The sequence below is a fragment of the Aquariibacter albus genome, from assembly GCF_014145335.1.
Lineage (GTDB): Bacteria > Pseudomonadota > Gammaproteobacteria > Burkholderiales > Burkholderiaceae_C > Aquariibacter > Aquariibacter albus.
Map to the genome: position 1 here is coordinate 112,517 of NZ_JACIVI010000004.1, position 110,410 is coordinate 222,926.

General features: G+C 68.3%; 109 protein-coding genes, 1 tRNA gene and 1 pseudogene (2 of these 111 cut by a window edge). 61 read left to right on the top strand and 50 right to left on the bottom strand.

All coding sequences use genetic code 11. The features are described 5' to 3' along the window. From H4F90_RS11585 to pgi, 10 genes are all read left to right on the top strand, one after another. Window positions 1–1,720: the final stretch of a glutamate synthase-related protein gene (locus H4F90_RS11585; RefSeq protein ID WP_182664736.1), read on the top strand. It extends 3,032 nt beyond the left edge of the window; the window shows 1,720 of its 4,752 coding nt (coding positions 3,033–4,752); its start codon lies off the left edge, out of view; it ends in the stop codon at window positions 1,718–1,720. Between the two features lie 47 nt (window positions 1,721–1,767). Further along, window positions 1,768–3,234, top strand: a complete 1,467-nt coding sequence (locus H4F90_RS11590) for a glutamate synthase subunit beta (protein WP_182664738.1) — start codon at window positions 1,768–1,770, stop codon at window positions 3,232–3,234. Window positions 3,235–3,365: 131 nt separating this feature from the next. Beyond that, complete coding sequence (locus H4F90_RS11595) at window positions 3,366–4,211, top strand: ABC transporter ATP-binding protein (protein ID WP_182664740.1); 846 nt, start codon at window positions 3,366–3,368, stop codon at window positions 4,209–4,211. 8 nt (window positions 4,212–4,219) lie between these two features. Beyond that, window positions 4,220–4,990, top strand: a complete 771-nt coding sequence (gene mlaE / locus H4F90_RS11600) for a lipid asymmetry maintenance ABC transporter permease subunit MlaE (RefSeq protein WP_407926184.1) — start codon at window positions 4,220–4,222, stop codon at window positions 4,988–4,990. 22 nt (window positions 4,991–5,012) lie between these two features. Further along, window positions 5,013–5,495, top strand: a complete 483-nt coding sequence (gene mlaD, locus H4F90_RS11605) for an outer membrane lipid asymmetry maintenance protein MlaD (RefSeq protein ID WP_182664745.1) — start codon at window positions 5,013–5,015, stop codon at window positions 5,493–5,495. Continuing rightward, the gene (locus tag H4F90_RS11610) at window positions 5,492–6,223 is read left to right on the top strand and encodes an MlaA family lipoprotein (RefSeq protein WP_182664747.1); all 732 of its coding nucleotides are present in this window, start codon (window positions 5,492–5,494) and stop codon (window positions 6,221–6,223) included. The genes mlaD and H4F90_RS11610 overlap by 4 nt, the downstream gene beginning before the upstream one ends. A gap of 86 nt (window positions 6,224–6,309) precedes the next feature. Next, window positions 6,310–6,939, top strand: coding sequence for an MlaC/ttg2D family ABC transporter substrate-binding protein (locus tag H4F90_RS11615; protein WP_182664749.1), 630 nt, complete (start codon window positions 6,310–6,312; stop codon window positions 6,937–6,939). Continuing rightward, the gene (locus H4F90_RS11620) at window positions 6,923–7,267 is read left to right on the top strand and encodes an STAS domain-containing protein (RefSeq protein ID WP_328700914.1); all 345 of its coding nucleotides are present in this window, start codon (window positions 6,923–6,925) and stop codon (window positions 7,265–7,267) included. Before H4F90_RS11615 ends, H4F90_RS11620 begins: the two co-directional genes overlap by 17 nt. A gap of 42 nt (window positions 7,268–7,309) precedes the next feature. After that, on the top strand, window positions 7,310–8,266 hold the full coding sequence (gene tal, locus H4F90_RS11625; protein ID WP_182664753.1) for a transaldolase: 957 nt from the start codon (window positions 7,310–7,312) through the stop codon (window positions 8,264–8,266). A 38-nt stretch (window positions 8,267–8,304) separates the two neighbouring features. Continuing rightward, window positions 8,305–9,990 (top strand): glucose-6-phosphate isomerase, encoded by a 1,686-nt coding sequence (gene pgi, locus H4F90_RS11630; protein WP_182664755.1) that lies wholly within the window; start codon window positions 8,305–8,307, stop codon window positions 9,988–9,990. Window positions 9,991–10,032: 42 nt separating this feature from the next. Here the strand turns inward: pgi and H4F90_RS11635 are convergent, their stop codons facing one another. Then, window positions 10,033–11,250: a M20 aminoacylase family protein gene (locus tag H4F90_RS11635; RefSeq protein WP_182664757.1), complete on the bottom strand. Its 1,218-nt coding sequence runs from the start codon at window positions 11,248–11,250 to the stop codon at window positions 10,033–10,035. A gap of 98 nt (window positions 11,251–11,348) precedes the next feature. On the opposite strand from H4F90_RS11635, the gene H4F90_RS11640 reads away from it, so the two are divergent. After that, window positions 11,349–12,446, top strand: coding sequence for an aminopeptidase (locus H4F90_RS11640; protein ID WP_182664759.1), 1,098 nt, complete (start codon window positions 11,349–11,351; stop codon window positions 12,444–12,446). Window positions 12,447–12,460: 14 nt separating this feature from the next. Continuing rightward, window positions 12,461–12,778, top strand: a complete 318-nt coding sequence (locus tag H4F90_RS11645) for a polyhydroxyalkanoic acid system family protein (protein ID WP_182664760.1) — start codon at window positions 12,461–12,463, stop codon at window positions 12,776–12,778. 20 nt (window positions 12,779–12,798) lie between these two features. On the opposite strand, the gene H4F90_RS15805 is transcribed toward H4F90_RS11645, so the two are convergent. Both H4F90_RS15805 and H4F90_RS11655 read right to left on the bottom strand, forming a co-directional pair. Then, entirely contained in the window at window positions 12,799–13,404 is a 606-nt protein-coding gene (locus H4F90_RS15805) for an acyltransferase (RefSeq protein ID WP_182664762.1), read from the bottom strand. Window positions 13,405–13,478: 74 nt separating this feature from the next. After that, on the bottom strand, window positions 13,479–13,733 hold the full coding sequence (locus H4F90_RS11655) for an acyl-CoA-binding protein (RefSeq protein ID WP_182664763.1): 255 nt from the start codon (window positions 13,731–13,733) through the stop codon (window positions 13,479–13,481). Between the two features lie 127 nt (window positions 13,734–13,860). Between H4F90_RS11655 and H4F90_RS11660 the strand changes: the two genes are divergently transcribed. Together H4F90_RS11660 and H4F90_RS11665 are read left to right on the top strand one after the other, a co-directional pair. Beyond that, window positions 13,861–14,838 (top strand): ABC transporter ATP-binding protein, encoded by a 978-nt coding sequence (locus H4F90_RS11660; RefSeq protein WP_407926185.1) that lies wholly within the window; start codon window positions 13,861–13,863, stop codon window positions 14,836–14,838. Beyond that, complete coding sequence (locus H4F90_RS11665; RefSeq protein WP_182664766.1) at window positions 14,835–15,614, top strand: ABC transporter permease; 780 nt, start codon at window positions 14,835–14,837, stop codon at window positions 15,612–15,614. Before H4F90_RS11660 ends, H4F90_RS11665 begins: the two co-directional genes overlap by 4 nt. 26 nt (window positions 15,615–15,640) lie before the next feature. On the opposite strand, the gene H4F90_RS11670 is transcribed toward H4F90_RS11665, so the two are convergent. Further along, window positions 15,641–16,189, bottom strand: coding sequence for a LemA family protein (locus H4F90_RS11670; protein ID WP_182664768.1), 549 nt, complete (start codon window positions 16,187–16,189; stop codon window positions 15,641–15,643). 118 nt (window positions 16,190–16,307) lie between these two features. Between H4F90_RS11670 and H4F90_RS11675 the strand changes: the two genes are divergently transcribed. From H4F90_RS11675 to hisA, 8 genes are all read left to right on the top strand, one after another. Continuing rightward, window positions 16,308–16,571 carry a BolA family protein gene (locus tag H4F90_RS11675; protein ID WP_182664770.1) on the top strand — a complete coding sequence of 88 codons (264 nt, stop codon included), beginning with the start codon at window positions 16,308–16,310 and terminating at the stop codon, window positions 16,569–16,571. A gap of 87 nt (window positions 16,572–16,658) precedes the next feature. Further along, a complete protein-coding gene (gene murA, locus H4F90_RS11680; RefSeq protein WP_182664772.1) occupies window positions 16,659–17,996 on the top strand; it encodes a UDP-N-acetylglucosamine 1-carboxyvinyltransferase in 1,338 nt (445 codons plus the stop codon). Beyond that, the gene (gene hisG / locus H4F90_RS11685; protein WP_182664774.1) at window positions 17,993–18,652 is read left to right on the top strand and encodes an ATP phosphoribosyltransferase; all 660 of its coding nucleotides are present in this window, start codon (window positions 17,993–17,995) and stop codon (window positions 18,650–18,652) included. Before murA ends, hisG begins: the two co-directional genes overlap by 4 nt. Before the next feature lie 19 nt (window positions 18,653–18,671). Continuing rightward, window positions 18,672–20,009 carry a histidinol dehydrogenase gene (hisD, locus tag H4F90_RS11690; RefSeq protein WP_182664776.1) on the top strand — a complete coding sequence of 446 codons (1,338 nt, stop codon included), beginning with the start codon at window positions 18,672–18,674 and terminating at the stop codon, window positions 20,007–20,009. Between the two features lie 33 nt (window positions 20,010–20,042). Continuing rightward, the gene (gene hisC / locus H4F90_RS11695; RefSeq protein ID WP_182664777.1) at window positions 20,043–21,125 is read left to right on the top strand and encodes a histidinol-phosphate transaminase; all 1,083 of its coding nucleotides are present in this window, start codon (window positions 20,043–20,045) and stop codon (window positions 21,123–21,125) included. Window positions 21,126–21,150: 25 nt separating this feature from the next. After that, entirely contained in the window at window positions 21,151–21,750 is a 600-nt protein-coding gene (gene hisB, locus H4F90_RS11700) for an imidazoleglycerol-phosphate dehydratase HisB (protein WP_182664779.1), read from the top strand. Next, window positions 21,750–22,427 (top strand): imidazole glycerol phosphate synthase subunit HisH, encoded by a 678-nt coding sequence (hisH, locus tag H4F90_RS11705; protein ID WP_182664781.1) that lies wholly within the window; start codon window positions 21,750–21,752, stop codon window positions 22,425–22,427. The genes hisB and hisH overlap by 1 nt, the downstream gene beginning before the upstream one ends. Window positions 22,428–22,477: 50 nt before the next feature. Continuing rightward, window positions 22,478–23,230 (top strand): 1-(5-phosphoribosyl)-5-[(5-phosphoribosylamino)methylideneamino]imidazole-4-carboxamide isomerase, encoded by a 753-nt coding sequence (hisA, locus tag H4F90_RS11710; RefSeq protein ID WP_182664783.1) that lies wholly within the window; start codon window positions 22,478–22,480, stop codon window positions 23,228–23,230. A gap of 59 nt (window positions 23,231–23,289) precedes the next feature. Here hisA and H4F90_RS11715 read toward each other — a convergent pair whose 3' ends face one another. Further along, the gene (locus H4F90_RS11715) at window positions 23,290–23,838 is read right to left on the bottom strand and encodes an SRPBCC domain-containing protein (RefSeq protein WP_182664786.1); all 549 of its coding nucleotides are present in this window, start codon (window positions 23,836–23,838) and stop codon (window positions 23,290–23,292) included. Window positions 23,839–23,972: 134 nt separating this feature from the next. On the opposite strand from H4F90_RS11715, the gene lpxC reads away from it, so the two are divergent. From lpxC to H4F90_RS11730, 3 genes are all read left to right on the top strand, one after another. Continuing rightward, on the top strand, window positions 23,973–24,935 hold the full coding sequence (gene lpxC / locus H4F90_RS11720) for a UDP-3-O-acyl-N-acetylglucosamine deacetylase (RefSeq protein WP_182664788.1): 963 nt from the start codon (window positions 23,973–23,975) through the stop codon (window positions 24,933–24,935). Window positions 24,936–24,963: 28 nt separating this feature from the next. Beyond that, entirely contained in the window at window positions 24,964–25,149 is a 186-nt protein-coding gene (locus H4F90_RS11725) for a hypothetical protein (RefSeq protein ID WP_182664790.1), read from the top strand. 116 nt (window positions 25,150–25,265) lie between these two features. Further along, on the top strand, window positions 25,266–26,024 hold the full coding sequence (locus tag H4F90_RS11730; RefSeq protein WP_182664792.1) for an FkbM family methyltransferase: 759 nt from the start codon (window positions 25,266–25,268) through the stop codon (window positions 26,022–26,024). A 10-nt stretch (window positions 26,025–26,034) separates the two neighbouring features. Here the strand turns inward: H4F90_RS11730 and H4F90_RS11735 are convergent. Further along, window positions 26,035–26,327, bottom strand: a pseudogene (locus H4F90_RS11735) (crossover junction endodeoxyribonuclease RuvC); the annotation flags it as partial. Between the two features lie 3 nt (window positions 26,328–26,330). On the opposite strand from H4F90_RS11735, the gene H4F90_RS11740 reads away from it, so the two are divergent. Beyond that, window positions 26,331–26,516 (top strand): hypothetical protein, encoded by a 186-nt coding sequence (locus tag H4F90_RS11740; RefSeq protein ID WP_182664794.1) that lies wholly within the window; start codon window positions 26,331–26,333, stop codon window positions 26,514–26,516. Between the two features lie 65 nt (window positions 26,517–26,581). On the opposite strand, the gene ruvC is transcribed toward H4F90_RS11740, so the two are convergent. From ruvC to dusB, 6 genes are all read right to left on the bottom strand, one after another. Further along, window positions 26,582–27,139 carry a crossover junction endodeoxyribonuclease RuvC gene (gene ruvC / locus H4F90_RS11745; protein ID WP_182664796.1) on the bottom strand — a complete coding sequence of 186 codons (558 nt, stop codon included), beginning with the start codon at window positions 27,137–27,139 and terminating at the stop codon, window positions 26,582–26,584. Between the two features lie 4 nt (window positions 27,140–27,143). After that, window positions 27,144–28,154 (bottom strand): phosphatidate cytidylyltransferase, encoded by a 1,011-nt coding sequence (locus tag H4F90_RS11750; protein ID WP_182664798.1) that lies wholly within the window; start codon window positions 28,152–28,154, stop codon window positions 27,144–27,146. A 7-nt stretch (window positions 28,155–28,161) separates the two neighbouring features. Continuing rightward, window positions 28,162–28,791, bottom strand: coding sequence for a lysophospholipid acyltransferase family protein (locus H4F90_RS11755; protein WP_182664801.1), 630 nt, complete (start codon window positions 28,789–28,791; stop codon window positions 28,162–28,164). Between the two features lie 88 nt (window positions 28,792–28,879). Further along, window positions 28,880–30,505 carry a bifunctional phosphoribosylaminoimidazolecarboxamide formyltransferase/IMP cyclohydrolase gene (gene purH, locus H4F90_RS11760; RefSeq protein WP_182664803.1) on the bottom strand — a complete coding sequence of 542 codons (1,626 nt, stop codon included), beginning with the start codon at window positions 30,503–30,505 and terminating at the stop codon, window positions 28,880–28,882. A 5-nt stretch (window positions 30,506–30,510) separates the two neighbouring features. Next, on the bottom strand, window positions 30,511–30,768 hold the full coding sequence (locus H4F90_RS11765) for a Fis family transcriptional regulator (RefSeq protein WP_182664805.1): 258 nt from the start codon (window positions 30,766–30,768) through the stop codon (window positions 30,511–30,513). A gap of 3 nt (window positions 30,769–30,771) precedes the next feature. Beyond that, the gene (dusB, locus tag H4F90_RS11770) at window positions 30,772–31,854 is read right to left on the bottom strand and encodes a tRNA dihydrouridine synthase DusB (RefSeq protein WP_328700915.1); all 1,083 of its coding nucleotides are present in this window, start codon (window positions 31,852–31,854) and stop codon (window positions 30,772–30,774) included. 101 nt (window positions 31,855–31,955) lie between these two features. Between dusB and H4F90_RS11775 the strand changes: the two genes are divergently transcribed. The 7 genes from H4F90_RS11775 to H4F90_RS11805 all read left to right on the top strand — a co-directional run bounded on the left by H4F90_RS11775 (window position 31,956) and on the right by H4F90_RS11805 (window position 37,052). Continuing rightward, window positions 31,956–32,513, top strand: coding sequence for a YqaA family protein (locus H4F90_RS11775; RefSeq protein ID WP_235972177.1), 558 nt, complete (start codon window positions 31,956–31,958; stop codon window positions 32,511–32,513). Between the two features lie 78 nt (window positions 32,514–32,591). After that, window positions 32,592–33,497: an acetylglutamate kinase gene (argB, locus tag H4F90_RS11780; RefSeq protein ID WP_182664807.1), complete on the top strand. Its 906-nt coding sequence runs from the start codon at window positions 32,592–32,594 to the stop codon at window positions 33,495–33,497. Next, on the top strand, window positions 33,494–34,369 hold the full coding sequence (locus H4F90_RS11785) for an HAD family hydrolase (RefSeq protein ID WP_235972178.1): 876 nt from the start codon (window positions 33,494–33,496) through the stop codon (window positions 34,367–34,369). The genes argB and H4F90_RS11785 overlap by 4 nt, the downstream gene beginning before the upstream one ends. Continuing rightward, on the top strand, window positions 34,362–35,018 hold the full coding sequence (slmA, locus tag H4F90_RS11790) for a nucleoid occlusion factor SlmA (protein ID WP_182664809.1): 657 nt from the start codon (window positions 34,362–34,364) through the stop codon (window positions 35,016–35,018). Before H4F90_RS11785 ends, slmA begins: the two co-directional genes overlap by 8 nt. 13 nt (window positions 35,019–35,031) lie before the next feature. Further along, the gene (gene pdeM, locus H4F90_RS11795; RefSeq protein WP_182664811.1) at window positions 35,032–35,691 is read left to right on the top strand and encodes a ligase-associated DNA damage response endonuclease PdeM; all 660 of its coding nucleotides are present in this window, start codon (window positions 35,032–35,034) and stop codon (window positions 35,689–35,691) included. 84 nt (window positions 35,692–35,775) lie between these two features. Beyond that, window positions 35,776–36,642, top strand: a complete 867-nt coding sequence (locus tag H4F90_RS11800; protein WP_182664814.1) for an ATP-binding protein — start codon at window positions 35,776–35,778, stop codon at window positions 36,640–36,642. Further along, window positions 36,639–37,052: an NUDIX domain-containing protein gene (locus tag H4F90_RS11805; RefSeq protein WP_182664817.1), complete on the top strand. Its 414-nt coding sequence runs from the start codon at window positions 36,639–36,641 to the stop codon at window positions 37,050–37,052. Before H4F90_RS11800 ends, H4F90_RS11805 begins: the two co-directional genes overlap by 4 nt. Before the next feature lie 313 nt (window positions 37,053–37,365). Here the strand turns inward: H4F90_RS11805 and H4F90_RS11810 are convergent, their stop codons facing one another. The 7 genes from H4F90_RS11810 to H4F90_RS11840 form a co-directional block, all read right to left on the bottom strand. Beyond that, on the bottom strand, window positions 37,366–37,593 hold the full coding sequence (locus H4F90_RS11810; RefSeq protein WP_182664819.1) for a DNA gyrase inhibitor YacG: 228 nt from the start codon (window positions 37,591–37,593) through the stop codon (window positions 37,366–37,368). Next, a complete protein-coding gene (gene zapD / locus H4F90_RS11815; protein ID WP_182665010.1) occupies window positions 37,590–38,345 on the bottom strand; it encodes a cell division protein ZapD in 756 nt (251 codons plus the stop codon). Before zapD ends, H4F90_RS11810 begins: the two co-directional genes overlap by 4 nt. Window positions 38,346–38,398: 53 nt before the next feature. After that, entirely contained in the window at window positions 38,399–39,037 is a 639-nt protein-coding gene (coaE, locus tag H4F90_RS11820) for a dephospho-CoA kinase (RefSeq protein WP_182664821.1), read from the bottom strand. Continuing rightward, window positions 39,034–39,891, bottom strand: coding sequence for a prepilin peptidase (locus tag H4F90_RS11825; protein ID WP_182664823.1), 858 nt, complete (start codon window positions 39,889–39,891; stop codon window positions 39,034–39,036). Before H4F90_RS11825 ends, coaE begins: the two co-directional genes overlap by 4 nt. Window positions 39,892–39,906: 15 nt before the next feature. Continuing rightward, window positions 39,907–41,139, bottom strand: coding sequence for a type II secretion system F family protein (locus tag H4F90_RS11830; protein WP_182664825.1), 1,233 nt, complete (start codon window positions 41,137–41,139; stop codon window positions 39,907–39,909). 13 nt (window positions 41,140–41,152) lie between these two features. Continuing rightward, window positions 41,153–42,883: a type IV-A pilus assembly ATPase PilB gene (gene pilB / locus H4F90_RS11835; RefSeq protein WP_182664827.1), complete on the bottom strand. Its 1,731-nt coding sequence runs from the start codon at window positions 42,881–42,883 to the stop codon at window positions 41,153–41,155. 480 nt (window positions 42,884–43,363) lie between these two features. Continuing rightward, a complete protein-coding gene (locus H4F90_RS11840) occupies window positions 43,364–44,845 on the bottom strand; it encodes a hypothetical protein (protein ID WP_182664829.1) in 1,482 nt (493 codons plus the stop codon). A gap of 516 nt (window positions 44,846–45,361) precedes the next feature. Here H4F90_RS11840 and H4F90_RS11845 point away from each other — a divergent pair. Beyond that, window positions 45,362–47,068, top strand: a complete 1,707-nt coding sequence (locus H4F90_RS11845; RefSeq protein WP_182664831.1) for a hypothetical protein — start codon at window positions 45,362–45,364, stop codon at window positions 47,066–47,068. Window positions 47,069–47,162: 94 nt separating this feature from the next. On the opposite strand, the gene H4F90_RS11850 is transcribed toward H4F90_RS11845, so the two are convergent. Both H4F90_RS11850 and H4F90_RS11855 read right to left on the bottom strand, forming a co-directional pair. Further along, window positions 47,163–48,164 (bottom strand): hypothetical protein, encoded by a 1,002-nt coding sequence (locus H4F90_RS11850; protein ID WP_182664833.1) that lies wholly within the window; start codon window positions 48,162–48,164, stop codon window positions 47,163–47,165. Between the two features lie 16 nt (window positions 48,165–48,180). After that, a complete protein-coding gene (locus tag H4F90_RS11855) occupies window positions 48,181–48,615 on the bottom strand; it encodes a hypothetical protein (RefSeq protein WP_182664835.1) in 435 nt (144 codons plus the stop codon). 259 nt (window positions 48,616–48,874) lie between these two features. Here H4F90_RS11855 and H4F90_RS11860 point away from each other — a divergent pair, with 259 nt between their 5' ends. Further along, window positions 48,875–49,378: a hypothetical protein gene (locus H4F90_RS11860; protein ID WP_182664836.1), complete on the top strand. Its 504-nt coding sequence runs from the start codon at window positions 48,875–48,877 to the stop codon at window positions 49,376–49,378. An 85-nt stretch (window positions 49,379–49,463) separates the two neighbouring features. On the opposite strand, the gene qatD is transcribed toward H4F90_RS11860, so the two are convergent. From qatD to H4F90_RS11900, 8 genes are all read right to left on the bottom strand, one after another. After that, complete coding sequence (gene qatD / locus H4F90_RS11865; RefSeq protein WP_182664838.1) at window positions 49,464–50,198, bottom strand: Qat anti-phage system TatD family nuclease QatD; 735 nt, start codon at window positions 50,196–50,198, stop codon at window positions 49,464–49,466. Then, window positions 50,198–51,463, bottom strand: a complete 1,266-nt coding sequence (gene qatC, locus H4F90_RS11870) for a Qat anti-phage system QueC-like protein QatC (protein ID WP_182664840.1) — start codon at window positions 51,461–51,463, stop codon at window positions 50,198–50,200. Before qatC ends, qatD begins: the two co-directional genes overlap by 1 nt. Beyond that, on the bottom strand, window positions 51,460–52,308 hold the full coding sequence (gene qatB, locus H4F90_RS11875; RefSeq protein WP_182664842.1) for a Qat anti-phage system associated protein QatB: 849 nt from the start codon (window positions 52,306–52,308) through the stop codon (window positions 51,460–51,462). The genes qatC and qatB overlap by 4 nt, the downstream gene beginning before the upstream one ends. Further along, window positions 52,308–54,191, bottom strand: a complete 1,884-nt coding sequence (locus H4F90_RS11880) for a KAP family P-loop NTPase fold protein (protein ID WP_182664844.1) — start codon at window positions 54,189–54,191, stop codon at window positions 52,308–52,310. Before H4F90_RS11880 ends, qatB begins: the two co-directional genes overlap by 1 nt. Window positions 54,192–54,425: 234 nt before the next feature. Then, a complete protein-coding gene (locus H4F90_RS15650) occupies window positions 54,426–55,535 on the bottom strand; it encodes a Wadjet anti-phage system protein JetD domain-containing protein (protein WP_328700917.1) in 1,110 nt (369 codons plus the stop codon). Window positions 55,536–55,567: 32 nt separating this feature from the next. Then, entirely contained in the window at window positions 55,568–59,200 is a 3,633-nt protein-coding gene (locus H4F90_RS11890; protein WP_182664846.1) for an SbcC/MukB-like Walker B domain-containing protein, read from the bottom strand. Continuing rightward, the gene (locus H4F90_RS11895) at window positions 59,197–59,868 is read right to left on the bottom strand and encodes a DUF4194 domain-containing protein (RefSeq protein ID WP_182664848.1); all 672 of its coding nucleotides are present in this window, start codon (window positions 59,866–59,868) and stop codon (window positions 59,197–59,199) included. The genes H4F90_RS11890 and H4F90_RS11895 overlap by 4 nt, the downstream gene beginning before the upstream one ends. After that, window positions 59,865–61,337, bottom strand: coding sequence for a Wadjet anti-phage system protein JetA family protein (locus H4F90_RS11900; RefSeq protein ID WP_220486149.1), 1,473 nt, complete (start codon window positions 61,335–61,337; stop codon window positions 59,865–59,867). Before H4F90_RS11900 ends, H4F90_RS11895 begins: the two co-directional genes overlap by 4 nt. A 131-nt stretch (window positions 61,338–61,468) precedes the next feature. Here H4F90_RS11900 and H4F90_RS11905 point away from each other — a divergent pair, with 131 nt between their 5' ends. The 7 genes from H4F90_RS11905 to H4F90_RS11935 all read left to right on the top strand — a co-directional run bounded on the left by H4F90_RS11905 (window position 61,469) and on the right by H4F90_RS11935 (window position 72,567). Beyond that, window positions 61,469–62,266: a WYL domain-containing protein gene (locus H4F90_RS11905; RefSeq protein WP_182664850.1), complete on the top strand. Its 798-nt coding sequence runs from the start codon at window positions 61,469–61,471 to the stop codon at window positions 62,264–62,266. 185 nt (window positions 62,267–62,451) lie between these two features. After that, on the top strand, window positions 62,452–64,293 hold the full coding sequence (locus H4F90_RS11910) for a type I restriction-modification system subunit M (RefSeq protein WP_182664852.1): 1,842 nt from the start codon (window positions 62,452–62,454) through the stop codon (window positions 64,291–64,293). An 89-nt stretch (window positions 64,294–64,382) separates the two neighbouring features. Further along, window positions 64,383–65,597 carry a restriction endonuclease subunit S gene (locus H4F90_RS11915; RefSeq protein WP_182664854.1) on the top strand — a complete coding sequence of 405 codons (1,215 nt, stop codon included), beginning with the start codon at window positions 64,383–64,385 and terminating at the stop codon, window positions 65,595–65,597. Window positions 65,598–65,622: 25 nt separating this feature from the next. Beyond that, window positions 65,623–67,740, top strand: coding sequence for a DUF4357 domain-containing protein (locus tag H4F90_RS11920; RefSeq protein ID WP_182664856.1), 2,118 nt, complete (start codon window positions 65,623–65,625; stop codon window positions 67,738–67,740). Between the two features lie 2 nt (window positions 67,741–67,742). After that, a complete protein-coding gene (locus H4F90_RS11925) occupies window positions 67,743–70,886 on the top strand; it encodes a type I restriction endonuclease subunit R (protein ID WP_182664858.1) in 3,144 nt (1,047 codons plus the stop codon). 81 nt (window positions 70,887–70,967) lie between these two features. Next, window positions 70,968–71,681 (top strand): hypothetical protein, encoded by a 714-nt coding sequence (locus H4F90_RS11930; protein WP_182664860.1) that lies wholly within the window; start codon window positions 70,968–70,970, stop codon window positions 71,679–71,681. A gap of 256 nt (window positions 71,682–71,937) precedes the next feature. Beyond that, complete coding sequence (locus H4F90_RS11935; protein ID WP_182664862.1) at window positions 71,938–72,567, top strand: hypothetical protein; 630 nt, start codon at window positions 71,938–71,940, stop codon at window positions 72,565–72,567. 278 nt (window positions 72,568–72,845) lie between these two features. Here H4F90_RS11935 and repC read toward each other — a convergent pair whose 3' ends face one another. The 3 genes from repC to H4F90_RS11950 are packed head-to-tail and all read right to left on the bottom strand — an operon-like array spanning window position 72,846 to window position 75,008. Further along, entirely contained in the window at window positions 72,846–73,928 is a 1,083-nt protein-coding gene (gene repC, locus H4F90_RS11940; RefSeq protein ID WP_182664864.1) for a replication protein C, IncQ-type, read from the bottom strand. Then, window positions 73,925–74,809 carry an AAA family ATPase gene (locus tag H4F90_RS11945; protein WP_182664866.1) on the bottom strand — a complete coding sequence of 295 codons (885 nt, stop codon included), beginning with the start codon at window positions 74,807–74,809 and terminating at the stop codon, window positions 73,925–73,927. The genes repC and H4F90_RS11945 overlap by 4 nt, the downstream gene beginning before the upstream one ends. Beyond that, entirely contained in the window at window positions 74,802–75,008 is a 207-nt protein-coding gene (locus tag H4F90_RS11950) for a helix-turn-helix transcriptional regulator (protein WP_182664868.1), read from the bottom strand. The genes H4F90_RS11945 and H4F90_RS11950 overlap by 8 nt, the downstream gene beginning before the upstream one ends. A gap of 171 nt (window positions 75,009–75,179) precedes the next feature. On the opposite strand from H4F90_RS11950, the gene H4F90_RS11955 reads away from it, so the two are divergent. Together H4F90_RS11955 and H4F90_RS11960 are read left to right on the top strand one after the other, a co-directional pair. Beyond that, window positions 75,180–75,473, top strand: a complete 294-nt coding sequence (locus H4F90_RS11955; RefSeq protein ID WP_220486150.1) for a helix-turn-helix domain-containing protein — start codon at window positions 75,180–75,182, stop codon at window positions 75,471–75,473. Beyond that, entirely contained in the window at window positions 75,463–76,719 is a 1,257-nt protein-coding gene (locus H4F90_RS11960; RefSeq protein WP_182664870.1) for a type II toxin-antitoxin system HipA family toxin, read from the top strand. The genes H4F90_RS11955 and H4F90_RS11960 overlap by 11 nt, the downstream gene beginning before the upstream one ends. A 79-nt stretch (window positions 76,720–76,798) precedes the next feature. On the opposite strand, the gene H4F90_RS11965 is transcribed toward H4F90_RS11960, so the two are convergent. Then, window positions 76,799–77,419, bottom strand: a complete 621-nt coding sequence (locus tag H4F90_RS11965; protein ID WP_182664873.1) for a hypothetical protein — start codon at window positions 77,417–77,419, stop codon at window positions 76,799–76,801. Window positions 77,420–77,573: 154 nt separating this feature from the next. Here H4F90_RS11965 and H4F90_RS11970 point away from each other — a divergent pair, with 154 nt between their 5' ends. Further along, window positions 77,574–77,948: a hypothetical protein gene (locus H4F90_RS11970; RefSeq protein ID WP_182664875.1), complete on the top strand. Its 375-nt coding sequence runs from the start codon at window positions 77,574–77,576 to the stop codon at window positions 77,946–77,948. Between the two features lie 5 nt (window positions 77,949–77,953). Here H4F90_RS11970 and H4F90_RS11975 read toward each other — a convergent pair whose 3' ends face one another. Continuing rightward, on the bottom strand, window positions 77,954–78,598 hold the full coding sequence (locus tag H4F90_RS11975) for a hypothetical protein (protein ID WP_182664877.1): 645 nt from the start codon (window positions 78,596–78,598) through the stop codon (window positions 77,954–77,956). A gap of 160 nt (window positions 78,599–78,758) precedes the next feature. Here H4F90_RS11975 and H4F90_RS11980 point away from each other — a divergent pair, with 160 nt between their 5' ends. From H4F90_RS11980 to H4F90_RS11995, 4 genes are all read left to right on the top strand, one after another. Further along, complete coding sequence (locus tag H4F90_RS11980) at window positions 78,759–79,280, top strand: hypothetical protein (RefSeq protein ID WP_182664879.1); 522 nt, start codon at window positions 78,759–78,761, stop codon at window positions 79,278–79,280. A gap of 1,024 nt (window positions 79,281–80,304) precedes the next feature. Continuing rightward, window positions 80,305–81,291 carry a hypothetical protein gene (locus H4F90_RS11985; RefSeq protein ID WP_182664881.1) on the top strand — a complete coding sequence of 329 codons (987 nt, stop codon included), beginning with the start codon at window positions 80,305–80,307 and terminating at the stop codon, window positions 81,289–81,291. Window positions 81,292–81,362: 71 nt separating this feature from the next. Beyond that, window positions 81,363–82,001: a hypothetical protein gene (locus tag H4F90_RS11990; RefSeq protein ID WP_182664883.1), complete on the top strand. Its 639-nt coding sequence runs from the start codon at window positions 81,363–81,365 to the stop codon at window positions 81,999–82,001. 82 nt (window positions 82,002–82,083) lie between these two features. After that, window positions 82,084–82,398: a single-stranded DNA-binding protein gene (locus tag H4F90_RS11995; protein WP_182664885.1), complete on the top strand. Its 315-nt coding sequence runs from the start codon at window positions 82,084–82,086 to the stop codon at window positions 82,396–82,398. 103 nt (window positions 82,399–82,501) lie between these two features. On the opposite strand, the gene H4F90_RS12000 is transcribed toward H4F90_RS11995, so the two are convergent. From H4F90_RS12000 to ispB, 6 genes are all read right to left on the bottom strand, one after another. Further along, window positions 82,502–83,860: a HipA domain-containing protein gene (locus H4F90_RS12000; RefSeq protein ID WP_182664888.1), complete on the bottom strand. Its 1,359-nt coding sequence runs from the start codon at window positions 83,858–83,860 to the stop codon at window positions 82,502–82,504. 10 nt (window positions 83,861–83,870) lie between these two features. After that, entirely contained in the window at window positions 83,871–84,173 is a 303-nt protein-coding gene (locus tag H4F90_RS12005) for a helix-turn-helix domain-containing protein (protein WP_182664890.1), read from the bottom strand. Between the two features lie 266 nt (window positions 84,174–84,439). Further along, window positions 84,440–84,814: a helix-turn-helix transcriptional regulator gene (locus H4F90_RS12010; RefSeq protein ID WP_182664892.1), complete on the bottom strand. Its 375-nt coding sequence runs from the start codon at window positions 84,812–84,814 to the stop codon at window positions 84,440–84,442. 76 nt (window positions 84,815–84,890) lie between these two features. Next, entirely contained in the window at window positions 84,891–86,501 is a 1,611-nt protein-coding gene (locus tag H4F90_RS12015) for a site-specific integrase (protein WP_182664893.1), read from the bottom strand. Between the two features lie 169 nt (window positions 86,502–86,670). Beyond that, window positions 86,671–86,747: transfer RNA gene (locus tag H4F90_RS12020), tRNA-Pro, on the bottom strand. Window positions 86,748–86,860: 113 nt separating this feature from the next. Continuing rightward, window positions 86,861–87,790 carry an octaprenyl diphosphate synthase gene (ispB, locus tag H4F90_RS12025; protein WP_235972179.1) on the bottom strand — a complete coding sequence of 310 codons (930 nt, stop codon included), beginning with the start codon at window positions 87,788–87,790 and terminating at the stop codon, window positions 86,861–86,863. A 429-nt stretch (window positions 87,791–88,219) separates the two neighbouring features. On the opposite strand from ispB, the gene rplU reads away from it, so the two are divergent. From rplU to proB, 4 genes are all read left to right on the top strand, one after another. Further along, entirely contained in the window at window positions 88,220–88,531 is a 312-nt protein-coding gene (gene rplU, locus H4F90_RS12030) for a 50S ribosomal protein L21 (protein WP_182665018.1), read from the top strand. A 26-nt stretch (window positions 88,532–88,557) separates the two neighbouring features. Further along, window positions 88,558–88,815 (top strand): 50S ribosomal protein L27, encoded by a 258-nt coding sequence (rpmA, locus tag H4F90_RS12035; RefSeq protein WP_182664897.1) that lies wholly within the window; start codon window positions 88,558–88,560, stop codon window positions 88,813–88,815. 109 nt (window positions 88,816–88,924) lie between these two features. Then, a complete protein-coding gene (cgtA, locus tag H4F90_RS12040; RefSeq protein ID WP_182664899.1) occupies window positions 88,925–90,034 on the top strand; it encodes an Obg family GTPase CgtA in 1,110 nt (369 codons plus the stop codon). 44 nt (window positions 90,035–90,078) lie between these two features. Then, window positions 90,079–91,224 carry a glutamate 5-kinase gene (gene proB / locus H4F90_RS12045; RefSeq protein ID WP_182664901.1) on the top strand — a complete coding sequence of 382 codons (1,146 nt, stop codon included), beginning with the start codon at window positions 90,079–90,081 and terminating at the stop codon, window positions 91,222–91,224. 102 nt (window positions 91,225–91,326) lie between these two features. Here proB and ffh read toward each other — a convergent pair whose 3' ends face one another. Next, a complete protein-coding gene (gene ffh, locus H4F90_RS12050) occupies window positions 91,327–92,721 on the bottom strand; it encodes a signal recognition particle protein (RefSeq protein WP_182664903.1) in 1,395 nt (464 codons plus the stop codon). A 76-nt stretch (window positions 92,722–92,797) separates the two neighbouring features. On the opposite strand from ffh, the gene H4F90_RS12055 reads away from it, so the two are divergent. The 8 genes from H4F90_RS12055 to H4F90_RS12090 all read left to right on the top strand — a co-directional run bounded on the left by H4F90_RS12055 (window position 92,798) and on the right by H4F90_RS12090 (window position 103,169). Then, a complete protein-coding gene (locus H4F90_RS12055) occupies window positions 92,798–93,610 on the top strand; it encodes a cytochrome C assembly family protein (protein ID WP_182664905.1) in 813 nt (270 codons plus the stop codon). A gap of 13 nt (window positions 93,611–93,623) precedes the next feature. Continuing rightward, window positions 93,624–93,869 carry a PP0621 family protein gene (locus H4F90_RS12060; RefSeq protein WP_235972180.1) on the top strand — a complete coding sequence of 82 codons (246 nt, stop codon included), beginning with the start codon at window positions 93,624–93,626 and terminating at the stop codon, window positions 93,867–93,869. Then, on the top strand, window positions 93,844–95,610 hold the full coding sequence (locus H4F90_RS15810; protein ID WP_182664907.1) for a sensor histidine kinase: 1,767 nt from the start codon (window positions 93,844–93,846) through the stop codon (window positions 95,608–95,610). Before H4F90_RS12060 ends, H4F90_RS15810 begins: the two co-directional genes overlap by 26 nt. Window positions 95,611–95,618: 8 nt before the next feature. Beyond that, window positions 95,619–97,253, top strand: a complete 1,635-nt coding sequence (locus H4F90_RS12070) for a sigma-54-dependent transcriptional regulator (RefSeq protein WP_182664909.1) — start codon at window positions 95,619–95,621, stop codon at window positions 97,251–97,253. After that, complete coding sequence (gene ampD, locus H4F90_RS12075; RefSeq protein ID WP_182664911.1) at window positions 97,250–97,861, top strand: 1,6-anhydro-N-acetylmuramyl-L-alanine amidase AmpD; 612 nt, start codon at window positions 97,250–97,252, stop codon at window positions 97,859–97,861. Before H4F90_RS12070 ends, ampD begins: the two co-directional genes overlap by 4 nt. 457 nt (window positions 97,862–98,318) lie before the next feature. Further along, window positions 98,319–101,201, top strand: coding sequence for a ribonucleoside-diphosphate reductase subunit alpha (locus H4F90_RS12080; RefSeq protein WP_182664913.1), 2,883 nt, complete (start codon window positions 98,319–98,321; stop codon window positions 101,199–101,201). A 132-nt stretch (window positions 101,202–101,333) separates the two neighbouring features. Next, window positions 101,334–102,530 carry a ribonucleotide-diphosphate reductase subunit beta gene (locus H4F90_RS12085; protein WP_182664915.1) on the top strand — a complete coding sequence of 399 codons (1,197 nt, stop codon included), beginning with the start codon at window positions 101,334–101,336 and terminating at the stop codon, window positions 102,528–102,530. 210 nt (window positions 102,531–102,740) lie between these two features. Further along, window positions 102,741–103,169 (top strand): histone, encoded by a 429-nt coding sequence (locus H4F90_RS12090; protein WP_182664916.1) that lies wholly within the window; start codon window positions 102,741–102,743, stop codon window positions 103,167–103,169. A gap of 115 nt (window positions 103,170–103,284) precedes the next feature. Here the strand turns inward: H4F90_RS12090 and H4F90_RS12095 are convergent, their stop codons facing one another. The 9 genes from H4F90_RS12095 to mtgA form a co-directional block, all read right to left on the bottom strand. Next, window positions 103,285–104,193, bottom strand: coding sequence for a carbohydrate kinase family protein (locus tag H4F90_RS12095; RefSeq protein WP_182664918.1), 909 nt, complete (start codon window positions 104,191–104,193; stop codon window positions 103,285–103,287). Window positions 104,194–104,222: 29 nt separating this feature from the next. Continuing rightward, window positions 104,223–105,239 (bottom strand): zinc-ribbon and DUF3426 domain-containing protein, encoded by a 1,017-nt coding sequence (locus tag H4F90_RS15660; protein ID WP_182664920.1) that lies wholly within the window; start codon window positions 105,237–105,239, stop codon window positions 104,223–104,225. Continuing rightward, on the bottom strand, window positions 105,236–106,144 hold the full coding sequence (gene prmA, locus H4F90_RS12105; RefSeq protein WP_182664922.1) for a 50S ribosomal protein L11 methyltransferase: 909 nt from the start codon (window positions 106,142–106,144) through the stop codon (window positions 105,236–105,238). The genes H4F90_RS15660 and prmA overlap by 4 nt, the downstream gene beginning before the upstream one ends. A gap of 15 nt (window positions 106,145–106,159) precedes the next feature. Further along, window positions 106,160–107,509, bottom strand: coding sequence for an acetyl-CoA carboxylase biotin carboxylase subunit (gene accC / locus H4F90_RS12110; protein ID WP_182664924.1), 1,350 nt, complete (start codon window positions 107,507–107,509; stop codon window positions 106,160–106,162). A 95-nt stretch (window positions 107,510–107,604) separates the two neighbouring features. Then, entirely contained in the window at window positions 107,605–108,066 is a 462-nt protein-coding gene (gene accB, locus H4F90_RS12115; RefSeq protein ID WP_182664926.1) for an acetyl-CoA carboxylase biotin carboxyl carrier protein, read from the bottom strand. Between the two features lie 78 nt (window positions 108,067–108,144). Further along, window positions 108,145–108,588, bottom strand: a complete 444-nt coding sequence (aroQ, locus tag H4F90_RS12120; RefSeq protein WP_182664928.1) for a type II 3-dehydroquinate dehydratase — start codon at window positions 108,586–108,588, stop codon at window positions 108,145–108,147. Window positions 108,589–108,768: 180 nt separating this feature from the next. Beyond that, window positions 108,769–109,332 (bottom strand): TlpA disulfide reductase family protein, encoded by a 564-nt coding sequence (locus tag H4F90_RS12125; RefSeq protein WP_182664929.1) that lies wholly within the window; start codon window positions 109,330–109,332, stop codon window positions 108,769–108,771. Continuing rightward, window positions 109,329–109,919, bottom strand: a complete 591-nt coding sequence (locus H4F90_RS12130; protein WP_182665022.1) for a hypothetical protein — start codon at window positions 109,917–109,919, stop codon at window positions 109,329–109,331. The genes H4F90_RS12125 and H4F90_RS12130 overlap by 4 nt, the downstream gene beginning before the upstream one ends. 13 nt (window positions 109,920–109,932) lie before the next feature. After that, window positions 109,933–110,410 carry the 3' portion of a monofunctional biosynthetic peptidoglycan transglycosylase gene (gene mtgA / locus H4F90_RS12135; protein ID WP_182664931.1) on the bottom strand. 275 nt of this gene lie beyond the right edge of the window, so only the last 478 of its 753 coding nucleotides appear in the window; its start codon lies off the right edge, out of view — the gene reads right to left on this strand; the stop codon is at window positions 109,933–109,935.

A 110,410-nucleotide genomic window follows, 5' to 3' on the forward strand; every position in this document is an offset into this window, starting at 1 on the left:
GCTGCCGGGCGGCAAGGTGTCGGACTACATCGGCTTCCTGCGCCACTCGGTGCCGGGCGTCGGCCTCATCAGCCCGCCGCCGCACCACGACATCTACTCGATCGAGGACCTGGCCCAGCTGATCCACGACCTGAAGAACGTGAACCCGCGTTCCTCGGTCAGCGTGAAGCTGGTGTCGGAAGTCGGGGTCGGCACCATCGCCGCCGGCGTGGCCAAGGCCAAGGCCGACCATGTGGTGATCGCCGGCCATGACGGGGGCACCGGGGCCTCGCCCTGGTCCTCGATCAAGCATGCCGGCTCGCCCTGGGAGCTGGGCCTGGCCGAGACGCAGCAGACCCTGGTGCTCAATGGCCTGCGCGGCCGCATCCGCGTGCAGGCCGACGGCCAGATGAAGACCGGCCGCGACGTGGTGATCGGTGCGCTGCTCGGCGCCGACGAGTTCGGCTTCGCGACCGCGCCCCTGGTCGTCGAAGGCTGCATCATGATGCGCAAGTGCCATCTGAACACCTGCCCGGTCGGCGTGGCCACGCAGGATCCGGTGCTGCGCCAGAAGTTCGCCGGCAAGCCCGAGCACGTCGTCAACTACTTCTTCTACGTCGCCGAGGAGGCGCGCCAGATCATGGCGCAGCTGGGCATCCGCCGCTTCGACGAGCTGGTCGGCCGCGCCGACCTGCTCGACACCCGCAAGGGCATCGAGCACTGGAAGGCCCGCGGCCTGGACTTCAGCCGGGTCTTCCACCTGCCGGCCGTCGCCGCCGAGGTGCCGCGTCTGCACGTCGAGAACCAGGATCACGGCCTGAGCCGTGCGCTCGACCAGACCCTGATCCAGAAGTGCCTGCCGGCGCTGGAGCGTGGCGAGAAGGTGCAGTTCATGGAGACGGTGCGCAACGTCAACCGCACCGTCGGCGCGATGCTGTCGGGCGAGCTGATCCGCCGCCACGCCGAAGGCCTGCCCGACCAGACCATCTTCATCCAGATGGAGGGCACCGGCGGCCAGAGCTTCGCGGCCTTCCTGGCTCAGGGCATCACCTTCTACCTGATCGGCGAAGCCAACGACTACACCGGCAAGGGCCTGTCGGGCGGCCGCATCGTCGTGCGTCCCTCGATCGAGTTCCGCGGCGACGCGACCAAGAACATCATCGTCGGCAACACCGTGCTCTACGGCGCGACCCGCGGCGAGGCCTTCTTCCGCGGCGTCGGTGGCGAGCGCTTCGCCGTCCGCCTGTCGGGCGCCACCACGGTGGTGGAAGGCACCGGCGACCACGGTTGCGAATACATGACCGGCGGCACGGTGGTCGTGCTCGGCAAGACCGGCCGCAACTTCGCGGCGGGCATGTCGGGCGGCATCGCCTACGTCTACGACGAGGACGGCCAGTTCGCCAAGCGCTGCAACCCCGCCATGGTCACGCTGGGCAAGGTGCTGTCGGCCGAGGAGCAGGCGCAGACCCAGGATCCGGCCACCTTCCACAAGGGCCAGACCGACGAGGCCCTGCTCAAGAAGCTGGTCGAGGACCACCACAAGTGGACCGGCTCGCTGCGCGCCCGCGAGATCCTCGACCAGTGGCCCGCCGCACGCGACAAGTTCGTGAAGGTCTTCCCGAACGAGTACCAGCGTGCCCTCAAGGAGATGGCCGCCGCCCAGGCGACCGACGAGACCCTGGCCAAGGCCAAGGGCGAGACCGGTAAGGCCGCCAAGGCCAAGACCGTGCCCGCCAAGTAAGCCGCCCGCCGCGCCAACCGCCAGCCTCAGCCAGCAGAGATCCGATCATGGGAAAAGTCACCGGCTTCCTCGAATTCGAGCGTCTTGAAGAGGGCTATGCCCCCGTCGAGCAGCGCGTCAAGCACTACCGCGAGTTCGTCATCGGCCTGGATGCCGACCAGGCCAAGATCCAGGGCGCGCGTTGCATGGACTGCGGCACGCCGTTCTGCAACAACGGCTGCCCGGTCAACAACATCATTCCGGACTTCAACGACCTGGTCTTCCAGGGCGACTGGAAGAACGCGATCACGGTACTGCACAGCACCAACAACTTCCCGGAGTTCACCGGCCGCATCTGCCCCGCGCCCTGCGAGGCGGCCTGCACGCTGAACGTGAACGACGATCCGGTGGGCATCAAGTCCATCGAGCACGCCATCATCGACCGGGCCTGGGCCGAGGGCTGGGTCACGCCCCAGCCTGCGGCGGTCAAGACCGGCAAGAAGGTGGCGGTCGTCGGCTCCGGCCCGGCCGGCCTGGCCGCGGCCCAGCAGCTGGCCCGCGTCGGCCACAGCGTGACGGTGTTCGAGAAGAACAGCCGCATCGGCGGCCTGCTGCGCTACGGCATCCCCGACTTCAAGATGGAGAAGTCGCACATCGATCGCCGCGTGGCGCAGATGGAAGCCGAGGGCGTGGTGTTCAAGACCGGCGTGCTGGTCGGCGCCTGGCCGGCCGACAGCAAGGTCACCAACGATGCCAAGACCGTCGTCACGCCCGAGGCCCTGAAGGCCGACTTCGATGCCGTGCTGCTGGCCGGTGGCGCCGAGCAGAGCCGCGACCTGCCGGTGCCCGGCCGTGATCTGGACGGCGTGCACTTCGCCATGGAGTTCCTGCCGCAGCAGAACAAGGTCAATGCCGGCGACAAGCTCAAGGGCCAGCTGCGCGCCGAGGGCAAGCACGTCATCGTGATCGGCGGTGGCGACACCGGCAGCGACTGCGTCGGCACCAGCAACCGCCACGGCGCGGCCAGCGTGACCCAGTTCGAGCTGCTGCCCCAGCCGCCCGAGCAGGAGAACAAGCCGCTGGTCTGGCCCTACTGGCCGATCAAGCTGCGCACCTCGTCCAGCCACGAGGAAGGCTGCGAGCGCGAGTTCGCCATCGCCACCAAGGAGTTCCTCGGCGAGAAGGGCAAGGTCAAGGCCGTCAAGACCGTCCGCCTCGAGTGGAAGGACGGCAAGATGGGCGAGGTGCCGGGCAGCGAGCAGGTGCTGCCGGCCGACCTGGTGCTGCTCGCCATGGGCTTCGTCAGCCCCGTCGCCAGCATCCTCGACAGCTTTGGCGTCGAGAAGGATGCGCGCGGCAACGCCAAGGCCGGGGTCGAGATCGACGGCGGCTACCGCACCGGGGTCGACAAGGTCTTCGCCGCGGGCGACATGCGTCGGGGCCAGTCGCTGGTGGTCTGGGCCATCCGCGAAGGCCGCCAGGCCGCGCGTGCGGTGGACGAATACCTGATGGGCGCGAGCACGCTGCCGCGCTGAAGGGGGCGGCGCCGGCCCTCCTGCGGGTGGGGTCGGACGCTGTTGTCCTGAGGCTGCACGGTCCCGGGGGGCTTCCCCTATCATCCGAAAGCCGGTGTCATGGACACCGGCTTTTGTTTCTTCCGGACCCGATGCACGAGCCCTCCCTGGCGTCTGCCAACGCCGCCACCCCGCATGTCGAGCTTCACAACGTCAGCTGCGGCTACGGCCAGCGGGTGATCCTGCGCGACGTGAACCTGGTGGTGCCGCGCGGCCAGGTGCTGGGCCTGATGGGCACCTCGGGCGGGGGCAAGACCACGGTGCTGCGCCTGATCGGCCGCCAGCTCCAACCCTTCAGCGGTGAAGTCCGCTTCGACGGCCAGGACCTGGCCCGCCTGGACGAGGACGGTCTCTACCGCGTCCGGCGCCGCATGGGCATGCTCTTCCAGCAGGGCGCGCTGTTCACCGACCTGTCCGTGTTCGACAACGTCGCCTTCCCGCTGCGCGAGCACACCGCGCTGGGCGAGGCCCTGATCCGCGACCTGGTGCTGATGAAGCTGCAGGCCGTCGGCCTGCGCGGCGTGCGCGATCTCATGCCCAGCCAGGTTTCGGGCGGCATGGCGCGCCGCGTGGCCCTGGCCCGCGCGATCGCGCTGGACCCGGAGCTCATCATGTACGACGAGCCCTTCGCCGGGCTCGACCCCATCTCGATGGGCGTGGCCGCGCGCCTGATCCGCGAGCTGAACCGCGCGCTCGGCGTGACCAGCATCGTCGTCTCGCACGACGTGCACGAGACCTTCGAGATCGCCGACCACATCGTCTTCGTCGCCAACGGCGGCATCGTGGCCCAGGGCACGCCGGACGAGATGCGCGCCACCGACGATCCGCTGGTGCGCCAGTTCATCGACGCCCAGGCCGATGGCCCGGTTCGATTCCACCAGCCGGCGCGTCCGCTGGACGAGGACTTCGGCCTGGCCGCGCGGGGGGGCGGCCAATGATCCGCGCCATGCTGGCCTCGATCGGCGGAGGCGTGCGCGGCTGGTTGGGCGGCCTGGGGGCGGGCGCCCGGCTCTTCCACACCCTGCTGCGCCTGGGCCCGGCCGCTTTCCGCCGTGGCCGGCTGATCGGCGAGCAGATCCACTTCCTCGGCAACCACTCGCTGGCGATCATCACGGTCTCGGGGCTCTTCGTCGGCTTCGTGCTCGGCCTCCAGGGCTACTACACGCTGCAGCGCTACGGCGCGGCCGATTCGCTGGGCCTGCTGGTCGCGCTGTCGCTGGTGCGCGAGCTCGGCCCGGTGATCACGGCCCTGCTGTTCGCCGGGCGGGCCGGCACCTCGCTGACCGCCGAGATCGGCCTGATGAAGGCCGGCGAGCAGCTCGCCGCCATGGAGATGATGGCCGTCGACCCGGTGCGCCGCGTGCTGGCGCCGCGCTTCTGGGCCGGCGTGATCGCGATGCCGGTGCTGGCGGCGGTGTTCTCCGCGGTCGGCATCTTCGGCGGCTGGCTGGTCGGCGTGGTGATGATCGGCGTCGACGCCGGCGCCTTCTGGTCGCAGATGCAGAGCGGGGTGGATGTGTTCTCCGACGTCGGCAACGGCGTGATCAAGAGCCTGGTCTTCGGCCTGACCGTCACCTTCGTGGCCCTGCTCCAGGGCTATGCCTGCCAGCCCACGCCGGAGGGCGTGTCCCGCGCGACCACGCGCACCGTTGTCGTCGCCTCGCTGGCCGTCCTCGCGCTGGATTTCATCCTGACCGCGATGATGTTCTCCCTCTGAACCGGATCTCCCGGGACGCCCCATGCAAGCCTCCAAACACGACGTCTGGGTCGGTCTCTTCGTGCTGATCGGCGGCGCGGCCCTGCTCTTCCTGGCGCTCAAGGCCGGCAACCTGCTCAGCCTGAGCTTCAGCCCCACCTACACCGTCACCGCCCGCTTCGACAACATCGGCGGCCTCAAGCCGCGCGCCGCGGTCAAGAGCGCCGGCGTGGTCGTCGGGCGGGTCGCCTCGATCGGCTTCGACGACGAGAGCTACCAGGCCAGCGTGAGCCTCGAGCTGCAGAGCGGCTACACCTTCCCGAAGGACAGCTCGGCCAAGATCCTCACCTCCGGCCTGCTCGGCGAGCAGTACGTCGGCCTGGAACCCGGGGCATCGGAGAAGCCGCTGGCCGCCGGCGACAAGATCAGCATGACCCAGTCCGCCGTGGTGCTGGAGAACCTGATCGGGCAGTTCCTCTACAACCGTGCCGCCGACAACAGCGGTCCCCAGGGAGGCCAGAAATGAATGCTGCAACGCTGACCCGTCTGCCGGCGGCCCTGGCCCTGGCGGCCACGCTGGGCGCCTGCGCGACGGCACAGAACCCCGACCCGCTGGAGCCGCTCAACCGCAAGGTCTTTGCCTTCAACGAGGCCCTGGACCAGGCGGTGGTCGAGCCCGCCGCGCGCGGCTACCGCGCCGTCACGCCGGAGATCGTCCGCACCGGCATCGACAACGTCTTCAGCAATTTCAAGGACCTCTGGTCCGCGATCAACAACGTGCTGCAGGGCAAGGGCGAAGCGGCCGGCAACGACTGGACCCGCTTCGTCACCAACACGACGATCGGCCTCGGCGGCCTGCTGGACTGGGCCACCCCGCTGGGCGTGCCGCGCCACAACGAGGACCTGGGCCAGACCCTGGGGCACTGGGGGGTCGGTCCGGGTGCCTACCTGGTGCTGCCCTTGTTCGGCCCGTCCTCGCTCCGCGATGCGGCCGACCTGCCCTTCACCACCTACTTTTCGCCCGTGGTCTTCACCGACAGCACGCTGGAAGCCGTCTCGGTCAGCGGCCTGCGCGTGATCGAGGTGCGCGCCCAGCTGCTGGACGCGGGCAAGCTGATCGACGACATCGCGCTGGACAAGTACAGCTTCGTCCGCAATGCCTACCTGCAGCGCCGCCGCAGCCTCGTCTACGACGGCGCCCCGCCCGACGCGCCGCAGGACGAGGAGCGCTACGACCTGCCGGCCAAGCCTTGAGGCTGCCTGTCCGCTGAACCTGGCGCCGCCTTCCCACTCTCACCGGCTCCGCCCGCGTCGCCGGGCCTGCACGACAAGGACTGCCCATGACCGTCTTCTCCCCCCTGCTGCGCTGGATCGCCCCGATGCTGCTGAGCCTCGGTCTGATGGGGCCGGCCGCCCAGGCCGACACCGGGGCGCCCGATGCGCTGATCAAGCAGCTGTCGACCTCGGTGCTCGACAGCATCAAGGCCGACAAGGGCATCCAGGCCGGCGATGTGCAGAAGGTGATGCTGCTGGTGGACCAGAAGGTCCTGCCCTACATCAACTTCCAGCGCATGACGGCCTCGGCCGTCGGCCGCAACTGGCGCCAGGCCAGCCCCGAGCAGCAGAAGCGCCTGCAGGAGGAGTTCAAGACCCTCCTGGTCCGCACCTACGCCGGTGCGCTGAGCGAGGTGCGCGACCAGACCATCGAGCTCAAGCCCCTGCGTGCCAAGCCCGAGGACACCGAAGTCATTGTGCGTTCCGAGGTGCGCGGCCGCGGCGAGCCGATCCAGCTCGACTACCGCATGGAGAAGGTCGACAGCGGCTGGAAGATCTACGACGTCAATGTGCTCGGCGTCTGGCTGGTGGAGACCTACCGTGCCAGCTTCGCGCAGGAGATCTCCGCCAGCGGCATCGACGGCCTGATCGCCAAGATGGCCGAGCGCAACAAGGCCCTTGCCAGCAAGCGCTGAGCCGCGGGGACCCGCCGTGCTGATGCTGCCCGAGACCCTGACCGAGGCCGAGGCCGAGGACGTGCTGCGCCTGGCCCGTCAGGCCCTCAAGCGCAGCCCGGCCGAGGAGGCCCTGCGGGTCGATGCCTCGGCCCTGGGTCGCTACGACTCCAGCGCCCTGGCCGTGCTGCTCGAAACCCAGCGCCTGGCGCGGGCCTGGGGTCGCGACTGCACGGTGGCCGGACTGCCGGCCCCGCTGGTTGAACTGGCGCGCCTCTACGGCATCGACGGCCTGCTCGCCCTGGCGGCCGGCCCGGTCGTCACCGGCCTGGAACCCGGCACGGCTTAGGATGAGGTTCTGCCGGCATGGGGCCGGCTTCCCGCCGCCGCCATGACCAGCCAGCTCGACCAGCTCAAGCGCCACACCATCGTCGTCGCCGACACCGGCGATTTCAGGCAGATCGCGGCCTATGCGCCGCGGGATGCGACGACCAACCCCTCGCTCATCCTCAAGGCGGTTCGCCAGCCCGACTACGCGCCGCTGCTCGCGCAGACCGTCGCGGCGCACCGCGGCGAGCCCCTCGATCTCGCGGTCGACCGCGTGCTGGTGCGCTTTGGCTGCGAGATCCTGGCCGTGGTGCCCGGCCGCGTGTCCACCGAGGTCGATGCCCGCCTGAGTTTCGACGCGGCCGCGACCCAGGCCCGCGCCGAGCGGCTGATCGCGATGTATGCAGCCGAGGGCATCGCCCGCGAACGCGTGCTGATCAAGATCGCCGCCACCTGGGAAGGCATCCAGGCGGCCCGTGCGCTGGAGGCCCGGGGCATCCACACCAACCTGACCCTGCTCTTCGCCTTCTGCCAGGCCCAGGCCTGCGGCGAGGCCGGCGTGCGGCTGATCTCGCCCTTCGTCGGCCGCATCCACGACTGGTACAAGAAGGCCGCCGGCCCGGCCTGGGATGCGGCGGCCCAGGCCGGCGTCAACGATCCCGGGGTGCAGTCGGTGGCGCGCATCTGGCGCCATTTCAAGGCCCATGGCGTCGCCACCGAGGTGATGGGGGCCAGCTTCCGCAACGTCGGCCAGATCCTTGCTTTGTCGGGCTGCGACCTGCTGACCATCGCCCCCGAGCTGCTGGCCGAGCTGCAGGCGGCACCGGCCGAGCCCGGGGCCGCGCCCGCGCTGGATGCCGCCACCGTGCCGCCCGCCACCGCGCCCGCGCCCCGCCTGGACGAAGCCGCTTTTCGCTATGCGCTGAACGAAGACGCGATGGCCACCGAGAAGCTCGCCGAGGGCATCCGTGCCTTCGCCGCCGACGCGGCCAAGCTCGACGCCATGATCCTCGCCCTCTGACCGCCCCGGCCCGTCCCGGGCCGCTGCCGACCCCGCCGATGCAGACGAACGACTCCTCCCTGCCGCCCCGCGGCGACCGCACCCCCGCCTGGTCCGAGCTGGCCGCCTTGCAGCACACGCGGGGTGCCGGTTTTGAGCTGCAGGCGGCCTTCGCGGCCGATCCGCAGCGTGCCGCCCGCTACACCGTCGAAGCGCCGGGCCTGCGCGCCGACCTTTCGAAGCAGCACTGGGACGAGGCCATCCATGCGCAGCTGCTCGCCCTGGCCGAGCAGGTGCAGCTGCCGGCCCGGCGGGCCGCGCAGTTCGCCGGGCAGATCGCCAACCCCACCGAAGGCCGGCCGGCCCTGCACATGGCGCTCCGCGCGCCGCGCGGTGCGGGCGGGCCGTTCGAGGCCGAGGTGCACGGCGTGCTCGATCGCCTGCTGGCCTATGCCGAGGGCGTGCGGGCCGAGGCCGATGCCGGCGTCGGCCCCGGCGGGCGGCCGCCGATCCGCCACATCGTCAACCTCGGGATCGGCGGCAGCGACCTGGGCCCGCAGATGGTCGTGCCGGCCCTGCGGGCGCACAGCCATCCGGGCCTGAGCCTGCACTTCGCCGGCAATGTGGACGGCCACGACCTGCTGCCCCTGCTGGCGCGTCTGAAGCCCGAGGAGACGCTGTTCATCATCGCTTCCAAGACCTTCACCACCCAGGAAACCATGGCCAATGCGCGGCTGGCCCGCGCCTGGTTCCTGGCCGAGGGCGGCCACGACATCGCGCGCCACTTCGTCGCGACCACCACGAACGTGAAGGCGGCGGCCGAGTTCGGCATCACCACCACCTTCGGCTTCTGGGACTGGGTGGGGGGGCGCTACTCTCTGTGGAGCGCCATCGGCCTGCCGATTGCCCTGGCCCTCGGCGAGGCCGGCTTCCGCGCGCTGCTGGCCGGTGCCCACGCGATGGACCGCCATGCGGTCGAGGCACCGCTGGCCGGGAACCTGCCGACCCTGCTCGGCCTGCTCGATGTCTGGCTGCGCAACTTCCAGGGCTGTCCCAGCCGCAACCTGGCGCCCTACCACCAGGGGCTGGCGCGTCTGCCGGCCTGGCTGCAGCAGCTGGAGATGGAAAGCAATGGCAAGGGCGTGGACCTGGCCGGCGAGCCGCTGCCTTTCGCGACCAGCCCGGTCGTCTGGGGCGAAGCCGGCACCAATGGCCAGCACGCCTTCTTCCAGATGCTGCACCAGGGCACGGACACGGTGCCGGTGGAGTTCATCCTTGTGCGCGAGCCTGCCACCGGCGTCGAGCGTCTCAAGCCCGCCACCGCCGCTGCCCTGGCCCCGCTGCTGGCCGAACAGCAGCGCATGCTGCTGGCCAACGGCCTGGCCCAGGCCCAGGCCCTGATGCTCGGCAAGACCGCCGAGCAGGCCCTGGGCGAGACCGTGCCGACCGCCGCGCCCGACCAGGCGCCGGAGCTGATCGCCCGCCACCGCCGCTTCCCCGGCAACCGGCCCAGCACCCTGCTGATGCTGGCGCGGCTGGACCCCTGGCACCTCGGCGCGCTGCTGGCGATGTACGAGCACCGCGTCTTCACCAGCGCGACGGTCTGGGGCATCAACCCTTTCGACCAGTGGGGCGTGGAGCTGGGCAAGAGCCTGTGCAATGCCCTGCTGCCGCGCCTGGGCAGCGGCGACACCACGGGCCTGGACGGCTCCACCGCCGCCGCGCTGGACTGGCTGCGCGGCTGAGCCGGGGCGCGGGCGGGGGCCGCTCGGCCCGCGCGCTGCGGATCAGGCGGCCTGCGGCGCGAGCCAGCGTTCGGCCAGGGCCAGCCAGAGCCGTGCGCCGACCGGGATCAGCCGGTCGTTGAAGTCGTAGCTGGGGTTGTGCAGCATGCAGGGCCCCAGGCCGTGGCCGGCCTCGCGGTGGCCGCCGTCGCCATTGCCCAGCACGAAGTAGGCGCCGGGCTTGGCCTGCAGGAAGAAGCTGAAGTCCTCGGCCCCCATGGTCGGCTCGAAGACCAGGGTGCGTTCGGGGCCAACCACCTCTTGCATCACCTCGCGCAGCAGGGCCGTCTCGGCCGGGTGGTTGACCGTCGGCGGGTAGTTGCGGTGGAAGGCGAAGTCGCAGCGCGCGCCCCAGGCCGCGCACAGGCCTTCGGCCAGTTCGCGCATGCGGCGCTCGATGAGGTCCAGCACCTCGGTCGTGAAGCTGCGCACCGTGCCCTGCAGCTCGCAGCGGTCGGGGATCACATTGCTGGCCTCGCCGGCCTTGAGCATCGTGACGGAGACGACACCGGTGTCGATGGGCCGCACATTGCGCGCGACGATGGTCTGGAAGGCCTGGATGAGCGCGGCCGCCACCGGCACCGGGTCGATGCCCAGGTGGGGCATGGCCGCATGGGCGCCCTTGCCGTGGATCGTGATGCTGAACTCGTTGCTCGACGCGAAGCAGGGTCCGTCGCAGACGGCGAAGCTGCCCTCGGGCAGGCCGGGCCAGTTGTGCAGGCCGTAGATGGCATCCATCGGGCAGCGCTCGAAGAGGCCGTCGCGCATCATCTCGCGCGCGCCGCCGCCGCCTTCCTCGGCCGGCTGGAAGACCAGGTAGACCGTGCCGTCCAGGCGTCCGGCCGCGGCCGCGTCGCGCAGCGGCCGCGCAGCGGCCAGCAGGGTGGCGGTGTGGCCGTCGTGGCCGCAGGCATGCATGCGGCCGGGGTGGCGGCTCGCATGCGCGAAGGTGTTGCGCTCGGTCATCGGCAGCGCGTCCATGTCGGCCCGCAGGCCCAGGCCGCGCGGCGAGCTGCCGCCCCGGATCACGCCCACCACGCCGGTCTTGCCCAGGCCACGGATCACCGGAATGCCCCAGCCTTCCAGCGTGCTGGCGACCCGCTCGCTGGTGCGCTCCTCCTGGAAGCTCAGCTCCGGATGGGCATGCAGGTCACGGCGCAGCGCGGTCAGGGCCGGCAGGTCCGCGTCCAGCGCGGCAAGCACGGGGTCGGGGGTGGACATGGTTCGCAGTTCGGCTGGAAGCTCGGTCATCGTAACCCCGGCCCGTGACCGCGGACCGGCGTGGGGCCGGACGGGGGCATGCCATCATCCCGGCCGCCATGCCCAAGCGACGGCTCACCCGACTGCTGCTGCTGGCGAGCCTGCCCGTGCTCGCCGGCTGCGAGACGGCGGGCTACTACGCGCAATCCATCGGCGGCCATCTGGCCCTGCTGCGGGCAGCACGACCCGTGCCCGAACTGCTGGCCGACCCGGCCACCCCGGCCGACTTGCGCGAGCGCCTGCAGCGCAGCCAGCAGATGCGCGACTTCGCGGTGCGCGAACTCGCCCTGCCGGACAACGCCAGCTACCGCCGCTACGCCGCGCTGGACCGCCCGGCCGTGGTCTGGAACGTGGCGGCCGCCCCGCCGTATTCGCTGGAGCTGCGCCGCTGGTGCTTCCCGGTGGCCGGCTGCGTCGGCTACCGCGGCTACTTCGACCGCGCCGCTGCCGAAGCCGAGGCCGCCCGCCTGCGCGAGGCCGAGGGCCTGGAGACGGTCGTCCTGCCGGTGCCGGCCTACTCCACCCTCGGCAAGCTGCCGGGCGACTGGTTCGCCGACCCGCTGCCCTCCACCCTGATCCGCTGGCCCGAGCCCGAGCTGGCGCGGCTGATCTTCCACGAGCTGGCCCACCAGCGCCTCTACCTGGGGGGCGACACGGCCTTCAATGAAAGCTACGCCACGGCCGTCGAGCGCCTGGGCGGTGCGCGCTGGCTGGCGGCCGAGGCCGGCGCCGAGGCCCGCGCAGCCGATGCCGCCTTCGAAGCCCGGCGGGAGGCCTTCCGCGCCCTGGTCGCCCGCTACCGCGCCCAGCTCGATGTGCTCTACCGCACCGGCGGCCCGACCGCGCGCCTGGCCGCCGACAAGGCCCGCCTCTATGCCGCACTGCGGGCCGAGCACGCTGCCCTGCGCGACGGCGCCTGGGGCGGCGACCGCCGCTACGACGCCTGGTTCGCGCGGGCGAACAACGCCCTGCTCGGCCTGCAGGCCGCCTACTTCGGCTGGGTGCCGGCCTTCGAAGCCCTGTTCGCGCGCGAAGGCCGGGATTTCGCGCGCTTCCACGCCGCCGTCGAAGCCCTGGCCGGCTTGCCGCCGGCCGAGCGCGAGGCCACACTGCGCGCCCTCATGCCGCCCGAGCCGGCGGCGCCCCTGACCCCCTGACCTGCAGCCCGGCCATGCCCGTCCTTCACATCCGCCGCTCCCATGCCCTGGGCCTGGACCGGGCCCGCGAACTGGCCGCCCGCTGGACCGCCGAGGCCGAGGCCCGCTTCGGCATGCGCTGCAGCCCGCAGCCCGGCGAGGGCGCCGACATCGTGCGCTTCCAGCGTTCCGGCGTGCAGGGCGAGCTTCGGGTGGCCGCCGACTGTTTCAGCCTGGAGGCCCGGCTGGGCCTGGTGCTGGGCGCTTTCGCGCCGCGCATCCAGGCTGAGATCGAGGCCAATCTCGACCAACTGCTGGCCGGGGAAGCCGGCCTGCCGCCCGCGACCCCCTGAGCAGGCCCGGCCGGGCCCGCTCAGCGCCGGTCCGGAAAGAAGTGGGCGACGCGCTGCCGGACCAGCTCGGGTTCCAGGGTGGCGTCGAAGCCGCTGGCGCCGCGCTGGCGGATCAGCGTGGCCCAGGGCAGGGTGTCGGTCTCGGCCTTCAGGCGGGCGTGGTAGTCGTCGAAGCGCCCGATCACCCGGGCCGGCACGCCCCCGACGATCGCGCCCTCGGGCACGTCCCGCGTGACGACGGCGCCGGCAGCCACGATCGCGCGCGGCCCGATCGACACGCCGCGCAGCACGATGGCGCCGTGGCCGATGAAGACATGGTCGTGCACGACGATGCGCCCGACGGCGTCGACCGCCTCGCCCCCGAGCTGCGAGAACACGGCGGCCGAGGCGTCATGCCCGATCAGGCTGCAGTCGGACAGCACCACATTGCTGCCGATCCAGACATAGGCCGGGTCGGTGATGTTCGCGCCGAGGTTGATGTGCACCCGCTCGCCGATGTGCCGCAGGCCGCCATGCGCCCGCAGGAACTCGACATGCTCCGGCACCGTGCGGACGGCGAGCCGGCGGTAGAGCGGGACGAAGCGGCCGTGGCGAAGGGCGAGATGGCGCAGGAGGCGTCGCAGCATGGGCTGGAAGGAAGCAGGGGGCGGGCCAGGCCAGCGAGCAGGGGATGGGCGGGGGCCTGGGGGCGGCGGCAGGCTCAGCGCAGCGCGTCCACCCGCTCGATGTACTGCTGCATCGCCGCCTCGGCGCTCAGGCCCTTGAGCTCGGCCCAGGCATCGAACTTGGCCCGGCCGACGAAATCGGCGAAGCCCGGCCGCTCGCCCTCGGCATCGCCGGCCGTGGCCTGCTTGTAGAGCGCGTAGAGCTGGAGCAGGGTGGCGTTGTCGGGCCGCTCGCTGAGTTGCTTGGAGGCGGCAACCGCCTGTTCGAAGAGGGTGCGCAGATCGGCCATGGGGCGTCCAGGGGTGGGGCAGGGCGGGCCCGGGCGGCGGATCCGCCGGGCTGCCGCTTTTACCACCGGCCGGCCCAGGTGGGCGTGCTCCCTAGAATCGCGGGCCCCACGTCCACCGGCCTGCCCTTTGTCTGCTGCCCTTTCCGCCGCCCTGCCGGCCCCGGCCTCGCCGCCTTCCGGCCATCCGGCGGTGCGTTTCGAGGGCGTCGAGAAGCGCTATGCGCGCCAGGGCGCGGCGCCGCTGCAGGCCTTGCAGGGGGTCAGCTTCGACATCCAGCCGGGCGAATTCTTCGGCCTGCTCGGCCCCAATGGCGCGGGCAAGACGACGCTCATCAGCCTGCTGGCCGGCCTGGCCCGGGCCAGCGCCGGTCGCATCGAGGTGATGGGCCACGAGGTGGTGAGCGACTACGCCGCGGCGCGCCGCGCGCTGGGCATCGTGCCGCAGGAACTGGTCTTCGACCCCTTCTTCAGCGTGCGCGAGACGCTGCGCATCCAGAGCGGCTACTTCGGCCTGCGCCGCAACGAGGCCTGGATCGACGAGTTGCTGGAGGCCCTGGGCCTGGCCGACAAGGCCGGCGCCAACATGCGCCAGCTCTCCGGCGGCATGAAGCGGCGTGTGCTCGTGGCCCAGGCCCTGGTGCACCGCCCGCCGGTCATCGTGCTCGACGAGCCGACGGCCGGCGTCGATGTCGAGCTGCGCCAGACGCTCTGGGCCTTCATCAGCCGCCTGAACCGCGCCGGTCACACCGTGCTGCTGACCACCCACTACCTGGAAGAGGCGGAGGCCCTGTGCCACCGCATCGCCATGCTCAAGCAGGGCCGGGTGGTGGCGCTGGACCGCACGGCCGCGCTGCTGGCCGGTGCAGCCCATCCGGTGCTGCGCTTCAAGACCGACGATGCGCTGCCGGCCGCCCTGGCCGCACAGGCCCGCGTCACCGGCCGCACGGTGCAGCTGCCGGCGCGCGAGGTGCACGGCATCGAGACCCTGCTGGCCAGCCTGCGCCAGGCCGGTGTGCGCATCGAGGACCTGGAGATCGGCCGCGCCGACCTGGAGGATGTCTTCCTCGGCCTGATGGCCGCGCAGGCTCCGGAGGCCGGCCGATGATCGCCGCCGTCCGCCGCGCCCTGGCCGGCGCCGCCCCCTTGTTCCGCAAGGAGCTGCTGCGCTTCTGGAAAGTGGCTTTCCAGACCATCGCCGCCCCGGTGCTGACCGCCGTGCTCTACCTGCTGATCTTCGGCCACGTGCTGGACGAGCGCGTGCAGGTCTTCGACGGCGTGGGCTACACCGCTTTCCTCATCCCCGGCCTGGTGATGATGAGCGTGCTGCAGAACGCCTTCGCGAACAGCTCGTCCTCGCTGGTGCAGAGCAAGATCACCGGCAACCTGGTCTTCCTGCTGGTCACGCCGCTGTCGCACTGGGCCTGGTTCGCGGCCTACGTCGGCGCGGCCGTGGTGCGCGGCCTGGTGGTGGGCGGCGGGGTGCTGTTGGTCACGGCCTGGTTCGCTCCGCTGCGCCTGGCCGAGCCGCTGTGGGTGCTGGTCTTCGCGCTGCTGGGGGCCGGCATGCTCGGCACGCTGGGCCTGATCGCCGGCCTGTGGGCCGACAAGTTCGACCAGATGGCGGCCTTCCAGAACTTCCTGATCATGCCCATGACCTTCCTGGCCGGCGTCTTCTATTCGGTGCACAGCCTGCCGGCCGCCTGGCAGGCGGTCAGCCACCTGAACCCTTTCTTCTACATGGTCGACGGCTTCCGGCGCGGCTTCTTCGGGGTCAGCGACGTGTCGCCCTGGCTGAGCCTGTGCATCGTCGCTGCGGCCTTCCTGGCCGTCGCCGCCCTCGCACTGCGCCTGCTGGCCCGCGGCTACAAGATCCGCCACTGAGGCGGTCCAGGCCCCCGCGGCGGGCCTCAGTCCTGGGGGGCGGGCTCCGGCAGGCTCAGGGCCTGCGGAAAGCCGAACAGACCGGCGATCGCCTGCTCCGGCGGCTGCAGCACCGCGCGGTTGTAGCGGGCGGACTGCAGGTTGAACGCCGCCCGGGCCTCGGCCAGCCGGCATGCGGCGGCCTGCGTGTCGCGGTCGGCCGGCGCCAGGGCCGGGTAGGCCCGGCGCAACAGCGCCAGCGCGCCGAAGGCCCGGGCCAGCGCGGCGTCGGCGGCGATCCAGCGGGCCATGCGGGCGGGATCCAGCGGGGCCTCGCGGGCCGCCTGCAGCGCTTCGTGCGCCTGCTGCCCGCAGGTGGCCACGGCATCCAGCCGCGCCGATTCGGCGGGCACGGCCGGCCGCAGGCGTGCTGCCTCGGCGACTTGCTGGTCGATCAGGCCCCGCGCCGCCTCGGCCACCGGCCCGAAGGCCGCCTGCAGCTGCCGGCGCAGGCGCAGCAGATGCAGCAGCGCACCGAGTGCCCAGGCCAGCACGCCGACGATCAGTCCGATCAAGAGCACTTCGATTGAGGCCATGGTTCTGCCGGGTCCGCCGCGTGGCGGGCAGTGGGTCCGGGGCGGCACTTTAAGTCGCGCCGGGCGGCCTGGCGCCCCCCATGCCCCCCGACCTTCGGGGCCTGCCTACAATCCGGGCATGGCCGATCCGACCCCCGAAGACGTCCAGCGCTACATCGCGCTGGGCCTGCCCTGCGCCCACCTCCAGGTCGAAGGCGACGGCCGGCATTTCTTCGCGACCATCGTCTCGCCCGAGTTCGAGGGCCTGAACCGCGTGGCGCGCCACCAGCGCGTCTACCGCGCGCTCGGTGACCGCATGCGCGAACAGATCCATGCGCTGTCGATGAAGACCCTGACCCCGGCGGAGTTCGACGCCGCCGCGGCCCACCCCACCCACCCCTGATTCCGGCCGCGCGGCCCGCGCGGTCCGGCAGGCGGTGCGCGCCTCCTGGCGCAGCCGCTTCCGGCGCGGGCCCGGCGGCTTTCCACGATGGACCAACTCCTGATCCGCGGCGGCCGCGCCCTCCATGGCGAGGTGGCGATCGCCGGCGCCAAGAACGCCGCGCTGCCCGAGCTCTGCGCGGCGCTGCTCAGCGCCGAGCCGCTGACCCTGGCCAATGTGCCGCGGCTGCAGGACGTGGCGACCATGCGCAAGCTGCTGGCCCACATGGGCGTGCAGGCCGAACGCCTGGATGATGACCGCTGCCCGGCCGGCGAATGCTGGCGCCTGGACGCCGCCGAGCTGCCGCGGCCCGAGGCGCCCTACGAGCTGGTCAAGACCATGCGCGCGGCCATCCTCGCCCTGGGGCCGCTGCTGGCGCGCTGCGGCCGGGCGCGGGTCTCGCTGCCGGGCGGCTGCGCCATTGGCTCGCGGCCGGTCGACCAGCACATCAAGGGCCTGCAGGCCATGGGGGCGACGATCCGCGTCGAGCATGGCTACATCGAAGCCGAGGCCCCGGCCGGCGGCCGCCTGAAGGGCGCCCGCATCACGACCGACATGGTCACCGTGACCGGCACCGAGAACCTGATGATGGCCGCCACCCTGGCCGAGGGCACGACGGTGCTGGAGAACGCGGCGCTGGAGCCCGAGGTCACCGACCTGGCCGAGCTGCTGATCGCCATGGGCGCGCGCATCACGGGCCATGGCACGCACCGCATCACCATCGAAGGCGTGGCGGCCCTGCACGCACCGGCGCAGCCGCACCGCATCATCCCGGACCGCATCGAGGCCGGCACCTTCCTGTGTGCCGTGGCCGCCACCGGCGGCGAGGTGCGGCTGCGCGGCGCCCGCGCCGGCCACCTGGAGGCGGTGATCGAGAAGCTGGCCGAGGCCGGCGTGGCGGTGGAGGCCCTGGGCACGCCCGGCACGCCGGACGAGGCCCTGCAGGTGCGCTCGCCCGGCGCCGCCGGCCTGAAGGCCGTGGGCTTCCGCACCCGCGAGTACCCGGCCTTCCCGACCGACATGCAGGCCCAGTTCATGGCCATGGACTGCGTGGCCGCCGGCACCGCGGTCATCACCGAGACCATCTTCGAGAACCGCTACATGCATGTGAACGAGCTGCTGCGGCTCGGCGCGGCCATCGAGATCGACGGCCACACGGCCGTGGTGCGCGGCGGCGCACGCCTGTCCGGCGCCACCGTGATGGCCACCGACCTGCGCGCCTCGGCCAGCCTGGTGATCGCCGGCCTGGTGGCCGAGGGCACGACGCGGGTCGACCGCATCTACCACCTGGACCGTGGCTACGACCGCATGGAAGCCAAGCTGCGCGCCCTGGGCGCGGACATCGAACGCGTGAAGGCCGGCGCGGCCACGGAGGACCTCGCATGATCACCCTCGCGCTCTCCAAGGGCCGCATCTTCGAAGAGACGCTGCCGCTGCTGGCGGCCGCCGGCATCACCGTCGGCGAGGACCCGGACAAGTCGCGCAAGCTCATCCTGCCGACCAACCAGCCGGACGTGCGCATCGTGATGGTCCGCGCCAGCGACGTGCCGACCTATGTCGAGCATGGCGGGGCCGACCTCGGCGTGGCCGGCCGCGATGTGCTGCTGGAGCATGCGGCCGGTGGCGTCGGCGCCAGCTCCGGCCTCTACCAGCCGCTGGACCTCAAGATCGCCCGCTGTCGCCTCAGCGTCGCCGTGCGCGAGGACTTCGACTACGCCCGCGCCGTGCGCCAGGGCTCGCGCATCCGCGTGGCCAGCAAGTACGTGCACCTGGCCCGCCAGCACTTCGCCGACAAGGGCGTGCATGTCGACCTGATCAAGCTCTATGGCTCGATGGAGCTGGCGCCGCTGACGGGCCTGGCCGATGCCATCGTCGACCTGGTCTCGACCGGGGGCACGCTGCGCGCCAACCACCTGCGCGAGGTCGAGAAGATCATGGACATCTCCTCGCGACTCGTCGTCAATGCCGCCGCGCTGAAGCTGCAGCGCGAGCCCATCCGCCGGCTGATCGAGGCCTTCGCCTCGGCCCTGCCGCAGGACTGAACCCCGGAAGGTCTGCCCGATGACTGCCCCTGTTGCGATCCGCCGCCTTGCCACCGCCGCCGCCGGCTTCGAGGCCGACTTCCAGCGCGTGCTGCACTGGTCGGCCGAGACCGATGCCGCCATCGAGGACCGGGTGGCCGAGATCGTCGAGGCCGTGCGCACGCGCGGCGACGCGGCGGTGCTGGAATTCACCGCCCGCTTCGACGGCCTGAACGCCGACAGCGTGGCCGCGCTGGAGCTGAGCCGTGCCGAGCTGCAGGCCGCCTTCGAAAGCCTGCCCGCCGTGCAGCGCACTGCGCTGGAGGCCGCCGCCGCCCGCGTCCGCCGCTACCACGAGCGCCAGCTCGAAGCCTGCGGCCGCAGCTGGAGCTACCGCGACGAGGACGGCAGCCTGCTCGGCCAGAAGGTCACGCCCCTGGACCGCGTGGGCATCTATGTGCCGGGCGGCAAGGCCGCCTACCCGAGCAGCGTGCTGATGAACGCCATCCCGGCCCAGGTGGCCGGGGTCGGCGAGATCGTGATGGTCGTGCCCACCCCGCGCGGCGAGAAGAACCCCCTGGTGCTGGCCGCCGCCTATGTGGCGGGCGTGCACCGCGCCTTCACCCTGGGCGGCGCGCAGGCCGTGGCGGCCCTGGCCTACGGCACGGCCACCGTGCCGCGGGTGGACAAGATCACCGGCCCGGGCAATGCCTATGTGGCCAGCGCCAAGCGCCGCGTCTTCGGGCAGGTGGGCATCGACATGATCGCCGGGCCCAGCGAGATCCTGGTGCTGGCCGACGGCAGCACGCCGGCCGACTGGGTGGCGATCGACCTCTTCAGCCAGGCCGAGCACGACGAGCTGGCGCAGAGCATCCTGCTCTGCCCCGATGCCGCCTACCTGGATGCGGTGCAGGCCGCCATCGACCGGCTGCTGCCCAGCATGCCGCGCCAGGAGGTGATCCGCGCCAGCCTGGAAGGCCGCGGCGCGCTGATCCAGACCGCCTCCATGGAAGAGGCCTGCGCCTTCAGCAATCGCATCGCGCCCGAGCACCTGGAGGTGTCCAGCGCCGAGCCGCATCGCTGGGAGCCGCTGCTCAAGCATGCCGGCGCCATCTTCCTGGGCGCCTACACCAGCGAGAGCCTGGGCGACTATTGCGCCGGCCCCAACCACGTGCTGCCGACCAGCGGCACGGCGCGTTTCAGCTCGCCGCTGGGCGTCTACGACTTCCAGAAGCGCAGCAGCCTGATCGAGGTCAGCGCGGCCGGTGCCGCCGTGCTGGGTCCGATCGCCGCCGAGCTGGCCTATGGTGAGGGCCTGCAGGCCCACGCCCGGGCCGCCGAGCTGCGCCTGCCCGTGGTGCCGCCGCAGCGCGGCTGAGCCCGGTCTGCCGTCCCCCCCGCGAGAGCCCCCATGAGCCGCTACTGGAGCGATGTCGTCCACCGCCTGACCCCCTACGTGCCGGGTGAACAGCCCCGCATCGAGGGCCTGGTCAAGCTCAACACCAACGAGTGCCCCTACGGGCCCAGCGAGGCCGTGCTGGCCGCGATGGCGGCGCAGACGGGCGAGGCCCTGCGCCTCTACCCCGACCCGCAGTCCAGCGCGCTGCGCGAGGCCATTGCCGCCCACCACGGCCTCAAGCCCGCCCAGGTCTTCGTCGGCAACGGCTCGGACGAGGTGCTGGCCCATGCCTTCCTCGCCCTGCTCAAGCACGAGGCGCCGCTGCTGCACCCGGACATCTCCTACAGCTTCTACCCGGTCTATGCCAAGCTCTATGGCATCCAGACCCGCGAGCTGCCGCTGGCCGAGGACTTCGGCATCCGGGTGGACGACTACCTGGCCATCGCCCGCGAGGGCGGGGCCGGCGGCATCATCTTCCCCAACCCGAACGCGCCCACCGGCATGGTCCTGCCGCGGGCCGAGATCCGCCGCCTGCTCGAGGGCGTGCCGGACGCGCCGGTGGTCATCGACGAGGCCTATGTCGATTTCGGCGGCGAATCGGCCGCGGCCCTGATCGACCACTACCCGCAGCTGCTGGTGACCCGCACGCTGTCGAAGTCGCGCGCGCTGGCCGGCCTGCGGGTGGGCTATGCGCTGGGCGATCCCGCCCTGATCGAGGCGCTGATCCGCGTCAAGGACAGCTTCAACTCCTATCCGCTGGACCGGGTGGCCGTCGCGGGCGCGGTCGCCTCCATGCAGGACGAGGCCTGGTTCGCCGCCACCTGCGCGCGCATCGTCGCCACCCGCGAGCGGCTCGGCGCGGCGCTGGCCGACCGTGGCTTCCAGGTCCTGCCCTCGGCCGCCAACTTCGTCTTCGCCCGCCACCCCGGCCATGCCGGTGCGGCCCTGGCCGCCGCACTGCGCGAGCACAAGGTGCTGGTGCGCCAGTTCCCGCGGCCCACACGCATCGCCGATTTCCTGCGCATCAGCGTGGGGACCGAGGCGCAGACCGACGTCCTGCTGGCCGCGCTCGATCGCGTGCTGGCAGCCGCCTGATCCCTCTTTCCGCGAGTCGCCCGCCATGAGCAGCCCCCCCCGCACCGCCTCCGTCCAGCGTGACACGAAGGAGACGCAGATCCATGTGGCCGTCAACCTCGACGGCACGGGCGAGGCCCAGCTCGCCACCGGCATCGGCTTCTTCGACCACATGCTCGACCAGATCGCCCGCCACGGTCTCATCGATCTCCGCATCGACGCGAAGGGCGACCTGCACATCGACGGCCACCACACCGTGGAGGACGTCGGCATCACCCTGGGCCAGGCCTTCGCCAAGGCCGTGGGCGACAAGCGCGGCATCCGCCGCTACGGCCATGCCTACGTGCCGCTCGATGAAGCGCTGTCGCGCGTGACCATCGACTTCTCCGGCCGGCCCGGCCTGCACATGGACGTGAGCTTCACCGCCGGCAGCATCGGCGGCCTGGACACCCAGCTGGTCTTCGAGTTCTTCCAGGGCTTCGTCAACCATGCCGGCGTGACCCTGCACATCGACAACCTCAAGGGCCACAACGCGCACCACCAGTGCGAGACGATCTTCAAGGCCTTCGCCCGCGCACTGCGCTTCGCGCTGGAGATCGACCCCCGCGCCGTCGGCGTCATTCCTTCCACCAAAGGCAGCCTCTGATGGGACGCGTCGCCGTCATCGACTACGGCATGGGCAACCTGCGCTCCGTGTCGCAGGCCGTGATCCATGCGGCCCAGGCGCTGGGCGGGGCCGCGCCCGAAGTGATCGTGACGGCCGACCCGGCGGCCGTGCGTGCCGCCGACCGCGTCGTGCTGCCCGGCCAGGGCGCGATGCGCGACTGCATGCGCGAGCTGCGCGAGGCCCACGACGGCGAGCTGCTGGCCGCCGTGCGGGAGGCCGCCGCCAGCAAGCCGCTGATGGGCGTGTGCGTCGGCATGCAGATGCTGCTCGACCATTCCGAGGAGCAGGACACGCCCGGCCTGGGCCTGATGCCCGGCCGCGTCCTGCGTTTCCGGCTCGACGACGCGCTGCAGCCCGACGGCAGCCGCTACAAGGTGCCGCAGATGGGCTGGAACCGCGTGCGCCAGCACGCGTTCCAGGGCGGTGCGCCGCACCCGGTCTGGGCCGGGGTGCCCGACGAGGCCTGGTTCTACTTCGTGCACAGCTACCACGCCGCGCCTGCCGATGCGGCCCACACCGCGGGCAGCACCGAGTACGGCGCGCGGTTTACCAGCGCGGTGGCCCGGGATAATATTTTTGCGACCCAGTTCCACCCCGAGAAGAGCGCGGCACACGGCCTGGCCCTCTACCGCAACTTCCTGCGCTGGCGTCCCTGAGACCGGCCCCCGCGGTCCGTCTGTCCCCGATCCCTTCCCTCGAACCGGCCATGCTCCTGATCCCTGCCATCGACCTCAAGGACGGCCGATGCGTCCGCCTGCAACAGGGCGACATGAATGTCTCCACCACCTTCGGCGAGGACCCCGCCGCGATGGCCCGTCGCTGGGTCGATGCCGGCGCGCGGCGCCTGCACCTGGTCGACCTGAACGGCGCTTTCGCCGGCAAGCCGGTCAACGAGCCGGCGATCAAGGCCATCCTCAAGGAAGTGGGCGAGGAGATTCCGGTGCAGCTCGGCGGAGGCATCCGCGACCTCGACACCATCGAGCGCTACCTGGACGGCGGCCTGAGCTACATCATCATCGGCACCGCCGCGGTCAAGAACCCCGGCTTCCTGCGCGATGCCTGCACCGCCTTCGGCGGCCACATCATCGTCGGCCTCGATGCCAAGGACGGCAAGGTGGCCACCGACGGCTGGAGCAAGCTGACCGGGCACGAGGTGGTCGACCTCGCGAAGAAGTTCGAGGACTACGGCGTCGAGGCCGTGATCTACACCGACATCGGCCGCGACGGCATGCTGACCGGCATCAACATCGAGGCCACCGTCAAGCTGGCCCAGGCCCTGACCATCCCGGTCATCGCCTCGGGCGGGCTGTCGAACCTGGCCGACATCGAGGCGCTCTGCGCCGTCGAGTCCGAAGGGGTGCAGGGCGTGATCTGCGGCCGTGCCATCTACACCGGGGCGCTGGACCTGGCCGTCGCCCAGCAGCGCGCCGACGCGCTCAACGGCGGCCCCACCGCCTGAGCCACCGCGGGCCGGGGACGGCCCGCGTCCGCCCGCCCGGGGGCGGGGTGGCGGCAGCTTCAGGCGCCCGCCAGCACCCGCGTCAGGCGGTCCAGGTTCTGCTCGTTGGCCGGCAGCACGAGGTCGCGTACGGCCAGGGCCGTCTCGACCTCGTCGAAAACCTGTTGCCACGTCAGCCGTGTGCCCTCCGCCTCGGCCTGCAGCGTCACCTGCAGCGTGAAGCGGGGCACGCTCTCGTGGCGGATCGTTACCTCCCGGCCCGGCTGCAGGCGCAGGAAGCGGTTGTGGTTGGCCCAGGATCGGCCGTCCGGGCCGTGCATGGTGAAGCGCCAGTCGCCGCCTTCGTGGAAGGCGAAGTGCTCGAACACATTGCGGAAGCCTTCCGGCCCCCACCAGGCCGCCAGCAGCCGCGCGTCGGCGAAGGCGCCGTAGACCCCCTCCGGCGGGAAGGGCAGGCTCCGCCCGGTGTGGAAGCTGCGGGCCGCCAGCGTGGCTGCATCGTCCGCGGGATCGACGGCGGGGCGCGCCGCAGCGTCCGTGCCCGCACGGTGGCGGTCGTTCGGGCCGCTCGCGGCGCCGAGGGCATGGGGTGAGGCCAGGTCGCGCATCGGAAGCTCCGGAAGGGGCGAGGGCTGCATGCTGCGGGGGCTGCCGCGGCGATGCAAGGCCTTGATCGCCGCGATCAAGACGACCCGGCCGGCTGCAAGGTCCCGGCAACACCGGCCTTCCTACAATCCCGTCCATGTTGGCCCAACGCAGTCTCAAGACCCTCACCCGCGCCGTCGGCGTCGGCCTGCACAGCGGACAGCGGGTCGAGTTGACCCTCCGGCCCGCGCCGGTGGACACCGGCATCGTCTTCCGGCGGGTCGACCTGCCGGTGCCGGTGGAGATTCCGGTCACCGCCACCTCGGTCTGCGACACGCGGCTGGCCTCCACCCTGTCGCCCGGCGGCGATCCGGGCGCCCCCAAGGTGAACACTGTCGAACACCTGATGAGCGCCTGCTGCGGCCTCGGCATCGACAACCTGATCATCGACATCACCGCCGAGGAAGTGCCCATCCTCGACGGCTCCTCGGCCAGCTTCGTCTACCTGCTGCAGAGCGCCGGCGTGCAGGGCCAGGCCGCGGCCAAGCGTTTCCTGCGGGTGAAGAAGCCGGTGGAGGTGCGCGAGGGCCAGGGCGCCGGCCTGAAATGGGCCCGGCTGGAGCCCCACCATGGCTACAAGCTGGCCTTCGAGATCGACTTCGACCACCCGGCGGTGGACGCCACCGGCCAGCGCGTCGAGTTCGATTTCGCCCGCGGCGACTACGGCCGCGACATCGCCCGCGCCCGCACCTTCGGCTTCACCAAGGACGTGGACATGATGCGGGCTCGCGGCTTGAGCCTGGGCGGCAGCATGGACAACGCCATCGTGGTGGCCGACCGCCGCGTGCTGAATGCCGACGGCCTGCGCTACGACGACGAGTTCGTGAAGCACAAGATCCTCGATGCGATCGGCGACCTCTACATCGCCGGCAAGCCGCTGCTGGCCGCCTACAGCGCCTACAAGAGCGGCCATGCGCTGAACAACAAGCTGCTGCGTGCGCTGCTGGACGACCCCGAGGCCTGGGAGATCGCCTCCTTCGAGCGCGAGGCCGATGCGCCGCGCGGTTTCGCGCCGGCCGTGGGCTACCCCAGCGCCGCCTCGGCGGACTACGGGCGCTGAGCCACCCGGCCGCGCCCCCACCGCCCCCATGCTGATCGCCCGCCTCGTCGTCGGCCTGCTGCTGCTGGCCGCCATCCTGTGCTTCGGCGTGGCCATCGCCACCGGCCAGCCGGTCTGGCGCCAGCGCGGAATCGTCATCCTCAAATGGACGATGCTGGCCGGCCTGGGCTTCTTCGGCGTGCTGTTTCGGGAGCGGCTGGTCGTGATGCTGTGAAGCGGCGCTTCGCTACACTCTCAACACTCACGAAAAACGGTTCACCGGTCTGGCGCTGAAGCCTCGGCCCCGGGGCGGCTGGATCACCCAGGGGGTTTGTCGTGCAATGGGCCAATGTGAAGTCCTACACCGAGCTGCTGGGCTGGTCGGGGTTGGCGGTCGGGGTTTTCGGCAAGCTCCGGGGACGCAAAATCCGGCACCGGGTCGACCGCCCGGACTGCCGGCATCCGCTGTGGCTTCGGCTGCCGTCGTCGGACCTTGACGCCTACCGCCAGGTCTTCGTCGACCATGAATACGCTTTCAAGGTCGAGCGCGAGCCTCGCGTGATCGTCGATGCCGGGGCCAACATCGGCCTAGCCTCGCTGTATTTCGCCAACCGCTATCCCGGGGCGCGGATCATCGCCATCGAGCCGGAGCGTCACAACTTCGACACGCTCTGCGCCAACGTCCGCGCCTACCCCAACATCACCCCGCTGCGTGCGGCGCTGTGGAACCGGGACGAAGCCATCGACCTGGTCGATCCCGGGCTGGGCGACTGGGGTTTCATGACCGATGGCGGCGGCGCGTCGGCCGACCTTCGGCACCGGCGCTTCGACGTGGTGCCCGGCATGACGGTGGACCGCCTCATGAAGGACCACGGGATCGCGTGCATCGACATCCTCAAGATGGACATCGAAGGCGCCGAACGCGAGGTCTTCCTCGATCCCAGCCCGTGGATCGGCAAGGTCAACGCCATGATCGTCGAGTTGCACGAGCGGCTGAAGACGGGCTGCGAGGACAACTTCCACCGCGGCGCCGCCGGCTTCGATCGGCAATGGCGGCGGGGGGAGAACGTCTACGTCAGCCACGCCGGCTTCATGGCGCCGGTGGTCTGAAGGCCCGCCCTCAGTAACTCCGCCCGCCCCGGTACTGGCTGTGCGCGCGCCGCGTGAGCGGCGTGACGGCGGAGGTGGCGGCTTTCGCCGTGCCGGCGTGGGCGTGGGTGATGGCCCGGCCCAGGCGTCAGCGGCGCCGGAGCCGGGCAGGCCCAGCAGGTGCATGACCATGTGCTGCACCTGCGCCTTGCGGGTCTGGCCGCTGTCGACGATGGCCTTCTTCAATTGTTGCACCGAGGTGTATTCCGTCACCGGCAGCCCGCGCCCGACCAGCACCGCCAGCGCCGCGCCGCGCGCCTGGCCGCCATGCTGATCGCCCGCCTCGTCGTCGGCCTGCTGCTGCTGGCCTCCATCCTCTGCTTCGCGATGGCGATCGGCACCGGCCAGGCCGTCTGGCGCCGCCGCGGCCTGGTCATCCTGAAATGGACGCTGCTGGCCGGGCTGGGCTTCTTCGGCGTGCTCTTCCTGGAGCGGCTGGTGGTGATGCTCTGAGCCTGCGGGCGCGGCAGGCGAGGCCGGGGCGCCCCGGCTTGCCCTGAGCGCCTCCGGGGGAAGGCTCAGTAGCTCCGTCCGCCGCGGTACTGGCTGTGCGCCCGCCGCTGCAGCGGGGTGACGGCGGCGATCGCCGCCTGCGAGCTGCCGACATGCACATGGGCGATCGCCAGGCCGAGCGCATCGGCCGCATCCGGCCCCGGCAGGCCCGGCAGCTTCAACAGGTGCATGACCATGTGCTGCACCTGTTCCTTGCGCGCCTGGCCGGCGCCGACCACGGCCTTCTTCAGCTGGGCCGAGGTGTATTCCGACACCGTCAGCCCGCGGCTGACCAGGGCCGCCAGCGCCGCGCCGCGCGCCTGGCCGAGCAGCAGCGTGCTCTGCGGGTTCACGTTGACGAAGACGATCTCCAGCGCGGCCTGCTGCGGCTCGTAGCGCGCGACGATCTCGCTCACGCCGTCGAAGATCAGCTTGATGCGCCCGGGCAGATCGCCATTGGGCAGGCTGTCGGTGCGGATGGTGCCGCTGGCCAGGTAGCGCAGCGTTGCGCCCTCGGCCTCGATCACGCCGAAGCCGGTCGTGCGCAGGCCGGGGTCGATGCCGAGGATGCGGGTGGCAGGCATGGGCTCAGCGTCCGAGGCTGAAGTACCAGCGCACGGCATGGAAGAAGACCGGCGCGGCAAAGCAGAGCGCGGCCATGCGGTCGAGCAGGCCGACCGCGCCGGTGACCGTCCCCAGGCCCTCGGCCCCGGGCGGCGCGGCGGCCACGCGGTGGCCCCAGTGGCGCACGCCGGCATCGCGCTTGAGCGCCTGCATCACCAGCTCGCCGAGCAGGCCGCTGCCGGCCGCGATCAGGGCCAGGCTCATGGCCTGCAGGGGCTTGAAGGGCGTGGCCCAGTACATCAGCGCACCCGCCAGGCCGGCTGCCAGCGTGCCGCCGGCCCAGGCCCGCCAGCTGAAGCGGCGATCGATCTGCCGCACCACCGGCCGTCCCGGCAGGCGTCGGCTGGCCCAGCCCTGCACGATCTGCCCGAGGCCGACGACCACGACCAGGAAGAAGACCAGGAAGGCCCCTCGCCCCCCGTGCCGCGGAAAGTTCAGCAGCAGCAGGGCCGGCGTGTGCGACAGGCCGTAGACACAGACCATGATGCCCCACTGGATCTTGGCATTGCGTTCCAGGAAGCGCTGCGGATCGCCGGCCAGTGCGCTCGCCACCGGCAGCGCGAAGAAGGCATAGACCGGAATCATCACGCTGAACAGGTCGAAACGACGGGTGCCCACCAGCAGGTACTGCAGCGGCAGCACGAGGAAGAAGGCCAGGATCAGCGCCCGGTGGTCGCTGCGCCCGGTGTGCATCAGGGTGATGAACTCGCGCAGGGCCAGGAAGCTGAACAGGCCGAAGAGCAGGGTGGCCCCCAGCGGTCCGCCCAGCCAGGACAGCCAGAACAGCAGGCTGCCGATCCAGACCGCACGGAGGTCGCGCTGCAGGCCGGCCAGGCTCAGGCGCTGAGCCGGGCGTGGATCGGGCCGCAGGCTGCGGACGAGCAGGGCGAGGCTGGCCAGGATCAGCAGGCCGAAGACGATCAGGAAGAGCAGGCCGGTCTGCTGGCTGGCACTGAGCTCGCGCAGTTCCCCCATGGCGACCTCAGGGGCTGGCCGGCCGCAGGGCCAGCACGGCGGCGCGCGCGCGCGCCAGGAAGTCGCGCTTGTCCTCGTCCTCGGCCGGCGGCACCAGCGGCGCACCGAAGCTGACCGTGCACAGGATGGGCACCGGCACGACCTCGCCCTTGGGCATCACGCGCTGCACGTTGTCGATCCAGGCCGGGATCAGCACCGCCTGCGGGAACTGCCGGGCCAGGTGGTAGAGCCCGGTCTTGAAGGCCTGCGGTTCGCCGAGGTTGCTGCGCGTGCCTTCGGGGAAGATCACCAGCGAATCGCCGGCGCTCAGGGCCTCGGCCAGCGGTTCCAGCGGGTCCTGGTCCTCGCTGCGGCTGCGGCTGACGTAGACGGCGCGGAAGACTTCGCGGGTGATCCAGTGCTTGAGCGGCTGGGTGGTCCAGTAGTCTCGGGCCGCGATCGGCCGGGTGCGGCGGCGCAGCTCGCGCGGCAGCGCACACCAGATCAGCACCCAGTCGAGGTGGCTCTGGTGGTTGGCAAAGTAGATGCGCTGCTCGTCCTTCGGCACGCAGCCCAGCCAGTGGCCCTGGGCCCCGGTGACCAGGCGCGCGATGAAGGACAGCAGCCAGCCCGCAAGGGCGGCAAGCCCGGTGTTCATGCGCTGCATGCTAGCGGCCGGGCGGGCCTGCCCGGCCCCGCGGCGGCCCGGCTTGACGGCCGGGCCGGGACCGGGCCGCCGGTCCGACTCAATGGCGGAAGTGCCGCACGCCGGTGAAGACCATGGCCACGCCGCGCTCGTTGGCCGCGGCGATGACTTCCTCGTCGCGCATCGAGCCGCCCGGCTGGATCACGGCGCTCGCGCCGGCGTCGGCCAGCACGTCCAGGCCGTCGCGGAAGGGGAAGAAGGCGTCGCTGGCGACCACCGCGCCCTGCAGGCTCAGGCCGGCATGCTGGGCCTTGATGCTGGCGATGCGCACGCTGTCGAGCCGGCTCATCTGCCCGGCCCCCACGCCCAAGGTGCGGCCGCCGCCGCAGAAGACGATGGCATTGCTCTTCACGAACTTGGCCACCTTCCAGGCGAAGAGCAGGTCGGTGATCTGCGCCGGCGTGGGCTTGCGCGTGGTGACGACCTTCAGGTCGGCCGCAGCGATGACCGCGTTGTCCGCGCTCTGGATCAGCAGGCCCGAGCCGATGCGCTTGACGTCCTGCGCGTTCTGGCCGCGTGCCCAGGGCGTGGCGCCGTCACGCTGCACGGCGTCGAGCGGGATCTCCAGCACGCGGGTGTTGGCCTTGGCCGCCAGGATCTTGAGCGCCTCGGCGCTGTAGCCGGGGGCGATCAGCACTTCCATGAACTGCTTGCTGACGGCTTCGGCCGCCGCCGCATCCACCGGCACGTTGAAGGCGATGATGCCGCCGAAGGCCGAGGTCGGGTCGGTCGCGAAGGCGCCGGCGTAGGCCGCGGCCGCCGTCGCCCCCAGGGCCACGCCGCAGGGGTTGGCGTGCTTGACGATCACGCAGGCGGGGCCGTCGCTGGCGCCGTCGAAGGCCTTGACCGCCTCCCAGGCCGCGTCGGCATCGGCGAGGTTGTTGTAGCTCAGCTCCTTGCCCTGGTGCTGCTTGGCCGTGACCAGCGAGCCGGGCGCGGGGTGCAGGTCGCGGTAGACGGCGGCCTGCTGGTGCGGGTTCTCGCCATAGCGCAGGTCCTGCAGCTTGACGAAGCGGCCGTTGCTCTGCGCGGGGAAGGCGCTGCGGGCCGGCACGGCGGCGTCGTCCGCCGGGAGATCGATCGCCGAGAGGTAGTCGCTGATCGCCGCGTCGTAGTTGCTGATGCGGTTGAAGGCGGCCACGGCCAGGGCGAAGCGGGTCGCGCGCTGCACGGCGCCGTGCGCGCGCAGCTCGGCCAGCACGCCGGCGTACTGGCCGGCGTCGGTCAGCACGGCCACGTCGTTCCAGTTCTTGGCGGCGGAGCGCACCATGGCCGGGCCGCCGATGTCGATGTTCTCGATCGCGTCGCCCAGGGTGCAGCCGGCCTTCGCCACGGTGGCCTCGAAGGGGTAGAGGTTGACGACCAGCAGGTCGATCGTCGCGATGCCGTGGGTGCTGAGCGCGTCGCGGTGCGCGGCCAGGTCGCGGCGGGCCAGCAGGCCGCCGTGGATCTTGGGGTGCAGGGTCTTGACGCGGCCGTCGAGCATTTCCGGGAAGCCGGTGTGTTCGGCCACTTCGGTCACCGGCAGGCCGGCTTCGGCCAGCAGCTTGGCGGTGCCGCCGGTGGACAGCAGCTTGATGCCCAGGGCGTGCAGGCCCTGCGCAAGGTCGACGATGCCGGTCTTGTCGGAGACCGAGAGCAGGGCGCTGAGGTGCGAGAGGTTCATGGGGTTCAGCCGCGCGGGCCGTCTTGCTTGATGAGCTTGTGCTGCGCCAGCTTGCGGCGCAGGGTGTTGCGGTTGATGCCCAGCCACTCGGCGGCCCGGGACTGGTTGCCGTCGGCCTGCTGCATGACCACGTCCAGCAGCGGCTTCTCGACGACCTCCATCACCATGTCGTACACGTTGTGCGGCTCGGCGCCGCGCAGGTCCTTGAAATAGCCTTCCAGGCTGTCGCGGATGCAGCCTTCGATCGTCTTCTTGTTGCTCATGGCTCAGGCCGCGGCGCAGGCGGCGGCAGGCAGGTCGTCATGGGGGGCCGCAGTCTCGGGCGGCCTCTCGGGCTCGGGCGCCGGCAGCCGCGGGTGGCGCTGCGCGAGGGCCTCGAAGTAATCCCGCACGGCGGCCTGCTGGGCCGCGGCGGTGTCGATGCGATTCATGCGGTCGCGGAAGTCCGCGCCGCCCGGCAGGCCCTTGACGGCCCAGCCGATGTGCTTGCGCGCGCTGCGCAGGCCGGCGGTCTCGCCGTAGAGGCTGCAGTGGTCGACCAGGTGCTCCAGCAGCCAGTCGGCCACCTGGCGCGTCGCCGGCGCCGGCCGATGGCAGCCGGTGGCCAGGAAGTGCGCGATGTCGCCGAAGATCCAGGGCCGGCCCTGGGCGGCGCGGCCGATCATGATCGCGTCGCAGCCGGTGCGGGCCAGCACCTCGCGGGCGCGCTCCGGGCTGTCGATGTCGCCATTGGCCACCACCGGGATGGACAGCGCGCGCTTGATGGCGGCCACGGTGTCGTGCTCGGCCTCGCCGCCGTAGCCCTGCTCGCGCGTGCGGCCATGCACGGTGACCATGGCGATGCCGGCGGCCTCGGCCTTGCGGGCGATCGTCAGCGCATTGCGGCCGCTGGCGCTCCAGCCGGTGCGCATCTTCAGCGTGACCGGCACGCCGTGGGGGCGCGCAGCCTCGACCGTGGCCTCGACGATGCGCAGGGCCAGATCCTCGTCCTGCATCAGGGCCGAGCCTGCCCAGACCTTGCAGACCTTCTTGGCCGGGCAGCCCATGTTGATGTCGATGACCTGGGCGCCGCGGGCGATGTTGTAGCGGGCCGCCTCGGCCATCTCGGCCGGGTCGGTGCCGGCGATCTGCACGGCGATCGGCGCGCTCTCGCCCTCGTGGTTGGCCCGGCGCGAGGTCTTCAGGCTGTCCCACAGTTCGCGGCGCGAGGTGACCATCTCGCTGACCGCATAGCCCGCCCCGAGCCGCTTGCAGAGCATGCGGAAGGGCCGGTCCGTGACGCCCGCCATGGGGGCCACGAAGAGGCGGTTGGGCACCGTGATCGGGCCGAGGGCGAGGGGAGCGGTCACGGGCGCCTGCTGAAAAAGGAGGCAGAGTATAGCCACGGGTTTCTGCGGATCCGGGGCCGCAAAGCACGGGCGCGCCGGCCGGCTCCGGCACACTGCGCGGCATGGATCTGCCCGCCCTGGCCCTGCTGCCCACCGACCCGATGGGCTACCTGGCCGGGCTCTCGCAGGCCCTGAAGGCCCTGGCCGCCGGGCCTTCGGCCGCGGCGCCGCTGCTGCTGGGCCTGGGCCTGCTGGCCCTGCTCTCCGCCACCCTGCTGCCGGGCGGCTCCGAGCTGGCCCTGCTGGCCCTGGTGCAGCTGCGGCCCGAGCTGCTGCTGCCCGCTTTCCTGGCCGCCAGCCTGGGCAACACCGCGGGCGGTGCGATCAGCTGGGCCATGGGCCGCGGCCTGGCGCGGCTGCTGCGTCCGGCGCGCCAGGCCGCGGCCGAGCCGTCCGCTGCGCTCGAGCCCACCGAATCGCCCGCCCGCCGGCGCGCACAGGCCCTGCTGGCCCGCCATGGCGCCAAGGCCTGCGTGCTGAGCTGGCTGCCGCTGGTCGGCGACCCGCTGTGCGTGCTGGCCGGCGCCCTGCGCCTGCCCGCAGGGCCCTGCCTGGCCTGGATGGCCCTGGGCAAGGCCGGCCGCTATGCACTGCTGTTGACGCTGGCGCCCGGCGCCTGAAGCGGGCGCGGCCGTCACGGCCGCGCCCCGGGGCAACCCTAGAATTTGCGACCTTCCCCCCACCGGCCGACCTCCGCCATGAGCAGCACCCCGACCCCCGAGCTGGCCGCCATCGCCCCGCGCGACAAGGCCGAGATCCTGGCCCAGGCCCTGCCCTACATCCGCAAGTTCCACGGCAAGACCATCGTCATCAAGTACGGCGGCAACGCCATGACGGACCCGGCCCTGCAGGCCGACTTCGCCGAGGACGTGGTGCTGCTCAAGCTGGTCGGCATGAAGCCCATCGTCGTGCACGGCGGCGGCCCGCAGATTGACGATGCCCTGGCCAAGATCGGCAAGAAGGGCACCTTCATCCAGGGCATGCGGGTGACCGACGAGGAGACGATGGAAGTCGTCGAGTGGGTGCTCGGCGGCGAGGTGCAGCAGGACATCGTCGGCCTGATCAACGCCGCCGGCGGCAAGGCCGTGGGCCTGACCGGCCGCGACGGCGCGATGATCCGCGCCCGCAAGCTGAAGATGCTCGACAAGGACGACCCGAGCAAGGAACACGACATCGGCCAGGTCGGCGAGATCGAGTCCATCGACCCGAGCGTGGTCCAGGCCCTGCAGGACGACCAGTTCATCCCGGTCATCAGCCCGATCGGCTTCGGCGAGCGCAACGAGAGCTACAACATCAACGCCGACCTGGTCGCCAGCAAGCTCGCCACCGTGCTGCGCGCCGAGAAGCTGATGCTGCTGACCAACACCACCGGCGTGCTCGACAAGGCCGGCAAGCTGCTGACCAATCTTTCGGCCCGGCAGATCGACGAGCTCTTCGCCGACGGCACCATCAGCGGCGGCATGCTGCCCAAGATCGCCGGCGCGCTGGATGCCGCCAAGAGCGGCGTCAACGCCGTGCACATCATCGACGGCCGGGTGCCGCATGTGATGCTGCTGGAGGTGCTGACCGATGGTGCTTTCGGCACCATGATCCGCTCGCATTGAGCTACCGCGCCGCGCAGGCGGGTGGGCGCGCCCGGGCGGCGGCGCCCGGCACGCCGCCGGCCTACGGCACGCCGCCGGCCTACGGCACGCCGCCGGCCTACGGCGCGCCGCCGGTCGAGCCGACCGCCTGGCCACGCCGGCCGGTGTGGTTCTTCGACCTCGACGACACCCTGCACGACGCGACGCTCGCGGCCTTCGGCCCGCTGAATGGCGCGATGACCGACTACCTCCAGGCCAGCCTGGGCCTGGACCGCGCCGCCGCCGACGCGCGCCGCCGGGCCTACTGGCAGCGCCACGGCGCCACCCTGCTCGGCCTGATCCGCCACCACGGCACCGACCCGCATCACTTCCTGGCCGAGACCCACCGCCTGCCCGGCCTGGAGGCCCGGCTGCGCCGGCCGCGCAGCGATGCGCAGGCCCTGGCGCGGCTGCCGGGCCGCAAGTTCATCCTGACCAACGGGCCGGCGGCCTATGCCGCGCGGGTGCTCGGCAGCCTGGGCTGGCGCGGCTTCGAGGCGGTGATCGCGATCGAGGCCATGCGCGTCTTCGGCCAGTGGCGACCCAAGCCCGACGCCCGCATGCTGCGCCACCTGCTGGCGCGGCTGAAGCTGCCCGCGCATCGCGCCGTGCTGGTCGACGACACGCCGGGCCACCTGCGCGCCGCGCGCCGCGAAGGCTGGCGCACGGTCTGGATGCAGGGCTACCACCGCCCGCAGTCGCCGCGCCTGAAGCGCCTGCGGGCGGGGCCGCCAACCGTGCCGGCGGGCTCGCCACCGCCCACGGCCTGGCAGCGCCCGGGCCGAAGGCCAGCCCATGTGTGTGCCAGAATTTCAGGCCTCAACCGCTTGCGTGCACTCACTTTCCATGGCTGACACCCCCGACCTTCCGCCGGCCGACAGCGGGGCTTCGCCCGTGCCTGCCGACGCACCGGCGTCGGGGCGCAAGCGGCCCAAGCCGGGCGAGCGGCGCATCCAGATCCTGCAGGCCCTGGCCGCCATGCTGCAGGAGCCGGGCGCCGAGCGCGTGACCACCGCCGCGCTGGCGGCCCGGCTCGGCCTGAGCGAGGCGGCGCTCTACCGCCACTTCGCGAGCAAGGCCCAGATGTACGAGGGCCTGATCGAGTTCATCGAGTCCAGCCTCTTCGGCCTGGTCCAGCAGATTGCCGACCGCGAGCCGGATGGCACCCGGGCCGCCGCACGCATGGTGGCCGTGCTGCTGCAGTTCGGCGAGCGCAACCCCGGCATGGTGCGGGTCATGGTCGGCGATGCCCTGGTCACCGAGCATGCGCGGCTGCTCGTGCGGATGAACCAGTTCTTCGATCGTCTCGAATCGCAGTGCCGCCAGGTGCTGCGCGCGGCCGCCGAGGCCGCCGGCTCGCCGACGCCGACGGTCGACGCCCAGCTGCGCGCCGCGGCGCTGATCGCCCTGGCCCAGGGCCGGCTGCAGCGTTTTGCGCGCAGCGACTTCCGCCGCCTGCCGACCGAGCAGCTCGACGCCACCCTGGCCCTGATCGCCCGCTGAGACCGGGGTCGCGATGGAACTGGCCTGGGGCGGCGAGACCCTGCTGCTGCGCGCCGACCGCAGCATTTGGCTGCCTCGGCACGCCACCCTGCTGGTGGCGGATCTGCATGTCGGCAAGGGTCAGAGCTTCCGCCGCCTCGGCGTGCCGGTGCCCCAGGGCAGCAGCGTCGAATCGCTGGACCGCCTGAGTGCCGCGCTGGCCGAGACCGGTGCCCGTGCGCTGATCGTGCTCGGCGACCTGCTGCATGCCGCCGCAGCCCGCGATGGCCCGGCCGGTGCCGCCCTGGCGGCCTGGCGGGCTGCGCATCCCGATCTGGACCTCACCCTCGTGCGTGGCAACCACGACGACCGCGCTGGCGACCCGCCGGCCGCCCTGGGCTTTGCCGTGGTCGACGAGCCCTGGCCGCTGGGCGGCCTGGCCCTGGCCCATCATCCCCGGCCGCAGCCCGGCCGGGCGGTGCTGGCCGGCCACATCCACCCCGGCCTGCGCTTGCGGGCGGCGGGCGAGTCGCTGCGTCTGCCCTGCTTCCACTTCGATGTGCGCCGCCAGGTGGGCCTGTTGCCGGCCTTCGGCGCCTTCACCGGCCTGCACACCGTCCAGCCGCGGCCGGGCGACCAGACCGTGCTGATTGCCGGCCCGGCCCTGCGCCGCTGGCCGCCCGCTGGCGCCTGAGCGGCCCGCGCCTGCGGCCGGCCAGGCAGGGCGCTGGCTACACTGCCGCGCACCTTGGAACCCCCTGTCCGCGCGACCCTGCCGATGTCCGATCTGAATGCCCTGATGGCCCGTGCCGAAGCCCTGCTGGTCCGGCTGGAAGGCCTGCTGCCGCCGCAGCTGCAGGCGCCGGACTGGTCGGCTGCCCACGCCTTCCGCTACCGCCGCCGGCGTGGCGCCGCAGTGCTGGAACCGGTGCGCCATGCCGCCACCATCCAGCTCGACGAGCTTCAGGAGATCGATGCGCAGAAGGAGCGCCTGGTGCGCAACCTGGCGCAGTTCGTCGCCGGCCGCGGTGCGAACAATGTCCTGCTCAGCGGCGCGCGTGGCACCGGCAAGAGCTCGCTGGTCAAGGCCGCGCTGAACGCCTTCGCGTCCCAGGGCCTGCGGCTGATCGAAGTCGACAAGGCCGATCTGGTCGACCTGCCCGATCTGGTCGACCTGGTGGCCGAGCGGCCCGAGCGCTTCATCCTGTTCTGCGACGATCTCAGCTTCGACGAGGGCGAGTCCGGCTACAAGGTGCTGAAGTCGGTGCTCGATGGCTCGATCAGCCAGCTCAGCGATAACCTGCTGATCGTCGCCACCAGCAACCGCCGCCACCTGCTGCCCGAGCAGATGCGTGACAACCTGGCGGCCCGCCACGACGCGAACGGCGAACTGCACCCCGGCGAGGCCATCGAGGAGAAGGTCTCCCTGTCCGAGCGCTTCGGGCTGTGGATCAGCTTCTACCCCTTCAGCCAGGACGAGTACCTGGCCGTGGTCGCCCAGTGGCTGGCGCACTTCGGCCTGGATGCGGCAGCGGTTGAGGCCGCCCGCGGCGAGGCCCTGGTCTGGGCGCTGGAGCGCGGCTCGCGCTCGGGGCGCGTGGCCTGGCAATTCGCCCGCGACCATGTCGGGCGCCTCCGGTCATGAGCCTGCCCGAGCCGACGGACCGGGTGCCGGTCGACGTGGCCGTCGGTCTGCTGTTCGACGCGGATGGACGTTTCCTGCTGTGCTCGCGGCCGCAGGGCAAGGTCTACGCCGGCTACTGGGAGTTTCCAGGCGGCAAGCTGGAGGCCGGCGAGACGGTCGAGCAGGCTTTGCGCCGTGAGCTGATCGAGGAGATCGGCGTCACCATCGGCCCCGTCGAGGCCTGGCGCGTGCACCTGATGGACTACCCGCATGCGCGCGTGCGGCTGCACTTCTGCAAGGTGCGCACATGGACGGGGGATTTCGAGATGCGGGAGGGCCAGCAAATGGCCTGGTCCCGCTTGCCGGTGCAGGTGGCACCGGTGCTGCCCGGCACGCTGCCGGTGCTGGAGTGGCTGGCCGAGGAGGTCTAGGACGCCTGAGTCGCGTGCTCCGGGCTCAGCGCTCGCGCCATTCCTCGTTTGTTGCGTGTGGTTTCGGGTGAGGCACAGCCGCATCGCAGGTCGTTGCCGAAGCTGAGGCCCGTAGTGGCTTGAGGCCATGAGGCACTGTCTCTCGAGTTTCGAACCAGCCCGCAGCATGCCCCTCTGCCGTCATCGGCATCGCGTGGTCATCGACGGCCCATCCCGGGGGCAGTTGATGCGGCATCCGAAAGCGAAACTTCATGTCAAATTCCGACTGAAATAGTTTCTCGGAGTGTGCATCCGTGTTGCGGGTTTTTACGTATCAGAAGAGCCCCTCTGACGGGGGCGGGGCAGTGAGGCTCTCCGGCTCGGTGCGAGGCTGACTCGCGGACACACGGTAATCGCCATTAGCCCAGGCCCCCAGGTCAATCTGGCGGCAGCTCTCGCTGCAGAAGGGGCGCCAGGGGTTCTCCGGTGCGAACAGGCTCGGCTGCCGGCAGTGCGGGCAAGGGACCTGAAGCGGCTTGCGGGGCAGGGCGGTACCACTCATCCGCACAGGCTCAGTTCGAAGCTGGTGTCTTCGGTCGCGGGCCGCAGCCGGCCCTCGGCGTCTTGCCGCATCAGCCGCACCGAGACCAGCAGCCGATGCCCGCTGATCTCGGGCACCAGCTCCAGTTCGTGCGGCAGCCGCAGCCTCAGCAGCTGGAAGCTGCGGTTCTGCGGCAGGCTCTGCTGGAAGTGGCCGCCCGGCGCGGCCACCATGTGCGGGTGGCCGGACTCGCGCACCATGCCGAGCACCAGGCCGAGGGCGTCCACCCAGGGCTGCAGTGTTCGCGTCCAGCGCAGCAGGTCCTGCCGGCGGCGTTCCGCCGGGCCCTGCTGCCAGGCGTAATAGGCTGGCAGGTCGAAGCTGCAGGTGCCGCCGGGGATGGTGATGCGGCTGCGGATGCTCATCAGCCAGTCGTCGGCATTCAAGCTCTGGCCGGCCTTGCCGCTGGTCTGCTGCAGGGCGGCGTGGCAGCTGTCGATGCGCTGGATGAAGGCTTCGAGCCGGCCCTCGGCAATCGCGGGATTGCCGCGGAACTGGGCAAGTTGCGCGCGGTGGCGGTCCATGTCGCGCAGCAGGTCCGTCTTCAGGTCCGCCCGCGCCGCCACCTCGATGATCTCGAACAGCGCCGCCAGCGCATGGTGATGATCCAGCGCGTCCTCGCGCGCCATCAGCGTCGCGAGCCGGCCGCAGAGATGCTCCAGCCGCAGCAGGGTGCGGGTGCTCTCGTTGAACGGGTATTCGTAGAGGATCAAGGCCAGCCACTCCGCGGACATGCGGCAAGGGATTGTTCCACAGCGCCCCGGGTTCACCCGGGGGCGTGCGCGCCTTCGCCAGGGGGGGGCGGGCCGAGCCAGCGGGTCCACAGCGCCTGCACCGCGGCGTCGAGTGCGGCCGGGTCCTCGCTGGCGTTGTCGATCACGGCATCGGCCACGGCCAGGCGCGCGGCCCGGCTGGCTTGCTGGGCGATGACGGCTTCCACCTGCGCGCGCGGCCAGCCCGAGCGGGCCATCGTCCGCTCGATCTGCCGCTCGACCGGGCAGTCGATCACCACGATGCGATCGAGCTGGGGTCGCCATCGGGCCAGCTGCTCGACCAGCAGCGGGATTTCCAGCACCTGCACGGCCCCGGCCGGTGCAGCGGCCATCGCCTCCTTCAGCGCCGTGCCGATGCGCGGATGCAGCAGGGCCTCGAGTTGCTCTCGAACGGCTGGGTCGGCGAAGGCCCGGGCCCGCATCGCCGCCCGGTCCAGGCCACCTTCAGCATCCAGCACCTCGGGTCCGAAGGCCCTGCGCAGCGCGTCGATGGCCGCCCCTCCAGGGGCGGTCAGGGCCCGGGCGACTGCATCGGCATCTAGGCAGTGCGCGCCCAGCGCGGCCCAGGCCGCGGCGGCGCGGCTCTTGCCGCTGCCGATGCCACCGGTCAGGCCGATCCGCAGACCCCTCATGCCCAGCCCATCCAGCCGCTCACCCGCTGCGGGCCGGCGTAGAGCACCAGCAGGCCGGCGCCGGCGAGGAAAGGGCCGAAGGGCACGTAGCGGCCCTCGCGCAGCTGCCCGCCGGCCTTCAGACCCAGGCCGACCAGCGCGCCGATCAGCGAGGCGGCCAACACCACCGGCAGCAGCATGGCAGGCCCCAGCCAGGCGCCGAGCGCGGCCAGCAGCTTGAAGTCGCCCGCGCCCATGCCGTCTTTGCCGGTGACCAGCTTGAACAGCCAGAACACCGTCCACAGCGCGCCGTAGCCGGCCACCGCACCCCACAGGGCCTGGTCCAGCGGCAGGGTCCAGCCCAGCGCAGCGACCACCAGGCCGGCCCACAGCAGGGGCTGGGTCAGGCTGTCGGGCAGCAGGGTGGTGTCCCAGTCGATGCCGGCCGCGGCGATCAGCACGGCCACGAAGCCGGCCCAGGCCAGCAGCACTGGATCGGCACCGAAGCGCCAGGCCAGGCTGGCGAAGAGCAGGGCCGTCAGGCCTTCGACCAGCGGATAGCGCGGGCTGATCGGCCCGCTGCAGGCCGCGCAGCGGCCGCGCAGCCGCAGCCAGCCGATCAGTGGCAGGTTCTCGTGCCAGCGCAGCACGTGGCCGCAGTGCGGGCAGTGCGAGCCGGGGCGCAGCAGCGAGAGCGGCGGGCCATCGTCTGGCGCCGACAGTTCAAGCAGCTCGGCGCTTTCGCGCCGCCAGTCGCGCTCCATCATCTGCGGCAGGCGGTGGATGACGACATTGAGAAAACTGCCAATCAGCAGGCCCAGCAGGCCGAGCACCGGGGCGCTGAGCAGCAGGTCGAGGAAGGTGTCGGAAGGCATCGGAACGGTGAGGGGTCAGACCACCTGACCCAGCTTGAAGATCGGCAGGTACATCGCGACAACGATGCCACCGATGATCGTACCCAGCACGACGATGATCACCGGTTCCAGCAGGCTGGACAGGGCCTTGACGGCCTCGTCGACCTCCTGCTCGTAGAACTCGGCAGCCTTGCCGAGCATGTGGTCGAGCGAGCCGGCTTCCTCGCCGATCGCACTCATCTGCAGCACCATCACCGGGAACACGCCGGTGGCGTGCATGGCCGGCGTCAGGGCGGTGCCGGCGGCCACCTCGCGCTGGATCTGCTGCGTGGCCTCGCGGTAGACGGCATTGCCCGAGGCACCACCGACCGAGTCCAGCGCCTCCACCAGGGGCACACCGGCCGCGAACATGGTCGAGAGCGTGCGCGTCCAGCGCGCGATGACCGATTTGTTGATCAGCGGCCCGAAGATCGGCAGCTTCAGCATCAGACGGTCCATGACCCGCTGCATGGCCGGCGAACGCTTCCAGCTCTGCAGGAAGAAATAGCTGCCCAAGCCCAGCGTCCCGAAGATCAGGTACCAGGATTCGACGAAGACATCGGACATCGCCATCACGGCCAGCGTCGGTGCCGGCAGGTCGGCGCCGAAGTTGCCGAAGACCTCTTTGAAGGCCGGAATCACGAAGATCATGATCACCGCCACCACCACGAAGGCCACCAGCAGCACGGCCAGTGGATAGACCAGCGCCGACTTGATCTTGGCCTGCAGGGCGAGTGTCTTCTCCTGGTAGTGCGCCAGGCGGTCCATCAGGGTGTCGAGGATGCCTGCGGCCTCGCCGGCCTCGACCAGATTGCAGTACAGCGCGTCGAAGTGCATCGGATGCTTGCGGAAGGCATCCGACAGGCTGGTGCCGGTCTCGATGTCGGCCTTCAGGTCGGCCAGCAGCTTGCCGACCCGGGGCTTGGCGCTGCCGCGGCCGACGATCTCGAAGCTCTGCAGCAGCGGCACACCCGCGCGCATCATCGTGGCGATCTGGCGGGTGAAGATCGCGATGTCCTTGGCCTTGATGCGGCCGCCCTGTGGGCTGCGCCGCCGCCGCAGTTTCTGCACCAGGATGCCCTGGCGCCGCAGGCTGACCTGCACGGCCATGTCGCCGATCGCGCGCATCTCGCCGCGTACCAGCTTGCCGCTGCGGTCGCGGCCTTCCCATTCGTAGAGGTGGTCCCGCTCCGCAGACTTGCGGGGGGCCGGGCGGGCAAGGGGGCGCATCGCGGCAGACCGGCTATTCGTTGGTGACCGAGATCACTTCCTCCAGGGTCGTGACTCCGGCGCGGACCTTCAGCAATCCCGACTGACGCAGGTCGCGCACGCCTTCCTTCTGGGCCTGGCGGGCGATGTCCTGCGCATGGCCGTGAGCGAGGATGATCTTCTGGATCTCGTCTGAGATCGGCATGACTTGATAGATGCCGGTGCGACCCTTGTAGCCATTCGTGCAGGCTGCACAGCCGACCGCCCGATAGGGCCGCCAGCGCCCGTCGAGTTCCGTCTCGCGGAAGCCCGCGCGCAGCAGGGCCTCACGCGGGTAGTCGGCCGGCGCCTTGCACTGTTCGCAGAGCTTGCGGGCCAGGCGCTGCGCGGTGATCAGGATCACGCTGGACGCGATGTTGAAGGGCGCCACGCCCATGTTCAGCAGCCGGCTCAACGTCGTCGGTGCGTCGTTGGTGTGCAGCGTGCTCATCACCATGTGGCCGGTCTGCGCGGCCTTGATCGCGATGTCGGCGGTTTCCAGGTCGCGGATTTCGCCGACCATGATGATGTCCGGGTCCTGGCGCAGGAAGGCACGCAGCGCCACGGCGAAGTTCATCCCCGCCTTCTCGTTGACATTGACCTGGTTCACGCCCGGCAGGTTGATCTCGGCCGGATCTTCGACGGTCGAGATGTTCACGCCTGGCTGGTTCAGCAGGTTCAGGCAGGTGTAGAGCGAGACCGTCTTGCCCGAGCCCGTCGGTCCGGTGACCAGCACCATGCCGTAGGGCCGGCGGATCGCGGCCAGCAGGCGCTCGCGCTCGTCGGCTTCGTAGCCCAGCGCCTCGATGCCGAGCTTGGCACTGGACGAGTCCAGGATGCGGATGACGATCTTCTCGCCGAACAGCGTCGGCAGCGTGCTGACGCGAAAGTCGATGGCCTTGCGACCGAACTTCAGCTTCATCCGGCCGTCCTGCGGCACGCGGCGCTCGGCGATGTCGAGCCGGCTGATGACCTTGATGCGCGAGGCCAGCTTGTCCTTGATGGCCAGCGGTGGCTGGGTGATCTCGCGCAGCTCGCCGTCGATGCGGAAGCGCACGCGGTAGTTGGTCTCGAAGGGCTCGAAGTGCAGGTCCGAGGCCCGTGCATTGACCGCATCGATCAGCATCTTCTGCAGGAAGCGCACGACGGGCGCGTCCTCCACCTCGCTGCTGGTCTCGGAGGCCTCGGGCCCGGGGCGCTCCTCGGCGATGTCAAATTCGATCTCGCCGACGGTCAGTGCGTCGATGGCCTCGTTGGCGCTGGTGGTCTGGTGCTCGATCAGGCGCAGCAGCTTGTCGTGCTCGACGATCACCCATTCGGGCAGCAGCTGGGTGGCGAACTTGATGCGCTCGGCGGCTTCCTGGCTGGTCGGGTCGGCGGCTGCGATGAACAGGCGGTTGCCGCGGCGGCTCAGCACCGCCACCTGGTACTGCGTGCTCAGTCGGGTGTCCAGCACCTGCTTCGGCAGCTTCTGCGCATCGACCGCATCCAGGTCGAGCAGCGGGATCGCCAGGGTCATCGCAAGCGTGTGCGCGATGTCGGAAGCACTGATCGCGCCCTGGGCGATCGCGGTGGCGACGAAGCCCTGGTTCTGCTCGCGCGCCATGCGGACCAAATGCTCGGCCTGTGCGGAAGTCAGGCGTCCGGCATGCACGAGCACGCGGGCGGCACCGGACAGCATGCTGCGCGCAGCTTCGGCCGCGGCGGGAGCGGGGGAGGGAACCATGGCGTGTCGATCATCGGCCTGGACCCTCTGGGTGTAAGGCCGGAACAACGCGGCTGCATTCCCCCTGCTTGGCGGCTTGGCGAGCGCCTCGCGAAAGGGCGCTGCGCAACAAGGGCACTGCGCCTGGATGCAGGTGGAGGACGAAGGGGGCTTGGTCTCGTGCCGCAACCTTCACAGACCGCGGGCACACGACTTCCTCAAGCAGGCGATGGATCGACCTGTTCGGGAACGCGTCGAAAATATGGTCGGGGTGAGAGGATTCGAACCTCCGGCCTCTACGTCCCGAAAAACAAGCTGCGGCTCCAGGAGCCCGGGCCCGGCGGGCCTGCCCTAGAAGAATCAACAGCTTAGCACACCCCTTCCATCGCTTTCCACCCGTTTCCACCCCCTTCCATTCGCTGGATTTGGCACAGATTTGGCACAGAAAATTTAGCCCGAACACGCCTGTTCTGAGCTTCCGTTCTTCGTCAAATCAAGGACTTATACGCGCGGAGGTCTCGGGCCAACTTTGTCGATGTTCAGCGCGAGGAGCTGGGCCCATCCCTCGGCAGAGCCCTGGCGCTCGGCACCCGGAGTCCGCCGGACCTCCCAGTAGCCCTTCCAGTACGCCGCCAACTCGCGCTCGGCGGCCTGCACTCCGGGCTCGGCAAGGAAGGACTGGCAAGCCTTGCGCAGGCCAGGCAGGATGCAGTAGCTCGGCCAGGCCAGCTCGGCGAAGGTCGCCATGTCCGACCGCACAAGCCGGTAGCCTGATTCACCCTCAGGCAAGGCCTTGTTGTCGTTGAGCAGGAAGGCGCGCAGCACCGGCAGCGTGAAAAGCGCCGTGGCCAGCTCGCGCCGAAACTCATCCGGCTTGTCCTCGGCAAAGGCGACGAACGCCCGTGTTGCCGCCGCTGTCAGGCCAGGCTCGTTCGAGATGGCCTTGAGCGAGCGCCGGGTAGCTGCCACCTCGCCCTGTTCCAGCAACAGGAAGGGCAGTGCGTAGCGCACGCCCAGGTTGTCACCGGGATTGAGCCGCAGCATCTTGCGCGCCACCTTCGCGGCGGCGTCGCTGGCACCCCGGTCATGATGCAACTGCATCTGCAGCCACAGCAGCCGGTGATAGAACCTGTTGCCCAGGTGACCCCAGAGGATGCGTCCTTTGAAGCCCTTGGGTATCAGTGCCTCGGCCTGGCGCACCGCCGCGTTGGCGGTGGTCAGCGCCTGCGGCTCGCCGGCTTCCTTCTGCATCCAGGCCAAAGCCAGGCCAGCCTGCAGGAAGCCGGGCTGCATGGCCATGGTGGCCTCGACCCAGCTGCGGGCGCGCTTCTTCTGTGCCTTGGTGAACCCGTCGTAGCCCTGCCAGTTGTCGTCGAGCTGTTCAACCAACTGGCGGCAGGCGGGGCTTTCCTCGAAGCAGCCGCCCAGGCCGCCCTCAGCATCCTGTTCGTGCACGGCGAATCGGTACAGCGGTGCATTGGCGTCCAGCGGGCTGCGCTGCCGCACCTCGCGCCAGCTTCGACCAGCGCACAGCCCGGCGGACACTTGGTCCAGCACCTTCTGCTTGGGTGCGTCGGTCAGCATGGCCAGCGTCTCACCCAATGCCTCGAACGCATCCAGCTGTGCGGAAGGCATCGTGACTTCGGCCTCTGCCCTGGCCGCGAGTACGACGGCAGTACTCAGCGCATCCAGCCAGCCCGCAGGCAGTGGCCCAGGTGCGAAGTCCGCAGCTCGGCCCAAGTGGGCGCTCAGGTGGTGCCAGGACGGAAACCGCAGCGCCTGCGCCATCGCGTCCAACGCGCGGCTGTGCGGAATGTCGGCCGCCTTGGCCAGCAGCTTGGCGGCGAACTTGATGCGCGCATCCAACCGTTCGACCTGCTCTACCGGCTCCCGGTTGAACCAGAAGGCCTCGGCGGCGAGGTCGAGGGCATGGGCAGCCCGGTCGAACGCCGGACTCGGGGTGTACTTGGGTGCTTCAGACACGGGCTCTCCCGGCAGGCTCAAGGCAGACGGTCCGCTCGCCCAGCGCCTGCGAAGAGGTGTCTGGTCGGTCAATTCACTTGGTGATGTCGCTGGGGCTGCTTCTCCGATGCGGACGGAAGGCGCGCGACAGGCACCAGCCTGCAGGGTACACGATGCGCCGCCATGGCTCGAGCTGGCCCTGGATGGCGAGCCGCGCAGCCGGCTGGAGAACAACTTTTTCGAAGCCGCCCCTAAAGCTGGCAGTGTTCGTGCCGACAACAGTCAGTGGTGGTCCCTTCACCGGGATTGCTGCTGCCGTTCTTTCACAACCTGACCTTCAAAACACTCCAACGAGTCGTACGTTGGGGGAGAGCTTGCGTCTGGGCCTTCATCGGCTCAGGTGCGGTGCGTCCCGGTTAGTGCTTCGTGCCGCCGAAAGGCGGCCGACCCGCGGAGGGTCCGTCCCGCAAGGGACATCCATCCCCATTAACCCGACCCACGTCCGCTGGACGGGGGCTACGAAAAACAGGACCTCAAATGAAGAACATTCTCAGCACCAACGGCACTCCCCTGACCCAAAGCAGCACGACCACCCCGGGTGGTTACGTGCCGCTGGGCGTGAGCGGCAAGAAGTTCACTGTGCTCTCGCTCCTGGATAACAAGGTCCATCACCTCAGTCCGTCGGACCTCAAGGAGATGGAACTCAAGTCCGTTTGTGGTGCGCTGTGGTGCGACGAGAACTACAGCGTGTACGACGCCAAGAAGAAGACCAGCGCGTTCAACTATCGCTGGTTGGCCAACGACATCATGGCCGAATGCCAGGCACTGGGGCCGTACTCCGAGCAATCGGAACGTGGCACCGGTGTGTGGCAGTTGGACGAGACGCGCCTCATCGTCAACGGCAGTCAGCTGTGGACGTCGGACGGGACCGTGTTGCAGCATGGCGTTCACGATGGTCGGGTCTACCCGGCCGTCGGGGAGGTTGAGTTCGACATGGGCACCGAGCCGGCGACAGATGGCGAGGTGCGATTGGTCTCGAAGCTCTTCGGTTCACTGAACTGGGTGCATCCCATGGCGGAAACCATTCTCTTGGCCTGGGTGTTCGTCGCGGTGGTCGGACCGGCATTGCGCCGCCGGCCACACGTTCGCGTGACCGGTCCGCGCGGTTGCGGCAAGTCAACAGTCCTTGACGTTCTCAAGGCGCTGCTGGGAGTCCTGTACAGGGGATTCACCACACCTCCGACTGAAGCTGGCCTTCGCCAGACGCTGGCGGAGCGGTATTGCTGCTGTGCCATCGACGAATTCGAATACGACCCCACCGTAAGTCATCACAAGGCGGCACTCGTGCTGGCGCGTGGCGCTTACAGCATGGGGGAAGAGGACGAAGGAATCGCGCGTGGAACGGTCTCTGGTACCCCCATGAAGTTCCGGGTGACATCACCCATGCTGACGGCGGGCATCCAGCCCGGTCAGCTCGAAGCAGCTGACGCCTCCCGCTGGGTGGTGTTGGAAGCGAAGGAGCTGGCAGGGGCAGCGACGACACCCATCAACCCGCAGGCCTTGGCCGAAGTCCGAGCAATCGGGCCGAAGCTGAAGCGTCTCGCGGTCAGCCGTTGGGGTGTATTCCAGGCGAGCCTGGTGGTGGTGCAGCAACGCATCATTGCCAGTGGCGGTGATAGCCGTATGGCTGACACCGTCGGCACACTGCTTGCAGCCTACTGGGCAATGGTGTCTGCCATTCCGGCAACGGAGGCGGACGCTGACGTGCTGGTGGAGATGTACGGTGTCAAGTCTCAAGTCGATGAACACAAGGTCAGCGACGAAGAGATGTGCTTGGAAGCGTTGACCAGCAAGGTCGTTCGGTTCAATGTGACCGTGGACGACGTGCTGGTGACCCGCCAGCTGTCCATCGGGCAGGCGGTCGAGGCGGTCTGCAAGGACCCCACGAATCAGCCCGATATCGTCATGCGTTTGGCCCAGATGGGTCTGCGCGTGGCGTGTGTCAAGGGCAGTTGGCTGCTGTACGTTGCAAACTCACCGGTGCACCAGGAGCTCCGCAAGGTGTTCAATGGAACGAAGTGGGCAGCGGGCGGGTGGTCGCTGATTCTGAGGCGGCTGCCGGGGGGTGAAGAGCGCACCCAACGCATCGGGGCGGGTTTCCGTCCCTCGAAGGTCACGGTGATTCCGGTCCCGCAGCATCTGCTGCCACCGGAAGGAGAGGACGAACTGCCGCTGGCGGCGTGAGTTGCCAGCTGAAGGGGGCGGGCCTGAAAGGGTCCGCCCTTTTCTTTTTCTCGCTGGCGTTACCCTGGTTACCTCTTTGGAGGGATAGAGAGGGTCAGTGCTGGTAGCGCGAGATGGCCGGCCAATCAAGCTCTGCGGCCGGGTCTGCCAGGCGCTCATGATGTCGGTGGAGCGCGACCTCAACCTGCGCATCCACCGCATCGCGACAGGCGAGGTACCAGCGTGCGAATGTCCCGAACACGGCGTCGCGCTGCCACACGTCTTCCGGATACCGTTCCTCGGAGAGAGCAGCCGCCAGCAGCACGCGGAACTCGAGGAACAGGTCGTCCTTGCAGTCGCTTTGGCGGGTCAGTCCGAGCCAGAGGCCGGTCGCCGCCGACGCGTTGCCGCCCTTGGAAAAGTGCCGAGTCAGGAGGAGTTGAACGGCCTGCGACGTGCTCATGAACATCCCGGGGCCAGGGATGGCGGCCAGTGGCAGCAGGTACAGGTCGTCCTGCTTGTAGGCGCGCGCCCAGGCTCCGTACATCAGCGATGCCAAACGCAACCACTCGGCCGGCATGAGCCCGGCGTGGTCCTTCCTGGCTTGCGCCACCTGCAGCACTTCGTCGAACGACAGGTCGCCCTTGACGCGGTTGACCTGTTGGGTCAGCGCGCAGATGTTGCCGGCCCGATAGGTGACCTCGTTGACGAGTCGGTCCAGGGAAGGGTTGCGCTCTGAACTTCCAGACTTCAGTCGAAAGCGCTTACGCTGGACGGGACATTGAGCCACGGTGATGCGCTGCAAGAACTCGATGGTGACTGCTGAGTCGACCACCATTCCTCGCCTCAGGGCGCTGAGGCGAAGGCTGAGTAGCTTGCTTTCGAAGTACGACGGCTTCTTCTCCGGTCCGCGATAGTTGTCGAAAGCGTCCTGGTACGCCGTTGGCAGTTTGGGGACGATGCGGAATCCGGCCGCAGCTGACTCACGCCCAATTGCAATGCACTCTGCATTGAAGGCCGCGGCTTCGTCGCACTGCACTGCCGGGCGACAGACCGACTCTTCGGCATCGGCCCGTTGCCTGTCGTCGGCCGTCTCCGGCACATGGGGGTTTCGCACCGTGGGCAGGCCCGGCTTAGGCAGCGACCTTCTTGGCACCCTTCGCCTTGGTGCTCGGCTGTTCCACTCGGTAGTCGCTGATGGGGTCGAACGCCTCATCGTCACCGGCCTCGTGAGGGCACAGGAATCGGAGTATGACGTACTCGGCTTGATTGACTGCCATCAGCATGTACGTGCGCCCGCCCTCGAGGTAGACGCCGAAGGTGGCACCGTCCTCCGGGTTGTTCTCCTCGTTGAAGCGGGGGTCCTGCTGTGCAATCTCGGGGTCACGATTGTGGATGCCCAGAATCTTGGCACCGTGGTCGACCTTGATTCCGCCAGTCGACAGGTCGCCGAATGTGTCGCAGACATCCACAGTCCAGCGTTCGATGTGCTTGCCAGTGAGCTGGTACCAGCCCTTCTTCTTGGGAACGGGTTCGACTTCGGCTCGGATGCCGTTGAACAGAAACATCATTCTGGGGTTGTCCTTCTGGAGTGGCTGAGTACGTCAAGACGACCTGATGCCAGGCCCGGCACGAGGAAGCAACAGCCGCGTGCCGTCTCCGCAGGCTGCGCGTACCCGCGGTGAACTGTCGATATCGGCGTGCCTGAAGGCAACTTGAGGGCGAGTTGCCAAAGTTTGTGAAGAACCTGCCGACATGGCTAAACAGCCCATCTACACGGCAGACCGCCTCCCGGCGCTCATCAACTCCCGACCGAGAATCATCCACATGACAGCCAAGTACAACTGCCTCCCGGGCGCCAGCCACTTCATTCCGTACAGCACTGGGTCCGATGACACATTGCACTTCAGCTACACCGCCTCGTCGATGTACTGCAAGCGCAGGGTTTGCATCGACAACGAGGTCTTTGAGTATGTCGAAGCTCGAAAACTGGACGACGGTTCGAAGGGCGTTCTCGATGCCATGCAGACCGATGACCATCTCGGCCCAGCGTCGCACTTCAGCGGCTTGCGTGGCGATGAGCGGATGAAAGACGCGCTCAATGAAGGGTTGCGTCAGCTCCGATTGGTTGCTGCCGAGCGCTCACGGCTGCGGGAAGAGCTCGGCGGGCAAGAGGTCGACTCGGATGAGCGCGGAGAGGTCGAGGCACAGCTCGAACTCGTCGGTGACGAGGCGTCTGAAGCCGTGACTGCCGTTGAGCAGGCTGTCAACGCTTTCAATCAGGTAAGTGGCTATGACCCTAAGGCCAAATTCATTGGCCTCATCGGATAGTAGGCGGTTCCTGCCCGCACGGATGCGCGGGCGCCATCGGAGGGGGAGCTCTCGCAGGCTGCGGTGTCGCCTGGCGGACGTGACGTCAAATCTCCATGCTCACGCGCAGGCTCGCGCCGTTGCGTGCGAGCAAGCCGGCAACCTCGCCTGCCGGCAGGTTCCAGACCTCAGCCAAGCGCTTCGCTGTTTCAGGAGCACTCCAGGGCATCACTGGTTTCCCACCCACCGTTGCAAACGGGCCATCGCTTTCCGGCACCACCCGGTTATGTGGCATCGCGCTGGCCAAACGCCGACCGTTCTCGGAATCGAACATCGCCGGGCCGATGCTGAACCAGCAACCTCGGTCTTGGGCAGCTCGCAGTTCAGCCTGGTTGCCAGAGAACCAGTGCAAGACTGCCGTTCCGTAGCCCGGATGCGCATCAAGGTCCGCGAGCACATCCTTGACCGCCCGACGGGAATGGATGCTCAAGGTGCGCCCACCCAGTTCCGCACTCCGCGCGATGACGGCACGGAAGATGCGCCGCTGCACCTTGTAGTGAGTCCTAAACCGTGGCGACCCGTCGAGCCCCACCTCCCCTACGGCCTTGACACCCGTCATCTGCTCCAGCAGCAGGTCAAGCTCCGCAGCACGTTCATGGGCAATTTCAGGGTGTAGCCCCGGCGAAATCAGTACGGATGGCGAGGCCGGCAGGGCGCGCGACGTAGCTGCAAAGGCCTTCGGGCTCGTCGTCACCAGCCAAGTGAACTCGTTCCGCTGCGCCGCTTCGCGGTAGACATCCCTCGCCCCTGGGTAGAGGTCAAGGTGGCAGTGAAAGTCCATCAAAGCAGTCCATCCCCTCGAAGCAGCGCCTCAAGTTCACCAAGCCCCGCGTGGAGCACCCGACGATACGCAGGTCGCTCAGTCAGCGAAGAAAAGGCCAAGGTTCCGCCAAGAAAGCGGTCGAGCCCCTTTGACTGGGCCGCCAGTACAGCCAGCGCAGCGGCCATTGGGTCATCCGGCCCGCTCGACTTGTCGGAACCGACCACGGACGGGTGCACATATTCGGTCGTGTCCCGCCCAGGCCCCCAGGCGAGGAACGCCGCCCTGCGAATCATGCAGGGAACGCAGCGCCCGCAGTGCGTCCGGTTGTAGGTCCGGAACCTCCCGCAGCTCGTCGAATCGGACGCGACCGTGCTGAGCAAGGCCTGGTCAGCGCACTCACGGAGCATCTCCCCCTTCGTCTTGAACCGATAGGGAAGCTCCAGCCGCACACCGATGCCGAGTCCATCAAGAAGCGCCTGCAACTCCGCGATGAACATCGGGTGCGTGGTGCGAGTGCTCAGGCTGGCGACTCGGCCGGGCACCAGGGGCGGGTTGATGCAGATGAAGCCGTTCTCCGGGATGAAGACCTCCACCGGCGCATCGGCAATCCTTGATGCTGCCAATACTGCGAACGCGTAGAACGCAAGCGACCGCCCTCGAGTCGAGGGTTCGCGGCGCCCAGAGAAGCTGATGCCGTGGCTCCACTGCATGTGGGTCGCGCCGCCGCCAAGCAACGCGGCGTATCGTCGCTGCCGGTCGGAATCCTCGTGAGCCAGCTGGGACACGAAAACCGGTCGTCGGCCCTCTGACACGAGGTTGATACCGCCGATGAGGCTGTCGAGACCGCCAGACAGGAGGCTGACGCAGTCGTGCGCCAAGGGCTGTGGCCTGCCGTTGGGCGGGGCGACACCACCGTCCACGAAGTTCAGCGTCCAGTAGTCCCCGGTCAGCACCTTCAGCAGGGCCTCGGCGTGACCCTTCCAGGGCGTCCAACGAAGCGGCTCGTGCAAAGCCACAGTCAGCTCAATCGTCCGAGTCCAGCCATCAGCGCTGGTGCTCCTTGGGCAGCAGAGGTCTGCCGCGCACGCGGCCAGGCAGAACTGAACGAAGTCCCAGGTCTGCGCGCTTGGGGCAAAGCCCTTTCGCTTCAACGACCCACGCCAGCCCTTGGCAATGGTTCCAATGCTGGCTCGCTTGGCGCTCTTGAACAGCGTGAAGGCGCGCTCGCCCTCGGGCAGGGTTGCCGGCAGATGGTCAACAGAAGTGCATAGCACCTTCATCATGATGCGAACACCTCCAAGGTCGACTTCAGCACCTCATGGGCGAGGCTCTTGGGGTCGAGTCCAGCAGACCCGTGGCGCTCCATCACGACACGCACTTCTGACTGCACATACTCCTTGACGTCCTGCCGGTACAACTGAATCTGCTGGGGGTCGTACTTCAGCTTCTCGTACGCCTGCCCGAGTTGATGGTCCATTCGATTGCAGACATCGTTGGCGATAGTGATGGCCATGACGTCGTGAATCTGCGCGTCGGTTAGATTGAAGATGTCGATGTCGGGGTTGAGTTCGTAGAGTTGCCCCAGAGCATCGGCAGCAGCGTTGCGCAGTGATTCGTCATCAATGCTCCCTGTGCTCGGCATGACCTCCTTGACCAACTCCACGATGAGGTCGTCCGCGGCCATGTTCGACTGGCGGGCATGGCTTACCCAGTCAGCGACACGTGGGTCCGACCCGTCACGGGCAGAGGCCAAGAAGTGGCCAAGGGCACCAGCTCCTTGCGACGTGCCTCGCATGGTCGAAGCTGCCCTGCTCGACCCACCCATCCCACGGGTGACCATGCTCTTCGCCGCTGCGCGCAACGACGGGCGACCACCCCCAGCGAGGTAGGCGGACATCTTGGTTCGTGCGTCGGCAAACCGCCGGCTCGGCGCAAAGTCCCCGTCAACCACGCCCTCCGCGCCACCATCCACCTGACCGTCGATGCCGCCTTCGCCGCTGGAGTCACCATCAACAGCAGAAGCGCCATCGTCGCCAGCGGCAGTTCCTGCTGCCCCGGATGACGTCAGCCATTCGGGGTCGAAGGGTGAGCCAGCCTTCCCGCCAGAGCTTGAAGTTGAGGTTCCCATTACTTCGCCTTCTTCTTGGCCTGAATGGCATTCTTGGCAGTCTTGTCGAGAGCCGAGCTTGCTTCCCAAGCATCCAAGATGGGCCGTGCCCAGCTCTGTTCGTACAGCGAAGGGATGATTCCGGGCCCAATCTTGGCGACGGGAGCCGCCTTTAGTAGCTCACTCGCCTGGACAGCCAGCTCCGGGAAAACCTTGCAAGGCTCGATGAGTGTGGTGACATCTTCGGCCAAGCGCCAGGTTCGCTTACCAGCCCGCAACTGCCAAGCCCTCGCCATCGCCATCCCAGCCTGCGCGGCATCGACCGCCTTAATGGCTGCAGTCAGCGGCGCGTTGGAGGCCGTGGCGACAACCAAAGCGTCCCGCAATGCACGACCTGCGGCCGTCATGTTGTCCGCGCCGAACTCCCGAGTTGCAGTGTCCCGGCTCAGGTGCAGCAAGGGACGCAGGTCCATTTCTCCGAGGGCTGGTTTCAGTTGGAGCCACTCACGCGCGAAGGCCTCATCGTTGACCTTGAACGGGTCTGGGAGCGCCTTGGAGGGGTCCTTGGCGACTTCTTCCGCAGCCTGAAGTGCAGGTACGCGACCGTCCGACCCGGACGTCACAAGGGCAGCCAGGGCGTTCGCCAGAGGCTCGTTGCATCGCTCAACAAGATGCCATTTGGCGAGGGCAGGGATGTCCAGCTTGATGCCCTGAGGCTCAGCCAATGCCGAGCGGAGGTACACCGTGTTCAAGAATCGCTTCATCAAGCGCGGATTGGCCTTCACACTGGATGTGGTCAGCAGCGGCGCCAAGCCCTCGGCCAGCTCCATCAGGGCAACCATCGGTGTGTTCTCCAAGCCAGCCTGCGCCTGCAGGAATTCGGTCGACACGGCGTCACCGCGCCAACTGGTTTGCAGTCGCTCCGGGATGGCCTTCTTGGCAGCGTTGAACTTCTGCTCGTCAAAAATTCCATCTGCGTGCGCCCGCTCCATGAGCAGGAGCGCCAAGTAGGCCTTCGCCTCGTTGGTGCCGAGCCTTGGAACATGCAAGGGCACCTGTATGAGCTTGTCGAAGTAGTTCGTCTCGACCTCCCCCGATATGCCCGTACCCTCGAAGTGCACGCGCACCGCACCTTTTATGAACTCGTTGTCCGCTGCTATGACGAAGGCGCTGCGCTTGAGGAACAGGAGCAGGCGTATCGACTCCAGGGTCGAGATGGCGGTCTTGGGAAGACAACGGTCCAAGTCATCCACGAAGACAACAAGCGTGACCTTCAGCTCATCAAGCAGCTCCTCGAGAGCATCACGGAACGCTTGAATCTCGCTTGGCAGCGACACTGGCTCCGCTGGCTTGAGTAAGGCATCGCCCTTCTCCTTGCCGGCTATTTCCTTGTCCTCGTCATCATCGGCCTCGTCCGGGTCGTCGGCATCGTCCTTGCCGCCGAGCCCGAAGAATCCGCCAACCTTCATGATGGCCGAGCCGATGCTGCCGACGGGAACCCCCGTGTAGAGCGTCGCTGCAGCTTCGCCACCCAACTGGGCCAGTCGAAGCAGGTTGATGCGCTTCAGTACCTTCTTGGCCTTCTTTAGCAGGGTCTCATCCTTCGCCGCAAGGCGAAGTACCTCGTCTCCCACGAGCTGAAGTAGAGCACTCCGAGCACCCTCGAAATCCTGGTACAGCCACGGGTTGAACGTCACGACGACGTAGGTGTTCTTCCCCGGCGTGTCGGCATTCTTCAGCCGCCCCTCAATCATGCGCACCAATGAAGTCTTCCCTACACCCCAACCACCGGAGATGCCGACAGAGATGGGAGTCCCCTTGGCTTGCTGCAGGAGCTTTGCGCAGGCGTCAGCGACGACGCCGAAATTCAGATAGTCAACCGTTGTTTCGTTGTCAGACCACATGCTTTGCTCTTCCTCCCATTAGTAGTCGAGCTGAATGCCAAGTTCTGGCCTCCAGCATCATCTGCCCTGTGCCCAGCGCGCCACTTGTCCGGCACCTGCCTATCCGGTATCTCGACCTCCACTGGCCGGGGTCGCTTTGCCAGCACTTCGGCGTGAACTCCACCTGAAAAGTGCCTTGCGAAATCCAGCAGGGCTTGGTTGAGGGCATTCCAACGCACTCGTCCTTCCTGCCAACTACAGTGGCAACTGCTCTTGGTCGACAAAACGACCTGTCGTTCGAAGGGTGGGCAGAAGCTGCCCATCGGTGTACCTGCAACCAGTCGCTTCCAGAGCCTTCTGCCCCTGCTTTTCGGCAGCCTCAGGCGAATGGCCACGACCGTCATTGAGTGCTTCCAGCATCGGCGCGTAGCCAGGCTCCCAAGCAGTCAGGCCCTGGAAGCTGCTCCGCATGGCCGAGAGGATGCGCATACCCGCCCAGTCGAGGTCACCCCAAAAGTACGCCGGCACGGCGACCTTGCCGAACAACCAGGCTTCGAACGCAACCCGGAGGTCCCCACCTAGGGCGCCCTTGCTGGAATAGAACAGCGAACATCCACCGGCGCTACGCAGACGCTGGGCGCTGCCCTTGAAGCCCGATGCGTATACGAGGGCTAGTCCCTCAAACGCACCGCTGGTCGAGCGCACGGCCCGCTCAAAGCTCGCGAGGTTCTCGACGAACAGTATGGCGCGGTACCCGGTAGTAGGCAGGTGCACCTGCAGTTGGATGGGCGACTCCGGGAACGGACAGTCGTCGACGCCCAGCATTGCGGCGACAAGGCCTTGCCGCTTGTCCAGCACCTTGGACATGCCCCAGAAGAGCTGCGAGGACACCTCGCGCAGCAGCATGGGTTTGTCGGCAAACGCCGGGAGCCGGTTCAGCTGATGGACAACTTCGGCCATCGAGTGGTCAGGCATGTCGATGCAGTAGTCGCCGACCGCACGCTTAACCGCTTCGGTCGCTTCCAGTCCCATGTTCACTGCGTCGCGCCAGCGTTCGACGGAACTGCGCGGCCGTTCAGGGCGCCCAACTGCCCGCCGAACGGCCTCCTCGTCGGTGACCGTAACTCGCGGCGAGGACGCGTACCCAGAACGGGACTTGAGTGCCGTTTCCGGCTTGACCTGCAACCAACCCCACTTCGCCATGGCGACGACGTGCTCCCACAGGTCTTCCTTCGCAGACTCCATGGGCGACTTGTAGAGGGCGGGCCACGTGCGCTCCCCCAGCGCTACAGACTGCGCCTTGGCACTACCGCGCTGCTCGGCCGAGTCCAGCCGGTCGACGAGCAGCCCCAGCAGCTCGCGCACCGGAGCGAATTGCAGCCAAAGGGGTGTAGGCGTCACTTGGGCGGCTCCAGCGCCTCAACAGGCTCTGCAGCGGCAAACGCCAGCTTGGCCTGCTCGCGAACTGCAGCGCGCTGCTTCTCCCACAGGTCACGCATGCGGTCCTTCCTGAAGACGCGCTCGTCGCACTCCAGGATGAAGTCGAGCTCCCCGTTTTCCGGCACGGTGACTCGGGAGTAGCTGTATTCGCGGTCGAACTCCGGTCGCAGGCCACCGGCGCCGCGGGTCGGCATCGCGCTGATGACCTGGATGTCGAGGCTGTCGCGCAGGTACTTCAGCACTGCGCGAGCGCGGGCTTCGTCCATGCGGGAGAACGACTCATCGCTCGCCACCATGCGAAGGCTCGCACCCTTCTCGAACAGCTTGAGCCGGTTCGTGACGACGGCGGCCCGAACGATGTAGGCGGGAGTTTCGAGCTGGCCGCCGGAGCCGGTGCCCCACGTCGACAATGCGATACGTCCACCGCTGTCGGAGTCGTTCCAGATTTCGTAGCGCCGGTAGTTTCGGTAGTCGGCGATGCGCAGCAACTCCCGTCCAGCACGTTCATGGTCGGGGTCGAGAAGCAGCTTCACCAGCCGGTCGCGCACTTCAACGTGCTTTGGTGACAGCTCGGACTCTCCAAAGAGGTCCACGCTCTCGGGCAAGTCCGCCAGCTCCGTGACTGCAGCAAAGAACCCGTAGTACTCCTGGAACTCCGGCTCCCACTTCGACCAGTCGATGCTGAAGCGGTCGGTGCCGAACTTCAGCCGCTCGAGCTCGACGTTCAGCTGCCGCAACGCGCGGACGCCGTCGTCCACCTTGCTCTTGATTTCGACGCAGAACTGCTTGGTGAACACGTCGTGGAAGGAGCGCTCGGCCTCCTCCACCTTGGCGCGGTTGTTGTACAGCCCGATGCTCTCGAGCTCGCCATGGAGAGCACTGACTGCTCGGCCGAGCGTGACTAGCGGGCCATAGTACGGGTCGAAGCTGGTCGCTTCGTGGTGGTGCGGCAATGCCGACTGGAACCGCTCTTCCTGGCGTACGCTGGCGTTGTACTCGGCCAGCATTTCGCGTACTTCTCCGAGCAAGCTCTCCGGCTGGGTGCGCAGAAAGTTCAACCGGACTTGCACTCCGTGAACGTCGATGGTCCTCGAAGACAGCAGGTCATCGACTTCCTGCGCAAGGACCGTGTACGTCTTCTCGGGGTTGGCCTCGCACAGGTGCTTCAGCCGCCGAATCTGGCTTTCGCGTTCTTGGAACCGGGCATCGCGGCCGTTCTTGATGCGGTCGATGACCTTGTCGGCGTCCAGCATGCGCTGGTTGGCGAGCGCCACGGAGGTGTTGGCCGCCTTGATTTCTCGGTCGTGTTCTTCAATCAGGTCTTCGAGACGCTTCAGCTCAGCGCGCAGTTGCTCGACCTCGGTCAGGTCCAGCTGCGCTAACGAGCGGCGCACGCTGTCGATGTCGCCCGCGAATTCGGAAAGTGGCGCCGCGTCGAACGTCGGCTCCCGCAAGCCAGTCAGTACACGCCGAAAGTCTCCGAGCCCGTTTTGGAGTCGTTCCAGGTCCACGATTTCCCGGTCTGTCTGCTCCAGCTGTTCCGTTGTCGCTTGAAGCGCACGCTCCCGCGCCTTGCGCCCGAGGACCAGGTCGCGCCGTTCGCCAACGAACATCGTGCGCGAGCCGCTGCCTTTGCCGTCCTTGGTCAGCCCGCGAGGCGTGAACCGCAACTGCGCCGAGTCCTTGACCTTGACCACGGAGCCGTACTGCTCGATGAAGTAGGCCTTCGCAATCGGGTGGTCGGTGCGCAGTTCGTGGATGATGGAGTTTTGTGGAACACGCGATGCGTCGGCACGCTCCAGGCAGTGCTTACCTTGCACGACCTTCGACCGAGAGCTCCAAGACTGCAAGAAGTCGATGGTTCGAGCTTCCCACTCCGGCTTCACGATGAGGTTGAAGCGAGCGTTGTCGAGGTAGCCCTCGATGGCCTGCTGCCACTCGTCCGACACAGGCTCGACCAGGTCGCAAAGAACCTGCACGCCAGCGTCGGGCAATCGCTCCCGAATTCGGTCCAGAGCCAGCACCGTGTCGCGGCTGTAGTTGCCGGCGCCGGCCGCAAGGCGTTCCTTGCGCTCCGCCAGTTCCTTGCGGTCCCTGCGCGCAGTGTCGATGCGTTGGCTCAGCGCCGTGGCCTCCGTAGCCACCGCGGTGAGGACGCTCTCGTTGGGGCCGACCATCGCGGCCTGAAGTACGCCCAGGCCCGCTTCGACACCGTCGAAGGCCGGGGCCAGCTGGAACAGCTTCTCGACGACCAGCTCGGTGTCGCGGTTGGCGTCGACAACGGCATCAAGCAAGCCACTGAACCGAGCCACGTTGGTCGACGCGATGGCTTGTGCCACCGCGGCTACGGAAGCCCTCAGCTTCGGGAACTGCTCGGGGATTGGCCGCCTAACCAGCCCGTCAGCCGCGTTCTTGATTTGTGCCGCCGAGTACAGACCGGCGTGCAGCTCTGACAGCTTGGTACGAGCCCCTGAGCTTGCCCGAGCGAGCCGTTCATCCAGGGCTTGCTTCTCGGTGTGGGCGGGGATGCCCCGCAACTTGGCGGCGATGTCGATGCGGCTGCTATCAACACCCTTCTTCAGCTGCTCTTCGGTCTTGGCCTTCTGCCCGTACCGCTCGACCAACTCCATGTCGTCCCCGATGCGCTTCTGTTCCTGCGCAATCCGGTCGTCGTCCGCTGCCAGCTGCATCTTTGCCAGGAGCAGGTCGTACTGCACCTGATACTCAAACGTCGACGCCGTCTTCCCGATGAGCTCCTTCATCTCGCGCAGACGTCCGACGGTGGCTTCCAGCCGCTTACCTTCCTGCTTGAGGTTGGTGACCTGCCGCATGAGGTCGCTGATGCGGCTGATGCTCTCTTGCAGCAGCTTGCCATCGAACTCGAGGATGTCGTCGCGCACCAGGTCGTGCACCAACCCGATGGGCTTGTAGGCAATCGACTGCGACCAGGCCTTGGCCGCGTTCTGAGCTTCGTCCCAGGGGATGGAGTTGCGACCTCGGAACCGACCGTAGATGCCGCACAGGTAGTCGCGCTTGTGGTCGTCGTAGGTGACGACCTTTGGGTACTTTGCCTTCAGGCGCTTGACGACTTCCTCGACGGGAACGCAGACGCCCTGGTCCATGTCATCGAAGAACTCCTCGACCGACAACGCGGCCTCCTCGACGATGACGAGCACCAGCCGTTCGAGCTTGGCGTCTCGGCGTTCGCCGACGCCGTCGACCCGCGCCGCGACCCCCACCAATGCCGTGAACATCTTGGCAGCGCCATCGTTCGGTCCTGGTCGAAAGACCGCGGCCACATACCCGTGCGCACCCGCTGGACGCGAGAACAGGCTGTACTCGGCGCCGGTCACGAAGGACTCGAGCGTGCGCTTCGACTTGCCACGACGCTGCCCAGGCTGGACCTCTTCCTGGCCCGGGTTGTAGGCGACGATGCCCTGGTAGGCCGCCGTCATGACTGTCTGCAGGCCGTCCAGCATGGTCGACTTGCCCGCGCCCGTGGGGCCGGTGAGCAAGGTCATGTTGCCAAGCTCGTAGTTGCCGGGTCGTAGCTGGCCCCAGTTCACAAGAACCATTCGGTCGACCTTCATTCGTCGGCCTCCTGCACAGTCGCCTCCGGCTCGACAACCCCGTCCGCGTCCAGCGCCGCACTCAGCGCGTCGTTGGAGACGATGCCGAGGATGGTGGGCCGAATGGCCAGGAGCGCGTCTTCATCCGCGATGGCGAACTCGGCCGAGTAGCTCAGCAAGCGATGCCGCTTCAACTCGGCCAGCAAGGCCATCTTGTCGCCCATGCCGTTGGGCAGCGGCCGCTTCAGCTGGGTTTGCATGGTTGCGGCGATTTCCTCGAAGCTGACGAGAGCTTCTCCCTGCGGCTGAATGTCGCCGGAGTTCAGCTTGTTCTGGTACAGGAAGCGCAGCGCCAACGCCATCGCTACGAAGTCCGGCGAAACACGCGCCCGCAGCGACGGGGTGGCCTCGAACTCGTCTTCGGGTAGGCCGTCAACAACGGCGCCGGCGGCATACAGCCGGTAGAACTGGTTGTTGCTGTCGTGATGCAGGCGGAAGCCGGCGACATCGAAATAGTCCTCTAGCAGGCCCTCGATGCGCCTGGCGTCGTCGTACAGGAGTTGCTCGACGCGGTCTTCATCGCGGACGATGACACCGTAGGCCATGAGCCGGGTCAGGATTTCGCGCAGCCGGTCCTGCTTGAGGTTGGCCAGGGCGAGCTGCTCGTTGATGACGCTGGAGATGGTCATTTCTTCAGAGAGATTTCGTAGTCGTTGCCGCTGTAGAACTCGTTCTCCAGTCGGGTTGGGAGCTTCTTTGTCACCAGGTCGGTGCCGACGTCGCTGCGCGCGGCCTCGACGGCCTGCATGGCGCGGATGACGTCCCGCGCAGTCGCGGTGGGCATTGCAGAGACTCGGATGGGGTGCTGGAAGACGCGAAGGTCCGCACGCAACCCTTGGGCGACCTCCTCGTTGGCGATGGAGAAGGCCTCGGATTCAGCTCGAGCCAAGGCCGCAGCGAGTCGTTCCTCCCGCGAAGGGCGGGGCCGGATAGAGACAACGACCGCTTTGCGTCGCTGCGTCGCAGACTTCAGCTTGAAGCTAGCCGGGTCCAGCACCCGGACCTCCGCCGGTGCCAGATAGTGACCAACGTGCGCGAGCAGCCGGTCCTGCTCTTCCCGAGGGGCCTCGGCCAGCTTCTGAATGGTGGCCAGGTACGCATGTCGAGTCTGGCCGGCGCGCAGCATCATCGACTGCAGCGCCAGGCCGTTGACGCGCTTCAAGTACGTCTCCATCGCCTTGAGGAAACTCGGCTGTTTGGACTGGCACGCGGCATCGACGATGTCTTCGATGCGACTGAGCAGCCATTCGTAGACCGATGCGCCGGAGTGTTCTTTCACGGCCCAGTGCGCGATGTCTCGCAGTTGCTCGTCCATCCGCTTGAATTTGGGCTCGGCCACCAGCCGGAGCTTCTCGAGCTTCAGGGCGATGGCCTGTCGATTCAGGGTTGCGTTGTCTGCGGTCAGCTGCTTGGAGTAGTCGCGCTGGAAGCGGTCCAGGAACTCTCCGAACTCAGCCCACTGATTGCGCGCAGAAGCTGCCTGCATCAGGTGACGAACCAGCTCCTGGAAGTAGTCGATGCCGTCCGTCAGGTCTTCGATGACCTTCTCGGCGTACTCGTAGGCATCAACCAGGTCGTGAGCGTCGCCACGCTCGGAGAGGGCCGCTTCCAGGGCGTTGCGGCAGCTCCGCATGTTGCGCTGTCGGCTGCGGCTTGGCCGGTCGAGCGACCAGATGGCCTCGGCGAAGAGCTTGCCAGGGCGCGAGAAGCGGAAAGCCGTCACCAGCCCCGTGCGGTCGGCGAACTGCTCGAGCCAGCCATCAGCGAGCAGCGCTCGGATAACCATGCTGACCAAGACCTGGGGGTCGTCGGTCCCCGGTGCACTGAGCTCGTCGTCACCGCCTTCCTCAACCGCGAAGCTTTGGTATTCCCGAACGACCGGGAAGAGCAGCTCGCGAAGGGCTTCGCGCGTCAGGTTGTGGGCGTAGTCCGCAGTTGGGCCATGCAGGCGGTCGAACAGCGCTCGCAGGCATGCTGCCACGAGCTCGCGCCGTGCACTGTTGAGCGGACGGAAGAAGCGCAGGCGCTCACCCTCGAAGAACGTGGTGCGTCCCTCGGGGCTCTTCGCCGTGGGGTCAACTTTTTCAACCTGGCTCAACTTCGCGCTCCCTGCGGTCTTGCTTCTGGCTGGCTGTCGCTTGGGGTATTATCTTCCTGGATAATTTATCACGCAAGATAACAATGTCCAAGCTCCATCCACTCAGTCCAACGCAACAGCGCATGCGTGAGATGGAGGTATTGCTGACGTGGGAAGGTGAGCTCGACAACGCCAGGCTGCGCGAAGTATTCGGTGTGCAGGCAGTACAGGCGAGCCGCCTTCTTTCTGCGTTTGTGGCCGAGTACGGCACCGCTCTGACGCGAGCCTCTCCGCATGCACCGGTCACCCCGACGAAGCTGTTCCAGCCTCGTTTTGCCGGCAACTCACCCGATGAGTACCTCCGGCTCGTTGAGAGTGTCGGCCCCACCGCCCGCAGCTTCGCTGTTGAGGACCTCCGCTTGGACCTGTCGCCGGTGTCCTCGCCACTCTTCGCCCTTGCGACGAGGGCGTGCCTGAAGCAGGTGGGTCTGCAGATTCGGTACCGGTCATTGGCGCAGCCAGATGGACACGACCGACTCATCTACCCTCACTCCCTCGTCAGAGCGGCACGGCGTTGGCACGTTCGAGCCTGGTGCTCCCAACGAACGGCCTTCAGAGACTTCGCGCTGGGCCGCATCAGCAAAGGGGCCGTTGAAGGCTCACCCAGTCCGGCTACCAAGGAGGTCGACCGGGACTGGAACGAATTCGCGAAGCTGGAAGTTGTTGCGCACCCGGAACTACCGGCTGGCCAAGTCCAACTGCTGCAGGATGAGTACTTGGGCAGTTCAACGAACCGAATTCTGGAAGTGCGCCGATGTCTGGTGGGCTACACCGTTCAGGACCTGCGCTTGGCAACGGATATTCGCCGGCACTCGCCTCCTGAGTTCCAGTTGCTTCTGAAGAACGCGGACGAGTTCAGCAGCGTTTTTTCGATTCGCGGAGCTGCATAAATGTCGGCATGTGTCCTGTCATCCGAAGGCTTCATTTCCCTCGTCGACATAGGCGTGCCGAAACTGAAGAACCCCAAGGGGCAGAGCCGCTGGAATAGGCCTTTTGACTTGGACGACAGCTGGTCGCACACGCACTGCTGCTTTCCACCGGCGCCACCAGAATGCTCGCAAATTGCCCAACAATAATGAACCACCAAGCCCTTTCCTCCTTCATCTGGTCCGTCGCCGACCTGCTGCGTGGCGATTTCAAGCAGAGCGAGTACGGCCGCGTCATCCTGCCGTTCACCGTGCTGCGCCGTCTGGACTGCGTGCTGGAGGCCACCAAGCCCGCCGTGCTGACCGAGTTCGCGGCCAAGACCAAGGCCGGCCTGAACCCCGAGCCCTTCCTTCTGCGCAAGGCTGGGCAAAGCTTTTTCAACACCTCCCCACTGGACCTGGGCAAGCTTTTGGGCGACCAGGACCACATCCGCCAGAACCTCTACGCCTACGTCCAGGCCTTCTCGCCGGCGGCACGGGACATCTTCGAGCGCTTCGATTTCCACGCCCAGGTCGAGCGGCTGGCCAAGGCCAACCTGCTGTACCTGGTCACCGAAAAGTTCGCCAACATCGACTTGCACCCTTCGGTGGTCGACAACGCCAGCATGGGCGCGGTGTTCGAGGAGTTGATTCGCAAGTTCGCGGAAATCAGCAACGAGACCGCCGGGGAGCACTTCACGCCCCGGGAAGTCATCCGTCTGATGGTGAACCTGCTGTTCATCGAGGACGACGACGTGTTGACGCCCGGCAACGCCGTGGTCCGGACCATCTACGACCCCACGGCGGGCACCGGTGGCATGTTGTCCGTCGCCGGGGAGTATCTGGCCGAGCACAACCCGCAGGCGCGGCTGACGATGTTCGGCCAGGAACTCAACGATGAGTCCTACGCCATCTGCAAGGCGGACATGCTCATCAAGGGCCAGCCCGTGGAGAACATCGTCGCCGGCAACACCCTCAGCGACGATGGTCACGGCGGGCGCAAGTTCGACTACATGCTTTCCAACCCGCCCTTCGGCGTGGAGTGGAAGAAGGTTGAAAAGCAGGTCCGCCAGGAACACGAGCAGAAGGGCTTCGACGGCCGATTCGGCCCCGGCCTGCCGCGCGTCAGCGACGGCTCCATGCTGTTCCTGATGCACTTGCTGAGCAAGATGCGCCCGGCTGCGGACGGCGGCAGCCGTTTCGGCATCGTGCTGAACGGCTCACCGCTGTTCACCGGCGGGGCTGGCAGTGGCGAGAGCGAAATCCGCCGCTACGTGCTGGAGAACGACCTGGTGGAGGCCATCGTCGCGCTGCCCACCGACATGTTCTACAACACCGGCATCAGCACCTACGTCTGGGTGCTGTCCAACCGCAAGCCGGCCGACCGCAAGGGCTACGTGCAACTCATCGACGCCAGCGGCCTCTGGCAGAAGATGCGCAAGGGCTTGGGCAGCAAGCGGAAGGAGATGAGCGAGGAGCACATCGCCACCGTCACGCGGCTGTTCGGCGACTTCACCGAGGCGTGGCAGGTCACGACCATCGACGCTGCGGGTCAAGCCTTGGGTGAACCCGTGCTGGTGACCAACACCAGCACCGCACCAGTGGCTCCGGAAGGCGGTCGCCTCAAGCGCGTGCCCGTCGCGCGCATCTTCCGCAATGAGGACTTCGGCTACACGACCATCACGGTGGAGCGCCCGCTGCGTGACGAGGCCGGCCAGGTTGTGGTCGGCCTGAAGGGCAAGCAGAAGGGCAAGCCCCAGGCCGACAGCGCACTGCGCGACACCGAGAACGTGCCGCTCTCCGAGGACATCCACGCCTACTTCAAGCGCGAGGTGGTGCCGCACGCACCGGACGCGTGGATAGACGACGAGAAGAGCAAGGTCGGCTACGAGATTCCGTTCAACAGGCACTTCTACGTGTTCGAGCCGCCACGCAGCTTGCACGTCATCGACGAGGAACTGAAGACGGTGACCGCCAGCATCATGAAGATGTTGGAGGAGTTGGCGGAATGAGTTTGCCGCGGTACGGAGCGTACAAGGACAGTGGGGTCGAGTGGCTGGGGCACATACCGGAGCACTGGGGCACCATGCAGAGTCGTCGCATGTTTGCCGTGCGCAGCGAGCCGGCGCTGCCGACGGACCGCATGCTGACGGCGTCGCAGAAGTACGGGGTACTTTTCCAATCCGACTTCATGGAGCTGGAAGCTCGGCGGGTTGTCGAAGTCATCATGGGCACCGACAGCTTGAAGCATGTCGAGCCCGACGACTTCATTATCAGCATGCGCAGCTTCCAGGGCGGCATCGAGTGGTGCAAGCTTCGCGGGTCCACGAGCTTTCACTACGTGATGCTCCGGCCGGTCAAGCATGTGTGGCCGCCTTACTTTGCGCACCTGCTCAAGTCACCGACCTACATCCAGGCCCTGCGCCGAACGACCGACCTCATCCGTGACGGGCAGGAACTCCGCTTCTCCAACTTCGCGCAGGTCGACCTTCCGGTTGTGCCGTTAGATGAGCAGAAGGCGATTGCCATCTTCCTCGACCGCGAAACCGCCAAGATTGATGCGCTGATTGCCGAGCAAGAGAAGCTCATCGCCCGGTTGGCCGAGAAGCGTCGGGCAACCATATCCCATGCCGTCACCAAAGGCCTGAACCCCTACGCTCCGATGAAGGATTCCGGCGTGGAGTGGCTGGGGGAGGTTCCTGCACATTGGGACATCGTGCGTGTCAAGGCACTCAGCCAATTCACGACGAGCGGCCCGCGCGGATGGTCAGACCGCATCACGGAAAGCGGCAGCCTGTTCATCCAGAGTGGAGACCTGAACGATTCCCTAGGGCTTGAGCTTGAAACTGCCAAGCGTGTGAATGTCGGTGACGACGCAGAAGCGGCGCGGACGCGCCTAAGCGAAGGCGATGTGGTCGTTTGCATCACGGGTGCAAAGACCGGGAACGTCGCTCTCTGCGAATCACTGCCAGAGCCGGCCTATGTCAACCAGCATCTTTGCCTTGTCCGTCCATCGGAAGATGTGCACGGGCGCTTCCTTGCGCTCTCGCTGAAAAGCAGCGTGGGGCAGACACAAATCGAGCTTTCGCAGTACGGACTCAAGCAAGGTCTCAGTCTGGAAAACGTCCGCGAACTCTTGGTGACGCGTCCGCCGCGTCAGGAGCAAGAGGCTATTGTCGAGTTCCTCGACGAGGAAGCCGGCAAACTCACTGCGCTCGCGCTCAACGCGGCAGCGGGTGTGAGCCTGTTGAAGGAGCGCCGCAGCGCCCTCATCGCCGCGGCGGTCACTGGCCAAATTGACGTGCGCAACGCCTAAGAACCACAAGACCAGGGAGAAAGCCATGAGCCACACGCTCACCGCCAAGGAACAGTCGCTCGCCAAGATATTCAGCGACGACTACGTCTTCACCATTCCCGGCTACCAGCGGCCCTACGCCTGGGGTCGTGACCAGGCTCAGGAGTTGTTGGATGACCTTCTGGGCGCACTGGCGGCCGCGCCGGCGCAGCTGGCCGATGCGGCGCCATACTTTCTGGGCAGCATCGTGCTCATCAAGGCCGAGGCGATGCCCGAAGCCACGGTGGTGGACGGCCAGCAGCGGCTGACGACCTTGACGCTGCTGCTGTCCGCCATCCGTGCCACGGTCGGGGATGACGAACTGCAAAAGGACATCACCGGTTGCATCTACGAGAAGGGCAGCCTGGTGAAGGGCACCCAGGCCCGCTACCGCCTGTTGTTGCGCGAGCGCGACCGCGACTTCTTCCGGCAGTATGTGCAGCACGAGAACGGTCTTCAGGCGCTGGCCCAGGTCAACACACCTCTGCCTGACGCGCAAGGCCGCTTGCGCGCCAACGCACAGGTGTTCATGGACGGGCTGGCCAAGCTGTCGCAGGCGGAGCTGGTGCGCCTGGTGCAGTTCGTCATCACCCGCTGCTACCTGGTGACGGTGGCAACGCCCGACCTGGACTCGGCCTACCGCATCTTCGGCGTGCTGAACAGCCGCGGCCTGGACCTGAGCGCCACCGACATCCTCAAGGCGGAAATCATCGGCGGCATCGCGCCGGCGCTGCGTGACGCCTACACGAAGAAGTGGGAAGACGAGGAAGAGGACCTGGGCCGGGACGAGTTCGGCGACCTGTTCAGCCACATCCGCATGGTCTATCGCAAGGCCAAGCCGCAGGGCACGTTGCTGAAGGAGTTCAAGGAGCACGTCGTGCCGGCGAAGCAGCCGCAGCAGTTCATCGACGAGGTGCTGCTGCCGATGGCCCAGGCTTTCAGCGAGCTGCGCGACGCGGACTACGCCAGCACGCACCACGCCGAGGAAGTGAACGAGCATCTGCGTTGGCTGAACCGCCTGGAGTTCAAAGACTGGGTGCCGCCGGCCCTGACCTTCTTCGTGCGCCACCGACAGCAGCCCGCCGCCGTGCTGGGCTTCTTCCGCGACCTGGAACGCCTGGGCTACTCGATGCTCGCCCGCAGGTCGGGCGTCAACGACCGCATCGAGCGGTTCTCTGCGCTGACGAACGCTGTCGAGGCGGGTGCCGACCTGTCGGCTGCCACCTCGCCCTTGCAGCTCTCACCGGAGGAGCAGCACCAGACCTACACGGCCCTGAGCGGCCCGCTGTATGACACCCACTCGTCGCGTGCCCTGGCGCTGCTGCTGCTTCGCCTGGACCGCCTGATGTCAGACGCCAGTGCCAGCTACCAGCACGAGGTCGTTTCGGTCGAGCATGTGATGCCCCAGCAACCGGCGCCCAACAGCCAGTGGGCCACCTGGGTGCCCGACAAGACTGCACACCAGCTGTGGGTGCATCGCCTGGGGAACCTGGCGCTGCTGAGCCGCAAGAAGAACAGCTCGGCCAGCAACCGCGACTTCAGTTGGAAGAAGTCCGCCTACTTCACAAAGGGCGGAACAACGGCCTTCGCGCTGACCACCCAGGTGCTCCAGCACACGGATTGGACGACCGAGGTGATGCAAGCGCGCCAGGACGCCATGCTTGCCAAGCTGGAATCACATTGGCGCTTGCAAGACCGCAAGAGCAAGGCCGCATTGGCCGAAGCGCTGCTCGCCGAGCTGGAAGGCGCCGGGGACGCCGTGCCCTTCGAGCTCGAAAGTGCCAAGCACGGGCTGAACGCCACGGCCAAGGAGCTGGGCAGCACCTTCACCGTGCTGGCGGGCTCCCAGGCTCGACTCGCATGGTCCGGGCAGCCGCACTCGTACCAACAGTTGCGAGATGACCTTCGCGGCGCCGGCATCTTGAAATTGTCGGAAGACGGTTCCCATCTCGTCTTCACTGCCGACACGCCTTTCAAGAGCCCGAGTGCCGCCTCGGCCACCGTGCTCGGCCGCACTGACAACGGCCGCAACTCCTGGCGGCTCAAGGGCAGCGCCATCACCTATGCGGCCTGGCAGGACAACCTGCCCAGCTCTCAGCCGACATCCGGACGTTCGGAGGACTGAAGATGTCGCTGCACCAAGAACATCACTTCGAAGCAGAAATCTGCCAGCACCTGGCTGCCCACGGTTGGCTGCATGAGCCCGGTGACGCCGCCCTGTTCGACCGTGCCAACGGCCTGTTCCTGCCCGACCTGCTGGCCTGGGTGCAGGCCACCCAGCCCGAGAGCTTCCAGCGCCTGAGCAAGACGCATGGCGCGGCCTTGCCCAAGGTGCTGGCCGAGCGGGTGCGCAAGAGCCTGAACGAGCGCGGCACGCTGGAGGTGCTGCGGCGCGGGGTCGAGATGCTGGGCCTGAAAGGGCCGCTGATGCTGGCGCAGTTCAAGCCGGCGCTGGCCATCAACCCCACCACGCAGGCGCACTACGCAGCCAACCGGCTGCGTGTCGTGCGTCAGGTCTGCCACTCGCCGAACAACCCGAAGGAAGAGCTGGACCTGGTGCTGTTCGTCAACGGCATCGCGGTGGCCACGGCCGAACTCAAGTCCGACTTCACCCAGAGCGTGCACGACGCGGTCGACCAGTACCGCTTCGACCGCCATCCTGCGCCCAAGGGCGGCGTGCTGGAGCCGCTGCTGGGCTTCCCGGGCGGGGCGCTGGTGCACTTCGCGGTGAGCCAGTCGGAAGTGATGATGACAACCCGGCTGGCCGGGCCGGCGACCACCTTCCTGCCCTTCAACCGCGGCAACGCCGGTGGTGCGGGCAATGCGCCCAACCCGGATGGCTTTGCGACCGCCTACCTGTGGGAAGAGGTCTGGGCGCGCGAGAGCTGGCTGGACATCCTGCACCGATATTGCATCGGCAAGCGCGACGACAAGAAGCAGCTCAAGGCGGTCATCTTCCCGCGCTACCACCAGCTCGACGCGACCCGGCGCCTGGTGGCCGACGTGCTCGAGAATGCGGACCAGGATGGCACCGGCCAGCGCTACCTGATTCAGCACTCTGCCGGCTCGGGCAAGACGAACTCCATCGCCTGGACGGCGCACTTCCTGGCTGACCTGCACAACGCGGCACACAAGAAGGTGTTCGACAGCGTGCTGGTCGTCTCGGACCGCAACGTGCTGGACGCGCAGCTGCAGGAAGCCATCTTCGACTTCGAGCGCACCACCGGCGTGGTGGCGACCATCACCAGCGAGCACGGCAGCAAGAGCGCCCAGCTGAGCCAGGCGCTGAAGGACGGCAAGAAGGTCATCGTCTGCACCATCCAGACCTTTCCGTTCGCGCTGTCCGCCGTGCAGGAGCTGGCGGCCACCGAGGGCAAGCGCTTCGCGGTAATTGCCGACGAGGCGCACAGCTCGCAGAGCGGCGAGGCGGCAGCGAAGCTCAAGCAGCTGCTATCGGCGCAGGAATGGGCCGACCTGCAGGACGGTGGCGAGGTCGACACCGAGGCCCTGCTGGCCGCGCAGATGGAGGCGCGTGCCGGCGCGGGCGTCGCTGGAGGCACAGGGGGCCTCACCTACATCGCCTTCACCGCCACGCCCAAGGCCAAGACGTTGGAGCTGTTCGGGCGACCGGGGCCGGACGGGCTGCCGATGCCCTTCCACGTCTACTCGATGCGCCAAGCCATCGAGGAAGGCTTCATCCTCGACGTGTTGAGGAACTTCACCAGCTACAAGTTGGCCTTCAAGCTGGCGCATGACGGCAAGGAGTACGACGAGACGCAGGTCGAACGCAGCACGGCGATGAAGGGCATCATGCAGTGGGTCCGCTTGCATCCCTACAACATCGCCCAGAAAGTGCAGGTCGTCGTCGAGCACTACCGCGAGAACGTCCAGCCGCTACTGGCCGGGCGCGCGAAGGCAATGGTGGTGGTGGCCAGCCGCAAGGAGGCGGTGCGATGGCAGAAGGCCATCCGTGCCTACATCACCCAGCGCAACTACGCGTTGGGGGTACTGGTCGCGTTCTCCGGCGAGGTCGACGACACCGAGAGCTATCCGCAGCCCGTGTCCGAGACCAGCAAGGTCCTGAACCCGGGGCTGAAGGGCCGCGACATCCGCGAGGCCTTCAATGAACCCGAGCACCACCTGCTGCTGGTGGCCAACAAGTTCCAGACCGGCTTCGACCAGCCGCTGCTGTGCGGCATGTACGTCGACAAGATGCTCGGCGGCATCCAGGCGGTGCAGACGCTGTCGCGCCTGAACCGCGCGCATCCGGGCAAGGACACGACCTACATCCTCGACTTCGTCAACGAGGCCGGCGACATCCTCAAGGCCTTCAAGACCTACCACGAGACGGCTGAGCTGGAGGCTGCGACCGACCCGCACCTGGTCTACGACCTGCGCGCCAAGCTCGATGCGACCGGCCACTACGACGACTTCGAGGTCGACCGCGTGGCCAAGGTCGACCTGGACCCGCAGGGCACGCAGAAGCAGCTTGATGCGGCCATTGCGCCGGTGGCCGACCGGCTGCTGAAACGCTACAAGGCCGCGCAGCAAGCCAGGTCGGACGCCGTGGAACTGGACGACGACAAGGCCGCCAAGGTGGCGAAGGACACGCTCGATGCCCTCGTGCTGTTCAAGAACGACATGGGCGCCTACGTGCGCCTGTATGCCTTCTTGAGCCAAATCTTCGACTACGGCAATACGGACATCGAGAAGCGCTTCCTGTTCTACAAACGCCTCATCCCGCTGCTGGACTTCGGCCGCGAACGCGACACGGTGGACCTGAGCAAGGTGGTGCTGACGCATCACACGCTGAAGAATCAGGGCAAGCAGCCGATGGGTCTGGGCCAGGACGGCAACTACAAACTCCCACCGATGGACGCGGTGGGCAGCGGTTCCGTGCAAGAGAAGCAGCAGGCCTACCTGGTCGAAATCATCCAGAAGGTGAACGGCCTGTTCGAGGGCGAGCTGACCGACGACGACCAACTGGTCTACGTGAACGGCGTTCTCAAGGGCAAGCTGCTGGAGAACGAGACACTGGTGCAGCAGGCGGCCAGCAACTCGAAGGAGCAGTTCTCGAGTTCACCCGACCTCAGCAAGGCGCTGATGGATGCCATCATGGATGCGTTCGAGGCACACCAAACGATGAGCACGCAGGCGCTGGGGTCCGAACGGGTGCGCGAGGGTCTGAAGGACATTCTCCTGGGTCCGGCGCAGTTGTATGAGGCGCTGCGGGCTCGCTCCGGCCCAGGCATTCGGCCCGACAGAACATAGTGCGCCGCTTGGGCATGAGGGTTAGCTTGCCTTCCTGAGTCGCTACACGTCACTCCACAGGACAACTTTTTTGGAGTGCATATGCGACAAGACACCGGCCATTCAGCGGCCCATTTGAAGTTTCTCAGCGAGCTCTACGGCAGCTGCCACCGGGCTCGTCCAGCGGCTCTGCTTTCCCCAGGAGACGTGGCCGCCACGGCGGCGGAGCAGTACCCGAACCTTCTGGCAAAAGGGTGGGCACTTCAGGCGGTTCTGGATGACGAGGACATCGAACTGATGGCCTCCCAGGATGGACCGCAGCCGATGCGTTTCAACGTCATCGAATTGGACCGAGGACTTCCCTTGTGCGTGCTCGTCACGCAGGTGGGGCATGTCCAGTGGCGCTGGGTGGTTCCGATGTGGGAGCAGGGCGCAATGGACTGGCTGCGCGAGGCCATCGAGCAGGACCGTTTGCTGATGCTGGTTGAGTCCCCGACGTCGGCCACCGGACTGACGTTCTTGGCTGGTGGTGGGCTGTTCGGTCGGCCGAAGGACCTGCTGACCAGCGCCACGCCCAAGGTCGTATCGCCGGAAGAGGCGGTGTTCGGCATGGTCCTGGGCGGCATGAAGGTGATGGCGCCGCTGGCCGTCCTGCCACCCGCCGGTCAACGACGGCCCAAGCACATCCGCGTGATGGTCGCCGCCAGGGGCGTGAATGCGGTGCTGCTGATGGAGACCTATCAGCGCGCCATGCATACGCGACCCGCCGGGGCGTCTTCCGCTGGCACAGAGGTCATCCACTCACCATTGCCGTAGCCGCGTAGCGGCGTACCTTCGGGCGGGACAGCGTCAGCTGTTCCGCCCCTTCTTCATCGGTGCATCAGGGGTCATGGGCGGTTCTTGCCGCGCGGCAAGATTCGGCGGTGAGGCCCCAACCTGCGCACCGGGGCCGGTCGCTATACGGTTCTCCAGGCCATCGCCGATTCCAAGGAGAACCATTTTGAAAGTTGACCAGAGCCAACCTGCAGTGCCCGTTGCCCACCCTCGTGCCACATGGCTTCGCGATTGCCATATGGCCCGCTACGCCGAACTGCTGAGCCCCGATGACATCGCGGAAATCGTCGCCGAAGAAGGCACCGACCCACCCGCCGAAGGATGGGTGCTGTTTGCCGAACTTGAGCAGGCAGACATCGAGCGACTGACGGCGGAGCGGCTCGGGCGCCTGAACCTCGCCGTGCAGAGCTACGAAGACGGCTTGCCGGTGGTCGTGCTGTCGTTGCTGGCCCAGGCAGTCCGGTATGTCTGGGTCATTGCGATGTGGGAGGTCGATGCCCAGGTCTGGCTGCGCGACGCCGTCGACCGGGGCCGCATCGCGCTGGCTGTGAACGCGGTCGATGCGCCGCAGAGCGTGGTGCTGACGACCGGAGAGGACTTTCTTCAGAACGCCGATGCTTTGCTGGCGTCCACGCAGGTGGCTTGGCAGCCCGCTGGTGAGCTCCATCATCTCCATATGCTGGACGCCGGCTTCCAGGCAGTCTCAAGTGAAGCCTCGCGGATGGTTGGCGATGCATCGCCGGTCGGCTTGACGAGACTGATGCTGGTCGGCCGAGGTAAGAACGCAGCCCAGCTGATGGATGTCCTGGTGACTGGCGCCGAGTTGGCGCGCTCTTTCCCCAACCTGGCCAGCACTGCCATTCAGTAACCATGCACCATGCCGCACAGCGGCTGATTCGACGAGGGGGCAGCCATCGGCTGCCCCCTCTCTTTGTGCATGGAAGGCGGTAACTGGGGTAACGACAGTAACCCTGCCGAGCGCGTCCGGCGGTCGTCTTGCGGCGCGGCAAGGTTGGCGTGCCGACCGCGTCCAGAGCAAGCGGGTTGGTGGTTGATGCATCCGCCCTGGCCAGGGCTCGAAGCTCTCCGGCAAAGGCAGGGTGCGGGCCATTGGCCGCGCCCTGCCATGGCCCACACTTCTTTCTATTACAAAGTAGTACTGGCCTCGTCATTTCGCGGCAAGGGCTTGTCGGAGCTCAGCTTCTGCCAGAACGGTTGCTCGCCATATGACGAGGTTGATAGCGCGAAATGACTGGGCCTCGTCATTTCGCGTGCGGCTGGCATCGGCTCGCGCGCCTCCCTGGGCTCCGCTCGGGCAGCCGGCCTGCCATTCGACGCGCAGGCGCTCGACTTCATCCGGGTCACCTCCGCTACGGTCGGCGCCAACTGAACCTTCCAGCTTTCCAAGCGGCCGATGGCGCGCACTGCCGACGTGACGTCGCTGAGGCGGCGCTTGCGCTTGCTCGCCGTTGGCGGAGTGCCTGTTGAAGGCCACAGCCTTTCCACCAAGGTCTCGTACCCGATGGACATCGACTTACCCTGACCGAGGCAAGTCGACAGAAACGCGTGTACCAGCATCGCCGTGTGCGACGGCAGAGTCAACCGCTCCGACAAGAGCACCTGCGCGTACCCCGGCGACAGCAAGGCTGCTGCGAGTCGGTGGTTCAGCGCCACATGCACGCGCTGGTTGTCGCCGACCAGCCAACTGACCAGGCGGCACGAGCGCACCGTATGGGTGGCACCGTCGCGCTCCCACACCGTTACTTCGCAGAGGCGCGCGAGGGACTCGCGCCGAACGTCGTTCGCCGAGCCGCCCACGCTGGCCGAACCGCAGCGGCGATGCAGTTCGCTCCATGAGCATTCCAGCCTCAAGGTGGGCGGCAACTCCCGAATTGCTCCTGCCTCGGCCTGTAGATGCAGGGACGACCACAGCAGTGAGCCAACTTCGCTGCGGTCGGCTTGGTCGAGGCGGTGCTCCGAGGGGCGTCGCCGATGCTGTTCCTGGGCCAGTTCCAGCAGGGCCAGCAGCAGCGTCTGCTCTGGCACGCCCAGCGCTTCCCGGGCGCTGAAGCGCAGGCTCAATTCACCGTACTGATAGGTTTCGTTCAATACGGGCCGTGGCGAGCCATCCTTGGGCAGGGGTCGAAACAGCTGGCAGAGGCCGAACGGGTGAGACAGCCGAACCACCCTCGGCGGTGCCGAGGTAGTCTTTCCTGCGGTGCGGGTCATGCTGCGTCCTCCGCGAGCATCAGGACACCGTGCGGTCCGCGGGTCAGCACCAGCGTGTCGGTCGTGGCGAAGTAGTTGGCTTTCGGGATGTCCAAGAGCACGTGGCGGTGCAGCTGCTCCTTGGCGAGGCCGAACTGCTTGGCGGTCACGCGCGTGGGCCGGCTGAGGTTGAGTTGCCAGCGCACGGCATTCGTCAGCGCGGTGGAGCCGCGCGCGGCATCTGCGGAGCCCCCGTAGTCCTGCAGCGCCGCAGCACGGCTGGTGTGGTGGACCAGCAGCCACGCCGCGTGTGTCGAGCAGGCATAGCTCCCGATATGACGAGCCAGGCTCTTCATGGCGGTGGCATTGTTCTCGTCAGCATTGTGGAAATCTCGGATGGGGTCGAGGATGACCAGGCGGGCGCCTTCGCACGCGCGTCGCAGCATCTCGCCAGCGGGCGTCTTCTCCCAGCACTCACCCAGCAGGTTCACCTGTTCCTGGCCCGCCAGGGCATGGATGACCAGGTTTTGGTTCAGGAGCTCGGCGGCGTGGTCGGGGTCAATGCCGGTGGCGGCCAACTGGACGCTGGCGATGGCGTGCAGCCGGTGCCAGACCACATGCGCAAATTCCTCGGCGAGAACCAGGACCACCCGCGCTGGCGCAGCGCTGCGGGAACCGGCGCCGCCGACAAGGCCGCCCAGCAGTGGCGTGCCAGTGGCCATGGCAATGGCCATCTGGAGGGCCAACATGGTTTTGCTGACGGCGCCGGGACCGACAACGAGGCCAACCGTCGCGGCCAGCAGTCCGGGCAGCACATGGTCCAGCGGCGGCGGCGGATTGCGCAGCATGTGCGCGATGTTTAACGGGCTGGAAAACGGGTTCTTCAGAGCCTGCTCAGACATGGCGGGCTCCTTCGACACGCTGGGCGAGCCAAGCGTGAACGTCGACCGCTCGCCAACGCAGCAGCCGGGTGCCGGCGATGACCAACCGCGGCGGGACGGCCGCCGGGTTGCGATGAAGGTCCTTGCGGATGGTTTCCGGGCTGCGGCCCAGCAGGTTTGCGAGGTCCCCGAGTTCGAGGACGGGTTTGGTTTCGGGCATTGAATGCTCCACGCCGGTGTGCAGAGCACGTGACGACCGGCTGCGCCCGTTCGTGCCCGCTGGTGCATCGGTTCGGCCCCAGCTGGCACGTCTAGCCCACCTGTTTATTCCTTTCGTCGTCACGCTCGGATTTGCAAGTCATAGCTTGCACAATGAAGAATGGAGCACATAATGCAAGCCATGACTGACATTTTTCGCCTTCCGGATGAGCTTGGGCGCCAGCTGTTGGCGCGGCGCAAGGCGCTCGGGCTGAGCAAGTCCGAGCTGGCCCAGCGCGCGGGCAAGGTGCGGGAAGTGGTCTACCGCCTGGAGGCCGGGGAGGACAGCACGGTGTCGTCCCTGCTGGCGGTGCTCGGTGCGCTCGGCTTGGCCTTGCGACTGGAGCCGGTGGGCTTGCCGTCTGCGCAGGAGGTGGCGCGGCGGTTCCAGATGGACGATGACCAGGACGGCGGCGATGAGCCCTGATGGACTGCCGGAGCGTCTGCGTGCGCTCGACGTTTCCATCGGCGACCGCGCCCATGCCGGTCAGCTGCTGAAGACGTCCACCTACGAGTTCCGATATCTCGATGCCGCTCCCGACCAGCCTGCGGTCGCCCTGTTGATGCCCCCGCGGGAACGGCTGACCTGGCAAGACGGCGACCTGTTCGCGCCCATGGACCAGAACCTGCCCGAGGGCGACCTGTTCATGCGCATCCGCCAGATGTTCCCCAAGCGGCCGATGACGCCGATGCACCTGCTGGCCCTGGTCGGCCGCAATGGCATCGGGCGGCTGGGCTACCGGCTGCCGGATGCGCCCGAGCTGGCGCCGCCGCCGCCGATGGGCAAGGACGCGTTGCTGAAGACCCGCTACAGCCCCGAGGTGTTCGACGAGCTGGTGGCGGCCTACCTGAGCACGGGTGCCGGCATTGCCGGCATGCAGCCCAAAATCATGGTGCCCGACCGGCCCACCGTGCCGATTCCGTCGCTCATCGTGAAGGCCGCCAGCCCGGCCTATCCGGGGCTGTGTGCCAACGAGTTCCTGTGCCTGAGCGCCGCACAGCGCGCGGGCATCGATGTGCCTGGCTTCGCCCTGTCAGACGACGGCCAGATGCTGGTGCTGGACCGCTTTGACATGGTGACGAAGGCCGATGGGCAGACTGAGCGCCTGGGCTTCGAGGACATCGCGGCTCTGGCGGGCCTGCGGGTGCGCGACGTGCTGTCCGACCGCAAGTACCAAGGCAGTTACCAGCGTGTGGCCGAGCTGTTGCGCCAGCTGCAGCTGCACAGCGACAACCTGCACCGCTTCTTCGAGCAGGTGGTCTTCTCGGTGATGGTGCGCAACGGCGATGCGCATCTGAAGAACTTCGGCGTGCTCTACCGCGGCACTGACACGAACCAGCTGGACATCTGGCTGGCCCCGATGTTCGACGTGGTGACCACGACCATCTACACCTACACCCGCTACCCCGGCGGCCCCGAGCTGGAAGACCGTACTCTGGCCCTGAAACTGTTCGCCGGCCGGCACCAGACCAAGACCTACCCGACCCGGGATGAGCTGCTGGACTTCGGTCGTCGCATCTGCGGCGTCAGCCAGCCGGCGCGGGTGCTAGAAGTCATGGCCCAGGCCATGCGGGAGACCTTGCAGCAGGCCCAGGGCGATGACCGCGTGCCCAATGAGCTGCTGCACAAGATGCGTTCGGCCTGGGACGAAGGGCTCGCGCTGGCCAGATGAAGAAGAAGGGGGTGAGCAAAAGCTCACCCCCTCTCAAATCAACGACTGAACCCTGCCGTTCGGTGAGAACCGAACGGTGTCAGTCGACCACTGCCAGGTCCCGATGACCTCGTACCGCTTCGCCCTCGGACTCATCGTGAATCGTGGCCGCACGCTGCAACCACCGGACCAGCTCGGGAATCTGGCGGGCACCCAGCAGGTCGCGACCCGAGCACTCGAGGTACATCGCCAGGAGCGACTGCTTGGCCTCCAGGCTCAACCTCGACATGTCGGCCGGGAGCACATGCCGGGCGACGGGGTCATCCAGCATCTGTGCCATCGCCCGGTTCACGGCGTTTTCCAGCGGTTCCTGCGGGTGCAGAAAGTCCGACATGGGGATGCGCCCGGCAATCATCTTGACGACCACGGGCGGCACGCCAAGGTAGTAGGCGCAGTTCACAGCGAACTCGTCGCTGATTTGACGGACGAGCCTTGTGCCGCTGCGAAGCTGGTTGATGTACCCGTAGGTCACGCCGAGTTCGTCGGCCATCTGTCGGAACTCCTGGCCGCGACGACGGCATTCGTCGTACAGCCAGCCGATGAGCGGGCCTCCGGGCGTGGCATAGAGGCGCGTGACGCGTTGTTCGGGGGTCTCGGCAGGGTCGACGGGGTGATTCTGGTGACGCATGGCATCAATGTCCTGTGGCGCATGCACATGCATGCCAAATGTGTAGTCACCGGCGCTCGACGAGGGAATCTCGGATGTGGGCGGGGATTCCTGTGCGACGCCGCGGGATGAATAAAAGGGCTCGATACACGAGCCCTGAGGCAAGGCCGGTGGGGCCATACGCCTCGCCACCCTTGAGGAGCTACCAGTGAAAGACCCGCATCTGACAACCGCCCAGTTCATCGCCCAACTCCGAGAAATCGGAGGCTGCCCCTGGAAGGCCGCTGACGGCACGCAACGTGTGTACTTCAACGACCTCCCAGACTTGTTCGGCCTTGAGCTCGTTTACTACAAGTCGGGCAACATCAAGAGCGCCAAACTCGATGGTGACCGCATCAGCAATACCACGGCCAGGCGCATCTGCGGTGACCTGGCCACCCTCAAGCTCTGGGTCGACCCAGCTGATGGCACAACACATGTACGCCACCAGTTTCGTCCAATCTTCGACTACGACTATCACGCCATCCTGACCGAGGCGGTCAGTGACCGAGTCGCCGAGGTTCCATGCCCTGCGCCGGATTGAGCCGGTCAGCGCTGGCGGGACTTCGCGAACCCGCGGTCCTGTAGAGCTCGCATCAAGCTCCCGCTGTTGGGGTCACCGTCCGTACCGCAGACCGCTTCGTAGATTTCCGACCAGAGCCGGTAAGGCCGGGTAGAACGTACGCCGGTTTCTGGCGCACGGCCGTAGGCGCCGCTACGGACAGCCGCTGCCGCAGCGCGGATGGTGCTCAGCGCATCCTGCAACGGGTCGATGCGCTTCTCCGTGGCCTTGGCTTCGACCAGCGGGTCGAGCAACTGCACCTTGGCAAGGGCGTCGGTCACCTCCTGCACGCGCTGTCGATGCACGCGTCGGCGCAGGCTGCGCTCGGCGGCCTCGCCGGCCAGGCGTGCGGCTTCCGTCAGTCGCCACAGTGGGTCGGTCTCGCGCTGTTCGCTCTCGCGGCGAGCACGCTCGGCGGCCTCCCGAGCAGGGCGGCAAATGGTGGTCTCGACGTACGCTCGCTCAGGGTCGGTCAGCCGCGATGCCAGCTCATCGGGCAGTACGCAGGCCTGGACAGACAGGCTGCCGACGAAGGTCTGCACGGCGTATCCGTGCGTGTTGCCGTCAGTGCCCTTCGGCACCCAACGGGAACGGTAGAGGCAGGCGGTCTTGCCACGAATTTTCTTGTGCATGCAGGCTTCATGGTGGTTGAGGGATACGAGGTGTAGTCACCTCGTTCCTTGCGTTGCTCTTCACACCCACCCATGGCCTTGTCCACAAGGTGTGATGGCGAATGCACACAGGGATAAACAGCGTCGCAATACAGGGCACCAACAACTTTCTGGAGCCGACATGCCCCGTTCGAACCGCCGTCCCAATCCCCACCAGCCGTGTGACACGCCGCCGACCCCAAACGCAGAGAATTTCCTTGCTCTTTGGACCTCCTGGTCGCCTACCGAAGCCATGGAGGCGCGAGAGCAGGGCGATGTCGGGGGAGGTGGCACGTTCGAAACGCTGCAGGACTACATCTCGAATCCATCGATGGTCGACGTCGCCTGCCGTGTGCTCGCCAGCTGCCGTAAGCACCTTCCCGGGCCAGATGAAACGGTGCGAGTCTTCCAATCCGTGCGAGTGGCGTCGGGCTCACCCAAGGTCATCCTTCCTGGTGCCGCCGTGTCCAACTTGCCCGAGCACGCGCGCTGGCTCGATGAAGACGATGGCAGCAGCGCCTACCGGCTGCTGTGGACGGAGGTGTATCCCGACGAGCTGGTCACGTTCTGTACCCGACACCACTTCATCTACGTGCCACGGTCGGCAGCTGTCGCCTACGACCGCTACATGCGCGACTCGACCCGCGTGCGTCGCGCAGGTTGACCGACGGAACCCTCGCCGTTGAATCGAGCGCTTTCCCCCGTACGCCTGGCCCGGCGGTACCTTGCGGTTGCAGCTCGTCGGACCAGAGGACGGACGGCGCCGCGTCCAGCGGCGGGTTTTGGGGAAGCGAAGTTGCGTCGTGCATGAGGTCACGATGCCCGTGGCGAACGGCTGGGAGGGTCGAGTTGCTCGCGACTGGGCCGGCGAGGCGGTGCGAACCGCCGCCGACCCCGCGCAGGCACGCATTGGTAGACGGGGCACCGCCCGCGGTGCCCTCTGGCCGGGGACCCCGGGGTGCGGGTGGAGGACGTGTGCCTCCCGCACCTTGGGGCAAGCCGTGGCAGCACGGCCTGCCGAAAACACAGTTGGGCAAGCCGCCCTGAAGACACGGTCACCCTCGGAAAAGACGTTCTGGGGCGGCGGCGGTTCGCACCGGCGAAGCCGGCGGATGTAACGGTGACTTTGAGGAACGTCGCGACGAAAACGTGACCGACGCGCGCCCCAAGGCGTGCGAGGCCGTACGAGGGGAAATCACAGCTGCCCCATGCCCTCGAACGGCCGTGCGGCCAGCCCCCGACCGTACCAAACGCACACGGCAGCGGCGAGGTGTGCAGGCTATCGCCAGCGGGTGTCACGCTCGGTTTGGGCTGGTGGCTACACGACAGAGCCGGCCGCTGCCGTCGCCCGCACTGACGAGCGCGCAGTGGCTCCAGAAAACCTGTTCGCGGAAGCCGACCACATGCACTCGCACCCCAGGGAGACCTGTCCCGTCACCACAGATTCACCAGCCGCAACCACAGCGGCATCCACTATGGCCTCGCAGAAGGGTAACGCGGGTAACACCGTGACCCGCAACGACGCTGCCGAGCGGGCTGCTGCAGCCACCCCCAGTGGCACAACTGCCCCCGCCCCTGTAGGTAACGCTGCTCTGCCACGGACGTCGCGGGGTACGCCCCGACGGGGGCTGTCCGGTCAGCTCTCGACCGACCAGCTCCAGACTCGTAGCTGGGCCATCGCGCTGTCCATGGCCAATCGATTCAGGGTCATCCGCACGCTGGACGTCGCCGTGGCGTGTTACCCCGAGCGGCCATTCAAGACGGCATTGGGTGCTGCGCAGCGCGCAGTCCGAGGGATGGTCAAGGCCGACCTGCTGAGGCGCTACAAGACCGCACGTTTCCAGACAACCTATGGTCTCACCGCCCGAGGCGTAGCCTGGCTGGCCGAGCGCGGTATCGAGGCCCAGGCTTCGGTCCGGCGGGTGAGCGACATGACCAACCCGGAGCATTTGCTCTGGGCCCAGTGCCTGGCTCTGTGCGCTGAGCAACGCGGCCTGCAGGCAATGACCGAGCGCGAGTTGCTGACCAGACTCAACGAAGGCGCGACGCCTGGCTCGCCCATGCGAGGGGGGCTGCTTGTTGCGACCGCCACGGTTCGTGGCAAAGCACGCCGGATTTCGCTGAGGCCTGACGCCGCGGTACTGGAGGCTGATGGGGTGACCGCCATCGAGGTCGACTGCAGCGCCCGCGGTTCACAACGGGCGGCATCGCTATGCGCTGAGGTGCTCAGCATCGGTCGCACGACCACGGTCGGCGCCGTCCTGCGTCGAGTGGTCGTCTTCTGCCGAACACCTCGCATCCGCAACAGGGTCAGTGCGACGCTTGCAGCACTCAAGCGCGACCAGGACGCCCTCAGCCTGAACGACGGCCGCTGTCAGCTCAAGGCCAGCGAGCAGCCTGACGAGTACGAGGTCTGGAAGGCCGTCGAGGTGCCCATGGGGCCCACACACAAGGCGCTGCGCGAGGTGATGGTCGGCCGCGTCATCGTTCAGGACCTGCCGGTCTGGTTGCCAAAGGTCCGCATCGATGGACGAAACCAGCACTCCACTGCGGGCTGGCTCGACGACAACTACCTGCCATGGCGTCTGCCATCAACGGACGGCGCATGGACGGCGCCGTCAAGTCCCCTGCTGAAGTCCACAGGCCCGCGACAGGCCCGTGAACGCTCCGGATGACAGGTGCTGAGCAGCGACAGGTCATCGGTCGCTACACGTGTTGCGCAATACCGCGCACACGAGGCCAAAGAATGAATTCCCTGAAGACGTTGACGTACCCGCCGGCCCGACATGCTGGCCAACGCGCACGCTTGTTCCCGGCAACCATCATGACGCCAGCCGAGGTTCAAGACGGTCTGCAGCAAGACCGGCAGACCGTTGCTGACCAGATTCGTGGTCATTGGATGCTGTGCGGTGATGTCGACCACGCCATGTTTGAGCTGCTCGTCTCGTCACGGGTCCACCAAGTCGGTCACCGGGCCAGCGCGTTCAGCTCACCCAGCGGGAGTGGGTATGCGCTGTTCACGCATCAGGTGGGCGGCCACCAGCACCGGTTCGTTCTTCCGCTGTGGTGCGACGAGGTTCGGCTGTACCTCGATGCACTGCAAAGGGAGCCTTATGGCTTCATGCTCGGTGACGAAGGTGAAAGCGCCGGCTGGGTGCTACCCGGGGTGGCTACCGCCGATGAGCTCGCACCGTTGCGCGAGTTGTGCCGGGCGCAACCAGCGCTGTCGGCCGAACTGCTCGCAGAGCTGCCGATGGCCGTTGTTGTGCTTTCGGCGCCCGACGCGATTCCGAGCGTGTTCGAGCACTCGCGGGTCGAAGCCGTGAGCCTGTCGGTGGTGGTGCCCGCACTGCCTGATGAGGTCGCGCTGGAGCCGGTTCACTGAGACGTGTCAGGGGCTCAAGATGGCCACAAGGCAGTTGCTATACGTGTGGACGGACCGTTCCGTCTGACACGAGGACATATGCATGCAGGTATTCGGCAACATAGCCACTCAACCGGAGCGAAAGCGCTCGAAGACCACCCAGCGTGACTACTTCGAATTCCGGCTCGCAGAGAGCCAGCGGGGCGTCGACACCCAGCCGACATGGTTCACGGTGAGGGTGATGAAAGAGGACAAGCCGATGCTCGACAAAGGCGACTTCGTCAAAGTCACCGGCAAGCTCAAGACCGACTTCTACCTCTCGCGCGAGGGCAAGCCCACCGGGACCCTGCTCATCATTGCGTTCGAGGCGGCCAAGATTGCCAAGCCTTCTTCTGTCGTGACCGAGGTAACAGGGTAACCAGCCAGGGGTAGCTCCCGCCTGGTTCAGTGATGTAGAGGTCCAGAGAGCCCCGTGATTTCGGCCCCCGCCAGCGCAAGCTGCGGGGGCCTTCTCTTCGCTCTTAAAGGTACTCGTCCTTCAAGCGTGCGGCGTCCGCCACCAACTGTGTGAGACGCTGGGCCTGTTCCGCCACGAAGCTGGCGATGCCCTGTACGAAGGCGCGCTCGGCCTCGCCTTCGTAGTCGGCGTCTTCAGCCTGAGCCGCCGCCGCTGCTACGGCCAGCTTTGCCAGTCGCTGGCCTTCGCGGCGCATCAGCTTGCGGTCGATGCCGCATCGTGCGGCAAAGTCCGCCAAAGCGAAGGGTGACACCTCGGCGTGGTTGAACACATCACCGTAAGCCATGGCCAGCTCGGTGTCGAACCCGTCGTATTGCAGAACACTCACCAGGTCATACCAAGGCGTCGGTTCCAGCAAGCCGCCCGGGCGCACGAAGAACGAGAAGTTCTTGCCGTGTGCATCGCTGTTGCCAATCAGGAACTGGAACAGCGCCCAGCGCAGCATGGCCAGCCTGGCGGCGGCTTTGTTGGCCGTGATATCGGCGCAGCCGAACAGGCGTTCGAAGCTCACGCCATCCCGGATGTGGCGCACCGCGTCTGCACTGCCCAGGTTTCGTTCGTACTTGTAGGCGACGGGGAGGTCGCAGGCCTGGCAGGCGTCGATGATGTGCCGGCGGCGAACCCGTGGGTGGCCGCCGGCGTTCTCGATTTCGCGGTCGAACCGCCGCACCACCAGCACTGGCCGGGGCGTGCGCAGTAGACCCACCTCGGCAGCCGGTAGCCCCATGCGGCGGGCCAGCGACATGCAGAAGTGTTCATTGACCGCCAGGTGCGGCGTCTTCGGGTTGTCAGTGTCGGGCTTGAGGATGTGCGTTGATGCCAGGCGCTGACCATCCACCAGGAAGAGCCGCCCACCGTCGTTCAGCGGTCGGTCGAGGTAGACCAGCAGTTTGTCCTGCAAGCCGGCAACCGACATGCGTACCTTGCCATCCCACACCGTCAGCGGCACATGCTCGCGCTCGGCGATGCGTTGGTCGAGTTCCTGCCGGGAGACTTCTCGCAGGACGGGTTCGCCCGCCGGCTGCGTCGTGGCAGCATCGCCGGTGAAGCGCAGGGCGCCCGCGGTCTCAGCGCCCAGTGCCCAGATGAGACCGAAGATGTTGGTCTTGGCCAGGCCGTTGTAGGCGACCGCCACATCCAGGGCCCGGCCTTCTGGCAGCAGATGCTCGATGAAGCGCTTGATGGACGCAGACGGGTAGTCCGCTTGTGGGCGCGTCAAGGGCAGGGCCGGTGACAGGGGGTAGGACTGGGCGTCGGCGGTCCAGGGCTCTGCATAGCTCAGGCTCCAGCGGTCGTCGCGCCCCTCGTGTTCGATGGCGGCAATTCGGGTCTCTTCGGCCCAGACGTGCAGTGCGTGGGTCATGCCTGCCTACTCACGCCTTGTCGTCGGTGGCGGACGCCGACAGTTTGTTGCTGCCAGCCTCGCGGGCCCAGGGATGTTCCTTAGGCAGCACCATCAGCGCCAGGCCCAGACCGTCGAGCACGGCCAGCGCCTTGTCCAAGCGCACCGACCCTTGGCCGTTCTCGAGCCGGGACATGAGGTCCACCGATACGCCCAGCAGACCGGCGGCATCATCGATGCGCAAGGACTGCGACTTGCGGCGCTCGCGCACTACCGGGCCCAGCTCGGGGGCTGACTTCAAGAGGGTCGGGTGTCGGCGGGACGGGTCAGTCATTTCGGAGTTTCAGCTTCTGTGACCTAGAACGGATGGCTTTAGCGCGAATTTCTGCTTTTCCGAAATTCTAGCGAATTGCTGGTGAGCTTCAAGAAGAATTTCGGTAAACCAGAAACTGATTGTTCGCTGCTCTTCGTCATCGAGTTGTTTCCGATTCTCCGAAATTTCTTGGCTGGGCAAGCTACCCGCGCGAGGACGGACTTTCGCCCGGGAGACCCGGGAACGGCTCGTGGAATGCACGACCCGTCACGAGCGTCGGGCGATGCTCAGGCGTGGGCATTGAGCCGCTGCAGGGCTGAGTGTTGACGTGCCTTGGCCCGGACCGTCGGATGAATGCCGCGCGAGCTGCTGGTCGCCGGCTTGGGCGGAGCAGCGGTTGGCGCCCGCGATGCGCCGGTTGCGGCCGCTGTTTGGTCGGTGGCCTGTGCCTGCAAGGTCAGGGGCTCGGACGACGTTCGCTTGAAGGTGGCGTCCATGAACGCGCGGATGTCGTCCGGGTGCCAGTACTCTCGGCTGGCGAATTGAACGGGCTGCGGGAGCAGCCCTTCCTTGATGTAGTTGTCGACCGTCTTGATGCAGACGCCGAACATCTGGGCGACATCAGCGCGGGTCACGAGGCGGAAATCCTGGCAGTTGAGCATGGCGTCGGCAATGCAGTTGTACTGTCAGGTCTAGCCTCGCGATTTATCCCATTCCACTGGGTTGGCGGTCGCCGGGTCAGGCGCGCATCCGCGGCCGAAATGGGATGACGTTCGACGCTTGAGGCGAGTCCACCGTCAGCGCGGGAGCGGGGGGCTGGGCCACCTGTTCGACCGGTGCTTCGAACGCTGCCGGCACAGCGATGTGCTCGTCCCTGTCATGGGCTGCCTCGACCAGGTCCCTGACTTTCACGGTGGCGTGCTTGTTGAGGAACTTGCGCCCACAGTGCACACGGACCTTAGCCTCGTCCTTGAAGCACTCGTCGAGCTTCGACGCGAGCTTGGATGCGCACAGGTGCGCGTACCGCATCAGCATGCGGATGTCACGATGCCCGCTGAAAACCTGCAATTCAGGAACGCTGAATTTTCCGGTTTCAGCCACACGCGACAGGGCCTCGTGCCGGCAGTCGTGGATGCGAAGGTCCTCGATGCCGGCCATGCCGCAGGCCTTGTTCCAGGCGCCCACGATGTAGTCCAAGCCCACGTCGAAGATGTAGGGCGTATCACGTGGCAACTCGGCCAGGACTTCAATCAGGTCTTGGCGCAGCGACAACTTGCGCGCGCGGCCGTTCTTGGTCTCTGGCAGGAATGCCGTCTTGGCCTTGAAGTCGATGCGGTCCCAGGTCAGATTGACCGTCTCGCCGCGACGCGCACCCGTCATCACCTGGAACAGGTAGAAGGCCTGCAGGTAGGGCTCGACGTAAGCCTCTTCCTCGGCCTGAGCGCGAAGGTCCTTGCGGGCCTGCACCAATACCTTCTTGCGGGCGCTGTTGCTGCTGAACTGGCTGTGGGGCAGGGCGGCTTCGGTCAGCGAGTGCAACAAGGGCTTGACTGCCCGTTCCAGGTCGAGCTGCGCAAGGGCTTCCATCAGGCGAGCCTCTTCATCGGGAGAAATCCGACGGTCGCGCTCGTTGAAGAAGTCCGGGCGGCGCACGCCGTCCATCGGGTTCTTGGCGAGGTTGTAGTCCCAGACCTTGGTTACCACCTTGAAGATGGCCTTCAGGCGGTCGATTTCCCGGTCGACGGTCGCCTTGGCCACCACCTCCAGGCGGTCGTCAAGGAAGGCCTCGATGTCGACCGTGGTGACCTCGGCGAGGCGCTTGTGCATCCAGGCCAGTTCGGTGCTGGGTTTGCGCATCTTGAACTTCGGCTCACGCACGGGGCGTCCACGGGCTCGGAGCTCGTCGCGGTACTGGTTCAGCAGCTCCATGCCTCGAGGGCCGCTGTCCTCGAGCCAGCCTTCCAGGGTGTAGGCCAGAATCGCGCCACTCTTCTTGCGGCCGGTCTCATCCAGCAGGTAGCGCACGACGATGTCGGCGAAGGTGACCTTCAGCGCGGCGGTGTAGTCGAGGAACAGACCGCGCTTGCGCTCTTCGGTGACCTTGTCAACGAACTGGGAAGCGGCGGCTTCCGACGAGAAAGTGGCCTCGAGGGACTTGTGCCCTTGGTCGCGGACGCGAACCAGCCAGCTCTCGTCGAGCTGTACGGCCTTGGGCGCGAAGTCCCGCGAGCGCAGGTCCTTCATGTAGGTCTCGACCTCGGCCAGCTTGCTGAAGCTGAAGTACTTGGTCAGCTCGGGCTTGTTCTTGACGGTGACGCGGAAGCGGCTGCGATTGGCGATGTGCGCCATGGATGTCTCCAGATGATGAGGAGACTCCTGTAGCCAGCATGCTTATATCGTCGCGGCGTTGCCGCCGGCCAATCCGGCCGGTTTGGCACAGAATTGGCGCAGAACCGCCAGAAAGCAAAACAGCCGCGTCGCGGCGGCTGTTCCAAGTCCTTGATTTACAAGGCAATCCTGGTCGGGGTGAGAGGATTCGAACCTCCGGCCTCTACGTCCCGAACGTAGCGCTCTACCAGGCTAAGCTACACCCCGATGTTCAGCCGCTGGGGCTAGGCTTCGGCAGCCGTCAGCACGATGTGCTGTCTTGTCGCAGTCGTTTGAGTGGGAAATCGAACGCCGGGTTGCGCTCGAACTCTCAGACTGCATCAGAAGGTGCGCTGCACCGACTGAGCACAAAAGTATAACAGAGCCGAGCGGGCAGCAGAAGGTGTGAGTTGCGCGAGACACGACTCCGCACGGTCCGCTTCGGCTTGAGCTGCTGCGCGTGTGGCTTGCAGCGCCCCGGTGCTGCGAACGATGGCGATCACTTCCGCCAGCTTCTCCGTCTCGCCCTGCTCGATCGCCGTGCGCAGCAGCGATCGCTCCTGCGGGGTGCAGCGCTGCATCGCGATCAGCAGCGGCAGGGTCGCCTTGCCCTCACGCAGATCGTCGCCGACGTTCTTGCCGAGCGCATTCGCGTCGCCTTCGTAGTCGAGCAGGTCGTCGATCAGCTGGAAGGCGGTGCCAAGCGCCTGACCGTAGGCGGCACAGGCTTCTTCCACCTCAGGGGAAGCTTCTGCCAACACGGCACCCAGGCGGGCGCTGGCCTCGAAGAGCTTGGCCGTCTTGCAGCGGATCACCTGAAGGTAGTCCGCTTCGCTGAGGTCGGGGTCGTGCATGTTCATCAGCTGCAGGACCTCGCCCTCGGCGATCACGTTGGTCGCATCGGCCAGCACATCCAGCACGCGCAGCCGGTTGACCGAGACCATCATCTGGAAGGCGCGTGAATACAGGAAGTCGCCGACCAGCACGCTGGCTGCGTTGCCGAAGCGTGCATTGGCGGTCTCGCGGCCACGTCGCAGCGAGGACTCGTCGACCACGTCGTCGTGCAGCAGGGTCGCGGTGTGGATGAATTCCACGGTTGCGGCCAGCTCATGCCTTTCGGTGCCCTGGAAGCCGAGCGCGCGCGCGAACAGCAGCACCAGCATCGGCCGGATGCGCTTGCCGCCCGCGCTGACGATGTAGTGCGAGATCTGCTGGATCAGCGCCACCTCGGACTGGAGGCGGCGGTGGATCACGGCATCGACCGCGGCCATGTCCTCCGCGAGCAGTTCGGCGGGGCTTTGGACTTCAGCGGGAGGGACGGGGGCTTCTTCGGCGCAACTCATGACAGACCGGATTTCGTTCCAGATTATAGGAAGGGGGTCCGGGTGCGCCGGGCGCGGGCGGCGGCCGCTTGGCGCCCAGCCGCCGGGCCCTTCTTCCGGGCGATGGACTGTGCTATCCTCGCGGGCTTCGCCTATCGTGTGGCCGGCTTCCGGGTGTCAAGCGCCTGCTGCTGGCCTGCGTGGTGGGCGGAGATGTTCTCGTGGCAAAGCGACCAGGTGACGCAAGGCGGGGATCGCGGGCAGGCTTCGGTCTGGACGGGCTCCACCTGCAGGTCGGCACGAGAACCGGGATGGGACTGTTCCGCCCTGCGGATCGTTCCCGAGTGTGTCGCGCGCAAGCGCGTGAGAAAGGCTGATATGTACGCGGTCATAAAAACCGGTGGCAAGCAATACAAGGTTGCCGTCGGCGAGAAGATCAAGGTAGAACAGATTGCTGCGGACGTCGGCCAGGACATCGTGATCGACCAGGTGCTCGCCGTGGGTAGCGGCGCCGACCTGACGATCGGGACCCCCCTGGTTGCCGGCGCGACGGTCCAGGCCACGGTTGTGGCCCACGGCCGTCATGACAAGGTGCGCATCTTCAAGATGCGTCGCCGCAAGCACTATCAGAAGCGCCAGGGCCACCGGCAGAACTTCACCGAGCTGTCGATCAGCGCGGTGAACGTCTGAGGCCTCATTCCGCAAGGAGCTGAAACATGGCACAGAAAAAGGGCGGCGGCTCAACCCGCAACGGTCGCGATTCCCAGCCGAAGATGCTCGGCGTCAAGGTGTACGGCGGCCAGGTGATCTCGGCCGGCGGCATCATCGTGCGCCAGCGCGGCACCCAGTTCCATCCCGGCACCAACGTCGGGATCGGCAAGGACCACACGCTGTACGCGCTGACCGACGGCGTCGTGTCCTTCGCGATCAAGGGCGAGCGCAACCGCCGCACCGTGATCGTCACCCCGGCCTGAGCTTCAGGCCGCTGACGCGACCCTCCCGGTCGCGCCACGAGCCCCGGCCTGCCGGGGCTTTCGCGTTTCTGGGGCCTGCCCACCGGGCAGCCCCGCTTCGGAGCCCAGGATGAAATTCGTCGACGAAGCCGAGATCGAGGTCATTGCCGGCAATGGCGGCAACGGCTGCGTGAGCTTCCGCCGCGAGAAGTTCATTCCCTTCGGCGGCCCCAACGGCGGCGATGGGGGACGCGGTGGCAGCATCTTTGCCGTGGCCGACCGCAACCTGAACACGCTGATCGACTTCCGCTACACCCGCCGCTACGAAGCCAAGGGCGGCGAGCACGGTCGCGGCTCGGACCAGTACGGCGCGGCGGCAGGCGACATCGAGTTGCGCGTGCCCGTCGGCACCATCATCCGCGACGCTGCGAGCGATGAGCCGCTGGCCGAGTTGATGGTGCCCGACGAGCGCATCCTGCTGGCCCGCGGCGGGGACGGCGGTTTCGGCAACCTGCACTACAAGAGCAGCACCAACCGCACGCCGCGCCAGAGCACCAAGGGCTGGCCCGGGGAGCGCCGCGAGCTCAAGCTCGAGCTGCGCGTGCTGGCCGACGTCGGCCTGCTCGGCATGCCCAATGCCGGCAAGTCGACGCTGATCACGGCCATCTCCAACGCCCGGCCCAAGATCGCCGACTACCCCTTCACCACCCTGCACCCGAACCTGGGCGTGGTGCGGGTCGGGCCGAGCCAGAGCTTCGTCGTCGCCGACATCCCCGGCCTGATCGAGGGTGCAGCCGAGGGCGCCGGCCTGGGTCACCAGTTCCTGCGCCACCTGCAGCGCACCGGCCTGCTGCTGCATCTCGTCGACTTCGCACCCTTCGACGGCGTCGACCCGGTGCAGCAGGTGCGGGCCATCGTCACCGAGCTGAAGAAGTACGACGACGAGCTGCATGCCAAGCCCCGCTGGATCGTGCTGAACAAGCTGGACATGGTCCCGGCCGAGGAGCGCGAGGCCCGCCGCAAGGACTTCCTGAAGCGCCTGCGTTGGAAGGGGCCGGTCTTCGAGGTCTCGGCCCTGACCCGCGAAGGCTGCGAGCCGCTGATCCGGGCCATCTGGCAGCATGTGGCGCTGCGGCAGGTGCATCCGGTCGAGCCGGATGCCCGCTTCGACACGCCGGCACAAGCGCTGGCGGAAGCGCCGCCGCCCGCGCCCGATGCGGACGATCCGCGCTTCCGCTGAGCGGCCCCGCCCCCTTCCCCTACGTCCCGAGACTGCCTGAGCCGATGGTCGCCCCCACGTCCCCCCTTGCCCCCAGCCCGGTGCTGGCCGCTGCGCGGCGCATCGTCGTCAAGGTCGGTTCCAGCCTGGTGACCAACGAAGGCCGCGGCATCGACGCCGAGGCCATCGGCACCTGGTGTCGGCAACTGGCCGCGCTGGCGCGCGAGGGCCGCGAGGTGGTGATGGTCTCCAGCGGCGCGATCGCCGAAGGCATGAAGCGACTGGGCTGGGCCACCCGGCCCACCGAACTGCACGAGCTGCAGGCCGCTGCCGCCGTGGGTCAGATGGGCCTGGCCCAGATGTACGAAACCCTGCTGCGCGAGCAGGGCCTGGCCAGTGCGCAGGTGCTGCTCACGCATGCCGATCTGGCCGACCGCGAGCGCTACCTGAATGCACGCTCGACCCTGCTGACCCTGCTGGGCCTGAAGGTCATCCCGGTCATCAACGAGAACGACACGGTCGTCACCGACGAGATCAAGTTCGGCGACAACGACACCCTGGGCGCGCTGGTGGCCAACCTGATCGAGGCCGACCTGCTCGTCATCCTCACCGACCAGCCCGGCCTCTACGAGGCCGACCCGCGCAAGGTACCCGACGCGGCCTTCGTCCACGAGGCCGCGGCCGGCACGCCCGAGCTGGAGCGCATGGCCGGCGGCGCGGGCAGCGCGATCGGCCGCGGCGGCATGCTGACCAAGGTGCTGGCCGCCAAGCGGGCGGCCGGCAGCGGCGCCTCCACCGTGATCGCCTGGGGTCGCGAGCCGGACGCGCTGCTGCGCCTCGTGCGCGGCGAGCGCATCGGCACCCTGCTCGTCGCGCAGACGGCCAAGCTCGCGGCCCGCAAGCAGTGGATGGCCGACCATCTGCAGCTTCGGGGCGCCGTCGTCGTCGACGAGGGGGCCGCGGCCAAGCTGCGCGAAGAGGGCAAGAGCCTGCTGCCGATCGGCGTCGTCGAGGTGCAGGGCGAATTCGCGCGCGGCGACGTGATCGCCATCAAGGCCCCGGACGGCCGAGACATCGCCCGCGGCCTGGCCAACTACGCCAGCAGCGAGGCGCGCCGCATCGCGCGCCAGCCCTCGGCCCGCATCGCCGAGCTGCTGGGCTACATGAACGAGGCCGAGCTGATTCACCGCGACAACCTCGTGCGGGTGTGAATCCCCCTCCGGCGTCGGGGTCCACCCGTCACGCCGCCCGGCCCAAACGACAAGGCCCGCATCGCGCGGGCCTTGCTGTTTCCGGAGGATGGGGGCGGGCGTTCAGCCGCCGAAGCCGCCGGGCAGGCCGCCCTTCAGGCCGCCCATGCGCTTCATCATCTTCATCAGGCCGCCGCCCTTCATCTTCTTCATCATGCCCTGCATCTGGTCGAACTGGTTCAGCAGGCGGTTGACCTCCTGCACCTGCACGCCGGCGCCGGTCGCGATGCGGCGCTTGCGGCTGGCCTTGATCAGCTCGGGCTTGCGGCGCTCCAGCGCGGTCATCGAATGGATGATGCCCACCATGCGGCGCATCTCGCGCTCGGCGCGGTCCATGTCGGCCCCGCCGGCCTGGGCCTGCAGCTGCGCCGGCAGCTTGTCCATCAGGGCCCCCAGGCCGCCCATCTTGCGCATCTGCAGCAGTTGGTCGGCGTAGTCGTTCAGGTCGAAGCCACCCGTCTTGACCTTCTCGGCCAGCTTCTGTGCCTGGGCCAGGTCGACGCCCTTCTGCACCTCCTCGACCAGGGCGAGGATGTCGCCCATGCCCAGCACCCGGCCGGCATGGCGTTCGGCGTCGAAGGCCTCCAGGCCGTCGATCTTCTCGGACACGCCGGCGAACTTGATCGGCGCGCCGGTCACGCTGCGCACCGAGAGCGCCGCGCCGCCGCGCGAATCGCCGTCGAGCTTGGTCAGCACGATGCCGCTGAGCGGCAGCGCCGCGCCGAAGGCCTGGGCGGTGTTGACCGCATCCTGGCCCTGCATCGCGTCGACCACGAAGAGCGTCTCGATCGGCTTGAGCGCCGCATGCAGGGCGCGGATCTCGGCCATCAGCGCCTCGTCGATGGCCAGGCGGCCGGCGGTGTCGACGATCAGCACATCGAAGTAGTGGCGCTTCGCATGGTCCAGCGCGGCCAGGGCGATGTCGACCGGCTGGTCGCTGGGCTGCGAGGGGAACCACTCCGCCCCGGCCTGGGCGGTGACGGTCTTGAGCTGCTCGATGGCGGCCGGGCGGTAGACGTCGCCCGAGACGGTCAGCACCTTCTTCTTGCGCTTCTCGACCAGGTGCTTGGCCAGCTTGGCGGTGGTGGTGGTCTTGCCGGCACCCTGCAGGCCGGCCATCAGGATGACGGCCGGCGGCTGGGTGGCCAGGTTCAGCTCGCTCGGGCCGGCCTTGGGCTCGCCGTTCGCGTCGAGCTCGCCCATGGTCCGGGCCAGCTCCTTGTGCACGACGCCGACCAGGGCCTGGCCGGGAGTGAGCGAGCCCACCACGTCCTGGCCCAGGGCCTTGAGCTTCACGCGGGCGATGAAGTCGCGCACCACGGGCAGGGCGACGTCGGCCTCCAGCAGGGCCATGCGCACCTCGCGCAGCATCTCGGCGACGTTGTCTTCGGTGATGCGGGCCTGGCCGCGCATCGTCTTGACGAGGCGACTCAGGCGGTCGGAAAGGGCGGATGCCATGGGGTCTCGAACCGGGAGGAAAGGGGGCCATGTCAGCGTCGCGCGGTGGCCGCGGGGCGCTCAGTACACTGGCCGCATGAGTGTAGTTCCCGGCTTCACGAGCGCAGGCGGCCCCTGGCTGGCCACGGCCAGCCTGGTGGCGGTGCTGAGCTATGCCGCCGCGGTGCTGCGCCCACGGCCGGGTTGGGGCGGACCGGCCCTGCTCACCGCCTGGCTGGCTCAGGCCGTGGCCCTGCTGGTCCATGCCCTGGGCCTGGGCCTGAGCGATCCCGGCATGCGCTTCGGTTTCGCGCCGGCGCTGTCGCTCACCGTCTGGCTGGTGATTGCGGTCTACGCGGTCGAAAGCCGCGTGCTGCCGCTGCCCACGCTGCGGCGTGGCCTGGCCGGGCTGGGCGTGCTGAGCGTGCTGCTGGCCTGGGGGGTGCCGGGCGATCTGCGGCCCGGCCTGTCCTCGCCCTGGGCGCCCCTGCACTGGCTGACCGGCCTGGTGGCCTACAGCCTGTTCGCGATCGCGGTCTTGCACGGCATGCTGACCCGCCGGGCCGAGCGCGCGCTGCGCCGCCATGCCGGACCGGCCAGCGTGGGCGGCCTGCCGTTGCTGCGGCTGGAGAAGCTGACCTTCCATTTCGTCGCCGCCGGCTTCGCCCTGCTGACGCTGACCCTGGTCTTCGGCCTGGTCTTCACCGCCTGGCGCTGGGACCACAAGACCATCTTCTCGATGCTGGCCTGGGCGGTCTTCGCCGGCCTGCTGATCGGTCGCCACACCCTGGGCTGGCGCGGACGCATCGCGCTGCGCTGGCTGCACGGCGGTGCGCTGCTGCTGCTGCTGGCCTATGCCGGCTCGCGCTTCGTGTCCGAGGTGCTGCTGCACCGCGCGGCCGGTGCCTGAAGGACGGATCGCGATGGGGGTGTTCCTGCGGGTGCTGCTGATCGTCGCCGGCGTGCTGCTGGTGATGAAGCTGCTGAAGGGGCGGTCGACCCCGCCACCGGCTGCGCCGGTGGCCCGGCCGCCACGGCCGCCGGCCGAGATCGTGGCCTGCGCCCACTGTGGCCTGCGTCTGCCGCAGGCCGAGGCCGTGCAGGCCGGGGACGGCCGCTTCTTCTGCGGCGAGGCCCACCGTCGTGTGGCCGGGCAGCGGCTCGACTGAGGCGGCCGGGCCCCCGACCGGGGTCGATGCCTCGCGTTTCGACCGCGAGATCTGGCGCGAGGGCCTGCCGCCCGATTCCGGCTTCCTCGGTCGCCAGGCGCGCCGCATCGCCACCGGCGAGGGCAGCGGCTTCGAGCGGCTCTACCGCACCTTTGTCGCGGCGCGCGCCCTGCTCGGCCTGGCCCTGCTGCTGACCGGCCTGCTCGCCACCGAGTTCGCCGGCGCCGACCCGCGCATCCTGGGCCTCTGCCTGGCCCATGCCCTGCTGGCCTGCGCGGTCTGGCTGCTGCCCGCGCGCTGGACCGGTCCCATGCTCGACCGCGGCGTGCGCCTGCGCCACCGTGCCTGGCTGGCCACCCTGGGCGTGGACCTGCTGCTCTTCGGCGCGCTCCATGCCATCGCGGGGGCCAGCCTGAACTCCGCGGCCCTGCTGGTCCTGCCGGCGCTGATGGCCGGTGTGCTGACCCCGCGCCGCCAGGCCCTGGCGGTGGCGGCCATCGCCTCCCTGCTGCTGCTGGTCGAGGCCGCGCTCGGCGGCGGGGCCGAGCCCCTGCTGGCCCTGAGCCGGGCCGGCCTGGCCGGGGGCGGCCTCTTCCTCGTCACCCTGCTCGTGCACGAGATGGCCGGCCGCCTCGCCCGCGAGGAGCGCACCGCCCGCAGCGGCCTCGAACTGGCCCGCCAGCAGGCCGAGCTGAACCGCATGGTGATCGAGGAGCTGGAGGTCGGCGTGCTCGTGCTCGACCCGCGCGGTCGCCTGCGCAGCGCCAACCCGGTCGCGCGCAAGCTGCTGCCCGACCTGCCCGAGCTGCACGGCAGCGCCACCGAGCTGCCGCCGCGTCTGGCCCGGGCCCTGGATGCCGCGCAGTCGGCCGATCCCTGGCCCGAGGCGGGCCTTGACCTGCTGCCGGCCGAGGGCGAGCCCGGCCCCGCCCTGCGGCTGCGCCTGCGGCCCAGCCGCAGCGGCCACCAGCTGCTGTGGATCGAGGACCTGCGCCAGGTCCAGGCCCGGCTGCGCGACGAGGGCCTGGCCGCGATGGGCCGCGTCACCGCCGGCATCGCCCACGAGATCCGCAATCCGCTGGCCGCGATCACCCAGGCCAATGCCCTGCTGGCCGAAGATCCGCCGGCCGGCCAGCGGGTGCGCCTGATCGGCATGATTGCCGACCACGCGGCGCGGCTGCGGCGCATCGTCGACGACGTGATGGAGGTCGCCGTGGTGCCGCCGACCGCGCCGCCGCCGCTGGACGCCCGTGCCGCCTGCGCCGCGATTGCGCAGGACTGGCTGCAGCAGCAGCGCCTGCCGGCTGCGCCCGAGGGCCCGCTGTGGCTCAGCCTGCCCGAGGGGCCGCTCTGGCTGCGCTTCGAGGCCGAGCACCTGCGCCGCGTGCTGATCAACCTGCTCGACAACGCGTTGCGCCACAGCCGTCACGAGGCAGGCTCGCTGCAGCTGCAACTGCGCGTGGTCGATGCCGGCTGGGCCGAGCTGAGCCTGGCCAGCGACGGGCCCCCGATCGCTCCCGAGGTGCAGGCCCATCTCTTCGAGCCCTTCCACTCCACCCGCAGCCGTGGCACCGGGCTCGGCCTGTACATTTGCCGCGAGCTCTGCGGCCGCTACGGCGCCCGCATCGACTACCAGGGCCGCCCCGCGACGGAGCGGCATCCCAAGGTCTTTCGCCTGCTGCTGCGCCGCCTGCCCCAGGGCCTGCCGGCCCTGCCCGACCGCCCCGAACCGCGCCCCTGAAGCCGCCCATGAGCGAGCCCGCCGGCCCCGCCGCCCCGCGCCACCGCCTGCTGGTCGTCGACGACGAGCCGGACCTGCTCACCCTCTACGAGCTCACCCTGCTGCGCGAGGGCCACGACATCGAGACCGCCCGCTCGCTGGAGGAAGCCCGCGAGCGCCTGGCCGCCGACCGCTTCGACGTGCTGATCACCGACCTGCGGCTGCCCGACGGCAGCGGCCTGGAGCTGCTGCACGAACTGGAGCAGGCCGGCGACCGGCCCGAGAAGAGCATCGTCGTGACCGCCTACGGCTCGGCGGCGCATGCGGTGGAGGCGCTCAAGGCCGGCGCCTTCGACTACCTGACCAAGCCCGTCGACCTGCGCCAGTTCCGCACCGTCGTGGCCTCGGCCCTGGGCCGGGCCCCAGCCGACGAGGTCCCGGCCCTGCGCGCGAACCCCGCCGGGCCCCGCTCGGCCGCTCGCCCCCCCGCCCCCATGCCGACGGGGGGCTTGCCCCCCGCGGCCGGCCTGACCGTGGGCGCCTTCGAGCGCCTGCTCGGCCAGTCGCCCGCCATGGCCGCGGTGCGCGAGCGCATCGAGCGCGTGGCCCGCAGCATGGCGCCGGTGCTCGTCCGGGGCGAATCCGGCACGGGCAAGGAACTGGTCGCGCGGGCCATCCACGAGCGCTCCTCGCGGGGGGGCGGGCCCTTTGTCGCGATCAACTGCGGCGCCATCCCGGAGGCCCTGATCGAGGCCGAGCTCTTCGGCCACCGCAAGGGTGCCTTCACCGGGGCGCAGGAGGACCGGCCCGGCGTCTTCCAGGCGGCGCAGGGCGGCACCCTGTTCCTCGACGAGATCGGCGAGCTGCCGCTGGCCATGCAGACCCGCCTGCTGCGCGCGGTCCAGGAGCGTGCGGTGCGGCCGGTCGGCGCCACCGCCGAGCTGCCGGTCGATGTGCGCCTGCTCAGCGCCACCCACCGCGACCTGGCCGCCGAGGTGGCCGCCGGCCGCTTCCGCCAGGACCTGTACTACCGGCTGAACGTCATCGAGATCCCGCTGCCGCCGCTGCGCGAGCGCCGCGAGGACCTGCCCCTGCTGGCCGAGGCCGTGCTGCGGCGCCTGGCCGCCGAGGCCGGCACCGCCCCGGCCCGGCTGGCGCCCGAAGCCCTGGCCGCCCTGGCCGTCCAGCCCTTGCCGGGCAATGTGCGCGAGCTGGAGAACCGCCTGCACCGCGCGCTGGCCCTGAGCCGGGGCGGTCTGCTGGGGCCGGAGGATCTGGACCTGCCCGCGGCCCCTGCCGGCGGAGCCGGGCCCGGGGCCGCTGCGGACGCTCGGACCGCAGCCCTCGACGCCCCGCCCCCCGTGCAAGCCCCGCCCCCCGCGCCGCCCACGCCCGAGCAGCTGGCCACCGGCTTCGCCGCCCTGCTGCGCGATCCGCTGCGCCTGCCCGAGCGCCTGGAGCCCTGGCTCGACGGCGTCGAACGCCTGCTGCTGGTGCGCGCACTGGAGCTGCACCACGGCAACCGCACCGCCGCCGGCGTCCGGCTGGGCCTCACGCTGCGGCAGATGCGCTATCGCATGGCCCGGCTCGGCATCCTGCGGCCCGAGGACGGCGGCGAGCCCGGCGAGCCCGGCGAGCCCCCGCCGCCTGGGGGGACGCCGTGATCGCGCCGGGGCTCACCGAGGGCTGGTGGTCGGCGGCGGCCCGCCGGCCCTCGCCGCACTGGAATGCGCGGCCGCCGGGCACGGCCGTCGAGCTGGCGCTGATCCACTCGATCAGCCTGCCGGCCGGGGTGTACGGCGGCGATGCGGTCGAGCGCCTGTTCGCCGGCACGCTGGACCCGGCCGCCCATCCCAGCTTCGAGGCCCTGCGCGGCCTGGAGGTGTCCGCCCATTTCCTGCTGCGCCGCGATGGCAGCCTGCTGCAGTTCGTTCCGCTGCAGGAGCGTGCCTGGCATGCCGGCCGATCGGTCTGGCGCGGCCGGCCGAACGTGAACGATGGTTCCGTCGGCATCGAGCTGGAGGGCCTGGAGGGCCTGGCCTTCGAGCCTGTGCAGTACGCCGCCCTGGCCACCCTGTTGCGCGGCCTGGCGCTGGTCCTGCCGCTGCGTGAGGTGGTCGGTCACCAGCATGTGGCGCCGGTCCGCAAGGGCGATCCGGGGGCGGGCTTCGACTGGCTGCTGCTTCAGCGCCTGCTCGGCCCGATCCTTCCGTGTTTACCCGCAATCTGGCCGGCCGGCGGACCCGGGCCGGCATCGCCCCCGCCGACCTGAAGCCAGCATCCATGCGGCCTGGGGACCCGGAATCGGCCGCCAGGCCAGCAGACATGCGGCTTCAGGGGGCCAGGGTCCCAGCCGGCGTGGCCTGGCCCGCAGGCGCAGGCCGAGCGCCCGCCCGGCCGGGCGACATGTGGCGGTCACAAGCCACATATAGCGTGGTTGTGTGGGCTTGGTGCGCTAGCTATAGTGGTCTGCATGGTATGCTGCATTGCACTTTCCTGCTTCCCGGCATGCGTTCTGCCGGCTGAGAAGGCCCCTGCTCTTGCGGCCCGTCCGGCTTCCGGTCGGGCCGGTTCTCCTTCAGGCGACGGCCCCCGTCCGGCCGGTCGCCCCTCCCGAAACCCGCTGCGTGCTCGCCCGGGCTGACCGCCCCGGTGAGGTCGCGGCGTCGGGGCTTGCCGCCCCCGTCGTCCCGGCCCCGTGCCGTCCCGACTTCCTGAGGATCCCGCCCATGCAAACGAATCCCTCCACCTCGGCCCCCGGTGCCGTCCTGCCTGCCGCGATGCCTGTCGAGCGCAGCGCTGCAAGTTCGGCCTACGCCGGCTACCAGATCATTCGCCGCAACGGTGCGGTGGTGTCCTTCGAGCCGCACAAGATCGCGGTGGCCTTGATGAAGGCCTTCCTGGCCGTGCATGGGACGCAGGGTGCGGCGTCGGCCAGCGTGCGCCAGACCGTCGACGGCCTGACCGAGATGGTCGTGCGCGCGCTGCTGCGCTCGCGTCCGGGCGGCGGCAGCTTCCACATCGAGGACGTGCAGGACCAGGTCGAGCTGGGTTTGATGCGCGGCGGGCACCATGATGTCGCGCGGGCCTATGTGCTCTACCGCGAACGCCGTGCGCAGGAACGCGCCAAGCAGGGCCAGGACCAGGCGGCGGCCGACGCGCCGGTCCTGCATGTCACCGACGGTGGCCAGCGCCGCCCGCTGGACCTCGGCAAGCTGCAGGCCCTGGTCCAGGCGGCCTGCGCCGGCCTGGGCGTCGAGGTGCGCCCCGAGCCGATCTTCGACGAGACCCTGCGCAACCTCTACGACGGCGTGCCCATCGACGAGGTCTTCAAGGCGGCCATCCTCGCCGCCCGCACCCTGATCGAGAAGGACCCGGACTACAACCGCGTCACCGCCCGCCTGCTGATGCACACGATCCGCAAGGAGATCGTCGGCGAGGAGCTGAACCAGGACGAGATGGCCGCCCGCTACCCGGAGGCCTTCGCCGAGTTCATCCGCCGTGGCATCGCGGCCGAACTGCTCGACGAGCGACTCGGCCAGTTCGACCTGGCCCGCCTGGGGGCGGCCCTGAAGGCCGAGCGCGACGAGCAGTTCGACTACCTCGGCCTGCAGACCCTCTACGACCGCTACTTCCTGCACGTCAGCAAGCGCCGCATCGAACTGCCGCAGGCCTTCTTCATGCGCGTGGCCATGGGCCTGTCGCTGGGCGAGATCGACCGCGAGGCCCGCGCCATCGAGTTCTACGAGGTGCTCTCGTCCTTCGACTTCATGTCGAGCACGCCCACCCTGTTCAACGCCGGCACCCGCCGCAGCCAGCTCAGCAGCTGCTACCTGACCACCGTGGCCGACGACCTCGACGGCATCTACGAGGCCATCAAGGAGAACGCGCTGCTGTCCAAGTTCGCGGGCGGCCTGGGCAATGACTGGACCCCGGTGCGCGCGCTCGGCAGCCACATCAAGGGCACCAACGGCGAATCGCAGGGCGTCGTGCCCTTCCTCAAGGTCGTCAACGACACCGCGGTCGCGGTCAACCAGGGGGGCAAGCGCAAGGGCGCGGTCTGCGCCTACCTGGAGACCTGGCACCTCGACATCGAGGAGTTCCTGGAGCTGCGCAAGAACACCGGCGACGACCGCCGCCGCACGCACGACATGAACACCGCGAACTGGATTCCGGACCTGTTCATGCGCCGTGTGATCGAGGGCGGCGACTGGACCCTGTTCAGCCCCAGCACCTGCCCCGACCTGCACGACAAGTTCGGCCACGCCTTCGAGCAGGCCTACACCGCCTACGAGGCCAAGACCCAGACGGGCGAGATCACGCTGTTCAAGCGCCTGCCGGCCAAGGACCTGTGGCGCAAGATGCTCTCGATGCTGTTCGAGACCGGCCATCCCTGGATCACCTTCAAGGACGCCTGCAACGTCCGCAGCCCGCAGCAGCATGTCGGCGTCGTGCACAGCTCCAACCTGTGCACCGAGATCACGCTGAACACCAACGATCGCGAGATCGCCGTCTGCAACCTCGGCTCGGTCAACCTCGCCCGCCATCTGAAGGACGGCCAGATCGACCAGGCCAAGCTGAAGGCCACCGTGCGCACGGCCATGCGCATGCTCGACAACGTCATCGACATCAACTACTACGCCGTCAAGAAGGCCCGTGACAGCAACCTGCGCCACCGCCCGGTCGGCCTGGGCATCATGGGCTTCCAGGATGCGCTCTACCAGCTGCGCGTGCCCTATGCCTCGGCCGAGGCGGTGGAGTTCGCCGACCGCTCGATGGAGGCCGTCTGCTACCACGCCTACTGGGCCAGCACCGAGCTGGCCGAGGAGCGTGGCCGCTACAGCAGCTACCGCGGTTCGCTGTGGGACCGCGGCATCCTGCCCTTCGATTCCCTGAAGCTGCTGGCCGAGCAGCGTGGTGGCTATGTCGAGGTCGACACCTCGGTCGCGATGGACTGGGAGGCGCTGCGCACGCGCATCGCCGCGCACGGCATGCGCAACAGCAACTGCGTGGCGATCGCGCCGACGGCCACGATCAGCAACATCATCGGGGTCGATGCCTCGATCGAGCCGAGCTTCGGCAACCTCTCGGTCAAGTCCAACCTCTCGGGCGAATTCACCGTCGTCAACGAATGGCTGGTGCGTGATCTCAAGGCCCTGGGCCTCTGGGACGATGTGATGGTCATGGACCTCAAGCACTTCCAGGGTTCGCTGCAGGCCATCGACCGCGTGCCCGAGGAGCTCAAGCAGCTCTATGCGACCGCCTTCGAGATCGAGCCGGTCTGGCTGGTCGAGGCCGCCTCGCGCCGCCAGAAGTGGATCGACCAGGCGCAGAGCCTGAACATCTACATGGCCGGGGCCTCGGGCAAGAAGCTCGACGAGACCTACAAGCTCGCCTGGCTGCGCGGCCTGAAGACCACCTATTACCTGCGCACCACCAGCGCCTCGCACATCGAGATGAGCACCGTGCAGCGGCGCCAGCTCAATGCCGTGGCCAACAGCGTGACGGCTGTTGCGGCCGGCCCGGCCGCAGCCCTTGAGGAGCCGGTCGCACCGGCCACCGACATCAAGTTCTGCGCGATCGATGATCCGGGCTGCGAAGCCTGCCAATGAGGCTTTGAATGAGGCATGCCCCGAGACCGCATGAGGTCGACGGATCGGGGCCACATTTCAAGGTGAATGCGGCCTTCATGGCTTGTTGTTTTCAAGGCCGCAAACCGATAATTCAAGGATAGGAAATCCATCATGTTGGTCTGGGAAGACGACAGCCGATCCACCCCCGCCGCGAAGCCCACGTCGATGCCTCCCCCGCTGCGCGAGGGGCTGGCCGCGGGGGCTCCGATGAGCTCCCCGGCCCGTCCGCTGACGGCCGCCATCGATCGTGTGCTTGCGCCGCAGACGGCGAGCCCGGCGGCTGAATCCGGCCGCCGCGTGAACGTCGCGGACAAGCGCATCATCAACGGGCAGACCGACGTCAACCAGCTGGTGCCCTTCAAGTACAAGTGGGCCTGGGAGAAGTACCTCGCCACCTGCGCCAACCACTGGATGCCGCAGGAAGTGAACATGTCGCGCGACATCGCGACCTGGAAGGATCCCAAGGGCCTGACCGAAGACGAGCGCCGCATCGTCAAGCGCAACCTCGGCTTCTTCGTCACCGCCGATTCGCTGGCCGCCAACAACATCGTCCTGGGCACCTACCGCCACATCACGGCGCCCGAGTGCCGCCAGTTCCTGCTGCGCCAGGCCTTTGAAGAGGCGATCCACACCCACGCCTACCAGTACATCGTCGAGTCGCTGGGCCTGGACGAGTCCGAGATCTTCAACGCCTACCACGAGGTCCAGTCCATCCGCGACAAGGACGAGTTCCTGATCCCCTTCATCGAGGCGATCATGGATCCGAACTTCCACACCGGCACGCCCGAGAACGACCAGCGCCTGCTCAAGAGCCTGATCGTCTTCGCCTGCCTCATGGAGGGGTTGTTCTTCTACGTGGGCTTCACGCAGATCCTGGCGCTGGGCCGCCAGAACAAGATGACCGGTGCCGCCGAGCAGTACCAGTACATCCTGCGCGACGAGTCGATGCACTGCAATTTCGGCATCGACCTGATCAATGCCATCAAGCTCGAGAATCCGCAGCTGTGGACGGCCGAGTTCAAGGCCGAGATCAAGGCCCTGTTCCTCAAGGCCGTCGAGCTGGAGTACCGCTATGCCGAGGACACGATGCCTCGCGGCGTCCTTGGCCTGAACGCCTCGATGTTCAAGGGCTACCTGCGCTACATCGCCAACCGCCGCGCCACCCAGATCGGTCTCGAAGAGCTCTTCCCCAACGAGGACAACCCTTTCCCGTGGATGAGCGAGATGATTGATCTGAAGAAGGAGCGCAACTTCTTCGAGACCCGGGTCATCGAGTACCAGACCGGTGGCGCCCTGTCCTGGGACTGAGCGCCCGACCTCCCCACGCACATCACACGGCAGAGGCATTCCCCGACTCCCGAACCGGCCCCATCCGGGGTCCTGACCCGCGGTCCGGTTCCTTCCCCATTCGCTGCAACGGAGCGCCCTGGGCCGAGCCCGCGGGCAGAACACCGGACGGCGAGTCGCTGCGGCCCCCTCGTGCCGTGGATGTTTGACCACTTGATCAAGGAGATTTCCATGGCAACTGCGAAGAAGACGGCAATCAAGAAGGCAGCCCCGGCCAAGAAGGCTGCGCCGGCTGCGAAGAAGGTCGCCGCGAAGAAGACGGCCGTCAAGTCGGCCGCGCCGGCCGCGAAGAAGGTTGCGGCCAAGAAGACGGCGATCAAGTCGGCGGCGCCGGTCGCGAAGAAGGCTGCGGCCAAGAAGACCGCCGTGAAGGCGGCCGCCCCGGCCGCGAAGAAGGTTGCGGCCAAGAAGACCGCCATCAAGAAGGCCGCGCCGGCGGCGAAGAAGGTTGCCGCCAAGAAGACGGCGATCAAGAAGGCCGCGCCGGCCGCGAAGAAGGTTGCCGCCAAGAAGACGGCGATCAAGAAGGCCGCCCCGGCCGCCAAGACCACGCTGAGCCCGCAAGCCGCCTGGCCCTTCCCGACCACGCCGAAGCCCTGAGCGGCTTCTCCGGACAGACCGCCGTTGCGACGGCGGTCTGCGCCAACAAAAAACCCGGCGAGCTGGACTCGGCCGGGTTTTTTTCTGGGCCCGCGGTGTGCGGGCCAAGTGGGGATCAGAGCCCCAGGGCGCTGCGGTCGAGCGTGTGGTTCTGCGGGCCGGCGCAGGCGATCTTGATCGCGCCGACGCGGTTGCCGAGCTCCACGCAGCGGACCAGATCCCAGCCGAGCTCCAGGCCGTAGAGCAGGGCCCCGCGGAAGGCGTCGCCGCAGCCGGTCGGATCGATCACCGCCTCGGCCTTCACGCCCGGCACGTGGGTGCGCACACCTTGCTGCCAGACTTCGCAGCCCTCGCTGCCCAGCGTGACGATCACCCCGCGCAGGTGGCTGCGAGACAGCGCCTCCAAGCTCAGGCCGACCCGGTCGCTCAGCATCTTGGCCTCGTAGTCGTTCACCGCGACCCAGCTCGCCTGGGCGATGAAACGCTTGAGATCCTCGCCATCGAACATCGGCAGGCCCTGGCCCGGGTCGAAGATGAAGGGGATCTTGGCGTCGGCCAGTTGCTGGGCGTGCTGGATCATCGCGTCGCGACCATCCGGCGCGACGATGGCCAGCGCGATGTCGCCGCGCTCGGCCGGCACCACGATGCGGTGCGCGAAGTTCATCGCGCCCGGGTGGAAGGCGGTGATCTGGTTGTTGTCCTGGTCCGTGATGATGATGGCCTGGGCGGTGTAGCCCTCGTCCACCGTCAGCAGCAGGTCGCCCGGCACGCCCCAGCCCGCCATGCGCTCGCGGTAGCCGGCGCCGTCGGCGCCCAGGGCCGCCATCACCCGCGGCTGGCCGCCGAGCTTGGCCAGGGTGTAGGCGATGTTGCCGGCGCAGCCACCGAATTCACGCTTGAGCGTCGGCACCAGGAAGCTGACGTTCAGGATGTGGATCTGCTCGGGCAGGATCTGCTGCGCGAAGCGACCGGGGAAGGTCGTGATGGTGTCGAAAGCAAGCGAGCCGCAGATGAGGGCAGACATGGTGGTCGGGCGGGGTCGCGGGGACCCGTTCAGGGTTGGGGAGCGATCTGCACCGAGAAGCCACCCGGTCGGGCGCCGTCGGGCAGGTCGAAATCGCGTTCCAGGCTGAGGCGCTGCCCGGCAGCCAGGCGGGCCGGGGCCGGGGCGAGCGAGCCACGCAGCCGCAGTTCCTCTGGCGTCAGCACGCGACGTGCCAGCACGCCGCCCAGGCTGTCGTTCAGCGTCAGCTCCAGGGCGGGGAGGGCCTGCTCGCTGGCGCCCGGGTTCTGAAGGTGCACGACCAGGCGCTGGCGGATGCCGGAAGCCGCCCCTTCGACGGGCTGCAGCGCCGGGGCAGGATCCAGCACCAGTCCGCGGCCGCCCGCGGGCGTGGTGGCCAGGCTGCTGCCCCTAGGGCAAAACAAGACCTTGCAGATGCGCTCGAGCGTGCTGTCCAGCGCCGGAACCGCCTGCTGCAGGGGCGCGCGGAACAGCCCGGCCAATTGCATCAGCAGCAGCATCGACAGTCCGATCACGGCTGGCCGCAGGCCGCTCCAGCCGGGGGCGGCCGCCGGCTGGGGGCGCAGCGGCGGGGCCTGGCGGCGCAACTGCGGCGCGGCGGCGGGCGGCTCGCGCCGCTCGGCAGGGTCTGCGGCCTCGCCGGTGGCCGCCGCAGCGCGAGCCCAGGCGGCCTCCACCTCGGGCTCGGGGGTGTAGAGCGATCGCGGGCCGGGGGCTTCGGGATCCAGCCAGCGCGGCGGGGCTTCGGGGACCGCGGGCTCGGCGACCACGGGTTCGAGGGGCACATCGGTCTCGGTCACGGTCACCGGGGCAGGCGCGGGCGCGAGAGCCTCCAGGGTGTTCTCGTCCTCGTGCCCCAGCTGCGGCGTCCAAGCCACGGGCACGGGGGGCGGTACCTCGTGGTCCAGGTCGAAGAGGCCGTCCAGGGCGTTGAAGACCTCGTGGCAGCGGCCGCAGCGCACCCAGCCTTCGGAGGCCTTCAACTGCTCCTGTCCGACGCGAAAGACCGTGCCGCAACTGCCGCAACGGGTGGCCAGGCTGCTCATGCTTGCGTGCTCCTGCGGGCGTGCATCAGGATCCAGCCGTCCTCTTGGTCGGCCACGGCCAGCGCCAGGCCGACCTGGGCGTAAGCCGCTTGAAGTTCCTCGGCCTGGCGCTCCAGGATGCCGGCCAGCACCAGATGGCCGCCGGGCGCCAGGTGGGCCGCCAGCAGCGGGGCCAGCAGCTTGAGCGGCGAGGCCAGGATGTTGGCGAGCACCAGCGGGTAGCGGCCGCAAGCCTCCCCTGCCGCCTCCGGCAGCCCCGGCTGCACCGTCACGCCATTGGCCTGGGCATTCTGGGTGGTCGACACGACGGCGGCGGGGTCGATGTCCACCGCAAGGGTCTCGCCGGCTCCGAACTGTCGCGCGGCGATCGCGAGGATGCCCGAGCCGCAGCCGTAGTCCAGCACTGGCTGGTCCCGGAAGGCGTCGGCATGGGTGGCGATCCAGCGCAGGCACATCCTTGTGGTCGGGTGCGTGCCGGTGCCGAAGGCCAGGCCGGGATCCAGGCGCATCACGGTGCGGGCGGCCGGCGGGGCCTCGTGCCAGGTCGGCACGATCCAGAACGCGTCGGTGATCGGAACCGGCGCGAACTGGGATTGCGTGAGTCTCACCCAATCCTCGTCCGGCACCTCGACCAGGCCCTGCAGCTCAACGCCCTGGGGATGTTCGGCCAGCAGCCGGGTCGCGGCCTCGGTGGCCTCGGTGGGGCTGCCGAACAGGGCTTTCAGCACCGAGCGCTGCCAGGCCGGCTTCGGGGCCGGCATGTCGGGCTCGCCGAACAGGGCCTGCTCGGCCTCCGTGTCGGCGTCGGCGTCCTCGACCGAGACCGAGAGCGCGTCCAGATCCATCAGCGTCTCGCTCAGGGCCTCGACCTCGTCTTCCGCAGCGATCAGTCGCAACTCGACCATGGGACCTTCTTCCGTTCAGCGCTTGTGCTGCTGCATCCACTCTTCAAGATAGTGGATGCTGGTGCCGCCTTCGATGAACTTGGCGTCCGCCATCAGCTCGCGGTGCAGCGGGATGTTGGTCGAGATGCCTTCGATCACCGTCTCGCTCAGCGCGGTGCGCATGCGTGCCATCGCCTGCTCGCGGGTGTCGCCGTAGGTGATGATCTTGCCGATCATCGAATCGTAGTTCGGCGGCACGGTGTAGTTCGTGTAGGCGTGACTGTCGACGCGCACGCCCGGGCCGCCCGGCGGGTGCCACATCGTGATGCGGCCCGGCGAGGGCGTGAACTTGAACGCATCCTCGGCGTTCACCCGGCATTCGATGGCGTGGCCGCGCAGCTCGATCTGGCGCTGCGTGAAGGGCAGCTTCTCGCCCGCGGCGATGCGGATCTGCTGCTGCACGATGTCGATGCCGGTCACCAGCTCGGTCACCGGATGCTCGACCTGCACCCGGGTGTTCATCTCGATGAAATAGAACTCACCGTTCTCGTAGAGGAACTCGAAGGTGCCGGCCCCGCGGTAGCCGATCTTCTTGCAGGCTTCGGCGCAGCGCTGGCCGACCTTCTCGATCAGGCGGCGCGGGATGCCCGGCGCCGGCGCCTCCTCGATCACCTTCTGGTGGCGGCGCTGCATCGAGCAGTCCCGCTCACCGAGCCAGACCGCGTTGCGGTGCTGGTCGGCCAGGATCTGGATCTCCACGTGGCGCGGCTGCTCCAGGAACTTCTCCATGTAGACCGCCGGGTTGTTGAAGGCGGCTCCGGCCTCGGCCCGGGTGGTCTGCACGGCATTCAGCAGGGCGGCCTCGGTGTGCACCACCCGCATGCCCCGGCCGCCACCGCCGCCGGCCGCCTTGATGATGACCGGGTAGCCGATCGCCCGGGCCTGCCGGATGATTTCCTTGGGATCGTCCGGCAACGCGCCTTCCGCCCCGGGCACGGTGGGCACGCCGGCCCGCACCATGGCGGCCTTGGCCGAGACCTTGTCGCCCATCAAGCGGATCGACTCCGGCGTCGGGCCGATGAAGGTGAAGCCGCTCTGCTCGACCCGTTCGGCGAAGTCGGCGTTCTCGCTGAGGAAGCCGTAGCCGGGGTGGATGGCCTCGGCGTCGGTCACCTCGGCGGCCGAGATGATGGCCGGCATGCTGAGGTAGCTCTGGCCGGAGGCGGCCGGGCCGATGCAGACGGCCTCGTCGGCCAGGCGCACGTACTTCGCGTCGCGGTCGGCCTGCGAGTAGACGATGACCGCGCGGATGCCCATCTCACGGCAGGCGCGCTGAATCCGCAGGGCGATCTCCCCGCGGTTGGCGATCAGGATTTTCTTGAACATGGGGTCCGGGAGGGCAGCGGGTCAGCGCCGTGGCCCGAGGGGCGCACGGCGCAGGGACGGGACGGGGATGGGGGCTCGGCCTCGGGTGGCCGGCCTCACTCGACGATGAACAGCGGCTGCCCGTACTCCACCGCCTGGCCGTTCTCGGCCAGGATCTTGACGATGCGGCCGGAGAACTCGGCCTCGATCTCGTTCATGATCTTCATGGCCTCGATGATGCAGATCGGCTGACCTTCCTTGATCTCGTCACCCACATCGGCCAGCGGCTTGCCGCCCGGGCTGGACGAACGGTAGAAGGTGCCGACCATCGGCGAGGTGATCTTGCGGCCGGTTTCGGCCGGCGCGGCCGGCGGCTCGGCGGCTGCCGGGGCGGCGACCGCAGCCGGGGCGGCCACGGCCACCGGTGCCACGACCGGCGCGGGCGCGGCGGTCACGGCCACCGCGACCGGGCTGGCCTTGACGATCCGCACCTTGCCGTCGGCCTCCGTGATCTCGAGCTCCGAGACGTTCGACTCGGACACCAGGTCGATCAGCGTTTTGAGTTTGCGCAGATCCATGTCGGGTTCACTCCAGCGGTTCTTGTGGGTTCTGAGGGGCGCCTTGCCATCCGCCCGCCGCAGCGGGCTCGGACGGCATCAGCGCGGCCGGGCGCCGCGTTCGAGCGCGGCGGTCAGGGCCAGCCGGTAGCCGGCGGCGCCAAGGCCGAGGATCACGCCCTCGGCCAGGTCGGAAAAATAGGAATGCTGCCGGAAGGGCTCCCGGCGGTGGATGTTCGAGAGGTGCACCTCGATGAAGGGGATCGCGACCCCTGCCAGCGCATCGCGCAGGGCGATGCTGGTGTGCGTGTAGGCGCCAGGGTTGATCACGATGAAGTCCACGCCCTCGCCCGCGGCTGCCTGCACGCGGTCGACCAGCGCCCCTTCGTGGTTGCTCTGGAAGCTTTGCAGCCGTGCCCCGGCGGCGCGGGCCTGCTCGGCCAGGCCTGCATCGATTTCAGCCAGCGTCGTTGCCCCGTAGACCGCCGGTTCCCGGCGGCCGAGCAGGTTCAGATTGGGGCCGTGCAGGACGAGGATGTGCATGAGATCGTTGCGGATCGGCGGCACTTGCCGCCCTTTGGCTGCGCGATTGTGCCAGCGTGGTGGCCGTGCGCCGCTTGGACCCGCCGCCGGGGTGTGGGCGAAAATGTACGCGCAAACCCGGAGGCCGCAAGCTGGGCCAGCCCGCAGCCGTCAGGCCGCGGCCAGCCTGGGGGCCTCGCTTCAGCGGTGCAGGGCGGCCGCCCAGGCCTGCAATTCGGCCCGATGGGTCTCGCCCAGCTTGCGCTGCACGATGCGGCCGCCGGCGTCGAACAGCACGGTGAAGGGCAGCGCGCCCTGGGTGTTGCCGAGTTCGCGCGACATCTCCGTCCCCTCCAGCCCCGCCAGCGCCACCGGGAAGCCGAGCGGCTGGCGCGCCAGGAAGTTGCGCACGGGCGTGGGTGCGTCCACCGCCAGGCCGATCACGCCCCAGCCCTGCGGACGCATGGCGGTGTGGAAGCGGTCGATCTCCGGCAGCTCCTTGATGCAGGGCGGGCACCAGGTGGCCCAGAAATTCAGCAGCAGGGGCTTGCCGCGGAAGGCCGCGGTGCGCAAGGTGGCGCCGTCAGGCTGCGGCAGCTCCAGCGTCCAGAACCTCGACTCGGCCGCACCCAGTGCCGGGCCCTGCGCATGCAGGAAGCTGTAGAGCCCGGCGCCGGCCGCGGCCAGCGCGGTCGCCCCGATCAGCAGGTGGCGCCGGCCGGGGGCGGGCGAGGGGGCTTCGGCGGGGGGCGGCGTGTCCTTCATGGCGCCGCAGTGTCGATCAGGCGGCGCAGCGCCGCCGCATCGCCGCGGTCCGACCGGCCCTGGCGGTCGGGGATCAGCGCCCCGCGCACGTCGTCGCGGTCCAGGATGTGCAACTGCAGCCCGACCCGCTCGCCCAGCGCCGGGCAGGGCAGCATCAGCCGCAGCACATCGACCGGCGTGCCGCGCGGCCCCTGATGCTGGCCCAGCTCGTAGCGCAGGCCCTGGTTGAGCAGCTCGATCTCGCAGGCCTTGCCGTCCTCGCAGTAGAGCGCCAGCTGGATGTCCGAGCGCCGGGTGGCCGTGCCGCGCCAGACGGCGCCCAGCAGCATGGGCCGGAAGTCGGCCAGGCGCTCCATCCAGACCAGGGCCAGCGCCCGCAGCGCGGCCAGCTCGGCCGGCTGGGTGTCGGCGTGGAAGATCGCCAGGTGCTCGGCCACCGCCGCCTCGATCTGCGCCTCGCTGGGCAGCCCGGCCCCTTCGGCCCCCAGGCTGCGGGCGGCCTTGCGCTTGGCGCGGGCGTGGTCGAGGTCCTCCTCGACGATGTAGCGCGCCGCCAGGGCGGCGATCGCGTCCAGCGCGTCGTCCATCATGCGGGCCTCCTCAGGGCAGCTCGACCGCGCCCATGCGCGCGGCGATGGTCGCGGCCCGGCCGGCCACATAGGGCGAGCCGGGCCGCTTCTCGAAGCGCTTGGGGGCCGGCAGCATCACCGCCAGCCGCGCGGCCTGGCCCGGCGTGAGGCGGTCGGCGCTGCTGCGGAAGTAGTGGGCGGCGGCGGCCTCGGCGCCGAACACGCCTTCGCCCCACTCCACGTGGTTCAGGTAGATCGCCAGGATGCGGCGCTTGTCGAGCAGGGCTTCGAGCATCAGGGTCAGCAGCGCCTCCTGGGCCTTGCGCGGCAGCGTGCGCTCGCCGCTCAGGAAGAGGTTCTTCGCGAGCTGCTGGGTGATGGTCGAGCCGCCGACGACCTTGGGCGGCCGGGCCGGCGCCTGGCTGGGCCGACGGGCCTCGGCCCGGGCCTGCGCGCGCTGGTTGCGCTCCCAGGCCTTCTCGATGGCGTCCCAGTCGATGCCATCGTGC

Excerpts from the sequence above, each read along its gene's own strand:
- H4F90_RS11590 (WP_182664738.1), top strand. The coding sequence starts at position 1,768 with ATGGGAAAAGTCACCGGCTTCCTCGAATTCGAGCGTCTTGAAGAGGGC.
- H4F90_RS11595 (WP_182664740.1), top strand. The coding sequence starts at position 3,366 with ATGCACGAGCCCTCCCTGGCGTCTGCCAACGCCGCCACCCCGCATGTC.
- mlaE (WP_407926184.1), top strand. The coding sequence starts at position 4,220 with ATGCTGGCCTCGATCGGCGGAGGCGTGCGCGGCTGGTTGGGCGGCCTG.
- mlaD (WP_182664745.1), top strand. The coding sequence starts at position 5,013 with ATGCAAGCCTCCAAACACGACGTCTGGGTCGGTCTCTTCGTGCTGATC.
- H4F90_RS11610 (WP_182664747.1), top strand. The coding sequence starts at position 5,492 with ATGAATGCTGCAACGCTGACCCGTCTGCCGGCGGCCCTGGCCCTGGCG.
- H4F90_RS11615 (WP_182664749.1), top strand. The coding sequence starts at position 6,310 with ATGACCGTCTTCTCCCCCCTGCTGCGCTGGATCGCCCCGATGCTGCTG.
- tal (WP_182664753.1), top strand. The coding sequence starts at position 7,310 with ATGACCAGCCAGCTCGACCAGCTCAAGCGCCACACCATCGTCGTCGCC.
- pgi (WP_182664755.1), top strand. The coding sequence starts at position 8,305 with ATGCAGACGAACGACTCCTCCCTGCCGCCCCGCGGCGACCGCACCCCC.
- H4F90_RS11635 (WP_182664757.1), bottom strand. The coding sequence starts at position 11,250 with ATGTCCACCCCCGACCCCGTGCTTGCCGCGCTGGACGCGGACCTGCCG.
- H4F90_RS11640 (WP_182664759.1), top strand. The coding sequence starts at position 11,349 with ATGCCCAAGCGACGGCTCACCCGACTGCTGCTGCTGGCGAGCCTGCCC.
- H4F90_RS11645 (WP_182664760.1), top strand. The coding sequence starts at position 12,461 with ATGCCCGTCCTTCACATCCGCCGCTCCCATGCCCTGGGCCTGGACCGG.
- H4F90_RS15805 (WP_182664762.1), bottom strand. The coding sequence starts at position 13,404 with ATGCTGCGACGCCTCCTGCGCCATCTCGCCCTTCGCCACGGCCGCTTC.
- H4F90_RS11655 (WP_182664763.1), bottom strand. The coding sequence starts at position 13,733 with ATGGCCGATCTGCGCACCCTCTTCGAACAGGCGGTTGCCGCCTCCAAG.
- H4F90_RS11665 (WP_182664766.1), top strand. The coding sequence starts at position 14,835 with ATGATCGCCGCCGTCCGCCGCGCCCTGGCCGGCGCCGCCCCCTTGTTC.
- H4F90_RS11670 (WP_182664768.1), bottom strand. The coding sequence starts at position 16,189 with ATGGCCTCAATCGAAGTGCTCTTGATCGGACTGATCGTCGGCGTGCTG.
- H4F90_RS11675 (WP_182664770.1), top strand. The coding sequence starts at position 16,308 with ATGGCCGATCCGACCCCCGAAGACGTCCAGCGCTACATCGCGCTGGGC.
- murA (WP_182664772.1), top strand. The coding sequence starts at position 16,659 with ATGGACCAACTCCTGATCCGCGGCGGCCGCGCCCTCCATGGCGAGGTG.
- hisG (WP_182664774.1), top strand. The coding sequence starts at position 17,993 with ATGATCACCCTCGCGCTCTCCAAGGGCCGCATCTTCGAAGAGACGCTG.
- hisD (WP_182664776.1), top strand. The coding sequence starts at position 18,672 with ATGACTGCCCCTGTTGCGATCCGCCGCCTTGCCACCGCCGCCGCCGGC.
- hisC (WP_182664777.1), top strand. The coding sequence starts at position 20,043 with ATGAGCCGCTACTGGAGCGATGTCGTCCACCGCCTGACCCCCTACGTG.
- hisB (WP_182664779.1), top strand. The coding sequence starts at position 21,151 with ATGAGCAGCCCCCCCCGCACCGCCTCCGTCCAGCGTGACACGAAGGAG.
- hisH (WP_182664781.1), top strand. The coding sequence starts at position 21,750 with ATGGGACGCGTCGCCGTCATCGACTACGGCATGGGCAACCTGCGCTCC.
- hisA (WP_182664783.1), top strand. The coding sequence starts at position 22,478 with ATGCTCCTGATCCCTGCCATCGACCTCAAGGACGGCCGATGCGTCCGC.
- H4F90_RS11715 (WP_182664786.1), bottom strand. The coding sequence starts at position 23,838 with ATGCGCGACCTGGCCTCACCCCATGCCCTCGGCGCCGCGAGCGGCCCG.
- lpxC (WP_182664788.1), top strand. The coding sequence starts at position 23,973 with ATGTTGGCCCAACGCAGTCTCAAGACCCTCACCCGCGCCGTCGGCGTC.
- H4F90_RS11725 (WP_182664790.1), top strand. The coding sequence starts at position 24,964 with ATGCTGATCGCCCGCCTCGTCGTCGGCCTGCTGCTGCTGGCCGCCATC.
- H4F90_RS11740 (WP_182664794.1), top strand. The coding sequence starts at position 26,331 with ATGCTGATCGCCCGCCTCGTCGTCGGCCTGCTGCTGCTGGCCTCCATC.
- ruvC (WP_182664796.1), bottom strand. The coding sequence starts at position 27,139 with ATGCCTGCCACCCGCATCCTCGGCATCGACCCCGGCCTGCGCACGACC.
- H4F90_RS11750 (WP_182664798.1), bottom strand. The coding sequence starts at position 28,154 with ATGGGGGAACTGCGCGAGCTCAGTGCCAGCCAGCAGACCGGCCTGCTC.
- H4F90_RS11755 (WP_182664801.1), bottom strand. The coding sequence starts at position 28,791 with ATGAACACCGGGCTTGCCGCCCTTGCGGGCTGGCTGCTGTCCTTCATC.
- purH (WP_182664803.1), bottom strand. The coding sequence starts at position 30,505 with ATGAACCTCTCGCACCTCAGCGCCCTGCTCTCGGTCTCCGACAAGACC.
- H4F90_RS11765 (WP_182664805.1), bottom strand. The coding sequence starts at position 30,768 with ATGAGCAACAAGAAGACGATCGAAGGCTGCATCCGCGACAGCCTGGAA.
- H4F90_RS11775 (WP_235972177.1), top strand. The coding sequence starts at position 31,956 with ATGGATCTGCCCGCCCTGGCCCTGCTGCCCACCGACCCGATGGGCTAC.
- argB (WP_182664807.1), top strand. The coding sequence starts at position 32,592 with ATGAGCAGCACCCCGACCCCCGAGCTGGCCGCCATCGCCCCGCGCGAC.
- slmA (WP_182664809.1), top strand. The coding sequence starts at position 34,362 with ATGGCTGACACCCCCGACCTTCCGCCGGCCGACAGCGGGGCTTCGCCC.
- pdeM (WP_182664811.1), top strand. The coding sequence starts at position 35,032 with ATGGAACTGGCCTGGGGCGGCGAGACCCTGCTGCTGCGCGCCGACCGC.
- H4F90_RS11800 (WP_182664814.1), top strand. The coding sequence starts at position 35,776 with ATGTCCGATCTGAATGCCCTGATGGCCCGTGCCGAAGCCCTGCTGGTC.
- H4F90_RS11805 (WP_182664817.1), top strand. The coding sequence starts at position 36,639 with ATGAGCCTGCCCGAGCCGACGGACCGGGTGCCGGTCGACGTGGCCGTC.
- H4F90_RS11810 (WP_182664819.1), bottom strand. The coding sequence starts at position 37,593 with ATGAGTGGTACCGCCCTGCCCCGCAAGCCGCTTCAGGTCCCTTGCCCG.
- coaE (WP_182664821.1), bottom strand. The coding sequence starts at position 39,037 with ATGAGGGGTCTGCGGATCGGCCTGACCGGTGGCATCGGCAGCGGCAAG.
- H4F90_RS11825 (WP_182664823.1), bottom strand. The coding sequence starts at position 39,891 with ATGCCTTCCGACACCTTCCTCGACCTGCTGCTCAGCGCCCCGGTGCTC.
- H4F90_RS11830 (WP_182664825.1), bottom strand. The coding sequence starts at position 41,139 with ATGCGCCCCCTTGCCCGCCCGGCCCCCCGCAAGTCTGCGGAGCGGGAC.
- pilB (WP_182664827.1), bottom strand. The coding sequence starts at position 42,883 with ATGGTTCCCTCCCCCGCTCCCGCCGCGGCCGAAGCTGCGCGCAGCATG.
- H4F90_RS11845 (WP_182664831.1), top strand. The coding sequence starts at position 45,362 with ATGAAGAACATTCTCAGCACCAACGGCACTCCCCTGACCCAAAGCAGC.
- H4F90_RS11855 (WP_182664835.1), bottom strand. The coding sequence starts at position 48,615 with ATGTTTCTGTTCAACGGCATCCGAGCCGAAGTCGAACCCGTTCCCAAG.
- H4F90_RS11860 (WP_182664836.1), top strand. The coding sequence starts at position 48,875 with ATGACAGCCAAGTACAACTGCCTCCCGGGCGCCAGCCACTTCATTCCG.
- qatD (WP_182664838.1), bottom strand. The coding sequence starts at position 50,198 with ATGGACTTTCACTGCCACCTTGACCTCTACCCAGGGGCGAGGGATGTC.
- qatC (WP_182664840.1), bottom strand. The coding sequence starts at position 51,463 with ATGATGAAGGTGCTATGCACTTCTGTTGACCATCTGCCGGCAACCCTG.
- qatB (WP_182664842.1), bottom strand. The coding sequence starts at position 52,308 with ATGGGAACCTCAACTTCAAGCTCTGGCGGGAAGGCTGGCTCACCCTTC.
- H4F90_RS11880 (WP_182664844.1), bottom strand. The coding sequence starts at position 54,191 with ATGTGGTCTGACAACGAAACAACGGTTGACTATCTGAATTTCGGCGTC.
- H4F90_RS11890 (WP_182664846.1), bottom strand. The coding sequence starts at position 59,200 with ATGAAGGTCGACCGAATGGTTCTTGTGAACTGGGGCCAGCTACGACCC.
- H4F90_RS11895 (WP_182664848.1), bottom strand. The coding sequence starts at position 59,868 with ATGACCATCTCCAGCGTCATCAACGAGCAGCTCGCCCTGGCCAACCTC.
- H4F90_RS11905 (WP_182664850.1), top strand. The coding sequence starts at position 61,469 with ATGGAGGTATTGCTGACGTGGGAAGGTGAGCTCGACAACGCCAGGCTG.
- H4F90_RS11910 (WP_182664852.1), top strand. The coding sequence starts at position 62,452 with ATGAACCACCAAGCCCTTTCCTCCTTCATCTGGTCCGTCGCCGACCTG.
- H4F90_RS11915 (WP_182664854.1), top strand. The coding sequence starts at position 64,383 with ATGTTTGCCGTGCGCAGCGAGCCGGCGCTGCCGACGGACCGCATGCTG.
- H4F90_RS11920 (WP_182664856.1), top strand. The coding sequence starts at position 65,623 with ATGAGCCACACGCTCACCGCCAAGGAACAGTCGCTCGCCAAGATATTC.
- H4F90_RS11925 (WP_182664858.1), top strand. The coding sequence starts at position 67,743 with ATGTCGCTGCACCAAGAACATCACTTCGAAGCAGAAATCTGCCAGCAC.
- H4F90_RS11930 (WP_182664860.1), top strand. The coding sequence starts at position 70,968 with ATGCGACAAGACACCGGCCATTCAGCGGCCCATTTGAAGTTTCTCAGC.
- H4F90_RS11935 (WP_182664862.1), top strand. The coding sequence starts at position 71,938 with ATGGCCCGCTACGCCGAACTGCTGAGCCCCGATGACATCGCGGAAATC.
- repC (WP_182664864.1), bottom strand. The coding sequence starts at position 73,928 with ATGACCCGCACCGCAGGAAAGACTACCTCGGCACCGCCGAGGGTGGTT.
- H4F90_RS11945 (WP_182664866.1), bottom strand. The coding sequence starts at position 74,809 with ATGTCTGAGCAGGCTCTGAAGAACCCGTTTTCCAGCCCGTTAAACATC.
- H4F90_RS11950 (WP_182664868.1), bottom strand. The coding sequence starts at position 75,008 with ATGCCCGAAACCAAACCCGTCCTCGAACTCGGGGACCTCGCAAACCTG.
- H4F90_RS11955 (WP_220486150.1), top strand. The coding sequence starts at position 75,180 with ATGCAAGCCATGACTGACATTTTTCGCCTTCCGGATGAGCTTGGGCGC.
- H4F90_RS11960 (WP_182664870.1), top strand. The coding sequence starts at position 75,463 with ATGAGCCCTGATGGACTGCCGGAGCGTCTGCGTGCGCTCGACGTTTCC.
- H4F90_RS11965 (WP_182664873.1), bottom strand. The coding sequence starts at position 77,419 with ATGCATGTGCATGCGCCACAGGACATTGATGCCATGCGTCACCAGAAT.
- H4F90_RS11975 (WP_182664877.1), bottom strand. The coding sequence starts at position 78,598 with ATGCACAAGAAAATTCGTGGCAAGACCGCCTGCCTCTACCGTTCCCGT.
- H4F90_RS11980 (WP_182664879.1), top strand. The coding sequence starts at position 78,759 with ATGCCCCGTTCGAACCGCCGTCCCAATCCCCACCAGCCGTGTGACACG.
- H4F90_RS11985 (WP_182664881.1), top strand. The coding sequence starts at position 80,305 with ATGGCCAATCGATTCAGGGTCATCCGCACGCTGGACGTCGCCGTGGCG.
- H4F90_RS11990 (WP_182664883.1), top strand. The coding sequence starts at position 81,363 with ATGAATTCCCTGAAGACGTTGACGTACCCGCCGGCCCGACATGCTGGC.
- H4F90_RS11995 (WP_182664885.1), top strand. The coding sequence starts at position 82,084 with ATGCAGGTATTCGGCAACATAGCCACTCAACCGGAGCGAAAGCGCTCG.
- H4F90_RS12000 (WP_182664888.1), bottom strand. The coding sequence starts at position 83,860 with ATGACCCACGCACTGCACGTCTGGGCCGAAGAGACCCGAATTGCCGCC.
- H4F90_RS12005 (WP_182664890.1), bottom strand. The coding sequence starts at position 84,173 with ATGACTGACCCGTCCCGCCGACACCCGACCCTCTTGAAGTCAGCCCCC.
- H4F90_RS12010 (WP_182664892.1), bottom strand. The coding sequence starts at position 84,814 with ATGCTCAACTGCCAGGATTTCCGCCTCGTGACCCGCGCTGATGTCGCC.
- H4F90_RS12015 (WP_182664893.1), bottom strand. The coding sequence starts at position 86,501 with ATGGCGCACATCGCCAATCGCAGCCGCTTCCGCGTCACCGTCAAGAAC.
- ispB (WP_235972179.1), bottom strand. The coding sequence starts at position 87,790 with ATGGCCGCGGTCGATGCCGTGATCCACCGCCGCCTCCAGTCCGAGGTG.
- rplU (WP_182665018.1), top strand. The coding sequence starts at position 88,220 with ATGTACGCGGTCATAAAAACCGGTGGCAAGCAATACAAGGTTGCCGTC.
- rpmA (WP_182664897.1), top strand. The coding sequence starts at position 88,558 with ATGGCACAGAAAAAGGGCGGCGGCTCAACCCGCAACGGTCGCGATTCC.
- cgtA (WP_182664899.1), top strand. The coding sequence starts at position 88,925 with ATGAAATTCGTCGACGAAGCCGAGATCGAGGTCATTGCCGGCAATGGC.
- proB (WP_182664901.1), top strand. The coding sequence starts at position 90,079 with ATGGTCGCCCCCACGTCCCCCCTTGCCCCCAGCCCGGTGCTGGCCGCT.
- ffh (WP_182664903.1), bottom strand. The coding sequence starts at position 92,721 with ATGGCATCCGCCCTTTCCGACCGCCTGAGTCGCCTCGTCAAGACGATG.
- H4F90_RS12055 (WP_182664905.1), top strand. The coding sequence starts at position 92,798 with ATGAGTGTAGTTCCCGGCTTCACGAGCGCAGGCGGCCCCTGGCTGGCC.
- H4F90_RS12060 (WP_235972180.1), top strand. The coding sequence starts at position 93,624 with ATGGGGGTGTTCCTGCGGGTGCTGCTGATCGTCGCCGGCGTGCTGCTG.
- H4F90_RS12070 (WP_182664909.1), top strand. The coding sequence starts at position 95,619 with ATGAGCGAGCCCGCCGGCCCCGCCGCCCCGCGCCACCGCCTGCTGGTC.
- H4F90_RS12080 (WP_182664913.1), top strand. The coding sequence starts at position 98,319 with ATGCAAACGAATCCCTCCACCTCGGCCCCCGGTGCCGTCCTGCCTGCC.
- H4F90_RS12085 (WP_182664915.1), top strand. The coding sequence starts at position 101,334 with ATGTTGGTCTGGGAAGACGACAGCCGATCCACCCCCGCCGCGAAGCCC.
- H4F90_RS12090 (WP_182664916.1), top strand. The coding sequence starts at position 102,741 with ATGGCAACTGCGAAGAAGACGGCAATCAAGAAGGCAGCCCCGGCCAAG.
- H4F90_RS12095 (WP_182664918.1), bottom strand. The coding sequence starts at position 104,193 with ATGTCTGCCCTCATCTGCGGCTCGCTTGCTTTCGACACCATCACGACC.
- H4F90_RS15660 (WP_182664920.1), bottom strand. The coding sequence starts at position 105,239 with ATGAGCAGCCTGGCCACCCGTTGCGGCAGTTGCGGCACGGTCTTTCGC.
- prmA (WP_182664922.1), bottom strand. The coding sequence starts at position 106,144 with ATGGTCGAGTTGCGACTGATCGCTGCGGAAGACGAGGTCGAGGCCCTG.
- accC (WP_182664924.1), bottom strand. The coding sequence starts at position 107,509 with ATGTTCAAGAAAATCCTGATCGCCAACCGCGGGGAGATCGCCCTGCGG.
- accB (WP_182664926.1), bottom strand. The coding sequence starts at position 108,066 with ATGGATCTGCGCAAACTCAAAACGCTGATCGACCTGGTGTCCGAGTCG.
- aroQ (WP_182664928.1), bottom strand. The coding sequence starts at position 108,588 with ATGCACATCCTCGTCCTGCACGGCCCCAATCTGAACCTGCTCGGCCGC.
- H4F90_RS12125 (WP_182664929.1), bottom strand. The coding sequence starts at position 109,332 with ATGAAGGACACGCCGCCCCCCGCCGAAGCCCCCTCGCCCGCCCCCGGC.
- H4F90_RS12130 (WP_182665022.1), bottom strand. The coding sequence starts at position 109,919 with ATGGACGACGCGCTGGACGCGATCGCCGCCCTGGCGGCGCGCTACATC.